At 33.8% G+C, this 115343-nt stretch carries 130 protein-coding genes and 1 tRNA gene (2 of these 131 only partly in view); 62 read left to right on the forward strand and 69 right to left on the reverse strand.

Annotated features, from left to right (window positions below):
* The 18 genes from THEYE_RS01435 to THEYE_RS01520 form a co-directional block, all read left to right on the forward strand.
* Positions 1-1462, forward strand: the 3' portion of a protein-coding gene (locus tag THEYE_RS01435) for an SSO2105 N-terminal domain-containing protein (RefSeq protein WP_164924887.1). The gene continues 125 nt to the left of window position 1, outside the view; only the last 1462 of its 1587 coding nucleotides appear in the window; the start codon falls outside the window, past its left edge; the stop codon is at positions 1460-1462.
* Between the two features lie 13 nt (positions 1463-1475).
* Positions 1476-7346, forward strand: coding sequence for a MobF family relaxase (gene mobF, locus THEYE_RS01440; protein ID WP_164924805.1), 5871 nt, complete (start codon positions 1476-1478; stop codon positions 7344-7346).
* 544 nt (positions 7347-7890) lie between these two features.
* Positions 7891-8298 (forward strand): plasmid mobilization protein, encoded by a 408-nt coding sequence (locus THEYE_RS01445; protein WP_012546322.1) that lies wholly within the window; start codon positions 7891-7893, stop codon positions 8296-8298.
* A gap of 38 nt (positions 8299-8336) precedes the next feature.
* The gene (locus THEYE_RS01450) at positions 8337-8519 is read left to right on the forward strand and encodes a hypothetical protein (RefSeq protein ID WP_012545182.1); all 183 of its coding nucleotides are present in this window, start codon (positions 8337-8339) and stop codon (positions 8517-8519) included.
* Between the two features lies 1 nt (position 8520).
* Complete coding sequence (locus THEYE_RS01455) at positions 8521-8706, forward strand: hypothetical protein (RefSeq protein WP_012546618.1); 186 nt, start codon at positions 8521-8523, stop codon at positions 8704-8706.
* 6 nt (positions 8707-8712) lie between these two features.
* Positions 8713-10425 (forward strand): type IV secretion system DNA-binding domain-containing protein, encoded by a 1713-nt coding sequence (locus tag THEYE_RS01460; protein ID WP_012545499.1) that lies wholly within the window; start codon positions 8713-8715, stop codon positions 10423-10425.
* Between the two features lie 69 nt (positions 10426-10494).
* Complete coding sequence (locus tag THEYE_RS01465) at positions 10495-10851, forward strand: hypothetical protein (protein ID WP_012545789.1); 357 nt, start codon at positions 10495-10497, stop codon at positions 10849-10851.
* The gene (locus THEYE_RS01470; protein ID WP_012546550.1) at positions 10832-11110 is read left to right on the forward strand and encodes a hypothetical protein; all 279 of its coding nucleotides are present in this window, start codon (positions 10832-10834) and stop codon (positions 11108-11110) included. The genes THEYE_RS01465 and THEYE_RS01470 overlap by 20 nt, the downstream gene beginning before the upstream one ends.
* Complete coding sequence (locus THEYE_RS01475) at positions 11107-11424, forward strand: hypothetical protein (protein WP_012545217.1); 318 nt, start codon at positions 11107-11109, stop codon at positions 11422-11424. Before THEYE_RS01470 ends, THEYE_RS01475 begins: the two co-directional genes overlap by 4 nt.
* On the forward strand, positions 11421-11627 hold the full coding sequence (locus THEYE_RS01480) for a hypothetical protein (protein ID WP_012546055.1): 207 nt from the start codon (positions 11421-11423) through the stop codon (positions 11625-11627). Before THEYE_RS01475 ends, THEYE_RS01480 begins: the two co-directional genes overlap by 4 nt.
* 64 nt (positions 11628-11691) lie before the next feature.
* Positions 11692-11859, forward strand: a complete 168-nt coding sequence (locus THEYE_RS01485; RefSeq protein ID WP_012546579.1) for a cytochrome c oxidase subunit II — start codon at positions 11692-11694, stop codon at positions 11857-11859.
* Positions 11856-12041: a hypothetical protein gene (locus tag THEYE_RS01490; protein WP_012545443.1), complete on the forward strand. Its 186-nt coding sequence runs from the start codon at positions 11856-11858 to the stop codon at positions 12039-12041. The genes THEYE_RS01485 and THEYE_RS01490 overlap by 4 nt, the downstream gene beginning before the upstream one ends.
* 16 nt (positions 12042-12057) lie before the next feature.
* Complete coding sequence (locus tag THEYE_RS01495) at positions 12058-12354, forward strand: hypothetical protein (RefSeq protein ID WP_012545273.1); 297 nt, start codon at positions 12058-12060, stop codon at positions 12352-12354.
* A gap of 58 nt (positions 12355-12412) precedes the next feature.
* Entirely contained in the window at positions 12413-13672 is a 1260-nt protein-coding gene (locus THEYE_RS01500; protein WP_012546676.1) for a hypothetical protein, read from the forward strand.
* Positions 13673-13676: 4 nt separating this feature from the next.
* A complete protein-coding gene (locus THEYE_RS01505) occupies positions 13677-14627 on the forward strand; it encodes a hypothetical protein (RefSeq protein ID WP_012545944.1) in 951 nt (316 codons plus the stop codon).
* Between the two features lie 411 nt (positions 14628-15038).
* Positions 15039-15653: a tyrosine-type recombinase/integrase gene (locus THEYE_RS01510; protein ID WP_012545136.1), complete on the forward strand. Its 615-nt coding sequence runs from the start codon at positions 15039-15041 to the stop codon at positions 15651-15653.
* Between the two features lie 27 nt (positions 15654-15680).
* Positions 15681-16028 (forward strand): ParB N-terminal domain-containing protein, encoded by a 348-nt coding sequence (locus THEYE_RS01515; protein WP_012546246.1) that lies wholly within the window; start codon positions 15681-15683, stop codon positions 16026-16028.
* A gap of 4 nt (positions 16029-16032) precedes the next feature.
* Positions 16033-16350 (forward strand): hypothetical protein, encoded by a 318-nt coding sequence (locus tag THEYE_RS01520; RefSeq protein ID WP_164924806.1) that lies wholly within the window; start codon positions 16033-16035, stop codon positions 16348-16350.
* Here THEYE_RS01520 and THEYE_RS01525 read toward each other — a convergent pair.
* Both THEYE_RS01525 and THEYE_RS01530 read right to left on the reverse strand, forming a co-directional pair.
* Entirely contained in the window at positions 16347-16556 is a 210-nt protein-coding gene (locus THEYE_RS01525) for a type II toxin-antitoxin system HicB family antitoxin (RefSeq protein WP_012545347.1), read from the reverse strand. The two genes, THEYE_RS01520 and THEYE_RS01525, sit on opposite strands and share 4 nt — an antisense overlap.
* A complete protein-coding gene (locus tag THEYE_RS01530; RefSeq protein WP_012546699.1) occupies positions 16549-16815 on the reverse strand; it encodes a type II toxin-antitoxin system HicA family toxin in 267 nt (88 codons plus the stop codon). The genes THEYE_RS01525 and THEYE_RS01530 overlap by 8 nt, the downstream gene beginning before the upstream one ends.
* 83 nt (positions 16816-16898) lie before the next feature.
* Between THEYE_RS01530 and THEYE_RS01535 the strand changes: the two genes are divergently transcribed.
* From THEYE_RS01535 to THEYE_RS01555, 5 genes are all read left to right on the forward strand, one after another.
* Entirely contained in the window at positions 16899-17366 is a 468-nt protein-coding gene (locus THEYE_RS01535; protein WP_012546089.1) for a hypothetical protein, read from the forward strand.
* Entirely contained in the window at positions 17363-17692 is a 330-nt protein-coding gene (locus THEYE_RS01540) for a hypothetical protein (protein ID WP_012545986.1), read from the forward strand. The genes THEYE_RS01535 and THEYE_RS01540 overlap by 4 nt, the downstream gene beginning before the upstream one ends.
* A gap of 64 nt (positions 17693-17756) precedes the next feature.
* Complete coding sequence (locus THEYE_RS01545; protein ID WP_012545981.1) at positions 17757-17996, forward strand: hypothetical protein; 240 nt, start codon at positions 17757-17759, stop codon at positions 17994-17996.
* Positions 17997-18230, forward strand: coding sequence for a helix-turn-helix domain-containing protein (locus tag THEYE_RS01550; RefSeq protein WP_012545071.1), 234 nt, complete (start codon positions 17997-17999; stop codon positions 18228-18230).
* Positions 18231-18314: 84 nt separating this feature from the next.
* Complete coding sequence (locus THEYE_RS01555; protein WP_012545721.1) at positions 18315-19352, forward strand: tyrosine-type recombinase/integrase; 1038 nt, start codon at positions 18315-18317, stop codon at positions 19350-19352.
* A gap of 29 nt (positions 19353-19381) precedes the next feature.
* Here the strand turns inward: THEYE_RS01555 and THEYE_RS01560 are convergent.
* Positions 19382-19457: transfer RNA gene (locus tag THEYE_RS01560), tRNA-Ala, on the reverse strand.
* Between the two features lie 106 nt (positions 19458-19563).
* Here THEYE_RS01560 and THEYE_RS01565 point away from each other — a divergent pair.
* On the forward strand, positions 19564-20877 hold the full coding sequence (locus tag THEYE_RS01565; RefSeq protein ID WP_012546863.1) for a tetratricopeptide repeat protein: 1314 nt from the start codon (positions 19564-19566) through the stop codon (positions 20875-20877).
* Positions 20874-21464 (forward strand): RNA ligase partner protein, encoded by a 591-nt coding sequence (locus THEYE_RS01570; protein ID WP_012545229.1) that lies wholly within the window; start codon positions 20874-20876, stop codon positions 21462-21464. Before THEYE_RS01565 ends, THEYE_RS01570 begins: the two co-directional genes overlap by 4 nt.
* Here THEYE_RS01570 and THEYE_RS01575 read toward each other — a convergent pair.
* Genes THEYE_RS01575 through THEYE_RS01635 form a run of 13 tightly spaced genes read right to left on the reverse strand, consistent with a single transcriptional unit; the run spans position 21444 to position 34530 of the window.
* Complete coding sequence (locus THEYE_RS01575; protein WP_012546641.1) at positions 21444-22430, reverse strand: acetyl-CoA carboxylase carboxyltransferase subunit alpha; 987 nt, start codon at positions 22428-22430, stop codon at positions 21444-21446. The two genes, THEYE_RS01570 and THEYE_RS01575, sit on opposite strands and share 21 nt — an antisense overlap.
* The gene (locus tag THEYE_RS01580; RefSeq protein ID WP_164924807.1) at positions 22427-25828 is read right to left on the reverse strand and encodes a DNA polymerase III subunit alpha; all 3402 of its coding nucleotides are present in this window, start codon (positions 25826-25828) and stop codon (positions 22427-22429) included. The genes THEYE_RS01575 and THEYE_RS01580 overlap by 4 nt, the downstream gene beginning before the upstream one ends.
* A gap of 34 nt (positions 25829-25862) precedes the next feature.
* On the reverse strand, positions 25863-27149 hold the full coding sequence (locus THEYE_RS01585; protein WP_012545290.1) for a DUF512 domain-containing protein: 1287 nt from the start codon (positions 27147-27149) through the stop codon (positions 25863-25865).
* On the reverse strand, positions 27139-27678 hold the full coding sequence (locus THEYE_RS01590) for a CDP-alcohol phosphatidyltransferase family protein (protein WP_012545392.1): 540 nt from the start codon (positions 27676-27678) through the stop codon (positions 27139-27141). The genes THEYE_RS01585 and THEYE_RS01590 overlap by 11 nt, the downstream gene beginning before the upstream one ends.
* A gap of 10 nt (positions 27679-27688) precedes the next feature.
* Positions 27689-28711 carry a tetratricopeptide repeat protein gene (locus THEYE_RS01595; protein ID WP_012546019.1) on the reverse strand — a complete coding sequence of 341 codons (1023 nt, stop codon included), beginning with the start codon at positions 28709-28711 and terminating at the stop codon, positions 27689-27691.
* Positions 28701-29360, reverse strand: a complete 660-nt coding sequence (gene rpe / locus THEYE_RS01600) for a ribulose-phosphate 3-epimerase (RefSeq protein ID WP_012545731.1) — start codon at positions 29358-29360, stop codon at positions 28701-28703. Before rpe ends, THEYE_RS01595 begins: the two co-directional genes overlap by 11 nt.
* Entirely contained in the window at positions 29357-29854 is a 498-nt protein-coding gene (locus tag THEYE_RS01605) for a PASTA domain-containing protein (RefSeq protein ID WP_012546118.1), read from the reverse strand. The genes rpe and THEYE_RS01605 overlap by 4 nt, the downstream gene beginning before the upstream one ends.
* Positions 29851-31176, reverse strand: coding sequence for a transcription antitermination factor NusB (locus THEYE_RS01610; protein ID WP_012546823.1), 1326 nt, complete (start codon positions 31174-31176; stop codon positions 29851-29853). Before THEYE_RS01610 ends, THEYE_RS01605 begins: the two co-directional genes overlap by 4 nt.
* Complete coding sequence (locus tag THEYE_RS01615; RefSeq protein WP_012545747.1) at positions 31149-31688, reverse strand: DUF116 domain-containing protein; 540 nt, start codon at positions 31686-31688, stop codon at positions 31149-31151. The genes THEYE_RS01610 and THEYE_RS01615 overlap by 28 nt, the downstream gene beginning before the upstream one ends.
* Positions 31663-32589 carry a methionyl-tRNA formyltransferase gene (fmt, locus tag THEYE_RS01620; RefSeq protein WP_012546616.1) on the reverse strand — a complete coding sequence of 309 codons (927 nt, stop codon included), beginning with the start codon at positions 32587-32589 and terminating at the stop codon, positions 31663-31665. Before fmt ends, THEYE_RS01615 begins: the two co-directional genes overlap by 26 nt.
* Positions 32590-32597: 8 nt before the next feature.
* A complete protein-coding gene (gene def / locus THEYE_RS01625; RefSeq protein ID WP_012545479.1) occupies positions 32598-33095 on the reverse strand; it encodes a peptide deformylase in 498 nt (165 codons plus the stop codon).
* Positions 33096-33107: 12 nt separating this feature from the next.
* Entirely contained in the window at positions 33108-34058 is a 951-nt protein-coding gene (locus tag THEYE_RS01630; protein WP_012545262.1) for an MlaD family protein, read from the reverse strand.
* Positions 34051-34530 (reverse strand): flavodoxin family protein, encoded by a 480-nt coding sequence (locus THEYE_RS01635; RefSeq protein WP_012546329.1) that lies wholly within the window; start codon positions 34528-34530, stop codon positions 34051-34053. The genes THEYE_RS01630 and THEYE_RS01635 overlap by 8 nt, the downstream gene beginning before the upstream one ends.
* 131 nt (positions 34531-34661) lie before the next feature.
* On the opposite strand from THEYE_RS01635, the gene THEYE_RS01640 reads away from it, so the two are divergent.
* Together THEYE_RS01640 and THEYE_RS01645 are read left to right on the forward strand one after the other, a co-directional pair.
* Positions 34662-36200 (forward strand): NAD(P)H-hydrate dehydratase, encoded by a 1539-nt coding sequence (locus THEYE_RS01640; protein WP_164924808.1) that lies wholly within the window; start codon positions 34662-34664, stop codon positions 36198-36200.
* A complete protein-coding gene (locus tag THEYE_RS01645; RefSeq protein ID WP_164924809.1) occupies positions 36166-36963 on the forward strand; it encodes a TrmH family RNA methyltransferase in 798 nt (265 codons plus the stop codon). Before THEYE_RS01640 ends, THEYE_RS01645 begins: the two co-directional genes overlap by 35 nt.
* Here THEYE_RS01645 and THEYE_RS01650 read toward each other — a convergent pair.
* Positions 36911-37261: a DNA-binding transcriptional response regulator gene (locus THEYE_RS01650; RefSeq protein ID WP_021013189.1), complete on the reverse strand. Its 351-nt coding sequence runs from the start codon at positions 37259-37261 to the stop codon at positions 36911-36913. The genes THEYE_RS01645 and THEYE_RS01650 overlap by 53 nt on opposite strands.
* A gap of 99 nt (positions 37262-37360) precedes the next feature.
* On the opposite strand from THEYE_RS01650, the gene THEYE_RS01655 reads away from it, so the two are divergent.
* The 22 genes from THEYE_RS01655 (at position 37361) to THEYE_RS01755 (ending at position 54147) form a co-directional block, all read left to right on the forward strand.
* Positions 37361-37684: a helix-turn-helix domain-containing protein gene (locus THEYE_RS01655; protein ID WP_012545438.1), complete on the forward strand. Its 324-nt coding sequence runs from the start codon at positions 37361-37363 to the stop codon at positions 37682-37684.
* A gap of 273 nt (positions 37685-37957) precedes the next feature.
* Entirely contained in the window at positions 37958-38950 is a 993-nt protein-coding gene (locus THEYE_RS01660) for an IS110 family RNA-guided transposase (RefSeq protein ID WP_428985663.1), read from the forward strand.
* 391 nt (positions 38951-39341) lie between these two features.
* Positions 39342-39785: a 50S ribosomal protein L9 gene (gene rplI, locus THEYE_RS01665; RefSeq protein WP_012545246.1), complete on the forward strand. Its 444-nt coding sequence runs from the start codon at positions 39342-39344 to the stop codon at positions 39783-39785.
* Positions 39785-41167, forward strand: coding sequence for a replicative DNA helicase (dnaB, locus tag THEYE_RS01670; protein ID WP_012546182.1), 1383 nt, complete (start codon positions 39785-39787; stop codon positions 41165-41167). The genes rplI and dnaB overlap by 1 nt, the downstream gene beginning before the upstream one ends.
* Positions 41168-41977 carry an AmmeMemoRadiSam system protein B gene (amrB, locus tag THEYE_RS01675; protein ID WP_012545930.1) on the forward strand — a complete coding sequence of 270 codons (810 nt, stop codon included), beginning with the start codon at positions 41168-41170 and terminating at the stop codon, positions 41975-41977.
* Entirely contained in the window at positions 41961-42569 is a 609-nt protein-coding gene (gene mobA, locus THEYE_RS01680; protein ID WP_164924810.1) for a molybdenum cofactor guanylyltransferase, read from the forward strand. Before amrB ends, mobA begins: the two co-directional genes overlap by 17 nt.
* Positions 42557-42745: a twin-arginine translocase TatA/TatE family subunit gene (locus THEYE_RS01685; RefSeq protein WP_012545632.1), complete on the forward strand. Its 189-nt coding sequence runs from the start codon at positions 42557-42559 to the stop codon at positions 42743-42745. Before mobA ends, THEYE_RS01685 begins: the two co-directional genes overlap by 13 nt.
* A 2-nt stretch (positions 42746-42747) precedes the next feature.
* A complete protein-coding gene (alr, locus tag THEYE_RS01690; protein ID WP_012545322.1) occupies positions 42748-43839 on the forward strand; it encodes an alanine racemase in 1092 nt (363 codons plus the stop codon).
* Positions 43836-45026 (forward strand): pyridoxal phosphate-dependent aminotransferase, encoded by a 1191-nt coding sequence (locus THEYE_RS01695; protein ID WP_012545898.1) that lies wholly within the window; start codon positions 43836-43838, stop codon positions 45024-45026. The genes alr and THEYE_RS01695 overlap by 4 nt, the downstream gene beginning before the upstream one ends.
* Complete coding sequence (gene era, locus THEYE_RS01700) at positions 45023-45892, forward strand: GTPase Era (protein WP_012546764.1); 870 nt, start codon at positions 45023-45025, stop codon at positions 45890-45892. Before THEYE_RS01695 ends, era begins: the two co-directional genes overlap by 4 nt.
* Before the next feature lie 13 nt (positions 45893-45905).
* On the forward strand, positions 45906-46346 hold the full coding sequence (locus tag THEYE_RS01705) for a bifunctional nuclease family protein (RefSeq protein ID WP_206768428.1): 441 nt from the start codon (positions 45906-45908) through the stop codon (positions 46344-46346).
* 3 nt (positions 46347-46349) lie between these two features.
* On the forward strand, positions 46350-47102 hold the full coding sequence (gene recO, locus THEYE_RS01710) for a DNA repair protein RecO (protein WP_012545948.1): 753 nt from the start codon (positions 46350-46352) through the stop codon (positions 47100-47102).
* Positions 47069-47272, forward strand: a complete 204-nt coding sequence (locus THEYE_RS01715) for a hypothetical protein (RefSeq protein ID WP_012545128.1) — start codon at positions 47069-47071, stop codon at positions 47270-47272. Before recO ends, THEYE_RS01715 begins: the two co-directional genes overlap by 34 nt.
* Positions 47273-47401: 129 nt before the next feature.
* Positions 47402-47566 (forward strand): hypothetical protein, encoded by a 165-nt coding sequence (locus tag THEYE_RS10370; protein ID WP_012546002.1) that lies wholly within the window; start codon positions 47402-47404, stop codon positions 47564-47566.
* Entirely contained in the window at positions 47567-48157 is a 591-nt protein-coding gene (locus tag THEYE_RS01720; RefSeq protein ID WP_012545352.1) for a MarC family protein, read from the forward strand.
* A complete protein-coding gene (gene cobO / locus THEYE_RS01725) occupies positions 48158-48658 on the forward strand; it encodes a cob(I)yrinic acid a,c-diamide adenosyltransferase (RefSeq protein ID WP_012546229.1) in 501 nt (166 codons plus the stop codon).
* Entirely contained in the window at positions 48658-49296 is a 639-nt protein-coding gene (locus THEYE_RS01730) for a histidine phosphatase family protein (protein WP_012545248.1), read from the forward strand. Before cobO ends, THEYE_RS01730 begins: the two co-directional genes overlap by 1 nt.
* Positions 49283-50251: a tetraacyldisaccharide 4'-kinase gene (lpxK, locus tag THEYE_RS01735; RefSeq protein ID WP_012546103.1), complete on the forward strand. Its 969-nt coding sequence runs from the start codon at positions 49283-49285 to the stop codon at positions 50249-50251. The genes THEYE_RS01730 and lpxK overlap by 14 nt, the downstream gene beginning before the upstream one ends.
* Before the next feature lie 134 nt (positions 50252-50385).
* Positions 50386-50775, forward strand: coding sequence for a hypothetical protein (locus tag THEYE_RS01740; protein ID WP_012544980.1), 390 nt, complete (start codon positions 50386-50388; stop codon positions 50773-50775).
* A 183-nt stretch (positions 50776-50958) separates the two neighbouring features.
* On the forward strand, positions 50959-51549 hold the full coding sequence (locus tag THEYE_RS01745) for a prepilin-type N-terminal cleavage/methylation domain-containing protein (protein WP_012546875.1): 591 nt from the start codon (positions 50959-50961) through the stop codon (positions 51547-51549).
* 101 nt (positions 51550-51650) lie between these two features.
* Entirely contained in the window at positions 51651-52259 is a 609-nt protein-coding gene (locus THEYE_RS01750) for a prepilin-type N-terminal cleavage/methylation domain-containing protein (protein ID WP_012545740.1), read from the forward strand.
* Between the two features lie 16 nt (positions 52260-52275).
* Positions 52276-54147 (forward strand): PglL family O-oligosaccharyltransferase, encoded by a 1872-nt coding sequence (locus tag THEYE_RS01755; protein WP_012546617.1) that lies wholly within the window; start codon positions 52276-52278, stop codon positions 54145-54147.
* 32 nt (positions 54148-54179) lie between these two features.
* Here THEYE_RS01755 and THEYE_RS01760 read toward each other — a convergent pair whose 3' ends face one another.
* Both THEYE_RS01760 and THEYE_RS01765 read right to left on the reverse strand, forming a co-directional pair.
* Positions 54180-54584: a HepT-like ribonuclease domain-containing protein gene (locus tag THEYE_RS01760; RefSeq protein WP_012546333.1), complete on the reverse strand. Its 405-nt coding sequence runs from the start codon at positions 54582-54584 to the stop codon at positions 54180-54182.
* The gene (locus THEYE_RS01765) at positions 54565-54975 is read right to left on the reverse strand and encodes a nucleotidyltransferase domain-containing protein (protein ID WP_012545284.1); all 411 of its coding nucleotides are present in this window, start codon (positions 54973-54975) and stop codon (positions 54565-54567) included. The genes THEYE_RS01760 and THEYE_RS01765 overlap by 20 nt, the downstream gene beginning before the upstream one ends.
* Positions 54976-55280: 305 nt before the next feature.
* Between THEYE_RS01765 and THEYE_RS01770 the strand changes: the two genes are divergently transcribed.
* Positions 55281-56219 (forward strand): radical SAM protein, encoded by a 939-nt coding sequence (locus THEYE_RS01770; RefSeq protein ID WP_012545758.1) that lies wholly within the window; start codon positions 55281-55283, stop codon positions 56217-56219.
* Here the strand turns inward: THEYE_RS01770 and THEYE_RS01775 are convergent.
* Positions 56193-56672 (reverse strand): metallophosphoesterase, encoded by a 480-nt coding sequence (locus THEYE_RS01775; RefSeq protein WP_012546148.1) that lies wholly within the window; start codon positions 56670-56672, stop codon positions 56193-56195. The genes THEYE_RS01770 and THEYE_RS01775 overlap by 27 nt on opposite strands.
* Positions 56650-57375: a segregation and condensation protein A gene (locus THEYE_RS01780; protein ID WP_012545170.1), complete on the reverse strand. Its 726-nt coding sequence runs from the start codon at positions 57373-57375 to the stop codon at positions 56650-56652. Before THEYE_RS01780 ends, THEYE_RS01775 begins: the two co-directional genes overlap by 23 nt.
* A 17-nt stretch (positions 57376-57392) precedes the next feature.
* On the opposite strand from THEYE_RS01780, the gene THEYE_RS01785 reads away from it, so the two are divergent.
* Positions 57393-58628, forward strand: a complete 1236-nt coding sequence (locus THEYE_RS01785) for a molybdopterin molybdotransferase MoeA (RefSeq protein ID WP_012545855.1) — start codon at positions 57393-57395, stop codon at positions 58626-58628.
* Here the strand turns inward: THEYE_RS01785 and THEYE_RS01790 are convergent.
* The 3 genes from THEYE_RS01790 to selD all read right to left on the reverse strand — a co-directional run bounded on the left by THEYE_RS01790 (position 58625) and on the right by selD (position 61138).
* On the reverse strand, positions 58625-59491 hold the full coding sequence (locus THEYE_RS01790; protein WP_012546532.1) for an NAD-dependent epimerase/dehydratase family protein: 867 nt from the start codon (positions 59489-59491) through the stop codon (positions 58625-58627). The two genes, THEYE_RS01785 and THEYE_RS01790, sit on opposite strands and share 4 nt — an antisense overlap.
* Positions 59492-59527: 36 nt before the next feature.
* Positions 59528-60007 carry an Hsp20/alpha crystallin family protein gene (locus tag THEYE_RS01795; RefSeq protein ID WP_012546682.1) on the reverse strand — a complete coding sequence of 160 codons (480 nt, stop codon included), beginning with the start codon at positions 60005-60007 and terminating at the stop codon, positions 59528-59530.
* A gap of 108 nt (positions 60008-60115) precedes the next feature.
* Complete coding sequence (gene selD, locus THEYE_RS01800; RefSeq protein WP_275574684.1) at positions 60116-61138, reverse strand: selenide, water dikinase SelD; 1023 nt, start codon at positions 61136-61138, stop codon at positions 60116-60118.
* Positions 61139-61246: 108 nt separating this feature from the next.
* On the opposite strand from selD, the gene mltG reads away from it, so the two are divergent.
* The 10 genes from mltG (at position 61247) to THEYE_RS01850 (ending at position 70988) form a co-directional block, all read left to right on the forward strand.
* Complete coding sequence (mltG, locus tag THEYE_RS01805; RefSeq protein ID WP_012545006.1) at positions 61247-62242, forward strand: endolytic transglycosylase MltG; 996 nt, start codon at positions 61247-61249, stop codon at positions 62240-62242.
* Positions 62235-63284, forward strand: coding sequence for a flavodoxin-dependent (E)-4-hydroxy-3-methylbut-2-enyl-diphosphate synthase (gene ispG, locus THEYE_RS01810; RefSeq protein WP_012546314.1), 1050 nt, complete (start codon positions 62235-62237; stop codon positions 63282-63284). The genes mltG and ispG overlap by 8 nt, the downstream gene beginning before the upstream one ends.
* Positions 63285-63349: 65 nt before the next feature.
* Positions 63350-63550, forward strand: a complete 201-nt coding sequence (gene rpmE / locus THEYE_RS01815; RefSeq protein ID WP_012545159.1) for a 50S ribosomal protein L31 — start codon at positions 63350-63352, stop codon at positions 63548-63550.
* 84 nt (positions 63551-63634) lie between these two features.
* Positions 63635-64525, forward strand: a complete 891-nt coding sequence (locus THEYE_RS01820) for a DUF1385 domain-containing protein (protein WP_012546693.1) — start codon at positions 63635-63637, stop codon at positions 64523-64525.
* Positions 64518-65579, forward strand: coding sequence for a peptide chain release factor 1 (prfA, locus tag THEYE_RS01825; protein ID WP_012545879.1), 1062 nt, complete (start codon positions 64518-64520; stop codon positions 65577-65579). The genes THEYE_RS01820 and prfA overlap by 8 nt, the downstream gene beginning before the upstream one ends.
* Positions 65576-66415: a peptide chain release factor N(5)-glutamine methyltransferase gene (gene prmC / locus THEYE_RS01830; protein WP_012546726.1), complete on the forward strand. Its 840-nt coding sequence runs from the start codon at positions 65576-65578 to the stop codon at positions 66413-66415. The genes prfA and prmC overlap by 4 nt, the downstream gene beginning before the upstream one ends.
* A gap of 6 nt (positions 66416-66421) precedes the next feature.
* The gene (locus tag THEYE_RS01835) at positions 66422-66955 is read left to right on the forward strand and encodes a C39 family peptidase (protein ID WP_012545498.1); all 534 of its coding nucleotides are present in this window, start codon (positions 66422-66424) and stop codon (positions 66953-66955) included.
* Positions 66956-66969: 14 nt separating this feature from the next.
* Positions 66970-68205 carry a glucose-1-phosphate adenylyltransferase gene (gene glgC, locus THEYE_RS01840; RefSeq protein ID WP_012544940.1) on the forward strand — a complete coding sequence of 412 codons (1236 nt, stop codon included), beginning with the start codon at positions 66970-66972 and terminating at the stop codon, positions 68203-68205.
* The gene (locus tag THEYE_RS01845; protein ID WP_012545732.1) at positions 68174-70354 is read left to right on the forward strand and encodes a sensor histidine kinase; all 2181 of its coding nucleotides are present in this window, start codon (positions 68174-68176) and stop codon (positions 70352-70354) included. Before glgC ends, THEYE_RS01845 begins: the two co-directional genes overlap by 32 nt.
* Entirely contained in the window at positions 70347-70988 is a 642-nt protein-coding gene (locus THEYE_RS01850; protein ID WP_012546220.1) for a response regulator, read from the forward strand. The genes THEYE_RS01845 and THEYE_RS01850 overlap by 8 nt, the downstream gene beginning before the upstream one ends.
* Here THEYE_RS01850 and THEYE_RS01855 read toward each other — a convergent pair.
* The 17 genes from THEYE_RS01855 to THEYE_RS01935 form a co-directional block, all read right to left on the reverse strand.
* Complete coding sequence (locus tag THEYE_RS01855) at positions 70966-72117, reverse strand: MFS transporter (RefSeq protein WP_012545276.1); 1152 nt, start codon at positions 72115-72117, stop codon at positions 70966-70968. The two genes, THEYE_RS01850 and THEYE_RS01855, sit on opposite strands and share 23 nt — an antisense overlap.
* A gap of 100 nt (positions 72118-72217) precedes the next feature.
* The gene (gene glpX, locus THEYE_RS01860) at positions 72218-73183 is read right to left on the reverse strand and encodes a class II fructose-bisphosphatase (RefSeq protein ID WP_012545655.1); all 966 of its coding nucleotides are present in this window, start codon (positions 73181-73183) and stop codon (positions 72218-72220) included.
* 14 nt (positions 73184-73197) lie between these two features.
* Entirely contained in the window at positions 73198-73362 is a 165-nt protein-coding gene (locus tag THEYE_RS10645; protein WP_021013190.1) for an FmdB family zinc ribbon protein, read from the reverse strand.
* A gap of 106 nt (positions 73363-73468) precedes the next feature.
* A complete protein-coding gene (locus THEYE_RS01870) occupies positions 73469-74380 on the reverse strand; it encodes a DUF4405 domain-containing protein (protein ID WP_012546502.1) in 912 nt (303 codons plus the stop codon).
* The gene (locus THEYE_RS01875) at positions 74364-75314 is read right to left on the reverse strand and encodes a DNA-methyltransferase (RefSeq protein ID WP_200855672.1); all 951 of its coding nucleotides are present in this window, start codon (positions 75312-75314) and stop codon (positions 74364-74366) included. Before THEYE_RS01875 ends, THEYE_RS01870 begins: the two co-directional genes overlap by 17 nt.
* Positions 75315-75407: 93 nt before the next feature.
* A complete protein-coding gene (locus THEYE_RS01880) occupies positions 75408-76382 on the reverse strand; it encodes a CfrBI family restriction endonuclease (protein WP_012546529.1) in 975 nt (324 codons plus the stop codon).
* Positions 76382-77809 (reverse strand): DNA methyltransferase, encoded by a 1428-nt coding sequence (locus tag THEYE_RS01885; protein ID WP_012545124.1) that lies wholly within the window; start codon positions 77807-77809, stop codon positions 76382-76384. Before THEYE_RS01885 ends, THEYE_RS01880 begins: the two co-directional genes overlap by 1 nt.
* Entirely contained in the window at positions 77806-78480 is a 675-nt protein-coding gene (gene radC, locus THEYE_RS01890) for a RadC family protein (protein ID WP_012545736.1), read from the reverse strand. Before radC ends, THEYE_RS01885 begins: the two co-directional genes overlap by 4 nt.
* On the reverse strand, positions 78477-80405 hold the full coding sequence (gene metG, locus THEYE_RS01895) for a methionine--tRNA ligase (RefSeq protein WP_012545288.1): 1929 nt from the start codon (positions 80403-80405) through the stop codon (positions 78477-78479). The genes radC and metG overlap by 4 nt, the downstream gene beginning before the upstream one ends.
* Positions 80392-81156 carry a PSP1 domain-containing protein gene (locus THEYE_RS01900; protein WP_012546016.1) on the reverse strand — a complete coding sequence of 255 codons (765 nt, stop codon included), beginning with the start codon at positions 81154-81156 and terminating at the stop codon, positions 80392-80394. The genes metG and THEYE_RS01900 overlap by 14 nt, the downstream gene beginning before the upstream one ends.
* 19 nt (positions 81157-81175) lie before the next feature.
* Positions 81176-82135, reverse strand: a complete 960-nt coding sequence (gene holB / locus THEYE_RS01905; protein WP_012545713.1) for a DNA polymerase III subunit delta' — start codon at positions 82133-82135, stop codon at positions 81176-81178.
* Positions 82125-82754, reverse strand: coding sequence for a dTMP kinase (tmk, locus tag THEYE_RS01910; protein WP_012546833.1), 630 nt, complete (start codon positions 82752-82754; stop codon positions 82125-82127). Before tmk ends, holB begins: the two co-directional genes overlap by 11 nt.
* Complete coding sequence (locus tag THEYE_RS01915) at positions 82747-83742, reverse strand: uroporphyrinogen decarboxylase/cobalamine-independent methonine synthase family protein (protein ID WP_012546406.1); 996 nt, start codon at positions 83740-83742, stop codon at positions 82747-82749. The genes tmk and THEYE_RS01915 overlap by 8 nt, the downstream gene beginning before the upstream one ends.
* A 5-nt stretch (positions 83743-83747) precedes the next feature.
* On the reverse strand, positions 83748-83963 hold the full coding sequence (locus tag THEYE_RS01920) for a hypothetical protein (RefSeq protein WP_012546486.1): 216 nt from the start codon (positions 83961-83963) through the stop codon (positions 83748-83750).
* Between the two features lie 12 nt (positions 83964-83975).
* Positions 83976-84071 (reverse strand): 30S ribosomal protein bS22, encoded by a 96-nt coding sequence (locus THEYE_RS01925; RefSeq protein WP_084205599.1) that lies wholly within the window; start codon positions 84069-84071, stop codon positions 83976-83978.
* A gap of 81 nt (positions 84072-84152) precedes the next feature.
* Positions 84153-88322: an acyl-CoA dehydratase activase gene (locus THEYE_RS01930; protein ID WP_164924811.1), complete on the reverse strand. Its 4170-nt coding sequence runs from the start codon at positions 88320-88322 to the stop codon at positions 84153-84155.
* Entirely contained in the window at positions 88312-89757 is a 1446-nt protein-coding gene (locus THEYE_RS01935; RefSeq protein WP_012545977.1) for a menaquinone biosynthesis decarboxylase, read from the reverse strand. The genes THEYE_RS01930 and THEYE_RS01935 overlap by 11 nt, the downstream gene beginning before the upstream one ends.
* 196 nt (positions 89758-89953) lie before the next feature.
* On the opposite strand from THEYE_RS01935, the gene THEYE_RS01940 reads away from it, so the two are divergent.
* A complete protein-coding gene (locus THEYE_RS01940) occupies positions 89954-91378 on the forward strand; it encodes a methyl-accepting chemotaxis protein (RefSeq protein ID WP_012546839.1) in 1425 nt (474 codons plus the stop codon).
* 32 nt (positions 91379-91410) lie between these two features.
* Here THEYE_RS01940 and THEYE_RS01945 read toward each other — a convergent pair whose 3' ends face one another.
* From THEYE_RS01945 to pilQ, 28 genes are all read right to left on the reverse strand, one after another.
* A complete protein-coding gene (locus THEYE_RS01945; RefSeq protein ID WP_012545711.1) occupies positions 91411-93639 on the reverse strand; it encodes a response regulator in 2229 nt (742 codons plus the stop codon).
* Positions 93629-94039 carry a chemotaxis protein CheW gene (locus tag THEYE_RS01950; protein WP_012546568.1) on the reverse strand — a complete coding sequence of 137 codons (411 nt, stop codon included), beginning with the start codon at positions 94037-94039 and terminating at the stop codon, positions 93629-93631. Before THEYE_RS01950 ends, THEYE_RS01945 begins: the two co-directional genes overlap by 11 nt.
* Positions 94024-94389, reverse strand: a complete 366-nt coding sequence (locus THEYE_RS01955) for a response regulator (protein ID WP_012545359.1) — start codon at positions 94387-94389, stop codon at positions 94024-94026. The genes THEYE_RS01950 and THEYE_RS01955 overlap by 16 nt, the downstream gene beginning before the upstream one ends.
* Positions 94390-94417: 28 nt before the next feature.
* Positions 94418-95677: a response regulator gene (locus THEYE_RS01960; protein WP_012545878.1), complete on the reverse strand. Its 1260-nt coding sequence runs from the start codon at positions 95675-95677 to the stop codon at positions 94418-94420.
* Positions 95678-95687: 10 nt separating this feature from the next.
* The gene (locus tag THEYE_RS01965) at positions 95688-96818 is read right to left on the reverse strand and encodes a cache domain-containing protein (protein WP_012544979.1); all 1131 of its coding nucleotides are present in this window, start codon (positions 96816-96818) and stop codon (positions 95688-95690) included.
* The gene (locus THEYE_RS01970; RefSeq protein ID WP_012546075.1) at positions 96819-97373 is read right to left on the reverse strand and encodes a DUF8082 domain-containing protein; all 555 of its coding nucleotides are present in this window, start codon (positions 97371-97373) and stop codon (positions 96819-96821) included. It abuts the gene before it with no gap.
* A gap of 4 nt (positions 97374-97377) precedes the next feature.
* The gene (thiE, locus tag THEYE_RS01975) at positions 97378-97980 is read right to left on the reverse strand and encodes a thiamine phosphate synthase (RefSeq protein WP_012545043.1); all 603 of its coding nucleotides are present in this window, start codon (positions 97978-97980) and stop codon (positions 97378-97380) included.
* Entirely contained in the window at positions 97967-99322 is a 1356-nt protein-coding gene (accC, locus tag THEYE_RS01980) for an acetyl-CoA carboxylase biotin carboxylase subunit (protein ID WP_012546633.1), read from the reverse strand. Before accC ends, thiE begins: the two co-directional genes overlap by 14 nt.
* A 2-nt stretch (positions 99323-99324) precedes the next feature.
* Entirely contained in the window at positions 99325-99768 is a 444-nt protein-coding gene (gene accB, locus THEYE_RS01985; protein WP_012545496.1) for an acetyl-CoA carboxylase biotin carboxyl carrier protein, read from the reverse strand.
* Positions 99769-99771: 3 nt separating this feature from the next.
* Positions 99772-100335, reverse strand: a complete 564-nt coding sequence (gene efp, locus THEYE_RS01990) for an elongation factor P (RefSeq protein ID WP_012545338.1) — start codon at positions 100333-100335, stop codon at positions 99772-99774.
* Positions 100336-100347: 12 nt separating this feature from the next.
* On the reverse strand, positions 100348-101412 hold the full coding sequence (locus THEYE_RS01995) for a M24 family metallopeptidase (protein ID WP_012546421.1): 1065 nt from the start codon (positions 101410-101412) through the stop codon (positions 100348-100350).
* Complete coding sequence (coaBC, locus tag THEYE_RS02000) at positions 101402-102601, reverse strand: bifunctional phosphopantothenoylcysteine decarboxylase/phosphopantothenate--cysteine ligase CoaBC (RefSeq protein ID WP_012544995.1); 1200 nt, start codon at positions 102599-102601, stop codon at positions 101402-101404. The genes THEYE_RS01995 and coaBC overlap by 11 nt, the downstream gene beginning before the upstream one ends.
* 18 nt (positions 102602-102619) lie before the next feature.
* Positions 102620-103036 (reverse strand): DNA-directed RNA polymerase subunit omega, encoded by a 417-nt coding sequence (rpoZ, locus tag THEYE_RS02005; protein ID WP_012545675.1) that lies wholly within the window; start codon positions 103034-103036, stop codon positions 102620-102622.
* Between the two features lie 13 nt (positions 103037-103049).
* Positions 103050-103664, reverse strand: a complete 615-nt coding sequence (gene gmk / locus THEYE_RS02010) for a guanylate kinase (protein ID WP_012546551.1) — start codon at positions 103662-103664, stop codon at positions 103050-103052.
* A complete protein-coding gene (locus THEYE_RS02015; protein ID WP_164924889.1) occupies positions 103651-103914 on the reverse strand; it encodes an extracellular matrix/biofilm biosynthesis regulator RemA family protein in 264 nt (87 codons plus the stop codon). Before THEYE_RS02015 ends, gmk begins: the two co-directional genes overlap by 14 nt.
* Positions 103911-104762 carry a YicC/YloC family endoribonuclease gene (locus THEYE_RS02020; RefSeq protein WP_012546368.1) on the reverse strand — a complete coding sequence of 284 codons (852 nt, stop codon included), beginning with the start codon at positions 104760-104762 and terminating at the stop codon, positions 103911-103913. Before THEYE_RS02020 ends, THEYE_RS02015 begins: the two co-directional genes overlap by 4 nt.
* Entirely contained in the window at positions 104759-105022 is a 264-nt protein-coding gene (locus tag THEYE_RS02025; RefSeq protein WP_012545279.1) for a DUF167 domain-containing protein, read from the reverse strand. Before THEYE_RS02025 ends, THEYE_RS02020 begins: the two co-directional genes overlap by 4 nt.
* The gene (locus THEYE_RS02030) at positions 104997-105881 is read right to left on the reverse strand and encodes a phosphatase PAP2 family protein (protein ID WP_012546183.1); all 885 of its coding nucleotides are present in this window, start codon (positions 105879-105881) and stop codon (positions 104997-104999) included. The genes THEYE_RS02025 and THEYE_RS02030 overlap by 26 nt, the downstream gene beginning before the upstream one ends.
* Positions 105881-106327 carry a YacP-like NYN domain-containing protein gene (locus tag THEYE_RS02035; protein ID WP_012544998.1) on the reverse strand — a complete coding sequence of 149 codons (447 nt, stop codon included), beginning with the start codon at positions 106325-106327 and terminating at the stop codon, positions 105881-105883. Before THEYE_RS02035 ends, THEYE_RS02030 begins: the two co-directional genes overlap by 1 nt.
* 456 nt (positions 106328-106783) lie before the next feature.
* Positions 106784-107623 carry an FkbM family methyltransferase gene (locus THEYE_RS02040; RefSeq protein WP_012545859.1) on the reverse strand — a complete coding sequence of 280 codons (840 nt, stop codon included), beginning with the start codon at positions 107621-107623 and terminating at the stop codon, positions 106784-106786.
* A 5-nt stretch (positions 107624-107628) separates the two neighbouring features.
* Positions 107629-108330, reverse strand: coding sequence for a polyprenol monophosphomannose synthase (locus THEYE_RS02045; RefSeq protein ID WP_164924890.1), 702 nt, complete (start codon positions 108328-108330; stop codon positions 107629-107631).
* The gene (locus tag THEYE_RS02050) at positions 108330-109358 is read right to left on the reverse strand and encodes a glycosyltransferase family 9 protein (RefSeq protein ID WP_012545786.1); all 1029 of its coding nucleotides are present in this window, start codon (positions 109356-109358) and stop codon (positions 108330-108332) included. Before THEYE_RS02050 ends, THEYE_RS02045 begins: the two co-directional genes overlap by 1 nt.
* 3 nt (positions 109359-109361) lie before the next feature.
* Positions 109362-109976: a hypothetical protein gene (locus THEYE_RS02055; RefSeq protein WP_012546100.1), complete on the reverse strand. Its 615-nt coding sequence runs from the start codon at positions 109974-109976 to the stop codon at positions 109362-109364.
* Positions 109963-111852, reverse strand: a complete 1890-nt coding sequence (locus tag THEYE_RS02060) for a glycosyltransferase family 117 protein (protein WP_012546208.1) — start codon at positions 111850-111852, stop codon at positions 109963-109965. The genes THEYE_RS02055 and THEYE_RS02060 overlap by 14 nt, the downstream gene beginning before the upstream one ends.
* 71 nt (positions 111853-111923) lie before the next feature.
* Positions 111924-112358, reverse strand: a complete 435-nt coding sequence (locus tag THEYE_RS10540; RefSeq protein ID WP_012545328.1) for a prepilin-type N-terminal cleavage/methylation domain-containing protein — start codon at positions 112356-112358, stop codon at positions 111924-111926.
* Positions 112359-112750: 392 nt separating this feature from the next.
* Positions 112751-113581, reverse strand: a complete 831-nt coding sequence (locus THEYE_RS02070) for a sensor histidine kinase (RefSeq protein WP_012545967.1) — start codon at positions 113579-113581, stop codon at positions 112751-112753.
* Positions 113578-114222 carry a response regulator transcription factor gene (locus THEYE_RS02075; protein ID WP_012545121.1) on the reverse strand — a complete coding sequence of 215 codons (645 nt, stop codon included), beginning with the start codon at positions 114220-114222 and terminating at the stop codon, positions 113578-113580. Before THEYE_RS02075 ends, THEYE_RS02070 begins: the two co-directional genes overlap by 4 nt.
* A protein-coding gene (pilQ, locus tag THEYE_RS02080; RefSeq protein WP_012546882.1) for a type IV pilus secretin PilQ crosses the window boundary here: on the reverse strand, positions 114222-115343 show its 3' portion. Its footprint extends 870 nt past the window's final position; only the last 1122 of its 1992 coding nucleotides appear in the window; its start codon lies beyond the right edge, outside the window — the gene reads right to left on this strand; the stop codon is at positions 114222-114224. The genes THEYE_RS02075 and pilQ overlap by 1 nt, the downstream gene beginning before the upstream one ends.

Genomic DNA, 115343 nt, shown 5'->3' on the forward strand with positions numbered 1-115343 from the left:
CAGGAACGAACTTAAAAGAAAACTTCAAGAGGTTTTTAACATAAACTCAAGATATGTAGACGATGCAATAGCAAAGGCAAAAAGCATGCTTCATTCTTATAAGGAGAAGGGCAAAGATCCGAGTAAGGTTATATTTGGTGGTAGGAGTTTGTTTGAAAAGCTCAAAAAACGACACATAAACGGAAAGGCTTACAAGAAATTAAAACAAATGTGGCAGGAAAAAAGAAAGGGCAATCTCTACTCAAGAGGAGATAGAAGTAAGAAGGGAAATCTGAATGCAAGGATTGAGAGAAATGAAAATGGCATTTATCTAAGGATCAATATAGGAGAGAGAAAGTATGCCTATGCAAAGATACAAGCAGGATGGAAAAAAGGAAAAAGCAGAGAAGAACTGCTTAAAGCAATCGGTACTTGTGGGGAAGCTTATTCAGTTGAATTAAAGCTAAAAAATGGAAAAATATATGCTTACTTTGCTATTAAGGAAAACTCTCCAGAAACTTTAGTAACAAAAGAAAACGGTGTCATAGGCATAGACATAAATGCATATCCTGATAACATAGCGTGGGCAGAAACGGATGTGAATGGACAGCTTGTAAGTTACGGCAAGATACCGATGCCGTGTCTTACAAGCGGCAGTTCAAACAAAAGGGAATATTACAGATGGCTATATGCCCATGAGATAGTAAAACTGGCAGAGGAAAGAAAGAAAGCAATAGTAATTGAGAGATTAGATATAAAAAACAAAGGAAGAAGAGGAGATTACTCTGGAAGGAAGTCAAGAAGAATAAGGCATAACTTTAGTTATCGATCCTTCTTAAATAAGCTCAAGGTTTTAGCTCAGCGGAAGGGTATACAGGTTATAGAAGTTAATCCCGCCTATACCTCAGTGATAGGGCTTCTGAAATATGCACCGCAGTATATGATAAGTAAGGACGTTGCAGCAGCATATGTCTTAGCAAGAAGAGGACTTGGACTAAAAGAGCAAATCCCTGACGGATATATGAAAGTTATAGAACATTTAAATGTTGATGACTTAGATAGACTGAAGGATTATATAAAGAAAGTAGTTAAGAATAGATATTTAAAGAGAAAACATTTCAAAGAGATAGAAAGGGTCAAAAATCTTATACAAAACCTTAAGAGTGAGTCAGGGAGGGTGTCAGGGCCTCTGGATGGAACAAGTCTTGGCACTTGTAGCAGTAGCTACAAAACCTGGCAAGTTCTTAAGGTAGCGGTGGTAACACCACTCTCCCCTGAGAAAACGTTAAGAGATGTCTCTGTCCTAAGGAGAATAATACATTTAGGGCAAGTGGGGAGACCTTGGCATGGGCGTAAGTTCCTGCTTCTTGGGGCGGGGGCTATGGTTGTTCCAAATACCGCCAGCTGGGGATGGAACAACCTGAAAGGCGGTAAAAAATACCCCAGCCGTTTAAACTTGTACAGTTTTGTACAGTTTAAGTGACCAGGAGTGAACTATGTTAAGTTTTGGTCAAATTTACCAAAGTCTTGAACAGTATGAAAAAGATAATTACTACGTTTCAACTAATGAAGTAGAGACACGCTTTCAAATTGGTTCGGGATGGCAAGAGTTGGGGGTAAAAGATGGCTATGAAATCACTTCAGAGGACTTCAAAAATTTTGCAAATGGAAGGGACTTACAAGGCAATTATCTTAGCAAGGAATTTGAACAGAAAGATCACCGTCAGGGGTTTGACTTCGTATGGAGTCCTCATAAGTCTGTAACACTCTATGCTTTCACCTCTGAAGAGAATCTGCAAACTGTAACAAACAGTATGAATGAAGCAACTAAAAATTTGGTCAACTTTCTTGAGAAAGAGGGCTATATTCAATATCGTGAAACTGTGAATGGGGAAACTATTTCAAAGTCAAGTGACAATGCAACCGTTCTGGTTAATACCCATCTTTGTGGACGATTAGACCCACAAATACACAACCACATTTCTTTTTTCAACTTCACCAGGACAGAAAATGGTGACTGGAAAGCAATTAACTCTGATGCAATTTATAGCAATAAATACATGTTTGAAGCATACCTTGAGAATCAGTTAGCGTATCAGCTTAAACAGCAAGGAATAAATACTGAACTTGTAAAAGAGGGCAATAGTAAGGAATATGTGACAAAAATAGCTGGATTAAATGAAGAACATTGGAAAGGTATAGCGAGGACTTCTGAGCTAATAGACAAGTATCTTGAGCAACATAAAGAAGAGCTACTTCAGAAATATCCGAATGCTACTGAAAGTCAACTCAGGGAGTATGCATATCTTGAAATTAGACAATCAAAGCAGAGCAAGACTATTGGTGAGCTTTTCAAGCAAGTTGAAGACTCTTTAAAAGAACAGGGATTAACTCAACAAGATATAATCAAGCTTGTAAGTGAAAAGAGAGAAAATCTAACTCAAGAATTAAATCAAGCTAATAAAGAAGAACTTGCGAAAGAGATAATCAACAAAGCAATTGATGAAGTCATAGATAGAAATTCAACATTCAGTCAATCTGATCTTTTTAAAGCTGCATTCCAAATCAGTGCTGGTCGAGTGGATTCTGATACGCTTGTGCAGGCTGTGAAGGAGAATGAGAGACTTATTGAAATGGGGTATGTGCAAGATAAGCAGCATAACAGAGCAAATGCAACATATCAGGAAAAGTATTTTACTTCTCAGGAGGTCATTGCATGGGAGCATAACATATTAAAGAGCATTGAAGAGGGGAAAGGTTCAGTTGAAAAAATAACAGAGCAGAGATACGAAAATGAGAAGCTAACCAAATCTCAACTTGAAGCTATCAATCATATCCTTCAAAGTACTGACAGATACACTGCCGTTGTAGGCTGGGCAGGTGTCGGAAAAACAACGTTTGTTGGCGAAATGTCGAAAGAGCTTGGAAAAATTAATGAAATTGCTAAAGAAGCTGGATATCGGCTTATAGGAGTATCTAACACAAACACGGCTGTGAACGAGTTAAAAGAAGTTGGTATAGAAGCGATGACTACTGCAAAGTTTTTGAACTCTGCAAAGGCACTGCAGAGCCTTGACTCTAAGACAATTCTAATCGTTGATGAAGCAAGTTTTCTCTCAACTAAAGACATGTCGACTATTCTGGATAAAACAAGGGAATCAGGCTGTCGGATAGTATTTATTGGTGATGACCGTCAGCTGCCTGGAGTTCAGGCTGGCTCTCCATTTGCGGCTTTGATTCGTGAAAACAAAATCAACCACGTCAAAATGACTGATATTGTAAGGCAACGCAACGAAGAGCTTAAGAGTGCTGTATATGACATATACCACAAAAACATTGAATCTGCACTTAATAAAATTACTTTCAAAACTATAGAGAGGGATTCGGCTCTTGAAATTGCTACGCATGCACTTAAAAGCGATAAACCAATCAATATAGTAGATAGAGAAATCTTTGAAAAAGTAAAAGAAATGTTTGAAGGTCAAGGCTCTGCTACTCAATATGTTCAGCAGTTTAAATCTGCACCGTTTGAACGTGAAATAATAGAGAAACTTGGCATAGAGGACGCAGGACAGAGAGAAGCTTTCTTTTTCTACAAAGATTTCGGTTTTCATGAAGGTGAAAATCCTCATGGAATAAAAGAGGATCAAGCTAAAAAAAGTATTAGGCAAATGATTAAAATGGGCTGGGTAGTAGCTACAGAGGTAGAGGTAAATGGCAAGAAATATGGGGCATATCAAAAGACTGGATTGTTCGGGGTTGACCCATCTCGGATTAGAGAAGTTCTCGGTGAAAAATATGAGGAGTATCAAAAGCAAATAGAGCAGCAACAAAAGGAAATTCTGCGAGAGATAGCGAAAGAGTATATAAGTCAAGGCTATAAAAATTCTGCCATATCTGTAGCTACAAATCAGGACGCTAAAATCTTAAACAGTTTAATCAGCGAAGAATTGCGGAATGGCGAGCTTAAAGGGGCTAAATCTATAGAGGTAAATGTGTGGGTAAACAAGAATTTAGATAATGTAGAGAGGCTAAAGGCAAGTAGCTACAATGTTGGCGATAAATTACTTGTAATGTCTTCGGGCGGTGGAGTTAGCGTTGGAAAAGAGCTTTTCGTGAAAGAAGTTGATATTGTCAAGAATACTTTAAAAGTAGAATATACAACAAAGAAAGGTGAAGTTAAAGAAAGAGTTTTCAATATCGAAAAGCTTGGTGACAAGGTTCAGGCTTTTCAGAATGAGAGCATTCAAATAGCAGAAGGAGAGAAATTGATATTCAATAATACATATAGAAATAAAAACTTTGCAAATTCTGAGTTTGCTTATGTGAAGTCTATAAATAATGAGGATGGTTCTATAACTATAGTTTCAAAACTTGATTCAGACAAAGCTAAAACTACAACATTCACAAAAGAAGAACTTGCTCAGGGTGTTCATTTTCAGCATGGCTATGCAGTGACAGCTGATCACATGCAAGGGAAAACTACCCAGAATGTCATAGCGTTTGAAACAAGAAACTATGAGAATTTCCTCGTTTCAATCACTCGTGCAAAACAGAATGCGACTATATACTCTACTATGAGCAAAGAGAGATTCATTGAAAAAGCATCAGAAGAGGCAACGAAGGAAAGAATAGAAAGGATGGCATACAAATTCAACGAGGAAGTGTTTAATACCGTAAAAGAGCAAATATATAAGAATTTCAAACAACAGCAAGAGCAGGTAAAAGAGCAAGGATTTGAAAATGAAAGAGAAGGGCAATTTCAGAAACAAGAGAGCAAAGAACAATCAGAGAGATACCAGGAATCAGTTTTTTGGGCGTCAGAGGCTATAAAAAACTACGAAAAATCAGAGTACCAAAAATGGGCTAAAAATTTCAGTGAAAAAGATTTCAAAGCAGTTCAGAAACCTCAAAAGCCAAACATTGTTAAGAAAATAGCAAATGCAATGGTGGATTCAAATTATGTTGATAGAAAGTTCAAGGACTGGCTAAATGGAAAGACTCGGGATAAATTTGAGAAATGGACATTAAAAGATCAGATAAAAACATGGTGGAAGAATAACCTAAACCGTGACCTGGAAAAACTCACTGGCCAGAAAAGAAGAGACTACTGGAAGACTTACGAGGTTTATACAAAAGACCAAAATGGACAGTGGCATAAAGGAATTCAAAAACTGCATGTGAGAGTCAGAGGGGATAAGACCACCATTGAGGGCTATACTCTTACAAAAGATGGAATCCATTACTTTAAAATAGAAAAACAAAAAGGACTTTTTGGCATAGAGAAAGTTCTTGATCAGAGTATGGAGTTTGCACCTCACCAGCTATCTCCTGTTCAGCAGATTGCAGCAGTAGGAGCTCAGAAGCCTGTTATCCAGCATGTTGAACCCCCTAAGCTTGAGAAATACTTCACTCCTGCCCAGATGAAGAACATCCAGGATATGGCCAGAGAAATAGTCCAGAAACAACAGGAAAAACAGCAAAAAATATCAGAAGTTCGTGAGTATGAGCAGAAATCCCATGAACATATTCGTGAACCAATCCAGAAATGGCAGGAGATGGTTCAAGCAGGGGATAGGTTTAACGAGGTACTCGCCAATACGTGGCAGAAATGGCAGTCACAGGCTCAGAATGTTAGAGAGTTTATCATTCAGAAAGACAGAACAACCAATAAAGAGATATTCCAGTGGTCAAAAGAGAATCAGATAGGTAAAGAAGTTGTATTAGCTACCACCAGAGAAATGCAGGATAAAGGACTTATATGTGTAGAATCCTACGATGAAAAAACCAGGACTATCACCTTTATCTCAGCCTCAAAACTTTCTGAACAACAGAAAGCTATATCTAAAGCAGTAGAAAGCATATATAGAAATTCCTCTAAATGGAGTTTTTCTCTAAAAGACATAAAAGCAGAATTGAAACGCTCCGGAGTTGATGCAGCAGACAGGACTATATATAAACACCTAAGCAGCATGGGATACAAAAAAGACGATAAAGGACGATTCCACTTTCTCAACGATTCTATACATGTCAGGCAGGATAGAGAAATCATTTCTGTTTTTGCTGAAAAAACCTCTGGAAAAGGATATTTCACTGCGTCAGAGTTACACAAAAACATATCTCACATTCACCATATCCATCCTCAAAGGCTTGAAAAGTATCTACACGAAGAAAAAACACTCAAACTGATAGGCTTTCAGAAAAATTCAGATGGAAAATTAGAAGCTATTTTCTGTCACAAACAGGACTATGAAAATTCTAAACAACATTGGCTTAATTCAATCGCCTCTATACCTCAGAAAGCAGACGAACAACTGGTCAGATTTTATATTGAAAAAGAGGGCATTTCGCCCTGGAAAAATCTCACAAAAGATCAATTACAAAAGCTACAGTCCGAATTCAAAAATGCAGGAGTGAATGAAAAAAAGGGATACTTTTTTTCATGTGTTGAAAGAGTGCAACATCAGATGAGAGAAACAGAGATTCAAAGAGTCATGCAGACCATTCGTTTTATGACAGAACGAATGCAGCAGTCACAACAGCAGCAAGAACATAGTCTGGCCCAACAAAATGTTCAGATAGACAGGGAGGTTCTAAAAATGCATTCTATGTTGAACCGAAATATTCAATACGATATTACACATGAAGAGTTTCAAAGGGTTAAGGAGTATATGGATACCCACAATGGCTCTGTTGTTGCTATGCAAAATCCACCTCAAAATGAAAAGTATTCTTCGGTGCTATATACTACCAAAAAGGATATATATATGGAAAAGGCTATGGCAGAAAAAATCGGAGTGAAATATCAGAATGAATCTACAGCTTATTTCTCATCCAAAGACCTCGTTTCAAATACAGGACTCGGAAAGGACAAAATAGACCAAGCTATGCACAAAATGTTCAGATCTGGCTGGGTTATTCCTGTTACAGTTTCAACAGACAAAAAACTATATGGTGCATGGCAAAAAACCTCTTTGTATGGGGTTGACACAGAACGGGTAAAAGAAGCATATGGCAAAGAGAAAGAAAAAGTGGTCCAACAGCTTAAAGAAGAATGGAAAAAAATAAAAGCACAGGAACAGGGAAACAAAAAGGAAAAGGACTACATTTCAAAAACTGACATCCGAAATGAACTCAACAATGAAGTTCACACAAAAGCTATATCAGAGGGGATAAAAAGAAGTCTGGATGGCAACATTATTTCTGAACATAAAATAACAATCAAAACTAAGGAATCAGATTCCAAAGAAGTTACGGTCTACAAACCTGCCCAGTCTATCGAAAAATCCCAGTCACAAAGTCATGAAAAATCAACCAACCCCTCTCAGGATAAGACAGCCTCAGTCTCAATGGAACGAGGCAGGTAGTTCATGCTCCTTCGGTGCATCGAGCACCTCAGAGCATACCCCTCACATGAACCACCGCTCGCTAAAGCAGTGCCAATATGTTAGCTTTGTTACAGACAACCGATTGATTTAGCCTCGATGGTGCTCTCCGCTCGCTTGCCGAGATACCTCGAACTCTCGGCATGGTTCATGTGAGGGGGGAACTATGCACTTCCTCACCAGTGGTTTTTAAGGTTCAATCACCTTCATAACCACTGGTTCAGACGTGCATTCGGGGGAATCCCCCAAACCCCCGCTTTTTCCACCACACCACCCGCAACCTTCGGTTGAGGTTGGAATTTTTGCCAGACCCACGCCAGAACCAAGCCAGACAAGGCTTTATCGGTTTTTGGAGTTTTTAAGCATAGTAATAGGAGATTAAGGTTTTTGATGAGGCTTAAAGGTAATACTACCAAAGGTTTACGACATAGGAGATATAGTTTTCAAGAAAACATAGGAGATTCTCCTATTAGGGAAAAGTTGCATTAATTAATAGTAGAGAACAATAAGAAAGGAGGATTAAAGGATGGCTAAGTATGTAAGGATTTATATGAGTGAAAGTGATTATGAATTGATTGAGAGAATGGCTAAGAACTCTGGTAAGGGAATAAGCACACTGGCAAGAGAGATTCTTTTAAATGGACTTAAGCAAGAACTAAGGGATACAAACCTCTTGAACCGACTCATTCAGAAGATAGAGAACCTCTCAGACTCACAGCCACAGACCCTGCCGGTGCAGCAGTTACAGAGTGAAAGGTTAGAGGAGTTGAGAAACCTCATTTTTGCAGTCTATTTAGTGGCACGAAATACTTTGCTCAACTCAAGCATTCCAGAGGCAACCAAGCACAGCCTGATGAACTTTTTTGAACGCCATGAGAGAGAGGTATTTGGTGGGACTCTTTATGAAATTTTTGGCTTAAAGAAATCTGAGTAAGTGAACTGCATTATATATATCAGAAAGGGGGTGATAGTATGAAAGATTTCTGGAGAAAAGAGGCAGAAAAAGTTAGGGTTCTTCTTCGTGAGAAAGGATATGACATTATTCCTGATATGCATGAGATAGTTGAAGTAGTGAAAAAGTCTGAACTCAGTTATCTTCTGGAAAATGAAAAAGTATTTCAGGACATTTTAGCCACCATGAAAGGGGGTGAGTAGAGTGAAAAGGAACATTTCTAAACTTCAGAAGAGAATGAGGGAAATTCAGAAACAGATGAGAGAGGCAGAGAGGGCTTTTTATGCCTCTCTTGGAAAGGCACTTGAAAGCAAGCTAACCGACTCTGAGTGCACATTGAATGATATCAGGGACATGTATGAAAAAATTAAAAAAGACTTTGGGAGGTAAGACTGTATGAAAGAGGGTTACAAAGAGGCAAAAACCTATAAAGGCTTTGAAAAGTGGTTTCATGAGTTGCAGATGAGTTTTAAGATGCACGTTTACACGTTCATGATAGTGTTACTTATTCACTTGCTTATTCCTGCAGTTTATATGATTTTATTTCAGCCAAAACTGCTTGGAACAGTGATTCAGGTTTTCACTGGTTTTTATGTGCAGTTATGGCCAAAGGCATTAGAGGTTTTATTCAAAAAAGGCTTCTGGATATTTCTTCTTGCCACTCCTGTATGGCTACTGTATCCGATATTGCTTACTAAGTTTAAGTTGAAAGCAAAGGCAATAGTAAAAGATGAACACATGAGAGGGCAGAGGATAGTTGAGCCATCTGAATTAATATCGCTTATAAGGAGAGACCATCCTCAAATCGGAATATTTCATATAGGCAGAATACCGATACCAAAGCAGTATGAGACGACACACTTCTTTGTGGTAGGTAAGAGTGGTTCAGGAAAAACCACAATGTTGAATCAGGTTATAGAAAAAATTAGACAAAAAAAGCATAAGGCAGTAATCTATGACACCAAAGGAGACTATATAGCAAAATTCTACAATCCAGAAAAAGACCTCATATTCAACCCTCTTGATAGCCGAACCCTACATTGGAACATATTTGATGAACTCTATCTTGTTAGTGACATTGAGTCTTTCGCTTATTCTCTGATTCCACCAGTACCAAGTGGGCATGAAGATGAATATTTCATAACAGGAGCAAGAGAGGTTTTTTATTCTATCCTCTATTATCTTTATGCCACCAACCAAAGAACCATGTCTGCTTTATGGCAAACAGTTTCACAGGGAGAGGCAGGAGTGATTGAAACCTTAAAGACAGCAGTGAACCACTACAAACTTGATGACTGCAAAAGAGGTTTAGGATTGCTTGAGGGATACGAAAAAGGAGTGAAATCAGCAAGTGATATTATTTCCACCATGAAGAAATACAGTAACTGTTTTAAGTATGTAGAACACCACCAGAGTAGTTTCAAAATTCAGGACTGGTTAACCAAACAAGACAGTGGATTTCTTTTCTTGGTGAACTATGACAAAATCAAAAACGTGCTAAAGCCTCTTGCTTCAGTCCTTCTTGAACAACTTGGCAATGCAGCCTTGACTTTGCCAGATGATAGAGAAAGACGATTATTCTTTGTCTTAGATGAATTTGCCTCACTTCAGAGAATGCCAAAGTTTGTAGACTTCCTTGAGAGAGGTAGAAGTAAGGGGATCTCTCTCTGGATAGCCACGCAGGATATCAACCAGATAGAGAAAGAATATGGCAACCGAACCATGAACACAATCATAAACAACTGCACAACTACGGTAGCCTTTGCAGTGCAGGATGTAAACACAAGTGAGTATCTTTCAAAGTTTCTTGGTGATAGGGAGATTCTTGAAACTGATGAATCTCTCTCTATGGGACCAGCAGACCTCAGAGATGGATTAAGCCTTACAAGACGGAGAAAGACAGACAGGCTAATTCTTCCAAGTGAGTTTGCTTTACTTCCTGTATTTCATTTCTACATCAAGATTGGTGAGTACCCAATATCAAAAAGCCGAATAGACCTGAAAATATACCCAGATACCCAGCCAAGCTATATTCCTGATGAAAACAGGTTCAGAATAGCAACTGTATCGGAACAGTCAGAACAGGCTCAGGAGCAGGTAATCAAGTGATTGGTGACTGCATTAATTATAGTAGAGGGACTCATCCTGAGTCCCTAATCCCTCTTAAGGAGGTAAAAAATGATACCTACAAAAGAGCAACTTGCAGCCAGACTGGTGGCACTTGCTTTGACAGGACTTGCAGCTGGATATGGAGTTAGTGAACTTGACAAGCTTGCAGAGTCAAAACACATGCAAGAAGTGACCAAGCAGGCAGTAGAGATACTCAAACAGCCAGAGAAAGCTTTTCAGAGCCAACAGGCACAAAGACAGGTAGACACAACAAAACTAATTGACTTCACAAAGCCATTCCAGTATGAGTTGCCTAAACCTCTTGTGATGGAAGATTTATGCCAGTATTACCCCGCCATGCAACAGTGTAAAGACAAAGCAATAGCAAAGAAAGGAGAGGAGAAAGATGAAAAAGCAGAAAACTAAACCACATTTCTTTGGTCTGCGTGCAGATGATTACGAAAGGCTTCTTGAGCTTGGAATGACTCATGCAGCTTTGAATGTACTTAGACACAATCCAGCAAGGTTTTTTAGTGAGTTTTCAAGATACACAAAGAACGTAGCAGACGAATTTAAGTCAGAGATATACATGCTCTGCTTTCAAATAGCCACTCAGCCAAACAGAGCAAGAATTGAAAGCATTATATATAACAGAAAAACTAAGAGAAAGGAGGTAGTAGCATGACAAATCTTTTCAAGATAGCAATCATTGCAGCTCCATTGGCAGGGCTGATTTTTTACTATGTAGTCATGCAACAAAGCAAGCTTGACACAGAAATTGAAAAAGAGAGTTTGAAATTTGAACAGGAATGGAATGAATTTAAAGCAGAAAGTCCTTTTACTACCAATAGGCAGAAATATGAGGAACGTGCAAAAGTGGCAGAGCAGAAACAGAAAGAGCTTGAAGAGAAGAAAAAGCAGAAAGAGCAGAAAATTGAGAAGTTTGAGCAGAATTTTGAGAAAGCATTGGAAGAGGCAGGAAAGGAGGTGAGACAGTGAAAGTTTACGACCTTTTAGCAAAAGTTGACAGCACAGTAACTGAAAATGGAGAAAAGGCAAAATGGGCAAGAATTGGAGTTCTACTGGAAAAGGAAAAGGGATTCTCTATAAAACTTGATTTTATTCCTGTAAGCACAACATGGGATGGCTGGTTAACTGTAAAAGAGAGAAAAGAAAAGGAACAGACTGAAGAACCTTTCTAAGTTGCATTAATAATAGTAAAGGGACTGCATATAGCAGTCCCAAAACCAACAAAGGAGGTAAAAAATGATTGAAGTAATTGCAAATCTAATTAACCAAATCGTGGATTTCTTTGTCAAGCTCTTCTACATTTGTCTTCTGATTGCAATCTTTGGGCTTGGATTTCTAAATTGGCTTGGAATGGAAGTAGAGAAACAAAGAAGAATGAGAGAGGGAAAGGAGGGCAGGCAATGAAAGAGTATATCTATTACCTTGTCTTTCGTTCAAGTTTGCCAACAGAAGAATGCAGGGAGTTCTCTTTCAAAAAATACTGTGACCTTGTAGGACTTGACTATGAAAAAGCTCTATTTAAAGCTAAAAGACAGTTTGGGGTTACATTCACATTCACAGTGCTTTTTGCACTGGTAATCTTTTAGGAAAGGAGGTGAAATAGTGAGAACTGTTGCTATTGTTTTAGTATTAGTAGTGGGTCTTGCAGGAGTTGTTTTTGCAGAACCGCCGGCTGAGAAAAATGCAGTTGAATACGTTTGCACAGTATGCTACAATTCACTCCAAAAAACACCATGTGAAACTTTAATCTCCGATACTTTAGAGGGAGTACAGCAAATGATAATATCAACAGCAGAGGAAAAGCAGGGAGTGGACAGAGTGATAGTTGAGTGCAGTTTTCCACAGTGCACAAAAAAGGGCTATACAGGCTACAAGGCAGTTATTGATATGAAAAAATAACCCAAAGGCAGGCCTTAGAGCCTGCCTGATTTAAAAATTCAAAAAAGGAGGTAAAAAGATGAAAAAAATATTGGCAACAATTATGAGTTTGATTTTCCTTTTGCCAATTCCTATTTGTGCAGAACAACCACAAGATCAGGTACAACAAAAGTATACTCTTACGAGACTCCTTTTACCCAACTTTGTATACCCAAACTGTCACCTCTTCAAGCCAGCCGATACAGTTATATTTTACTTAGACGAAAGGTTTTACAACAGTGTTGGTTCAAATGTTGCACCTACAAGCTGCAAGGGTGGCAGTGTATGCTGGAGTTGGAAAGTGCTACATGGAGAAGACCCTTCTAATATTCAAATCTACAGTTCTGAGTTACCCTTGAAAATCACAAACCTCAAAAAACTTTCAGAAAGCATTTCAAGCACAATCAAGGAAAGTCAATCTCTTCGAAAATCAAGCAACAGCCTTGTCAGTGCAGCTCAGGAATTCCTGAATTCATCCTTTGGAGTAGGAAAGGAGAGAGGCATCTCAAAAGAACGTAGTATGACCCAGTCAGAATCCCGAGAGCGAGGCACAGAGTTGAACGTAACCCCTCAGTTTCATGTATTCCTTGCCAGGGGTCTCATGGGACCTTTTTGGGCTTCATATCCTTTTTGTATAGCTTCTGCAGTTGACTTGTTTTTTAAGGCTTATTACAGTGATAGAAGCGATGATCTTATTCATGCTTTTACTATCTATAAAAGTATCAAACCAGAAGACATTGATTTTTCAAGCTCTAACGACATGCTAAATAGAGCCAAATTCCTTTACACCCTTGTGGAGCAAGCAGCATATAACCAATTGGCGAAAGACGCAGCATGGGCTCAGGCAGTGCTCTTCAGTGAGTTATTGACGAATTGGAAAGAATTTGAGGAAGTCAAGCATTTTGTAGACAGCGAGATTCAGAAAGTCTATCCTAAGTATCAAACCCTGACCTCAAAAACCACTGCAGAGATAGCTCAACAAGACAAAAATCTTGCAGCGATAAAATATAATACAGACAAAAACTTGAAAGTGGACGATAAGCAGATAAAGCAAAAACAGAATGAAATCCGTGACGAATACCTGAAAGCCTCAATAGTAGCCACAACCAACAAAGCTACAGATAAAGAAAACCAGGAGCTTGAACAAGCTCTTGCCAAAAAAGACTCTCTTGTCACGAAAAAGTTTGTTCAGTCTACCACCACTACTGGCTCAAAGTGGCTCTTTTTTACACTGGCAGGAGTTGTTGTTGTAGGTATAGTGGGAATTGTTTTTGTAAAGCTCAGAAAAAAAAGGAGGTAAGACAATGAAAAAGTTTATTATCTTTTTGTTTATGTTTATTATGTTATTAATAACTGTTTCAAATTCTGAGGCAGTTGTCTTATTCTGCGATACTGAAAAAGTTGATTGCAGAACAGTCGCTGCCTTTCTAACATTAAAAGAAGAACCAGAGAAAGAAAAAACGTTGCTTCAAAGTTTAGCTTCACCAGAAAATCAGGTTGATGTAAAAATTTCTGAAAAATTTCAAGGATATATTTTGCCCACATTGGTCCTGGTGAAACCAAAACATATACTATATCAAACTGAACCTGTTTTGTGGAAAGCAACATTGGATTTAAAAACAGTTTTAGTAACGCTTAACAGTGGTTTTGTTGACCTTGAGTATAAATATAACAAAATATATGATCCACCAACTCTTGTTTCAGCACAAACTCCTGTTTTTGAATTGAAGAAAAAAATACTGGAAAGTTTTACAAAGCAAAAATATTTAAACTCAAAAGATATTACTGCTTCAGGGTCGGAATCGCAGCAACAACAAAATGATATAGCAGTGAATACTTTTATTCAGCTGATTAGGGATATAACAAAAAAATATATCATTAACGACCCCAACATTTTAGTTTTTTTGACGAAATCGGTTTCCAATAATCCAACATTTTTTCAAAAAATTAGAGAAGAAAAAATTGAGGAAATTGAGAGGGATGCAAAATATGGTAAAGGGATGCTTCAACTTTTTGCACTAAAAAACGGCATTCCTGTTGTTTTAGACAAAATCCATGATAACAGTAAAAGTAATTATGATTTCAAAAAAGACCTTTTTCTGTATTTGTTTGCTTCTTCTGGTGGAGTTTACTTTGCAAAAGACTCATATTTGCAAGACCATCCTGTTTTAAATGCATTGGCAGTGGAAATCTTAATGATACATTATTATGACTACGATTTGAACAAATTTATTAAAAAACTAAAAAATCAATAACCCCCGCCCAGGGCCACCCCCCTGGGTGGCTTCGTAGAATCGATTTAGAGACGATTTTTTGCCTTGACCCATAGTTAGTTAGGTATACCCCTGCAAACGGAAGCAAACCACCCAACCACCGACCGCTCGCTAAAGCAGTGCCAATATGTTAGTTTCATACCAGACAACCGATTGATTTAGCCTCGATGGTGCTCTCCGCTCGCTTGCCGAGATACCTTGAACTCTCACCATCGGTGGCTCTCACTACCCTAAAACACTATTTTTAGGTAGTTATCCCTCTAAAAACACCTCTTTTGACCCTTTTTTTGAGACCTTAAAGAGAACATACATACCTAAAAATGTATTCTGAGAAAGTGCATTAAATATATATAGAGTGCATGGCACTTTAAAAAACTTTTCAGGAGGTGGTTTATGTCTTTGATTGTCTTTAAACCCAACCTAACCCCTGCAAGACCTATCTTTTACCTTTCAGAAGAGGAACTGAATCGCTTTACACAGGCATGGCTTAACTACTATGACTCAAAGCAAAAGAAAGCCCGAAGAAAAGCCCGAGGACAGTATTTCCTGACCTTCTTAGCTTTGAGATTCACAGGAGCAAGGCATGGAGAGGTTTTGCTATTAAGGGATGACAGAGACATAGACTTCAGAAACTCTGAAATCACTATACCGACTTTAAAACAAAAACGACCCACAGCCAGAGTTGTTCCAGTTCCACCCCAGCTTGTGGCAGAGATAGCCCGCTACCTTGCTGAGTATCCAGACATGAAAGGGAAAGTCTTCAGGCTTGACCGATTCAACTTCAGAAAGAAATTTGCCGAAATAGCCACCCAGACAGGCTTAGATAGAAAAAAAGCCCACCCTCATATACTCAGACACACAAGAGCTATGGAACTCCTTAAAGCAGGAATACCTATCACTATGGTCCAAAGCCTCTTAGGCCATGCAAGCCTGAATTCCACCGCCATGTATCTCAGATTCAGTAATCTTGAGGCAAGACAGCTACTGAGGGAGAAAGGATTGATATAAAAAACACAACAAAGGAGGAGGTAAGCTATGAAAGAAATATTGATTCATCCATTTTGTTATCTCTTACCATGGATGACTGATGAAGAATTTAAAGCATTAAAAGAAGACATTAAAAAGCATGGACTGATTGAGCCTATCACTCTATACGAAGGACAGATACTTGACGGAAAATGCCGATACAAAGCATGTAAGGAACTCAAAATCACCCCTAAATTTGTTGAGTTTCACGGAGATGACCTTGAGGCTCTTATATATGTGATTAGGAAAAATATTCTCAGACAGCAGCTAAACAAAGACCAGATAAGCTGCATAATTGCAGAGGCTGTCACAGAGGCTGAAAAGTTTATAAAAAAACAATATTCTCTATTTGAATAAAAAGATGAACAAATGTTTATTGAAAAGCAAAAATTTTGAAAACCAAACTGAAGTTGAAAATTTTCTGAGTACTCATCCTGAATGCTTTTCCTGTCAACCCTATATTACCGAATTTATGAAAGAGAACATAGACAGATACTCAGAAATAGTTCAAAAATACAATTACTGTCTATGGTGCATGCTTAAAGGAGAATACAATAATGTGAGAAAAAGAGGACTCATAGAGGCACTTGATTTGTGTAAATCTTGTGAACGATTTCACAAACACGAAATCGTTCACGCTCAATACATTCAAAAAACAATTCAATTCACCCTGTTTTAAGCAAAAGCAAGCCTACCCCTTGGTATCGGAATCTCTCTTCCTATCTCCTTAGCTGTCTCAATCCATTCCTCTATCGCTACCTGAGCATTTGTTAAAGCTTCTTCATAAGTCTTTCCATCTGCCATGCACCCGGGAAGTTCTGGAACTTCAGCTATAAATGCTTCGTCTTCCTCTGACCAGTAAATTATTATCTCATATTTATACATCTGCTACCCCCTTATGGAGTTTATATTTCAATATCAGGTTTCTTACCTGTTTCACCTGATATGGCTTAGCTTTCCCATTCTCTAAAGGTTGCAGGTTTATTATCTCTTCAATACCAGATTTGAAAAATATGTGATGACTTCCTTTAATCCTTTCCTGAAATCCAAAATCTCTTAACAATTTTCTCAAATCCTCAAACCTCAGATTCCTGTCTACCAGCCCTGATAAAAGCTTTTTCAAAAATTTCTTATCAACGCTCACTTCTATATTTTACCACCTATAAAATTTTATTCCTACCCAGACTGCATTAATAAATATAGAAGCCCATTTGAGGAGGTAAATTTATGAAAAAATGCAAAAACTGTCAAAAAGAATTCTATCCCACCTACAACCTGAAAAACTTCTGTAGCCTGAAATGCCAGAAAGAATATCGCAAAAACTATATGAAAACCCTTATGCAACAGAAAAGAAATTCTGTTAGCAAAATCCACCGCTATGTTAATACTCATGATAATACTTTTGAGTCTCTAAAAGGCTTTAAAAAAACTTCTAAGGGGGATTTTGAGACCGAATATGGTAGTCATGAGAACTACCAGATAGCTAAAACATGCTGTAACTGGGAGACCAAACAGAAAGAGGGATACTGTATTACCCTTTATGAGCCATATTTCCTGTTCAGAAAGCCATGCAGGGAATGCCATATCTTAGATGCTTTGAAATTTTACGACATAAAAAAGAAAGCAGAGAAAAAGACAAAGAGAGAAACTGCATTAATAAATATAGAAGCAACATTTGAGGAGGTAAAGCAATGAAAAAAGCATTTAAAGACATGTATGCAGACCTAAAGGAAATGTGGACAGACACGCTTAGACCAGTGCTAAAAGGCTTTCTCACTTATGCACCAGGAAAAACCCTTGCAGCAGTATTGCTTACAGGTTTTAACCTATCCTCATTTTTCAAGGATTTTGGTTTAGGCTATGCTCTTACGGTTCTTGTCTCTTTTGTAGGTTCAATCTATCTTTTCCTGAAAGCCTATCAAAGGACTAAAGAGGGAATGATTCAAGAGGAAAAGGAACGGATAGAGAAACTTTGCCAGACTGTTGATTTTCACTTAAGAAAGGAGCAGAGAAATGAATAAGAAAGCCTTTGCTATCTATCACCGAAAACGAAACGGTTTCGTTTTCGGAAGAGGAGAAAAGGCTATGAATGAGAAAGCCTTTGCTATCGCAAACGCTTTAGCCAGATACTACGGCATACCTGAGCCAGAGTTTGTCTCTGCTCAGGAATGCCACCAGTGGATTAAGTCAGTGCTCAATAAAAGCAATGCTCAACTAAAGAAGTGTCCTCATTGTCAAACTGTTATGGCACGGAAGTTAGTGAATGGCAGGCTTAGATATGTTTGCAACTCCTGCAATAAAACCTTTGCACTTAAGGGAGTGTAAATGGAACTACTTACTCCAAATGAAGTAACTCAAATTCTCAAAATCACAAAAAGAACCCTCTACCACTATATCAAACAGGGAATTATTCCATACGTGAGACTGCAGAAAAGAATCCGATTCAGAAAAGAAGACATTGACCAATTTATTCAGAACCGACTGAGTAGAAATCCTGAAGTTGACGATATTGTTGTCACTATTAAAAGAAAAATCCAAAAAGCACTCAAGGAGTCTTGACCCGCCTGATGATTTTTTTCTATCCTACCATATCTCTGTTCATTGACAAGCAAGTAAGCCATGTTCTGAAGAAAGGAGCAGGACATGGGACTGTATAAAAGAGGCAATATCTGGTGGTTTTCTGTAACCATTAAAGGTAAACAATTTAGATTTTCAACCAAAACCACAGATAGAAAGAAAGCCACCGAGATTTATGCTAAAGCCCTACTTGAGCTTGATAATCCAACTAAGGACGTTGAAAATCAGATTTCTTTTGGTGAATTCTTTGAGAATCAGTATTTACCTTTTTCAGAGAGGCAGGCTTCTCACCAGAGTAAAAAATATTACTTCAAAGTTATCCCTGAGTGGTTTAAAAAAATACCTATAAATCAAATTACCACCAGAGACATTGAATTGCTTCAGGGAGACCTCCTGAAAGGCAGAACTCCAGCCAGTGTAAACAGAATTATTGCAACTATCAAACACTCACTGAGAAAAGCTTACGAATGGGAATTGACAGAAGAGGAAACCCTTAAAAGAGTGCAAAGAGTAAAACCTCTTAAAGGAGAAGTGCAAAGACTGAGATTCCTATCCCTTGAGGAATGTCACAAACTTATAGAGGTAGCTGAGCCACACTTAAAGCCTATCATTATTACTGCTCTTAATACTGGAATGAGAAAGGGAGAAATTCTGAGCCTCACGTGGAGCCAGATTGACCTCAAACACGGCTTTATCCACCTCGAAAAGACTAAAAACGGAGAGAGAAGAGATATTCCAATGAATGATACTCTTAAAATTCTATTCCGAGACCTCATAAAGAACAGAAGACTCGACTCGGACTATGTATTCTTGAACCCCGAAACAGGAAAGAGACTTACAGACATAAAAAGAAGTTTCAGGACAGCCTGTAAGAGAGCAGGAATTACTGATTTCAGATTTCATGACTTAAGACACACCTTTGCCAGTCATCTTATAATGAATGGAGTTGACCTAAAAACTGTTCAAGAACTTTTGGGACATAAAACCATTAAAATGACCTTAAAATACAGTCACTTATCAAAAGCACACAAGGAAAAGGCAGTAAATACCTTGAATATCACAATTTATCACAATTTTATCACAGTCAGGCAGGAGAGGGGATAGTTGAAAATTCAAAAACCATTGATTTTACTTGGTGGAGCTGATGGGAGTCGAACCCACGACCTCTTGAATGCCATTCAAGCGCTCTCCCAACTGAGCTACAGCCCCGATTTATAAAATTAACATATATACACATTTATTTGTCAATTACTATTAATTTTTCTTACTTTTTTAAGGTATAATTAAAAAATTGCAATAGCGAGAGGTACTTGATATGTCAAAGTTTTTTATTTTTCTACTACTTGTTTTCCTCACTATTATTGGACTTTTTGCAATGGAAAATAAAGAGATGGTAATTCTTAAAATACCTTTTGGTGCATCATATGAAATGCCCAAAATAGGATTAATGCTTCTTTCTTTAAGTTTCGGAGCCTTTTTTATTTTTCTTGTTTTTTTTATTAGAGACACTACCAATCTTATAAGTAAGTTTCAATTACAGAAAAAACACAAAAAAGAGGAAAAAATAAAGGATTATTACGCAAAGGCACTGAATGCAATCATGAGAGACAAAGTCACAGAAGCAAAAGAAGCTTTACAGGAAATATTGAAAGAGGAGCCTGAGCATATAGATGCACTTATAAGACTTGGAGATCTTTCAATGAAGGAGGAAGACTATAAGACAGCTCTTAAATATTATAAAAAAGCCTATGAACTTGATCCTAAAAACATAGTCCCTCTCTTTTCTATTGAGAATGTTATGGAAAAAATGAATGAAAATGAGCTTGCCCTCAAATACATAGAGCAGATTACAAATCTTGAACCCGATAGCCCTTTAGCACATTATAAAATGAGAAATATTTTAGAAAGGCTTGAAAAATGGGAAGATTTAATTGTTTTGCAGAAAAAAATTCTTAAACTTGTCCCAGAGTATAAAAAATCAGAGGAAGAAAGAAGGCTTGTAGGATATACATATGAGTATGGAAGAGTAAGTCTTGAATCAGGAGAGATTGAACAAGCTGAAAGAATTTTTTCAAATCTTGTTAAAACATCTTCAGATTTTATTCCTGCTTATCTGGGTCTTGCAGAAGTTATAATTTCCAAGGAAGGTGTTGAAGAAGCAATTGATTTTCTAAAAAAATGCTATGAAGATTTAAAATCTAAACTTTTACTTATCAGGCTTGAAGATTTGCTTATTAGCATAGGTGATCCAAAAAGATTAATTCAATTTTACCTTAAAGCAATAAACGAAAAGCCAGATGATATTGAGCTCAAATTCCTTCTTGGAAGACTTTATTATCGTCTGGAAATGATTGATGATGCTATAGAGACATTATCTTCTATTGATCCAGCTATATGTTCTACTCCGAAGCTTCACTGTATAAAGGGGTATCTTTATCTAAGAAGAAATCAAACTACAAAAGCTGTTTCTGAGTTTAAACAGTTATGCCCTGAAACAAAAGTATCAAATTTATCATACTTATGTAGAGAATGTCATTCAACATTTGAAGAATGGACAGGAAGATGTTCTGTTTGTGGCACATGGAACAGCTTTGAGGTTGATCTAAGAGGCTGTGAAATCCTAAAATGATTAATTTTTTTCGCAAAAAACGAAAAATTGTTCTTGATACAAGCGTTTTTATCAATCCAGATATAAGAAATTTTTTTGGTGAAAATCCTGAAAAGGCGATTGAGGAATTTATAAAAATAGCAAAGAGAGCCAAAAATCTTGAATTTTATATTCCTTCCACTGTTTTTAAAGAATTGATGTATTTTGTTGATGAAAAAAAAATCCCGAAAGATTTTTATTTTTTAATTAGAATTAAATCTCCTGATAAACACAGAAGTGTCTGTCCTGCAATATTTTTTTATGAACTTGTTGAGGAAATGAGGCAAAGAATAAATAAGGGTTTGAGAGTTGCAGAGAATGCTGTAAGAAATGTAAATCAGAAAGATGCTGATGAAATAATCAAAGATTTAAGAAAAAAATACAGAGAAGCACTTCGTGAAGGTATAATTGATAGTAAAGAAGATGTTGATTTAATATTTCTGTCTATGGAACTTCAAGCAACATTGATTACAGGTGATCAGGGATTGATTAAATGGGCTGATAAACTCGGGATTGAATGGATTGTCCCTGAAAAATTTAAAGATTTTTTACTTTCTGCGATTGGATGAACCCCAGAAGTTACCAATTTTTCTGAATTTTTCATATCTTTTTTTAATAAGTTCGTCAGGAGGAATCTTAATAAGTTCTGTTGCCACGCTAACTATTTTAGCTTTAATTCTTTTCCCAACTTCCTGAGGTTCTCTGTGAGCTCCTCCAAGTGGTTCAGAAATAATATCATCAATAATTCCAAATTTTTTTAAATCTTGTGCTGTAAGCTTAAGTTCTTCAGCTGCTCTCATGTAATCTTCTACTCCTACATCAGAATTCTTTTTCCATAATATAGCTGCACATCCCTCTGGTGAGATAACTGAATAAATTGCATGTTCAAGCATGAAAATTTTATCACATACACTCAGTGCAAGAGCTCCTCCGCTTCCACCTTCACCTATTACAAATCCAATCAAAGGTATTTTAAGTAGCGACATCTCCATAAGATTATTTGCTATTGCTTCAGCCTGTCCCCTTTCTTCTGCACCTATTCCAGGGAATGCACCAGGAGTGTCAATCATGGTAATAACAGGTATTGAAAATTTTTCTGCCAGTTTCATGACTCTTAATGCTTTTCTGTATCCTTCTGGATGAGCCTGCCCAAAGTTGCGATATATTCTTTCTTTTATTGTTCTACCTTTCTGATGTCCCACCAACGCATAGGGATCACCATCAATTTTCCCAATTCCTGCTATAACAGCAGGATCATCTCCGAAACGGCGATCTCCGTGAAGTTCAATGAAATCTTCAAAAATTATTGAAATATAATCAAGTGTATAAGGCCTCTCTGGATGTCTTGCAATCTGGGTTTTCTGCCATGGGGTTAGATTTGAGAAAACTTCAGTTTTTAATTCTTTTAACTTTTTGTTGAGTCTTTTTATCTCCTGAGTAAGGTCAATATCACTGCCATCGGAGAGTTTTTTTAACTCTTCAATTTTTATTTCTAATTCCTGTATAGGTTTTTCAAAGTCAAGATAGTAGGTCATCTTATCCTCACCTGACAATCTTTGATTTTTTGTATCTTTGTTTCAAAATCAATGCATGGTTCAAAGGGACTAAGAATTATAACATGGTAATCAGGAAGATTTAAACAAATATATATGTTTCCTTCTCCATTATGTCTTTCCTCAAGGCATTGCCTCACTTCTTTTAAAATTCTGTAAGCCTTTTCAGTATCTGAACAATCAATGCTGATTTCATATTTTATTTTTAAATCTACATTTCTCAAATCTTCTATCTCTCTTGCAAGAAATTTTGTTGAATCAGGATATTTAAATATTATTCCCTTGATAAGAATTGCATTTTTTTCTGTTAAAATATTGCTAAATTTTTTAAAAAGTTCAGGATAAATAACAACTTCAACTCTACCTGTTTCATCTTCTATTGTAATATAAGCGGTTACTCCTTTTTCTTTTGCTTTACTTTTGATTTCCTCTACAATCCCTGCAATTTTTATTTCGTGTGTTTCTTCATTGTTATTAACAAAATCATCTTCATCTGTATCAAAAATATCAGCAATGGTGGAGACATTTATTTTATTTAAAACAGGTCTAAGAGGTTTCATCGGATGTCCAGTAAGATAAAAACCAAGTGAGGATTTTTCCTCACTTAAAACTGTGTTATTATCCCATGCTTCTATATTCTCATGAGTAAAGAACAGTCCTCTTGAAGATTTAACTCCTTTAAAGGATAAAAGTTCATGCATTGCTATTGCTCTTGCCTGATTGGGAGTGTATTGAGGATAAAGGGAATCAAAAGCTCCTGCTTTAATAAGCGATTCTATAACCTTTTTATTAACTTTCCTTGTATCTAGTCTGGTTAAAAAATCATCTATTGATGTAAATTTTTTCTTTTCTCTCTCATTAAGTATGCATTGAAGAGCAGAGCCTCCGACTCCTTTAACTGCTTCAAGACCGAATCTTATAAATTTTTCTTTTACAGTGAATGCTCTATCACTTTCATTTATATCAGGTCCTTTAATTTCTATGCCCCAAGCTTTGCATTCATTTATAAATTTAACAATTTTGTTTGTATCTCCCATTTCATTGGAAAGGTTTGCTGCAAAAAATTCCTGAGGATAGTGAGCTTTCAAATAGGCTGTAATATATGCAAGATAGGCATAGGCAGCAGAGTGAGATTTATTGAAACCGTATTCACCAAAGGCTGCCATTATATTAAATAAAGATTCTGCTTTCTCATAGGGAATCCCGTTTTTTTGAGCACCTTGAATAAACTCTTCTTTAAGACTTGCCATTAATTCTGGAATCTTTTTCCCCATCGCCTTTCTTAAAACATCTGCCTGTCCCATTGTAAAACCTGCAATTTTATTGGCAATTTTCATAACCTGTTCTTGATAAAGAATTACTCCATAAGTTTCATCAAGTATATCTTTTAACTCTGGAAGTTCATATTCAACAGGAACTAACCCCTTTTTTCTCTTAATAAAATCATCAACCATTCCACTGCCAAGAGGACCAGGTCTATATAAGGCAACAAGTGCTATAAGGTCTTCAAATCGCTGGGGCTCCATTCGTTTTAATAGTTCCTTCATACCTCTGCTTTCAAGTTGAAATACACCAGTTGTTTGCCCAGAGGAAAGAAGCCGATAAGTTTCCGAGTCATCAAGAGGAATGTTATTTAAATCTATATCTTTCCCCTGTGCCTTGACATATTTTATTGTGTCATCTATAACAGTTAGAGTTTTTAATCCTAAGAAATCAAATTTAAGAAGTCCTACATCCTCCAGAGCTTTCATATCAAATTGACTTATTACAGTTTCTTCACCAGAATTTTTGTATAAAGGCATTAAGTCTTCAAGAGGCTCTGGAGAGATAACAACTCCAGCAGCGTGTTGGGATGCATGTCTTGCAAGTCCTTCCAGCCTAAGAGCTATATCAATCAGTTCTTTAACTGTCTCATTTTTATTGTAGAGTTCTTTCAATCTTGGTTCTAAATTTAAAGCTTCTTCAAGAGAAGGACATGCAAAAGGTATCATTTTTGCAATTTTATCTACATCAGCATAAGGAATGTTTAATGCCCTTCCAACATCCCTTACCACCGCTCTTGCAGCCATTGTCCCAAAGGTTATAATATGAGCAACTCTGTCTTTCCCATAGTTTTCTGCCACATATTGAATAACCTCTTCTCTCCTATCTTTGCAAAAGTCAACATCAATATCAGGCAAGCTTATTCTTTCTGGATTCAAAAATCTTTCAAAAAGAAGTCCATATTTAATTGGATCTATATCTGTAATTTTTAGTGCGTATGCTACAAGGCTTCCTGCAGCAGAACCTCTGCCCGGTCCTACAGGGATGCTTTTTCTTCTTGCATAGTTTATAAAGTCCCATACAATAAGAAAATAGGAAGCAAAACCCATTTCAGTGATGACTTTAAGTTCTTCTTCAAGTCGCTTTATGTAGTCTTCAGCTACATTACCTTTAAATCTTTCTTTTAATCCTTCTTGAGCAAGTTTTTTTAAGTATTCCTCTGCAGTATATCCCTGAGGCACATTATATTTTGGCAGTTTATGTTCCCCGAGTCTTAACTTAAAATTACATCTTTCAGCAATTTGCAGGGTATTTTTTAAAGCTTCAGGAATTTCTACAAATGCTGAATACATTTCTTCAGGTGATTTGAAATAAAATTCATCGCTTTGAAATTTCAACCTTTTTTCATCTTTTATAGTTTTACCAGTTTGAATACAAAGCAAAATTTCATGCGCTCTTGCATCTGATTTATGAAGATAATGGCAATCATTTGTTGCAACAACGGGTATATCAAATTTTTTTGAGAGTTCTATTAATCCTCTGTTTGCTATTGTCTGTTCAGGTAGACTGTTTGATTGAATTTCAAGGAAAAAATTGTTTCCAAATATATCTTTTAAAGTTTTTGCTGTATTTTCTGCTCTTTCAATATTTTCATAAACTATATTGTAGGGGATTTCTCCCTTAAGACATCCAGAAAGAGCAAGAAGTCCCTTATTATACATACTGAGAAGTTCCATATCAATTCTTGGCTTGTAATAGAATCCTTCAAGATAAGAACGGGTAACAAGTCTTGTAAGATTTTTATATCCCTCTTCATTTTCTACTAAAAGAGTAAGGTGAAAGGATGCTTCTTCAGGCATTCCAGGGTCTTTGTTTATCTTTGTTTTATCAAAGCGGCTTTGAGGAGCGACATAGACTTCGCAGCCTATAATGGGTTTTACTCCTGCTTTATTGGCTTTTTTGAAAAATTCTACAACTCCAAAGAGATTTCCATGATCAGTTATTGCCACAGCAGGCATGTTATATTTTTTTGCCTGTTCAATTAATTCATTAATTTTAATTGCACCATCAAGCAGGCTATATTCTGTATGGATATGAAGATGAACAAACTCTGACATGCTCATATTATGAATGTTAAAATTTTACCTTATGCTAAGTCAATTTGAAGACTGCATCCATAAGAGATTCTGGTTCAGGGCTTATTTTTAAGGCTCTAACCTGTAAAATCTTTTCAATATCACTCATTTTTAAATTATCAATAAACATATCTTCCGAATCTTTCATTGTAACATCAGGGACAAGAACTAAATCTCCTGGTTCAACATAGGAAGCTAAGCCTTTAATTATATCTTCGCCATTTAAGAGTCCAGTTACTGAAACAGTTTCACCAAAAAGATTATTTTTTATAGGATAAACATCAATGGGAATGTTTTTTCCCCTTAGCTTTTCAATAAACTGGATAAGATAAGGATAAAAAGAAGTCCCTGTAAAGGTCACAAATCTTTTTTTAAATTTTGCAGAAGGTATTTTTAGTTTCATTATTTTATTAATAAATAGAGGAACCATACCAACCCCATTTTCAATCTGAGGCAGATCATCATAGATAGTTAAAGGGGGAAACGGTTTTTCAGCTTTAATGTAAAATTCGTCTGCAAGATAAACAAAACTGACTCCGTGTTTTTTCCTAAATCTTTTCTGAAACATTTCAATAATTTTAATTACTTCTTCTGCTTTGTCTTTTGTTACAGGTGTCAGCCCGTTTTTATGATATTTTGTAAGTCCTACTGGAACAATGGCGATTGAAGATACGTAAGGATAAAGTTTATGAAGCTCTATGATTGTTTTTTCAAGTATTTTTCCATCATTTATTCCCGGACACAATACTATCTGTGTATGCATTCTGATTTTAATCTTTGCAAGTTTTTTAAGCTCAAGCATAATAGGTGGAGCTTCATAATTACCTAAAAGAGCATTCCTTATCTCAGGGTCTGTAGCATGAACAGAGATATAAAGAGGACTCAGTCTGAGTTTTTTTATTCTTTCATAGTCTTTTTGTGTAAGATTTGTTAATGTGATATAGTTGCCATAAAGAAAGCTTGCTCTGTAGTCTTCGTCTTTAACATACAAAGATTTTCTCAATCCTTTGGGAAGTTGTTCAACAAAGCAAAATAAACATTTGTTTACACACCTTTTTATCCTGAAAGGTGCTACTTCAATTCCTAAGGGCAATGCATTTTTATGAATATTAAAGCTTAGTTTTCTGCCATCTCTTTCAATTATAAGTTTAATAAATTCTTCATCTCCGTAAAACATTAAATCCAGAGCGTCTTTGACAGGATGCCTGTTTATTGAAATTATCTTATCTCCTGCTTTTATTCCTGCTATATAAGCAGGACTTTGGGGTAATATGGATTCAATTTTAACTCCTTTATTTATCATTTTTTAATCTTATAAGAATGTATTGAAATAACGAAATAATAGCAAGAAAACTTACCAAAAAATATCCAAAATCAGGCATAGAAGGGATAGAAAAGTTTGTTGAAAGAAGAATATAACCAAATATAATTACCTGCGAAGCATTACTTATTTTCCCAAGCATTGTTGGATTTGCTATTTTCTTTTTTCTTAAATACATTTCCAGCCATCCCATAGCTACAATAGCATCCCTTATGAATACCACAGAGAGAAACCATCGGGGAGCAAGTTCATTGATATAAAAAGTTATCATAATGCTTAAAAGAAGAAGTTTGTCTGCCAGAGGATCAAGAAAAATTCCAAATTTTGATATTTGATTAAACTTTCTTGCAATAATTCCATCAAGGCTGTCTGTTAATCCTGCTACAATCACAATTTTCAATGCAAGAGAATAGTCTTTTGAGTTCATTGCTATGATAAAAAATGGAACAAGAAATATGCGTAGAGAAGTTAGTATGTTGGGAATTGTTATTATTTTTGCATTTGCCATCATAAATTATACTCTATGGAATATTATAAGGTTGAGTATATTTACCTTTAAGCAAGCTTTGTGCATATTTTTTTTCAAGAGCAAAATCATACTTTTGAGTTTCATTAAATGCCTCTGAAAAATATTTTATAGCAAAAAATTTTTTTCTGTTCAGATAATGAATAATTCCTCTATGAAGTTTACAATATATAAGACCTCTGGGGTCCTTACATTTTTTAAAATTTTTCTCAGAATTTTTAATATACTGCAAAGCTACCGCATATTTTTTTCTTAAAATATTTATCATTGCCATGCTCCATAAAGTGTATGATGAACTTACAATATCTCCGATCCCACTGTAGATATTTATTGCTTTTTTAAAATTTTTCTCAGCATTTTTGTAGTCTCCTATCATTCTATATGCATTGCCAATGCCACAAAAAGAGTATGCCATACCAAATCTATCTTTGATTTTGTTAAATATTTGATTTGCCATTCTGTAATATCTCATTGAATCTTCATAATTACCATAAACTCTTAAGCTTCCACCAAGACCACAGTAAACATATCCAAGACTCTGATTATTTTTGAGTTTTTTAAATAGTGTTAGAGATTTATAAAAGGATTGTAATGATTTTTTTATTCTCCCTCCAAATCTCCATATAGCTCCTTCAGCCCAAAATGTAAATGCTATGCCTTTTTTGTCTTTATTTCTTTCATAAATTTTTCTTGCTTGTCTAATAAGTTTTAAAGCATCTCTCCACTGACCCATTGCCTTTTTTGAAAGCGCGAGTCCTGTTAAAGCATCTGCCATAGCAATTTTATTGTTTAAGATGTCTGAAAGTTCTATTGATTCACTGTAATAAAGCTCAGCATTTCTAAAGTTTCCAAGAATTCTGTTTAAGTCTCCAATAACTATTAAACAATCAAGCCCCAGTTCAACATCATTATTTTTAACTGCTTTTTTATAAATTTTTTTCCACAATTTCAGGGATTCTTTAAAATAACCATTCATTCTTAATTGTTCTGCTTTTTTTATTATTTCTTTAGTTTCCATATAACTCTTTTCTCAGTTGTTTCATGAATTTTTTATAGTCTTTTTGCTTAAAAAATGCTGAACCCATAACCAAAATATCTGCTCCTGCTTGAACAATTTTTTTTGCATTTTCAAGTTTCACGCCTCCGTCTACTTCTATGACTGTTTGAAGTTTATTTGACAAAATCATTTTTTTAGCTCTATTAATTTTATCAAGTGTAGAAGGAATAAATTTTTGACCTCCGAACCCTGGATTAACAGACATAATTAAAATTAAGTCAATATCATGAATAATTTCTTCAATTGAACTGAGAGAAGTAGCAGGATTTAAAGACACACCAACTCTGATACCAGATTCTTTTATCTGCCATACTGTTCGGTGCAGATGTGGACAGGCTTCAACATGAACTGTAAGAATGTCTGCTCCTGCTTTAACAAAATCTTCAATATATTTTTCAGGCTGTATGATCATTAAATGAACATCCAATGGAAGCATCGTTGCTTTTTTTACTGCCTCCACTATTAGAGGACCGATTGTTATATTTGGAACAAAGCATCCATCCATAACATCAATGTGAATCATATCTGCACCTGCTTGTTCTGCGTGTTTAACCTCTTCTGCAAGCCTTCCAAAATCAGCAGAAAGTATTGATGGTGCTATAAGTGTCACTTCTCTTCCTCCTTTTCTCCAATGCTGACAATTAATTTTATAGCCTTCCCTCCTTGTTGCGGCTCAGGTGACTGGGCAATAACTATGTTGTCAGGATATTTGTTTGAATGGATTTTAATAACTTTTTCAATAGGAATACCTTTCTCATTTAAAATTTTTTCAGCTTCTTCATAAGAAACTCCTCTTACATCTGGAAAGACTGTGAATTTTAATCCTTTACTCATAATTACTCCAACTTCTCTACCTTTCTTAACTTTTGTTCCTGCTGGTAGAGACTGTCTTGAAACTGTTCCTGTAGGGATATCGGAATACTCTTCCCCGTCAATTCTTATATAAAGTCCTTTTTCTTTGAGTATCTGATTTGCTTGAACAATATCTTTTCCTCTTAAGTCAGGAACTTCTATTGTCCCACCCGAAACAAAAAGGGTTAAAGAAAGATATCCAGCTAAAAAGCCTGCAAATATTGCTCCTGCTATGTATAAAATTTTTTTCATTTAATTCTTAAAAGTTTACCCATGAAAAATCCATCCATTCCATCTATATGTGGATATGTCCGTAATTTTTTTATACTACTAAATTCATCGTGTTTCTGTAAAAAGCTTTCAATTACTTCTTCTCCTTCCTCAGGCTCAGTTGAACATACTGAGTATACAAGAATGCCATTTTTAACTAAAAATTGTGAAACATTTTCAAGCATGAGTTTTTGAGTTTTTGAAAGTCTTTTAATTTCTTGCTCGTTTACTCTATATCTTACATCAGGATTTCTTCTTATAACTCCTGTTGAAGAGCAAGGTGCATCAAGAATAATTCTATCAAATTTATGAGTATTGAAGCCTAAGGAATCTAAATGTTTTTTTAAACTTATCTGACAGATATCTGCCAATATTGGTTGTATTTCAACATCAGGTAAAAACTTTTTAACTCGTGCTATATTTTCCTGTAAATTTTCTAACCTTTTTTTATTATTTTCAATACAGATAATAGTTCCTTTTTTAATTAATGCTGCTGTAAGAAGCGTTTTACCACCAGGACTTGCACATGCATCAAGAATACATGCACCTTCAAAGGGTTCTAAAAGAAAACACACAAGCTGAGAAGCCTCATCTTGAACAATCCAGAAAAAAGGCGATTCCTTTAAAGTTTTTCTTATTTCATATCCCTGTCCTTCAATTATTAAACCAGAAGCAACATGTTTTGAAAAGCTGACTTTAAACCCTTTTTGTGTAAAATATTCTCCTATCATTTGCCTTTCTTCAGGTTTTACAGCAATTGTAATCGGAGGTTTTTCATTGTTTGCTTTAAGTAGTGCTTTAACTTCATTTAGTTGAAATCTTTTAAGCCATCTTGTAATAAGCCATTCTGGATGTGAGTATACAACAGAGAGATTTTTATTATCAGTCTGCATTTGTTCAGTTATACGAAATATTTCATCTGCTTGATATTTCCTTAAAAAGTTTCTCAGTATAGCATTCACAACATTGGGTTTACCATTGAAAGATTTTTCAACATTTACTGTTTCATTTGCTACTGCATATGCAGGAATATGCATAAAAACTAATTGATAAATTGCGCATCTTAGATTATTTATCGTGTACATAGAAAGTTTTTCTCTACTTTTATAAAAGTCTTCTAAAAGCCAGTCTATATAATAGAGATTTCTAAGAACACCATAAATAACTTCAAGCAGAAAAGCTCTATCAGCTTTATCAAACATTGAAAGGATGTTTTCTGTAAGGGCAAATTTTAAAGGTTTTTTTGTTCCTACTACATTGTTTAAGACTTCTACAGCTACTTTTCTTGGTGATTTATAAACCATTTAAGTGCGTCCTCAATTTTTTGTAAACTTACTGTGGTATCAATACATGGGCCGAAGGGTCTTTCATTTAAAATTCCAATAACAGGAATTGGATAAGTATCAACTATTCCACTTGAGAGGTCTCTTTCACAGGCAACTGCGATAATTGCATCAGGTCTGACTTCCTTTACTACTTTTCTCGCAATTGTCCCTCCTGTTGCAATAGCGATTGAGATATTGTAAGTCTCTGCAATTTCAATTAAATTTTTTATTTTGCAGTTTCCGCACCTGCGGCATTTAAAAACATCAAATGTGAGCCTTACATCGCATTTTGAGTTTTGAATGCAGTGAGGAAGCAAAAGAAGTATTTTTTTCACATTTGCATTATCACGCATAACAAGAAGATTATTAAGCTTTACAATATATGCTTGAAATTCTGGTTTTTTTGATTTTAAAAATGCTCCTGCAAGCATCAAAACAGGATATAGAATTTTAAGGATAAAGCCTCTAAGAAAATGAGTCCATGCCTTCATTTATTTTTCTTCCAGAGATAAATTCTTTTGCTGTCATTATTTTTTTTCCTTCTGGCTGAATAAGCAGAATTCTAAGTAACCCTTCTTGTGTTCCTACAATTAATTCATTTTTAGCTTTGATAATCAGACCTGGTGCTGCATTGCCTTCTAATACTTCTGTTTTAATTATTTTAACTCTTTCATCTTTTAAAAAACTGTATGCACATGGCCAAGGATATGTTCCTCTAACAAGATTAAAGATTTTCCTTGCAGAATTATTCCAGTTAATTTTTCCATCATCTTTTTTAAGTTGGGGTGCATAGGTTATCTCACCAGTTTGAGGTTTGGGCGTAATAATCCCCTTCCTCATTTTATCAATTGTCTCAATAATTAATTCTGCCCCAACTACAGAGAGCTTTTCAGAAAGAGTCTCTGCATTATCTTCATCATTTATAGAAATTTCTTTTTGTAAAAGAATGGGACCTGTGTCAAGTCCTTCATCAATAATCATTGTTGTTACACCTGTTATTTTTTCTCCATTTATTAATGCCCATTGAATCGGTGCTGCTCCTCTGTATTTTGGTAAAAGCGAAGCATGAAGATTTATACAACCGTGTTTCGGTATCTCAAGAATTTCTTTTGGAAGTATCTTACCATAAGCAACAACTATAGCAAACTCAGGATTTAGCGATTTTAATTTTTTTATAAAATTATCATCCTTCATTTTTTCTGGTTGACAGAGAGGTAATCCACATTGTAGTGCAACTTTTTTAATCTCAGGTGCCTGAAGATTTTTTCCTCTTCCTTTTGGTTTATCAGGTTGTGTTACAACAAGCAATATTTTTTCGCCCCTTGAAATCAAAGCTTTGAGCGAAGGAACTGCAAACTCTGGAGTGCCGAAAAAAATTATTCCAGATGACATAATATATTTTATTTCTTTGTTTTGAATTTTTTTCTGAAAAGCTCTCTTTTAAGTGGGCTTATTTTATCAATGAGAAGAATGCCGTCAAGATGGTCTATTTCATGCTGTAAGGCTCTTGCCAAAAGTCCTGTTGCTTCTATTTCTATTTCTTTGCCATTCCTATCCAATCCTTTTACAATAACTCTTTCTTTTCTTTTAAGTCTTGTTGTAAAGCCTGGCAAACTTAGGCATCCTTCTTCAGAAAGAATTTCTCCCTCTGAGTCTGTTATCTCAGGATTAATCAACACTATAAGGGATTGGTTCTGTTCTCTGGGAGATGTATCAACAACAATAAGTCTTTTTAAAACACCAACCTGCGGAGCAGCTAATCCAATGCCATTGGCATTATACATTGTTTCAATCATATTATCAATGAGTTTTTGTAAGTCACCATTTATCTCAGAGATAGTTTCCGCTTTTTTCTTTAATACTTCATCAGGATATTTTTTTATCTCAAGGATTGCCATAAAAAATTATAACTAAAATACACTGAATTTGAAAAATTTTTTTGGATTTTTTTTGATTTCTTCTATTAATTCTTTAAGTTCTTTTATGCTTTGTCTTAAATCATCCGCCACAGTTTTATCATTCATAAGAAGTTTAAGTGTGCCTTCAGATTTTTCAATTTCTTGTAAAAGATTATCAAGTTTTTGAGAACTCTTAAGTAAAGTTTCATACAAAGAAGGGTCATTTATCATTTTGCCAAGACTTCCCTGCTGTGAAGATATTTTGTTTGAAGTTTCTTCAAAGTTTTTTAAAGCATTTGAGAGTCTTTGATAAAATTCTTTATCCCTTGCAATCATTCCAATACTTCCAGTTCTTATTTCTTCTACTGTTTTCTTAAGGTCTGAAACTGCTGAGTTTAAATTATTGTAAAGTGAAGGATCAGTAAGTAATTTGGGAATGGTTCCTTCAGATTTATCCACTTTTGTTATCAATGAATCAATTCTCTGAATCAAGCCTTCAATTTTACTCATTGTAGAAGCTGCAACTCCTATAATTTCTCTTACTTCTGTTTGAGGTGAGCCATATAGACCTTTTGATGCATCAAAACTTTCCGGAGAATCACCAGGAAATATTTCAATATATTTGTCACCAAGCAGACCTATTGTCTGAACAGTTGCCTTTGCATCTGATTTTAAATAGTTTAAAACATCCTTATCTATTGAAACTTTTACTACTGTACCGTGTTCTTTACTGAGTTTTATTTCTTGGACTGCTCCAATGTCAACTCCTGCAACTCTCACAGGAGCTCCTTTACGCAGTCCTTTGACATCTGTTATGTAAATATTGAGCGAAGTTCTTTGTTTAAAAAGTCCCTGTATCCCGCCTGAAAAAACTATTACAAAAAATATAATGAGCAGTGTAACTGTTATAACAATTCCAACTTTTAAAGATGCCCATTTGAGTTGTTTTTTTCTGTCAAACATTATTTATCCTGTTTAAAACCTCTACGTACTTATTCACCATTTCTGCTAATTCTCTTTCAATTCTTTCATCTGGTTTCCCGATTGAAACAGGACCATAATGACCGAGTCTTGTAAACCCAAGACAAAGACATCCATGAATCAAAAATGCTTTTAAAATATCAAGACATACTGTTTCTCCTCCACCACCAATCATTCCAGTTGATGTAAAAGCTGCGACCAGTTTTCCTTCAATTTTTCTGTAGTATTTGACACTTTCATCAATAAATTTTTTAACCTCTGCTGCCATTGTTCCAAAATAGTTAGGTGAACCAATGATATATCCATCATACTCTGTGAGGCTATCAATTTTTACTTCATCAACTCTTTTTAAATCAACATTAATTCCTTTGTCCGCAAGCCCCTGAGCAATTATTTTTGCCATTTTCTCTGTATTTCCTGTTCTTGAATAATAAGTAACAAGAACTTTTTTCATAATTCACCTCCATAACATTTTTTTTCATTTTATCATAATATACATGAATTTGCCATTAGAAATAGATTGCTAATAGCAATCTAAAATAGCGATGCTCTATTGCCAAACCTTAGTGTGCTATAATTATGATTATGAAAATTGTTACATCTCATGAAATGGCAGAAATTGACAAATTGACAATAGATTATTATGGAATCCCTTCAACAGTTTTAATGGAAAGAGCTGCATTAAGCATAGTTAAGCATGTGCTCAAATTTAATCCAGAAAATTTGATTATCCTCGCAGGACCGGGAAACAATGGCGGTGATGGTATTGCCTGCGGAAGAATACTTAAAAACAAAGTTAAAAATATAAAAATTTTTCAGCTTTTTCCTGAAGAAAAGCTTTCAGAAGACTGTAAACTCCAGCTAAGTGTGGCTAAAAAATTCGGGATTCCAATAGTTGTAGGCTATCCAGACAATGATCAAATAGATAAAGCTGACCTTATTATTGATGCTATTTTTGGGACAGGACTTAAAAGAGAAATTGAAGGCAAAGTTGCTGAGTTTATTGAGATTCTTAATTCATTTAAAAAACTTACGGTAGCTGTTGATATTCCATCAGGAGTATCCTCTGATACAGGAGAAATTCTTGGAGCGGCTATCAAGGCAAATTTGACAGTAACATTTGGACTTCCTAAAAGAGGACATTTGCTTTATCCCGGCAAAGACTACACAGGTGAGTTATTTATTGAAGATATCGGGTTTCCAGAAGAATTAACAAATAATGAAAACTTAAAAATTTCGCTTATTGAAAGAGAGTTTGCCCTGTCACTTATGCCTCCAAGACCTAAGTATTCTCATAAAACAAGATATGGACATGTTTTTGTAATTGCAGGTTCTACAGGGAAAACAGGTGCTGCAATGATGACCGCAAAAGCTGCACTTAGAGCAGGTTCAGGACTTGTAACAATGGCTGTTCCTGCAGCGCTAAAAGTTGTTTTTCAGAGTAAAGTTCTTGAAGAGATGATACTTCCTCTTCCATGCACAATGAATACTCTTTCAAAGCAAGCTTTACCAGAAATTATGGATTTTGTAAAAGAAAAAGCAAATTCCATTGCTTTTGGTCCGGGTGTTGGAGTCAATGAAGATATTGAAATTATTTTAAGAGAACTTATTTTAAACTCTTCTTGTCCAATTGTAATTGATGCTGACGGACTTACAGTTCTTAGCAAAATTCTTAATGTTTTAAAAGATGCACATTCAGAGATTGTTCTTACACCTCATCCTGGAGAGTTAAGCAGACTTATAAACATCCCAGTGAAGGATATTGAAAAACAAAGAATTGATATTGCTCAGAAAGTAGCTCAAGAGTTGAATGTAATTATTGTTCTTAAGGGAGTTCCTACAGTAATTGCAGAACCTCAGGGTAGAGTATATTTAAATACAACAGGAAATCCTGGAATGGCAACAGGTGGTTCAGGAGATGTCCTTACAGGTATTATTGCTTCACTTATTGGACAGGGACTATCTCCTCTTTATGCTTCTGTGTTTGGAGTTTATATTCATGGATTAAGCGGAGATATAGCATCTCGCAGGAAGGGATTTCATGGACTTATAGCAGGGGATATTATAGAAACCCTTCCAGAGGCATTCATTGAACTCACAGATGAAATTGATTCAGAGCCCTGAAAATCCTCTGATTAAAGAAATCAAAAAGATAAAAGAAACTCAGAGGAGAAAAATTTTTTTTGAAGGAGTTCATCTTGTAGAAACCTCTCTGGTTTCAGATTATGTTTTTACTGAAAAAGTTTTTGTTACAGAGAAATTTATTGAAAAACAAAAAAATTTTTTAGAAATTCTTCAGGAGAAAAAAATACCAGTAATAATAATATCAGAAAAAGTTGCAAAAACTATTTCTGATACAGTTACTCCTCAAGGAGTTTTTGCAATTGCTGATTTTAAAATTAAAAATATTAATGATTTATCAAATCCAACTTTTATTGTAATTGCTGATAGAATTCAGGACCCTGGTAATATTGGGACAATTATACGTGCTGCAGAAGCTTTTGGTGCAGAGGCTGTTTTAGTTACACATGGAACATGTAATCCTTTTTCAAACAAGGCTTTGAGAGCTTCAGCAGGAAGTATTTTTTTTCTTCCTGTAATAAAGGTTACAGTGAAAGAAATTGAAGAATTTGTTTCTAAATATGGACTTAATCTTGTAATAACAGATTTAAAGGCAACGATATCTTCGTTTAATATGGATTTTACAAAACCATTAGCAATTGTTTTTGGAAATGAATCTAAGGGAGTAAGTCAAGATTTAAGAGCAATAAAGCATACAAGTTGTAAAATTCCTCATAAGGGAAAAGCTGAAAGTTTGAATGTTGCTATGGCTGCTACAGCAATTCTTTATGAAATCCTTCGTCAACGATTTTTAAAATCTCCTTAAACTCATTAACAGAAAAAGGTTTATTAATGCAGAAAGCTTTTTCTTTTAAAACTTCTTCTTGAGGGCAATTTATAGTTGATGTTATTATAACAGGTCTATCTAAAGCTATTTCTGATATACGATCAAGAAGATTTAATTCCTTAATTGTTATATAATCAGCTATAATAAAATTATAGGTTGACCATGATTCTGTAATTATTGCTGTAGTTTCTGACTCGTAGCCCCATGCCCTAAGACATTCTGCGAGGAAATCTCTGACGAATCTATTATTTTCAATAATAAGAACTTTCTTACTCATAAAATATATTTTATACAACTTTTAATATATAAAGTCAACAATTTTGCAACTAAGAATTGATAGATTTTAAAAGGTTTTAAGTTTTAATGTTTTAAGTTGATGAAAATAGGTGAGATAATAAAAAGACTCAGAAAAGCAAAGGGATTTTCCCAGATGGAGCTTGCTGAAAAAATTGGAATAACCTATCAACAGCTTCAGAAGTATGAGAAGGGAAAATCAAAAATAACAGTAGACAGGCTTATTGATATAGCAAGAGCACTGGATGTGCCATTAAGTGCAATTTTATCTGAAATATACAAGAAAGAGAATATAGAGATTTATTCTGAAGAAGAAATAGTTTTTCTTGAGTATTTTAGAAAAATCTCAGACCCAGAGTTAAGAAAATCTTTTTTAAAAATTTTTGAACAACTTTCAAAGAAATAGAGGCTGTTCAATTACTAATTGTCATCGTATATTAAATAATGGAGGTTAAAGATCGTGGTGATGGTTTACAATTATAGAGGAGGAGTAAAAGTGAAGGAGAGGAAGAGCGAGTTGTCATTGGTCATGCAAGACCGTTCGGAATGTTGCTCCCTCTCCTTGCGCTTCCTGAACCTGAACGGGAACATCAGGTCTGGAACCTGTATTACTTACCACGATGATAGGTTAAAGGAAGTCCTCCGAAAAAATCAATATACTAATAAGGAGGGGTTTATAATGAGCACTTACAAAGTTTTCATAGGTATTGATGTATCAAAGAAGTATCTTAATGCAGCGATACTCAATGGAGACACTACAGTAACGTTTAAGAGCTTATATTGTCCAGAGGAATTTGAGAAGGAATTGAATAGGCATTTGAAAGAGATAGAAAAATCGGAGTTACTAATTGTTATGGAGCATACAGGGGTCTATCATCTAAGATTGGCTCATTATCTGTATGAGAGCGGATATAATGTAGGAGTGATTAATCCTTATTCAATGAGGAAATTTTTTGAGGCAAAGGGCAAGAGAGCAAAGACAGACAAAGTAGACTCCATAGTGATAGCTGAGTATGGGAGGCAATTTTTTGATGGGAAGCTATATAGACCTAAGACAGAGGCTCAGAAGCAAATAGAAACCCGGTTGAGGTTACTTGATGATTTTCAGAGGCAGATAAACATGGTTAAGAACCAGAGGGAAGCATTGAGCCATGTTCCTATGGAAGGCATCAAGAAAGTGCTAAGGTATTATGATGGGATAATAAAGGCACTGAGCAGTAGCATGAAAAAGGTAGAGAAAGAAATACAGAAGCTTTGCAGGGAAAAATTTAAGAAGCAGAGGGAATTACTTGAGAGCATACCTGGGATAAGTGACAGAGCGATAAGTGTAGTAGTATCAATGCTTAGGGGATTTGAGGGGTTTAGCAGAGCGAAGGAAGTAGGGAGTTTTGTAGGGATATGTCCCTCGCCGTATGAGAGTGGAGATACAGTGAGGGGGAGGGGAAGCATAATGAAGAGGGGCAACAGTTATGTGAGGAAGGTTTTTTATATGTGTACACTGTCAGCGATAAGGGTGAATGTATATTGCAAGGGATTATATGAGAGATTATTGAAAAAAGGGAAGTCAAAGAAGTTGGCATTGGTGGCAGTGGGGCATAAGTTGCTCAGGCAGTGTTTTGGAGTATTGAGAAGTGGGAAAGAATTCAATCCCAGTTTGGTAAAAAGCACTTGACAAAAGAACACGGAACATTCCGACGGGTCTCAATGACCCCATGAATCTCCTCCTTAAATCGGAGATAAGGAGATTCCTCGCAGACCCTTCGCCTACGGCTCAGGGCTCGCTTCGCTCGGCTCTGAATGACAGTCTTATTATGTCACCCCGAGCGTAAGCGAGGGGTCTCTTCCTTTGGAGGCGAGGAGATTCCTCGTCGCTTTGCTCCTGGGAATGACAAGAAGAGGAATGACAGATGGAGGTAATTGAAAAATTGCAAGGCTTGTGATTTATTGATTTTTAACAAATTACAAGTTTTTGAACAGGATAGAAATAAAAAACAGGGATAAACGATTAGCTAAAAATTATGGTATGATATATTAAGTTAAAAAATTTTTTGTAGGGAGGCAGAATGAAAGTAATTCTCAAAGAAGATGTTCATGGATTAGGCAGAGCAGGACAAACTATTAATGTAAAAGATGGATATGCAAGAAACTATCTTCTGCCAAGAGGACTTGCATTAATTGCAGATGAAAAAAACTTAAAAGTTCTTGAGTATCAAAAAAAGAAATTTGAGGAACAAGCAAAGAAGAAACGTCAGGATGCAGAATCAATAGCAGAGAGACTCAGTGCTCTTGAGCTTACAATTAAAGCAAAAGCTGGAGAAGATCAAAAACTTTTTGGCTCTATTACAGCAAAGGATATAGCAGAGCTTTTACAAAAAGAAGGTTTTTTAGTTGACAAAAAGCAAATCAATATTTCAGAGCCAATAAAAAGAGTAGGAGAGCATGAAGTAGAGGTCAAACTGCTTTCAAATTTAAGTGCAAAGTTAAAAATAAATGTAGTCGCAGAATAATGGCTTATTTAAAAGAGATAGAGAATTCTGTTGATAGACTTCCACCACAAAGCCTTGAAGCTGAACAGGCTGTGCTTGGTGCAATTATTCTTGAAGGCGAATCAATAACAAAGGCAATTGAAATAATCTCGCCAGAAGATTTTTATAGTGAGCGACACAGAAAAATATATCAAGCAATGCTGGAGCTTTTTGATAAAAATGAACCAATTGACCTTATCACCCTTACAGAGCATTTAAAGGACAAAGGAGAACTTGAAGAAACTGGAGGACTTGGTTATTTAAGCAATCTTGCAACAGTTGTTCCCACATCTGCGAACATAAGATATCATGCCAAGCTTATAAGAGAAAAGGCTCTTTTGAGGTCAGTTATTCGTGCTTGCACAGAGATTGTTACAAAGGTTTATGAAGAGCCTGAAGATGCTGAGGAGATGATTGATTATGCAGAAAGATTGATTTTTGAAATATCAGAAAAAAGAACAAATACAAGTTTTTATAATATGAAAGATGTTGTTAAGCAAACTTTCAAGATAATAGAGAGTATGTATGAGAAGAAGGCGGTAATAACAGGTGTTTCTTCAGGATTCAAAGACCTTGATGAGTTAACATCTGGCTTTCAACCTGGTGATCTGATAATTATTGGTGGAAGACCCGGAATGGGTAAAACAGCTTTTTCATTGAATATTGCCCAGCATGTTGGAATAGAGCTTGGTGAACCTGTTGCTTTTTTCAGTCTTGAGATGTCTAAGGAACAGATTGCAATGCGGCTTTTAAGTAGCATTGCAATGGTAAATTCTTCAGCTTTAAGGAAGGGATTTATCAGTAAGAGAGACTGGGAGCGAATTACAGATGCCGCAGTCAAGCTTAGCGAAGCTCCGATTTATATAGATGATTCATCTCAGATGAGTGTTCTTGAAATAAGGGCAAAGGCAAGAAGGCTTAAAATGGAAAAAGGTAGACTTGGATTGATTGTTATAGACTATCTTCAACTTATGCGAAGCAGAAATAACTATGATGTAAGAGAACAGGAAATAGCTGATATATCTCGTTCACTTAAAGCTATGGCAAAGGAGTTAAAAGTTCCTGTTATTGCATTGAGTCAGCTTAATCGTTCAGTTGAAAAAACTTCTGATAGAAGACCTACTCTGGCAAACTTGAGAGAATCTGGAGCTATTGAGCAAGATGCTGATGTAATAATCTTTCTTTACAGAGATGAGGTATATAACAAGAAAAATCCTGCTAATAAAGGGAAAGCTGAAGTAATAGTGGCGAAACAAAGAAACGGACCTACTGATATAGTTTATCTTACATTCCTGAATGATTACACAAGATTTCTTGACTATACAGACAAATATATGGGAACAGAGATAGAAGAGGAAGTATAAATGATTAAGAGACGACCTTCAGTAGCAGGATATTTTTATCCATCAAATTCAAAAGAACTTTTACAGGAAATTGAAGAATACATGCCTACAACCCTTAAAATAGATGCTTTTGGAGCAATATGTCCTCATGCGGGTTATGTTTATTCTGGCAGTGTTGCAGGTGCTGTGTATTCAAAACTTAAACCAAAAGAAATATTTATTCTTATAGGTCCGAATCACACTGGCTATGGAGAAAATGTTGCTTTAATGACAGAGGGAGAATGGGAAATTCCTCTCGGTAGCATAAAAATTCATAGTGAACTTGCAAAAAAAATTATTGAAAAAAGCCCTCTTGCCAAAGATGATATACATGCTCATCTTCATGAACATTCACTGGAGGTTCAGCTTCCATTTATTTATAAACTCAATCCAGAAGCTCAAATTGTGCCGATAACATTAAAGATGCTTTCCCTTAAGGATTGTTTGAGTTTAGCACAAGGCATTGTTTTAGCAGTGAATGAGCTTAATTTTAGAGATAAGGTTGTTGTAGTTGCAAGCACAGATATGAGCCACTATTTGCCTGATGAACTTGCAAGGAAAGTTGATTCTTTAGCAGTTGAAAAGATTAGACATTTTGATCCAGAAGGACTTTATAATACAGTATTAGAACATGGAATATCCATGTGCGGTTTTGTTCCCACTGTAACGATGCTTTATACTACAAAACTTCTTGGAGCAAAAGAGATTCAGGTGATAAAATACACAACCTCTGCAGAAGTAAGCAGAGACTACGATAAAGTTGTAGGATACTTAGGTGCAATTGTTTACTAAAATTCCTCTTACTGCAGCTATTCTTGCAGGTGGTAAATCTTCAAGAATGAAACGGCAGAAATGTCTTCTCTCTTTTGACAATGAAAAAATAATTGATATGATTGTAACAAAGCTGAAGGACATTTTTGAGGAGCTTTTCATTGTAACAAACTTCCCTGAGCTTTATTTCTATACAGGCATTACTTTATTGGGAGATATATATCCTTTTAGAGGACCTATGTCAGGAATACATGTGGCAATCAAAAATTCAAAACATGATATATTTGCTTTTGCCTGTGATATGCCTTTTGTAAAAGGGGAAGTTATTTGCGCTCTCTCGGAGAAACATATAAAGGAAGCAAATACTGCTACAGTTCCATCATATAATGGTAAAATTTATCCTTTACCTGGAATTTATTCCAGAAAACTTCTTGATGAACTGGAGAAATTGCTTTTGGAAGATAAACTAAGTATGACCAAATTCCTTAATGATATTGGTGCAGAAATAGTAGAAGTTGCAAATTTAGACAAAGAAGGATTATCTTTTATTAATATAAACACAGAGGAAGATTTAGAAAATTTAAAAAAGGGGGGCATAAAATGTTTGGATTAGGCACACAGGAATTATTGATTATCCTTGTTATAGTAATTGTTCTCTTTGGAGCAACGAGACTACCTCAGATTGGCAGGGGAATTGGTGAAGCAATAAAGAATTTCAAGAAAGCAACGAGCGAAAAAGATGAAATTGATGTGACTCCAAAAAAGGATAATACTGAAGAGAAAAAATAAATGTGAGCAGATTTCTACAAGCAGAAATTAATTTAAAAAGTCTCATTCACAATTTCTCCAAAATTAAAGCTCACCTGAGAAATACAAGGGTATCCTGTAAAATAATTGCTATTGTTAAAGCAGATGCTTACGGACATGGTGCAGTTGAAGTTGCTCGTGTATTTGGACTTCTTGGAGTAGATTATCTTGGTGTAGCTTTTTCTGAGGAGGCTATTGTTCTAAGGGAAGCAGGGATAAAAGTCCCCATCATTGTGCTTTTTGACAGGGAAATAGAAGGCGTTTTTAAATACAATCTTATTCCAGTAATATTTGACTACAGACAAGCAGAGTTTTTATCTAAGGAAGCATCTCGTCGTGGGGTGATTCTTCCTGTTCACATAAAGGTTGAAACAGGAATGGGAAGGCTTGGTATATATGAAAATCCCTGTGAAACAATTAAAAAGATTGCACAGTTGGACAACTTAAAAATAGACGGAGTAATGAGTCATTTTTCCCGTGCAGAAGACCTTGAATGGACACAGGAACAGATGAAAAAATTCAGTAAAATAAGGGAATTTCTTCATAATTTAGGAATGAAACCTCTTTTCCATATAGCCAACTCTCAGGGATTGAATTATAAAGAAGCTTTATTTGATGCAGTAAGACCTGGGCTTATGCTTTATGGATATGGGGCAGAGGGCTTTATCCCATGTATGACTGTTAAAACAAAGCTTCTTGATATAAGAAAACTTCCTAAAGGAACACCAATTAGCTATGGAGGCACTTTTGTAACAAAGAAAGATAGCCTGATTGGTGTCATACCTGTTGGCTATGCAGATGGATATTTCAGGAGTCTCAGCAATAAAGCAGAGGTCATTGTAAGAGGTAAAAGGGTTCCTGTTGTTGGAACAGTATGTATGGACTTAACAATGATTGATTTAACAGATATTCAAGAGGTACAAATTGATGATGAGGTAATTCTTCTTGGCAAAACAGGCAGTGAAGAGATTACAGCATCGCATATAGCTCAATGGGCGGGAACAATACCCTATGAAGTGCTCACATCCTTTGGAGGCAGAGCACGGAGAAAATATATAATGGAGGAGGAAGAATGATAGCTGAAAGAACAAAAAAGGTTAAACCTTCACCTACTCTTGCAGTGGATTCAAAAGCCAAGGAATTGAAAGCCAAAGGATTTGATGTAGTAAATTTTGGAGTAGGAGAACCTGACTTTGACACTCCAGAACACGTTAAAGAAGCAGCAATAAAAGCAATAAGGGATGGATTTACAAAGTATACACCAGTTGGCGGAATAGATGAACTTAAAGAGGCAATTATTGATAAACTGGAAAGAGATAACGGACTTAAATATGGAAAAGAAAATATTCTTGTATCCTGCGGAGCAAAGCATTCTCTTTATAACATTGCTCAGGCATTGTTTGGACCAGGGGATGAGGTTATGATTCCTTCTCCTTATTGGGTTTCCTATCCTGATCAGGTTCTCATAAATGATGCCCAGCCTGTAATTGTAGAAACCTATGAAGAGGACAACTTCATGCTTCAGCCAGAGGTTCTTGAAAATAAGATTACACCAAAAACAAAGGCGCTCATTCTTAATTCACCTTCTAATCCAACAGGGTTTATTTATAGTAAAAAAGTTTTAGAAAAAGTCGCAGAGATAGCTTTGAAACATAATATTTATATTATTTCCGATGAAATATATGAAAAACTTATATATGACGATGAAAAACATATAAGTATAGCTTCTCTTGGAGAAGAGATAAAAGAAAAAACCATAGTGGTAAATGGATTGAGCAAGTCTCATGCAATGACAGGTTGGAGAATTGGTTATGCTGCAGGTCCTGTAGAAATAATAAAGACAATGACAAAAATTCAAAGTCAGTCTACATCTAATCCCACATCAATAGCTCAAAAAGCTGCAGTTGCAGCTCTTAGCGGTCCTCAGGACTGTGTTGAAAAGATGAGGCAGGAGTTTGAGAGAAGAAGAAACTATCTTGTAGCGGGATTAAACAGTATCGGAGGAATATCCTGCAAAATGCCAAAGGGAGCTTTTTATGCTTTCCCTAATATTAGCAAAGTGCTTGGCAAAAAAGTTTCTAATAATCAAATAAACTCATCAATGGATCTAAGCATATATTTACTTGAACAAGCTAAGGTTGCTCTTGTTCCAGGGTCTGCTTTCGGAGCAGAAGGCTATATAAGAATATCTTATGCAACAAGCATGGAAAATCTATCCAAAGGCATTGAAAGAATCCGTAAAGCATTGGAAGAACTTAAATGAAATGTGGATATGTTGCATTAATTGGTAGACCTAATGTAGGCAAGTCAACGCTTATTAATACAGTTATTGGTGAAAAGGTTTCAATTGTAACTGAAAAGCCTCAGACAACAAGAAATAGAATCACCGGAATTAAAAATCTTCCTAATGCACAGATTATATTTATTGATACACCAGGGATTCATAAGCCAAGACATAAACTTGGTGAGTTTATGGTTAAAGAAGCTCAAGAAGCAATGGATATGGTTGACTTAATAGTGTTCATGGTAGAGCCCGAAGCACCGGGAAATGATGAACTTTCAATAATTGAAAGACTGAAAAAGCTTAATAAACCTGTTATTCTTGCAATTAATAAGATAGATACTGTAGCAAAACAGAATCTTCTTCCATTAATAGAGCTTTATAATGATCTTCATCCATTTCAGGAAATTATTCCAATTTCTGCACTTAAAAAAGATGGAATTGAAAGATTAGTTGAAAGAATTATTTTTTATCTGCCAGACTCTCCCATTCTTTATCCTGAAGACATGCTTACTGACCAGGCAGAACGGTTCATGGTTGCTGAGTTTATAAGAGAAAAAATTATGAAATATACACATGATGAAATACCCTATTCAGTTGCAGTTGATATTGAAAGATGGGAAGAAACAGAAAAATTAATCTCCATAGGAGCAAATATTTATGTTGAAAGAGAAGGTCAAAAAATTATTATAATAGGAAAAAAGGGCGAACGATTGAAAAAAATTGCAACAGAGGCAAGACTTGATATTGAGAAATTTTTAGGAACAAAGATTTTTTTGGAAGTATGGGTTAAGGTTAGGAAAAAATGGAGACAGAAAGACATGTTATTGAAATCACTGGGGTATTGAGATGTTGATTGAGATGAAAGTAGAAGGATTGCTTTTTGACCCAAGAAGTGGAATGTATATTTTACTTCTTCAGCAAGTAGATGGAGAAGAAACCCTTCCGATTTGGATTGGTAAACCCGAGGCAGATTCAATTGCTCTTGCACTGGGCAAGGTGCTAACGCCAAGACCTTTAACCCATGATTTGATAAAAAATATTCTTGATGAACTTGAGGTTCGTATTACAAAGGTTGTTATAACTGACTTGATTGACAATACTTACTATGCCTTAATATATACACACGATGGTATTAGAGAAAAAACCATTGATTCCCGTCCTTCTGACGCAGTCGCCATTGCTTTAAGAGTTCAGGCACCCATATTTGTTGAGGAAGGCATATTTGAGTTGAGAAAGGCTGATGAACTGGAAGAGTGGCTTAAAAATCTCAAGCCAGAAGACTTTGGCAATATCATGTAGTGAATGCACTATAGCACAGAAGCCATTGTCCTAAAGAACATTCCCTATGGTGAGGCGGATTTAATAGTAACTTATCTTACGAAGAATTATGGCCTTTTGAATCTTTTTGCTAAAAGTCCTCGTAAAATAAAAAGTAGATTTGGAAGTTCCCTTGAGCCTTTGACCTATTCCCAAATATCTTTTATTGGTAAAGAAGATAATCTTCAAAAGATTATTCAATCAGATATTATCCATCCTTTTCAGACAATCAGAGAAAACTACAGATTATTTCTACAGATAGCTAATGCTCTGAGATTTTTAATACAGGCTCTACCTAAGAAAGAACCAAATAGTGAACTTTTTTATCTCCTGCTTAATACGCTTCTTTATTTAGAAAAAAGAATAAAACCTGACAACTATATCCTCTTTCTAAAAGTTAGGGGATTAAGTATTTTGGGCTATCTTCCTGATTTTAAAAACTGTGGAGTTTGCAGACAAGAGTTAAAAGAAGAATTTTATTATTCCAGCGGATTTATTATCTGTAAAAAATGTTCTTCTTCATATCATTATTCATCTTCAGCTCTACCTATCCCTATATCTCAGGGAGTTATAAAACTGCTTAAGGAAATATCAACATGGACATTGAATTTTTTAGAAAGAGTAAAAATTTCGGATAAACTATTCAATGAAATGGAAAAATTTCTTCAGAACCATATTTTTACAGTCTTAGGGTATAATAAGACATGGGATACAGAGAAAAATATTACAGCCTCATAGAGAAACTTAAACAAGAGATAATAGAGTTCTGCGGATATAGGTTCATCAGTTTGGTAATTTTTGACTCAGTTGCCTCAGATAGATTCAGCCCTGCCAGTGATATTGATAAAGATAAATTTCCTGAAGGAATACATTTTAATTTGTCTAAAATTGCTGAAATATCTAAGTGATTAAAAAAAGAAAGAGTCTGAGGAATATACAAAAGAAGATACTTTGAAAGCTATTGAGGGAGCTAAAATAGTTATTGAGACTGCAAGAAAATTTATCAAAATAAATATAGAATATAGGAGGAGGATAACATGAAGGAACAGCAAAAACCAATGTGCATAATCTGTGCATGGAGAGCTACATGCCAAAAGCAGTTTTCCCTTAAAGCAGGGCAGAAATGTCCTGATTTTGTAAAGGATGTTACAGTGAAAATTGAAGAAGAGGAAGAAAAAGAAAAGGAACAAGAACAAAAATAAGTGGAGATTTTAAATACATTTTTACTTACATTTATACCCCTTTTTGTCGCGATAGATGCGCCAGGAATTCTGCCTTTGTATATTTCTTTGGTTGAAGGAGTTCCTGATAAAGAAAGAAAACACATTGCCCGTCAGTCAGTAATAACAGCATTTTTAGTAGGAACATTATTTCTCTTTCTTGGAAATTTTATATTCTCACTTCTTGGAATAAAACTTGAAGATTTTATGATAGCAGGAGGAATTCTTTTATTAATTCTTTCAATTTCAGATATTTTAAGAGTAAAAGAAAAAGAACTTACGATTAGTGATACACTCGGAGTTGTTCCAATTGGTACTCCTTTACTTGCAGGTCCTGCAACGCTCACAACTTTAATCATTCTTGCAGGAAACTATGGATATCCAATTGTAATTTTTTCACTTTCTCTGAATCTTTTGATTGCATGGGTAATGCTTGAAAAAGCAGAGTTTGTAATAAAAGTCATGGGAATTCATGGAATAAAAGCCTTTGCTAAAGTAATGGCACTTCTTTTAAGTGCAATTGCTGTAAGTCTTATTAAAAAAGGATTAACGAAGATTTTAGGAGTAAACTAAATGATTCATGTTTACACAGGTGATGGAAAAGGTAAAACAACAGCAGCAGTAGGGCTCGCTATAAGAGCAATTGGTAATGGTTTTAGAGTATTATTTGTTCAATTCATAAAAGGAGTTCACACAGGAGAGATTGAGATATTTCAAAAATTTCCAGAACTGATTGAGATTTACCGCTGTAGCACAGGTTTTGTATATAAAACTCCTGAAGAGTCTCAGATGGAAACTGTGAAAGAATGTGTTAAAGAAATTGAAAAAAAGCTTGAAAAAAATACCTATGATATGGTTGTTTTTGATGAACTTTCTGTTGCATTGAGCATCGGATTACTCAGCCGTGAAGATGTTGAAAGATTGATTCAGCTTTCAAAAAAAGCAGAGCTTATAATTACTGGCAGAAATGCTCCAGACTGGCTAATTGAACGAGCAGACCTTGTTACTGAAATGAAGAAAATAAAACATTACTTTGACAGAGGAATAAAAGCAAGAAAAGGGATTGAATACTGATGAATCCAACTCTGGTTATCTATCTATTAAGACACGGAGAAACAGAAGGACCGAAAAAGGTTTACAAAGGACACATTGATGTTCCTCTCAGTAAAATAGGGGAAAAGCAGGTGGAAAAAGTTGCGCAGTTTTTAAAAAACTATATAAAAAAATACGAACTTCAACCAAAGATTATTTATTCTTCACCTCTTAAAAGAGCTGTAACTTCAGCTGAGATTTTAAGTAGAGCGCTTTTAGTTGAAGTTAAATCAAAGAATATTCTTAAAGAGAGAAACTTTGGAACATGGGAAGGATTAAGCATTAATGATATAGTATCCCTATATCCTGAAGAATTTGAAAGATGGAGAAGAGATCCTCTTAGGTTCTGTCCTCCTCAGGGAGAAAGTACAATACAGGTAAGTAAGAGAGCCAGTGATGCGTTAAAAGAAATTTTGAAAAATCATAATGGTAGTCAAATTTTTATAACAGCTCATGGAGGAATAAATAGGGTTATATTATGTAATATTCTTGGTATGCCTCTGGAAAATATCTTCAGGATTGAGCAGGAATTTGCCTGCGTTAATATAATTGAATTTTATGAATCCCAGCCTGTTGTTAAGCTTATAAATGGAGTTTTCTGGAGGGATGAATATTTTTGAGAGAATTTATTTATTTTTTTATTTAAGAAAGAAGAAAAAAGATTTAAAGAGTCAAAAAAAACTACCCTTTCCTGTAATAAGCGTTGGAAATTTGACAGTTGGAGGCACTGGGAAAACCCCATTTACAATAGCCCTTGCTAAGGAGCTAAAAAAAAGAGAATACAAGCCCATTATTCTTACAAGAGGCTACAGAGGTAGACTTAAAGGTCCATTAGTGGTGACAGAGGAGATGATTGCTCGGGATGTTGGAGACGAACCTCTTATGATGGCTATGGAGGGGCTTATAGTGATAAAATGCCCTGACAGATACAGTGGTGGAATTTATGCAATTGAAAAATTAGGCTTTACTGACAAAGGCAGAGCGGTTTTTATAGTTGATGATGGATTTCAGCACTGGAAGCTTTACAGGAATGTGAATATTTTACTTATTGACGGATTTAAAGGATTTGGCAATTGTTGTTTAATTCCATGCGGTCCTCTCAGGTCGCCCCTCACCGAGATTACAGAGGCAGATATGGTTTTTATAACCAAAAAGGAAAATAATACAATCTATCAGCATATCAAAGATATGGGAATAAAAGAGGTCTATTTCGCTCCTTTTAAAGTTGAAGGAATAATCAGCATGGATGGTAGAAAAATTGAACCAGCAGGGCAGAAAGTTTTTGCCTTTGCAGGGATTGGGAACTTTCAAGGTTTCTTAACCCTTTTAAATGGTGTCGGATTTAAAGTTGGCAGATATAAAAAATTTATTGACCATAAAAAATACAGTGAAACAACATTAAAAAAGATTTTGAATCTTGCAGCAGAGGCTGAAGTTCTTGTTACAACAAAAAAAGATTTTGTAAAAATTAAAGATTTTAGCAATTTACCGGATAGTCTCTGCTATATGGAAATCTCTATGGAAATAAATAGCCAAACCGTTGACAAAATTATGGATTTAATGCATAATTGCTAATATGATAGATATATGTGAATTTTTTGAAGAATTAAAAGAAACTCTTGAGCCTAAATGCATCGGAATGAGAGGTCATTGAAGAATATTCTGAGCAGTTTCCAGATGATTTTTAAGGAGGCAATTGGAGGAATAATATGAAAAAATTGTTGATTATAATTTTATCAATCTTTATTTTAGGAACTTCGGTATCCTTTGCAAAGGAGATACCTTTTACTCAGGAAGACAGAGAGAGACTTATAAGGGTTGAAGAAGGACTTAAGGCTGTAAATCAAAGAATTGATTCCCTTGATAAAAGAATTGATGATTTGAAGAATTTAATGTACATACTTATCAGTGTGATTTTTGCTCAAACAATTGGTGTTGTTGGTTTTGTAATATGGGATAGGCGCACAGCACTTCAACCAGCAATAAGGAAAAATAAGGAACTTGAAGAAAGACAGGACAGAGTGGAGAAAGCATTGAGAGAGCTTGCAAAGGTTGACTCCAGGATAGCAGAAATATTAAAAAATGCAGGATTGTTATAGTTTAAACCCAAAGGAAAGGAGGTGAGAGACTTTCTTTCTGGAGGAAGGATTCCATAACTGCCAAGATGGGCGCCATGGTGGTTATGGAAGTCTCCCAGTGGCGCAACCGACCTCCAAAGAATTATGCTAACATGGCATATAATTTGCACCATTAAAATTAAAAACTTAAAAGGAGGTCAGGTTATGTTAAAAAATCAAAAAGGTTTTACTCTCATTGAATTAGCAATTGTCCTTGTCATTATTGGAATAATTCTTGGTGCGGTGTTAAAGGGGAAAGATCTGATTGAAAATGCAAGGACAAAGAAATTCATCAGTGATGTAAGGCAGTTTGAAGTTTTAAGCTGGACATTTTTTGACAGAAAGGGATATTTTCCGGGTGCTGAGAAAAATGATCCCATAATAGATGGTAATCCATATGATGATATTGTAAACAAAGGCAAATTTACTGACGCACCTACAACAAATGCTATAAATATTGGCTCCTATACCTTTTATGTATGGCTTGGAAATGATAATGGCACTCCAAAGAAAAATATAATCGCTGTTACAAATAGTAACACAACACCTGCTGCATTTTCTGATCCTGAGCTTGTTTATATGGAGGCATTTGATACAGCTGTTGATGGAGCAGTTGACGGAACAACAGGAAGAATACGAGCAGCAACAGATGCTACAGTGAATTCAGCTTCCTGGCTGATAACTTCACCAACAATTTCAGGAGACTGGACATCTTCAACCAAAGCCTTAGTTTATTACTTTGACAGAGCTCCATAGTAATTTTGGGAGGCTTATGCCTCCCTTTGACTTTTTATTGTAATAATTAGTCTATTACCGTCTGAAGTTGGAATATATCAGAAGATTGAGGAGGTTACATTATGCAGGTATTAAAGAATCAAAGAGGTTTTACACTTATTGAGCTTGCAATTGTCCTTGTTATTATTGGAATAATTCTTGGTGCAGTGTTAAAGGGGAAAGATCTGATTGAAAATGCAAGAGCTAAAAAATTTGTTAATGATGTAAGGCAGTTTGAGATTTTAAGCTGGACATTTTTTGACAGAAAGGGATATTTCCCCGGAGCTGATAAAAATGATCCTATAATAGATGGTAATCCATATGATGATATTGTAAACAAAGGTAGATTTACTGACGCACCTACAACAAATGCTATAACTATAGGTTCCTATACCTTTTATGTATGGCTTGGGAATGATGGACAGACACAAAAAAGGAATATAATTGCTATCACAAATACAACTACCACTGGAGGAGCATCTTTTTCTGATGCTGAGCTTATTTATATGGAGGCATTTGATACAGCTGTTGATGGAGCAGTTGATGCAAAGAGCGGCAGAGTAAGAGCAGCAGAAAGTGCTACAATAACTTCAGCAAGCTGGTTGGTAAATGGTGTTACTCTGTACACCACAGATAATAACTGGACATCTGCTGCAAAAGCCTTAGTTTATTACTTTGACAGAGCTCCATAGTAATTTTGGGAGGCTTATGCCTCCCTTTTTTAAAATGATTTTTAGTAAACTTTCCGCTGAAAAAATCCTGCTTATAATTCTTTCAGCTATTTTTTTATTTATAATGCATATATTTTTACCCAACATCGGTGGAGTTATTGCAAAGCAGGTTGAATATGTAATTTGGTTTGCTTCAGGAACAGTTGTTTTTATCGCCTGTCTGAAGGTGCTTAAAGAAAGAACTCTTAAAGAGTCACCTCTGAAAATATACATTCTTTTTTTTATTACTGCATGGATTGGTAGCATTGTTTTCAATCAAATCAGAAACCTTGATTACTTTTTAATAAGCTCTGCATGGCTTGTGGGTGGCTTTGTCCTCTGGTTTGCCTTCCATCAGTATGAACTCACCCAGAAGCAGAAGCTTTTTATTTTTCTTTTAATATTTCTTTCTGCAGTTATTGAGTCCCTCATAGGAATTATCCAGTTTTTTGGACTTTACAGATACATTCCCGTTACTCCTTCTCCTGAGGCAGGAATGGTTGGAGGAGTTTTTCAGCAAAAAAATCTCTTTGCCTCATGGGTAGCAACAGGACTTATTGTAAGCCTCTATCTTGTCTCAACTGCATGGCTCAGGAGCTTTTCATCATTTAAAAAAATTCTTTTCTTTGCTGGAATTTTTCTTTTATCCTTAAGCCTCATTATTGCTCAGTCAAGAACAGGACTTCTTGGCGTAGTCCTTGCTATAATTTTGATATTTTTAGTAAGAAGAAAGACCTATAAACCAATTAAAAAGACTGTCTTTGTCTGGCTGATGCTGTTTATTGCCGGAGTCTCAGCTGGTTTTTTCCTTCTTTCTGTGAAAGACCAGCTTGGTATAGAAAAACTTGCAGTGAAAAAGATAAAGTGGTTTTCTGATCCTGAGCAGGTATCCTACAGGGAAAGAATACTCATGTATGAAACTTCATTTGATATGTTTAAGGAAAATCCTTTTACAGGACAGGGGTTTTCAAATTTTGGTAGTCTTTACATGTATTATCAGGCAAAGGTGAAAAAATCAAATCCTGATTATTATAAAGGCACAGGAAATCAGTATACCCATCATCCCCATAATGAACTTTCTCTGATTGTAGCTGAAAGCGGGATTTTTGGTATTCTGGGAGTTTTATGCCTTTTATATGGCATTTTAAAGTTTTTTAAAAAAATTGGCTATCAACGTGCGGGTCTTTATACTGCTTTACTCACTCCTTTTCTGATTCATATGATGCTTGAGTATCCCCTTCATCTTTCAGTTGCCCACTGGTTTACCTTTGTGCTTATTGGAGCAATGGCAACATCACATTTTTTAAAGAAAACAGAGTTTAAAATCCAGAAAAAATTAAGCATAGCAGCGGCAGGAGCACTTTCATTTCTGTTTATTTTATTTTCCGTTCACATTGTAAAAACATTTATAGCCTATAACCAGCTTGTCATATGGTATATAGAATACTCTGAAGGTAAAAATGCGAAAATTGAAAACCTGATTCCTGCAAAAGAAAATTTATATCTCAAAAACTGGGCTAAACCCATGTACATGTTTTACAGTGCTGAGAATGCTTTGAAGGATATTGAGCAGAATCAAAATTATCTCTATGATTTTTTAAACTGGTCAGAAACTGAGAAAAAAAGAATCCCTATTCCTCAGGTTTTTCAATATGATGCCTATGTTTTGTTTAGTCTTGGAAAGCATTTTGGACAGTTTGAATATTTAAATGAGGCTGTAAAATCCTCTGAAGAGGGGCTTGCACTCTATCCAGAGAATCAAGAACTTAAAAATCTAAGAAAGACAATTTTAGTTGAAGCATTTAGGAATATATTTAAAAACTTAAAACAACCAGAAAAATTACCTTCAAAAAAAGAGCCTGTTCAATAAATTACAAGTTCTTGAACAGACTTTATTGTCCATTAGGAGTTAAAAATATTTTGTGTCTTTTTTAAAAAATCTTGAATTTCAGGAAGTTTACTTTTTACAATCTGAATGTTATACCAATTCATTTTTAAATATTGATGAATTGTCTCATTTCTGTGTTTTGTAAGAGGAGCTAATTTTAATGCTAAATCTCCAATAAACTCATAACAAGCTAAAACAGTATCTTTATAAGTATCAGGAATGGTTCTATTATTTATTTTCAGTATCTCTTCGCATATATCAACAATACATAAAATAATATCATTAATTGTTTTATCAAGAATTGCTCTTGCATCTCTGTCAGCAAAATATCTATTTTTATCTATGCTTTTATATTTTTTTAGAAAATAATCAATAGTTTCATTCAGAAAGGACAGGAGTTTATTCGCCTTTTGATTCATCTTTTATTTTTCTTCTAAATCTTATAGTTTCTGTTTCATGTAAAACTCTATCAAATAACTTATAAAGTGTTTCAGTATCAGGTTCAACTAATGCAACTCCTTTTAAAGCTTGTTGTATGATAAAAGGAGATTCATCCTCGTCATCAAGTCTTAATATTTCCACGTCTCTGTCAATAGACATAACTATTTGTTCAATAATATCAAATGATTCATTTTCAGGAACATTTATATACAGAGCCAGATCAATGTCTGATCTGGCATGGATATTTTTAGTTGCAGATGAACCATAAAGATATGCTAAAAGAATTTTATTTTTTTTGCGGAGTTCATTTAGTATGTGTTTTAATTGTTCTATTTCTTTTTTTTGAGCTTTTTTTATTGAAAGATTCATATAAAATTATACCACACTTTTTTTCAGGCTTTTATAATAGTTGAGGCTGTTTAATTTAACTGTCATTCCAAACACCATCAATGGGTCTGAGGAATCTCCGCATGTTCTGTTACGAAAAAAGCGGAGGAGATTCCTCGGCACTAACGCTCATCGGAATGATAGGTAAAAGGGCTTGGAATGGCAAGAAAAGTTAGGAATTCCAGAGGAAATTATAGTCTTTTGAATAGTCTTACTTAAACTTAAAATGAGTTTTAGAAATTTTTAAAACCATAAACCATTACATTGAACATATGATAATATAATTTATGGATTTTATTGCTGCTTATTTAAAGCTTTCTGAAAGAGAATTTGAAGAAAAAATTGAACAAGCTTTTGAGATACTAAAAAAATGCACTCTTTGCCCAAGAAACTGTCATGTTGACCGAACCTCAGGTAAAAAAGGAGTATGCAGAGTACTTGATAAACCATATGTTTCAAGCTGGGGACCTCATTTTGGAGAGGAATTACCTCTTGTAGGAAGATACGGCTCAGGAACAATATTTTTTGGATTTTGTAACTTAGCCTGTGTATATTGTCAGAACTGGACAATAAGCCATCTTGGAGAGGGTGATGAAATTTCTTATGAGGAGCTTGCTAATATTATGATTTCTCTTCAAAATTCAGGCTGTCATAATATAAATCTTGTTACTCCAACACATCAAGTCCCACAGATAATTAAATCTATCTATATCGCCAGCAAACAGGGGCTTAAACTTCCCATTGTTTATAACTCTGGTGGTTATGAATCCATTGAGACATTGAGAATTCTTGATGGAATAATTGATATTTATATGCCTGATTTTAAATATGCAGATAAAACTCTGGCAGAAAAATATTCAAAAGTTAAAAATTATCCTGATGTTGCTAAGCAGACACTCAAGGAAATGCATAGACAGGTTGGCGATTTAGTTATAAATGAACAGGGAATAGCTTTGCGAGGCTTACTTGTTAGACACCTTGTTTTGCCAAATAATATAGCAGGGACAGAGGAAGTGGTGAAATTCATTGCTGAGGAAATCTCTAAAAACACCTATATCAACATTATGGATCAATACAGACCCTGCTGGCAGGCAAATGATTATCCAGAAATAAATAGAAGAATAACACGAAAAGAGTTTGAAGATGCTATAAATATAGCTTTAAAATACGGATTAACAAGAATTGACTGCCTCATTTATTCAAAGAGACACTACTTCTGGTTTTAAACTTTCAAGGTCAAGTATTACTGCTGTTGCCTTTCCGTAAAGCCAACCACATGCCTCACCAGGATTTATAATCAATGTATTATTTAGTTTGCGAATGTCAATCTCATGCATATGTCCATATACTATTATGTCAAACTTACCTGAGAGCGTGAGTGCTTCAAGCATCTGAGGTTCATGCATAAGTGCAAACTTTTTACTCTCAATTTCAAATTCTCTTATCTGAGGCTGAATTCTTTCACCATACATTTTTTTAAGAAGAACTCTATCACCATCATTGTTTCCAAAAACTCCGTAGATTTCACCTTCAAATTCTTTAAAAACTCTCCATGTAAAAGGAGAAACAAAATCTCCTGCATGAATAATCTTTTTTACATTATGTTTCTTAAAAACTGCCAATGCTTTTCTTATGTTATCCATGTGGTCATGTGTATCAGATATAATCCCTATCTTCATTTTCCTCCTCCAACTTTATTAAAATTTCACCGAAGGGATTTTTTTGAAAAGCTTTGACAAACTTTAACCTCAATAATTCCAATAATGCAAGAAAAGTTACTATAATTTCAAGCTTTGAACAATCAGGGCTAAAAAGTTCTTGAAAAGTTATAGATTTTTTAAATTTCAATATATTCAAAATCTGCTCAATTTTTTCTTCAATTTTAATGGTTTCCTTTGGAATATATATCTTTGGCTGAGGTTTATCAAGGATTTTTCTTAAGGCTTGGAAAAGGTCAAATATACTTAATTCTTCAAGAAAAAGCTCTTGTTCCTTTGATGTATTTCTTGAAAAAGCCTTTGACCAAATCTTATATCGCTCTTTAAGAAGCTGGGAGGCTTCTTTGATTTTTTCATATTCAATTAGTTGTTCAACAAGTTCTTTTCTCGGGTCTTCCTCTTCTTCAGGCTGTTCTTGTTTCGGAAGAAGCATTTTTGATTTTATATAAATCAATGTTGCAGCCATGACAAGAAATTCAGAGGCAATCTCAAGGTCAAGCTCTTTCATAAGCTCAAGATATTCAAGATACTGCTTTGTAATCAAGGCAATGGGGATATCATAGATATCTATTTTATTTTGTTTTATAAGATGAAGAAGTAAATCAAGAGGACCTTCAAATACAGGTAAAGCAACCTGAATTATCATGACTAAATATTTTAGCATATTGTATAATTAATCTCATGCTTGATAAAAAATATCTATTTCCAGAAGATGCGGTAAGGCTTATTTTTAAACATATTACTCAGAGAAGCCTTTCTTCTGAAATAGTTCCAATTGAAGAGGCATATTCAAGAGTTACTGCAGAAGATATTATATCACCAGAAGACCTTCCTGGGTTTAATCGTTCAACTGTTGATGGATTTGCTGTGAAGGCATCTGATACATTTGGCGCAAAAGAAAGCTCTCCAGCTTATCTTAAAATCAAAGCTGATATACCTATGGGAGCTATTCCAGATTTCTCTCTTTCAAATGGAGAAGCAGCATCAATTGCAACAGGGGGTATGCTTCCTGAAGGAGCAGATGCTGTAGTAATGGTTGAGCATGTAAATACGGTATCAGACGATTTAATTGAAGTTTTGAAGGCTGTTTCGCCCGGTGAAAATGTTATATTTCTGGATGAAGATGCAAAGAAAGGAGAAACTATTATAAAAGCAGGTCATAGGCTTAAGCCTCAGGATATAGGTGCACTCGCTGGATTGGGAATTAAAGATGTAAAGGTTATAAGAAAGCCTGTGATTTCCATAATTCTCACAGGAGACGAGATAATGCCCCATACAGAAAAGGTCACTCCTGGTAAAGTAAGAGATGTAAATTCTTTCACTCTTGCTGGGCTATGTTATGAAAATGGTGCAATTCCTTTAAAAATGGGAATTATTAAAGATGATTACAATGAGATTAAAAAAGCTGTTACAAAGGCTTATGAACTGAGTGATATAGTGCTTATTACAGGAGGAACATCTGCAGGCACAAAGGATTTAACTGCAAAGATTATTAATGAAATCGGCTTACCAGGAGTGCTTTTTCATGGTGCTTCAATAAAACCTGGAAAACCTATTATTGGTGGAGTCTGCAATGGGAAACCTGTTTTTGGTTTACCTGGGCATCCTGTTGCTGTTTATATATGTTTTGAGCTTTTTGTAAAGCCAGTAATTAATTACGTGTTTGGGCTTACTGATAAAAATTTTAAAAAGACAGTAAAAGCAAAGATGTCAAGAAGTATTCATTCTCAGGCTGGAAGACAGGATTTCATAAGGGTTTATCTTGAAGAGCATAATGGTGAGATATGGGCAACTCCATTACTAAGTAAATCAGGACTTATAATGAGTCTTGTGAAGGCTCACGGAATTGTTCATATTCCCTCTGAGTTACTTGGCATACTGGAAGGAGAAGAGGTTTTTGTTGAAATTATAGATTAATATTTTGCAGCATGACTTATTTGTTCTTTATAAGGAGTTGGGCTCCTTTTAAGAATTATTTCCATTGGCAAGGCATCAGGGTTTCCGCACACATTATCTTTCCACATCATTTTATACTGTTCAGAAGCAAAAATTTTCAGCAGTAGCTTCGGAAAAGGAATAAAAATAATATTTTTACCAAGATGTTTTCCAAAATCATGAACTATATCTTTCAAAGTAACTTTTTCATCTCCACAGAGTTCAAAAATTCCCTGCCCATTGTAATCAATCGCTTTAAGAAAACATTCTACAACATCCCTTACATCAACTGGCTGAAAATAGTAGTTACGAATATCAGGAAATAATAAAAATGGCAGATTATTTAAAATTGTCCTTAGTTTTACAAAAAGAAGCTGTTCATGACCTATTATAAATGATGGACGTAGTATTACAAATGGAATTCCTGTTTTTATAAGCTCTTTTTCAGCTTTAAGTTTTGTAATATGATACTTTGATGGAGCTTTTTCTCCGACTCCAAGAGCGCTCATATGTATTATTTTTTCAACGGAAAAATCCTTTAAAGTTTCATAAAGCACTTTAGAATACTCATAATGGACTTTTTCAAAGGTATCTGACTTTTTTTCTTGAATAATTCCGATAAGATGAATAACATATTGAGGATTTATAACTTCTATTATCTTCCTCAGCTCTTTTTTATTGTTAAACTCTTTAAGTTGATATATTTTTGGTTTTTCTCCGAATAAAGCTTTAGCTTTTGTAGAATTTCTAACAATTAGATGAATATCATAGGACTTTTGGAGGGCTTCATTTACAATATATCTACCAACAAAACCCGTTGCACCTGTAATAAGCAGTTTTTTCATAAAAATTAAAAGGAGGGCTTGAGCCCTCCACCTTTCTTATTCAATTTGAAGTTTCCTTTCCTTTTTCTTAGCTTCTTCAGTCTTTGGAATTCTTATCTCAAGCACGCCTTTTTCAAATTTTGCTTTTGCTTTATCTGTCTGAACATCTACAGGAAGTCTGAAAGTTCTTGAGAATGAGCCATATGAACGTTCATATCTGTAGTAGTCTTTCTTTTCTACTTTTTCCTCTTTCTTCTTCTCACCAGAGATGGTGAGGTAGTCATCTGTAATTTTAACTTCAATATCTTCTTTATTGATTCCTGGAAGTTCTGCCTTGACAACAAGGTCATCACCTTCTTCATATATATCTACTGCTGGAGAGACAATCTCAGCTTCCTCTCTCAATCTTGGAACAAAGGACCTGAATAGAGAAAAAGGTCTTCTCATGACCTCATCAAAGAGTCTCTCAATCTCCTCAAAGGGAGAAAGAACAGATGGTTCAACTCTTACTACATCTTTTGTCTCTTTTCTGGTCATGGCTAACACCTCCTTTTAAAGTAGTAGTATTGATACTATTTGACTAAATTTATCATTAAAAATTCATATTTGTCAAGAGGTATTGCCAAAATTTTTATATAATCTATATCAAGCTAAAATAATCTTACCTGAGCTTTTTTCAATAATTTCCCCTATGATAGCTGATTGAATTCCAGAGGAGTTTAGTCTTGAAATCAGAGTATCTGTTCTATCTGAAGGGACAGAAATAAGAAGTCCACCAGAGGTTTGAGGGTCTGATAATATATCAAGTGTTATGGGGTCTGTGTTCCCTATTTCAACTAATTTTGAACAATAGTTTACATTTCGTCTTCCGCCTGCTGGAACAATACCCATTGAAGCAAATTCATAAACGCGTGGAAGCAATGGAACTTTATTTTTCCATAATTTTATTGTTACCTTGCTTGATTTTGCAAGTTCAAGAGCATGCCCTAAAAGTCCAAATCCTGTAATATCAGTACAGGCATTTACCCCAATATTCATCATAACTTCTGATGCTGTTTTATTAAGTAAAGCCATTGTTTGAGTAAGAATTTTTGCAGTATCATGGTCAAGAAGTTTTCCCTTAAGAGCTGTTGACAGTATTCCTGTGCCTATAGGCTTTGTTAAAATAAGAACATCTCCTGTTTTTGCACCTTTATTTGTAACAAATCTGTCTGGATGGACAATTCCTGTAGCTGCGATTCCATATTTTATCTCAGGGTCATCAATGCTGTGTCCACCTATCATTAAAGCTTCTGCTTCACTTAGTTTATCTGCACCACCTTTTAAAATATCTCTTAGAATTGATTTATCCATCTCATTTATCGGAAAACAAACAATATTAAGGGCTAAAATAGGCTTTGCACCAACTGCGTATATATCACTCAATGCATTTGCAACTGCAATCTGTCCGAAATCGTAAGGATTGTCAACAATAGGAGTAAAAAAATCAACACTTTGCACAACTGCAAGGTCTTCTTTTAAACGATAAATCCCTGCATCAGACCAATCTTCAGAGCCGACAAGAAGATTTGGGTCCGTTGGTAGAGAAAGATATTTTAATATTTCTTCAAGGTCCCCAGGACCGATCTTTGCTGCTCAGCCAGCAGCCTTAACTTTTTCTGTAAGCACCTATTTAACTCCTTTTGCTTATTAACTTTTCAATTTTACCATAATTAAACTAATTTGCCTATACTCCTGAATTTGCCATTTAATGTTCTTATTTGATAACATTAAAAAATGAGATTATGGAAAGCCGTAGGCATTGTTTTTCTCATTTATTTTCTATTTTTAACCCTTTATGTAACAATAGAACTCACAAAACCTATAAACATTTCAGAGGATACAGAAGTTTATATTCCAAAGGGTGCAAGTTTTTCATACATAGCAAAAATTTTTAAAGAAAAGGGCATTATAAGGAATGAAACAGTTTTTATAATTATAGGAAGAATTTATGGAATTGAAAGAAAAGCACGAGCCGGGTATTATCTGTTCAAAAAAGAGATGACAGTTCTTGATGTTATTAAAAAACTGCTTGAAGGCAAGATAACAGAATATACAGTTACAATTATTGAGGGTGATAGTTTATATGAGATTGCTAATAAATTAGGAAGTATAAATTCTGATTTTAAAAATCAACTATTTACACTTGCCTATGATAGAGATTTTCTTAATTCTTTAAAAATAGAAGCTCCCTCTTTAGAAGGATATCTTTTCCCAGATACTTACAATATTCCCAAAGGCTTAGAGCTTGAAGAGATTGTAAAACTGATGGTAAAGAGATTCTGGGAAGTTTATGATTCAAAATTAATAGAGAAAACAAAAAAAATTGGATGGACAATAAATGAGGTGGTTACACTTGCCTCAATAATTGAAAAGGAAGCGAAGTTAGATGAAGAAAAACCTTTAATTTCAGCAGTTTATCATAACAGATTAAAAATTGGCATGCCTCTTCAGGCAGATCCAACAGCAATTTATGGTATTAAAAGATACAAAGATGGAGTTACAAAAAAGGATCTTAAAAACAAGTCTCCGTATAATACTTATCTGGTAAAAGGACTTCCACCCGGACCTATTGCATCACCTGGATTAAAATCAATTTTAGCGGCACTTTCTCCTGCTAAGGTTTCATATCTTTATTTTGTTTCTCGTGGAGATGGAAGTCATGAGTTTTCAGTTGATTATAAAAAACATGTATCAGTTATAAATCAACTAAAAGGAAACAAACTTGATTAAAAGAAGGCAAACAAGAAGAATTTATGTTGGTGGTGTTTCTATCGGAGATGGAGCTCCAGTCCGTGTTCAATCAATGACAAAAACAGATACAAGAAATATTAAGGCGACTATAAGACAGATAAAACAGCTTGAACTTGCAGGTTGTGAAATAGTAAGAGTTGCAGTTCCTGATATTACTGCTGCAAAGGTTTTGGGAGAAATAAAAAAAAGAATAAAGATTCCAATGATTGCAGACATACATTTTAATTATAAGCTTGCTCTTGAGGCAATCAAGCAGGGAGTTGATGGGTTAAGAATAAATCCTGGCAATATAGGAGCGAAATGGAAAGTAAGGGAAGTCATTACTGCTGCAAAGGATAGGAAAATACCAATAAGAATAGGAGTTAATGCAGGTTCTCTACCAAAAGATTTAATTGAAAAATACGGGCATCCAACTCATGAAGCAATGGTTGAAGCAGCAGAAAGACATATTGAGATTCTTGAAGAACTTGATTTTCATGATATTAAAGTTTCGCTGAAAGCATCAGATGTAATGAAAACAGTTGAAGCATACAGACTTTTTAGTAGCAAGCATGATTATCCTCTTCATATTGGAATTACAGAAACAGGTCCTGTGCCTGAAGGTGTTGTGAAGAGTTCTATTGGTATAGGTTTGCTTCTTCTTGAAGGTATTGGTGATACAATAAGAGTCTCTCTAACAGATTCTCCAGTGGTTGAAGTTAATGTTGCATATGAGATATTGAGAGTAACAGGCTTTAGAGAAAAGGGAGTTGAGATAATAAGTTGCCCAACCTGTGGAAGATGTGAGGTTAATATAAAGAAAATGGTAAAGCAGGTTAAAAATGCACTTAGAAATGTAAAAGAACCTATCAAGGTAGCTGTCATGGGGTGTTCGGTAAATGGTCCTGGAGAGGCTAAAGAGGCAGATTTCGGAATTGCTGGAGGAAAAGGTCAAGGCATAGTTTTTGTAAAAGGCAAAATTTTAAAAACTGTAAAAGAAACTGAACTTGTGAATGCTTTAATTGAAGAGATTAGGAAATAACTGTTACTTGCTAAAAATATGTTTTTCAGGATAAAATTAAATATTAAACTTTAACGGAGGAGAAGATGAAAGAGAAAATTCATCCTGAATACAAAGAAGCAAAGGTTGTATGTGCCTGTGGTGAAACATTTGTTACGCGTTCAACAAAGCCTGTAATTAAGGTGGATATTTGTTCTAAATGCCATCCATTTTATACAGGAAAACAGAAAATTGTTGACACAGAGGGTAGAGTAGAGAAGTTCATGAAGAAATACAGTAAAAAATAGATATAGAACTTTTGTATAGGGGTTAGAACTGAATTTTCCTTTTTCTAACCCCTTTTTATTTTGGAATATAAGGAGCATCAATATATGAAAAAAGATATTGCAATAGGTGGGCAGGCTGTAATAGAAGGTGTAATGATGAAATCTCAAAAAGGATGGGCTGTTGCCGTAAGAAATCCTGATGGTGAAATTACATTAAAGGTAGAAAAGTTTAAAAAACAAAGCCGTCTCTCAAAGATACCAATAATAAGAGGTTTTTTTATCCTTCTTGAAACTTTGTGGCTTGGTATGAAAGCAATAGATTTCAGCAGTAAAGTTGTATTCAAAGAAGAAAAGTCAAGTCCATGGAGTCTTGCTTTATCATTATTCATGGCATTTTTAATTGGAATCTTGCTTTTTATTGTTTTACCTCTTTATCTGACGAAGCTCTCAGGTTATTTCCTTGAGATGGTATCTACAAATTCGTTTATTTTTAATTTTGTGGACGGTCTTTTAAGAGTTTTTATATTTATAGGTTATGTATTTGCAATAAGTATGTGGTCGCAGATGAGAAGAATTTTTGCCTACCATGGTGCTGAACATAAAACAATAAATGCTTTTGAATCAGGAGAGTCCTTAATTGCTGAAAATATAGGAAACTATTCAAGACTGCATGTAAGGTGCGGGACAAGCTTTATATTTATTGTTCTTGTAATAAGCATACTTGTATTTTCAATGATTCCTTCTTCATGGAGTTTTGTTTTAAAGGCTGCTTCAAGAGTTATACTTTTACCCTTAATTGCAGGAATATCTTATGAAATACTGAAACTTTCTGCAAAATGGCAAGATAATATAGCAACAAAACTTTTTATATTTCCAGGGTTGATTTTCCAGAAAATAACTACAAAAGAACCAGATACTGCACAGATAGAAGTTGCCTGTGAAGCTTTGAAGGCTGTATTAAGTTTATCTGAAAAGGAGGAAAAGGTAAATGCTTGAAAAATTAATGGAAGTGGAAAACAAATATGAAAAAATAACTCAAACACTTTCTGATCCGAAAGTGTTTTCAAATAAAGATGAGTATATGAAATATTCCAGAGAACAGGCAGAACTTGAGCCTATTGTTACAAAATTTAGAGAATATAAAAGAATTCTTAAGCAAATAGAAGAAGCTGAAGAGATGATTAAAAGCGGTGATCCTGATCTGAAAGAACTTGCTGAAGAAGAGTTACAACAACTTAAAAAAATAAAACCTCAGATTGAGCAGGAACTCAAAGTTCTACTTTTACCAAAAGACCCAAGAGATGAAAAAAATGTAATTCTTGAAATAAGAGCAGGGACAGGTGGTGAAGAAGCAGCACTTTTTGCAGCAAATTTATTCAGAATGTATGCAAAATATGCTGAATCAAAAGGATGGAAGGTAGAAATTATTGATTCTCACCCTACAGGATTGGGAGGATTTAAGGAAATAATTGCTACAATTTCTGGTAAAGGTGCTTTCAGTAAGCTGAAATACGAAAGCGGTGTGCATCGGGTTCAGAGAATTCCTGTAACAGAAGCATCAGGTAGAATTCATACATCTACTGCAACAGTAGCTGTGCTTCCAGAAGCAGAAGAAGTTGATATAAAAATTGATGAGAAAGACCTCAGAATAGACACTTTTTGTTCTTCAGGTCCTGGGGGGCAGTCTGTAAATACAGCTTATTCAGCAGTAAGAATTGTTCATATTCCAACAGGAATAATTGTTCAATGTCAGGATGAACGGTCACAGATTAAAAATAGAGAAAAGGCTATGAAGGTTTTGAGAGCTCGTTTACTTGAGATAGAGAGGCAAAAAAAAGAAGCAGAAAGAGCTGCTGAAAGAAAAGGGCAGGTTGGCACAGGTGAAAGAAGCGAAAGAATAAGAACTTATAATTTTCCTCAGAATAGAGTGACTGACCATAGAATAGGATTGACGCTTTATAAGCTTGAACAGGTTTTAAATGGAAATATTGATGAAATAATTGATGCATTAATTTCATATTATCAAGCGGAAAAACTTAAAGAAATGTGAAAGCTCTTGATAAAATAAGAGAAATTGTCAATAAATTTTCTTTTAATATCAGAGAAGCACAAGAAATTATCTGCCATGTTCTAAAAATTGACAAAATACAACTTTATACTGAAAATCCTGAAATAACTTCTGAACAGGCGCATACCATAAAATCTCTCATAGAAAGAAGATTAAAAAAAGAACCTCTTCAGTATATTATTGGAGAATGCTATTTTTACAATATTAAAATAAAAGTTGGCAGAGGAGTATTAATTCCAAGACCTGAGACAGAGATACTGGTTGAACAGGTTCTTGAGAGACAGAAATTAATTAGCAATACAGGAAATAGAATACTTGATTTATGTACAGGCTCAGGATGCATTGCATTGGCTATCGGTAAAAATGCTCCGGAATTTCAAATTTTTGGTATTGATAAATCAGAAAAAGCAGTTAAGTATGCAACAGAAAATAAAGCATTGAACAATATAAAAAATGTTATTTTTCTCGTTGGTGACATGTTTAATCCTTTCAAAGAAAAAATATTTGCTTGTATTACTGCAAATCCTCCCTATGTGAAAACAGATGAAATTTCTAAATTGCAGCCTGAGATTAAAAATTATGAACCTTTGGAAGCACTGAATGGAGGAGAAGATGGACTTAATTTTTATAGAAAGATTATAGAAAATGCAGAGAAATATCTTCTAAATAGTGGCTTAATTTTTTTAGAAATCGGGCAAGGACAGGCTAAGGCAGTTCAAAATATAGCATTAATGTCTGGTTTTAATGTAATTGAAGTGGTTAAAGACATTGCAGGAATTGATAGAGTTATGATATTACAAAAGAGCAAAAGTCTATAATAAAAAATGAAATGTAAAAAGTATGGCTATCCCTTATGTTTTATTCTTTACATTTTGCTGTTTATATTTATTTTACTTACAGCTCCTGCTTATGCTCAGGAAAATATAATCAATTCTGTTCCTTTTTTCCCTTCAGAGGATTTTCAATGCGGTCCGGCATCCTTAGCCATGATTTTGAATTTTTTAGGGATGAAAATAACTGTAGAGGAAATAGCAAAGGAAATTTACAGCAAAGGTGCGCAGGGAACAGCTGATTTTGATATGATTATGTTTGTTCAAAAAAAAGGTTTTAAATCTAAATATTATAGTGGGAGTCTTGAAGATATAAAGGAAAAAATAAAGGCGAATAAGCCTCTGATTGTAATGACAGATGAGGGATACTGGTTTTACAAAAAGTATCACTTTATGGTAGTTGTAGGATTTGATAGCGAGTCTGTTATAGTAAATTCAGGGACAAAAATGCACGAGAAAATTAACATGGAAGATTTTAAGAAAAAATGGAGCAAAACAGGCTTTTGGACACTTTTAATAGAGAAATAAGGAGGGACATAAGCATGCCCAAAGTTTTAGCAATAGTTCTTGCAGGTGGAAAGGGTGAAAGATTGTTCCCTTTAACATCATTTAGGTCAAAGCCTTCTGTTCCTTTTGGTGCGAGATATAGAATAGTTGATTTTGTTTTAAGTAATCTTGTTAATTCTCAGATTTACTCAATTTATCTTCTTGTTCAGTATAAATCTCAGTCACTTATTGAACATATAAGGCAAAATTGGTTTTTCTCATCTGTTGGAAGTGATCACTTTGTAACAGTTGTTCCACCCCAAATGCGAATGGGTCCTGAATGGTTTCAGGGAACAGCAGATGCAGTGTTTCAAAATATTGGATTAATCAAAGAACACAATCCTGATATTGTTTTAATTTTTGGTGCAGATCATATTTATAGAATGGATATAAGACAGATGATAAAATTCCATATTGAAAACAATGCACATGTTACTGTAGCTGCAAGACCTGTTGCTTTAAAGCATGCTTCATCATTTGGAGTAATCATTACAGATCCGGACCACAGAATTGCAGGTTTTCAGGAGAAACCTAAAGACCCTATACCCATGCCTGATAATCCAGATATGGCTTATGTCTCAATGGGCAATTATATATTCAATGCTGATATTTTAATTGATGCTTTAGTGCGTGCTGAGAAGAAAAAACAGCATGATTTTGGTGCTCATGTAATACCTGACCTTGTGGGAAGGAAATGCAAGGTTTATGCCTATGATTTTGCTAAAAATGAGATTCCAGGAATTAAATCCTACGAAGAACGTGGTTACTGGCGAGATGTAGGGACAATAAGTGCATATTTTGATGCTCACATGGATATGCTTGGAGAAAAACCAATTTTTGAAATTTACAATAAGATGTGGCCTATTCATCCTGCCAGATATGAAGGTCCGCCTGTAAAAATTCTTGATGGAGAGATAAAGAATAGTATTATTGCCGAAGGAGCATTGATATATGGAGGTAAAATAGAAAATTCTTTTATAAGAAGTGGTAGCATAATAGAAAAAGATGTAGAGATAAAAGATTCTCTTATTATGGATGATGTTATTATAAAAAGAAATAGTAAGCTTTACAGAGTTATAGTTGATAAAAAAAATGTTGTTTATGAAGGGGAAAAAATTGGATTTTCAGCAGAACAAGACCGTTTTAGATGTTATATAGACTCTTCAGGGATATGTATTCTTCCAAGAGCAGCAAGATATAATGATTGGATTAAAGAAATTAACCATGCTTAGAAATTTTTTGATTTGTATTTTTTTACTATTTTTTTGTCTTCCCGAACATGCTCAAGCACAGGAAAAGAAAAAGATTTTAATCCTTAATTCTTATCATCAGGGACTAAGCTGGACAGACAACATAGTTAAAGGTATCAAAGAATCATTGAAGGCTATGGAAAATAGTATTGACTATTATATTGAGTATATGGATACTAAGCGTTTTTATGGAGACAAATATTTTGAAAAAATTTTCAATCTTATGAAGCAGAAATATAGTGGAATTAAATTTGACCTGATAATTGTTTCAGATAATGATGCCTTATTGTTCACAATGAAGCATTATCAAAGATTATTTTACGAAATACCTGTTATTTTCTGTGGAATTAATAATTTTAACGATAGTTTGATAGAAAAATACAGAAAATGGTTTACTGGAGTGGCAGAGGAAACAGATGTAAGAGGCACACTTGATATAGCACTCAAGCTTCATCCTAATACACAAAGAGTTTATATTATCAATGATATAACAACAACAGGGCTTGCAATGAAAAAAGGACTCTTAGAGATATTCCCGGAATTTTTAAATAAAATAAGTTTCATTATGCTTGAGAATCCAGATATGAAAGAATTGCAGAAAGAGGTTGAGAAAATTCCTCCAAAGAGTATTATCCTCCTTTTGCTTGTAAATAGAGACAAAACTGGCAATTTCTTCGCTTATGAGGAAAGCCTTGATTTACTTTATCCGCATACTAATTCTCCCATATACAGTGTATGGGATTTTTATCTTGGCAGAGGCATTATTGGAGGGAAATTAACAAGTGCATTTTTGCAGGGCAAAAAAGCAGGGGAGCTTGCTTTACAGGTTTTACAGGGCAAATCTCCTTCTGAGATTCCTGTTGTTAAAGAAAGCCCTAATGAATACATGTTTGATTATAATGAACTCAAAAGATTCAATGTTTCTTTAAATAGACTTCCTAAGGAAAGCAGAATTATAAATCTTCCTGAAAGCTTTTTTGTTAAGTATAGAAAAACATTAACAATGATTACACTGATTTTCATTGGTTTATCTCTGGTAATAGTTATTCTCACAATAAATATATCAAAAAGGAAGAAAATAGAAGAAGAATTAAGAATATCAGAAGAAAAATACAGGGATCTCTATGACAATGCGCCTGATATGTATCATTCTGTTGATAAAAATGGAATTATTATTGAATGTAACGAAACAGAAGCAAAAATGTTAGGATATAAAAAAGAAGAAATAATTGGCAAACCAATAACTTATTTCATGACTGAAGAATCAAAGAAAGCTCAAGCAGAATTTTTCCCAAATATAGAAAAATACAGTTTTATTCAAGTTGAAAGAGATTTTATAAGAAAAGATGGTTCAGTGTTTACAGCATCTTTAAATGTTTATGTTGAGGTAGATGAAAAGGGAAATTTTGTTAAAACAAAAACAATAGGAAGAGATATTACATACAGAAAACAGATTGAGGAAGAACTTAGAAAATCAAGAGAAGCATTAAGAAAACTCTCAGTATATTTACAGAACATAAGAGAAAACGAAAGAAAAGAGATTGCTAAAGAAATTCATGATGAATTAGGACAGTCTCTTACCGCACTAAAACTATCTTTATCGTGGATTAAAAAACGTGTTGAAGATGAATTTTTAAATAAAAAATTTGATGAAACACTGACCATAGTAAATGCTCTGATAAAACAGGTTCAGAATATATCAAATAGGCTACGTCCATCTCTTATTGACTATTTAACTCTTGAAGATGCTATAATGTGGCAGGTTAAAGAATTTGAAAGAAACACTTCTATAGTATGCAATGTTGATATTGCAGAACATGGAATTAAATTATCAAAAAATGTATCTTTAACTCTTTTTAGAATATTCCAGGAAGCACTTACAAATATAGCAAGACATGCAAATGCAACAGAAGTAGATATTAAAATGTTCAGGTCGGAGGCGAGCATTTTATTAATTATTAAGGATAATGGGATAGGAATATCAGACGAAAAAATTAAAAGTCCTGAATCATTTGGTTTAATGGCAATGAGAGAGAGAGCTTATTCTATAAATGCAACTCTTGATATACATAGAAGCTATGAAGGAGGAACTGAGATAATTATTTCAGTTCCTGTAAGAAACAATGACTAAGAGACTGAAAGTTTTAATTGTTGATGATCACACTCTTTTCAGGAAGGGATTAAAAGAGATTCTTCTTGATACTCCTTATATTAAAGAATGTAAGGAGGCAAAAAGCGGATATGAAGCAATTGATATCCTTTCAAAAGAAAGTTTTGATATAGTGTTTCTTGACATTGCTATGTCTGATATAAATGGTATAGAGACCCTAAAAAAAATCAAAATTTTATACCCTGAAACAAAAATACTAATGCTCAGCATGTATCCCGAAGAGCAGTATGCTATAAGATCATTAAAATGTGGGGCTTCAGGCTATCTAACAAAATCTGCAGATCCTGAAGAACTTTTAAAAGCTGTTGATAAAATAATCAAGGGTGGTAAATATTTACCACATACTTTTTCAGAGAAATTACTTCATTATATTGATAAATCTGAAGATATTCCTCCTCATGAAAAGCTCTCAGAGAGAGAATTTCAGGTTTTTTTGATGATAGCAAAAGGGAAAAGTCTTATTGAGATTTCTAAGGAGCTTTCAATAAGTATTAAAACAGTAAGCACCTATAGAGCAAGGATTCTTGAAAAACTTGGACTTGAAAACAATGCTGAAATTATAAACTATGCTATTAAGCATGGTCTGATAGTTTAGATATAACAAAAAAACCTACAAATACGAAAATAAATAAGCCTATTATAAAACTTATCCACCCAAAATTTTTGTATACAATTCCAGGTAAATAAGAACCAAGAACCCCACCTGAGTAATAAAAAGCTATGTATGCTCCATTTATAAGACTTTTCTGTGTTGTTGCAATTTTATTTAAATAACCAGAAGCAACTGAATGGACAAGAAACATTCCAGAACAAAAACCGAACATTGTAATAAATATTAGCAATAAATTAGGTAAACTAAATATTAAAAGAAAAAAACCATAGGTAGCAAAACCAAGAAGCATTGTTTTTCTTTCATTTCCAATCCATTTTATAATTTTTGTTGCGATAAAGGACATAAATATTCCAGTGATGTAACCTGAATAAATAAATCCTATAATCATTTCGCTGCTTTCTCTATCAATGCTTTTTATTCTAAAGGGTAAAAAGTTTGTTATCCCTGAAAAAACAAAAAAAAGGCAGAAAATTGCAATATAAATATAAAAATTTGTTTTATTCATAAAAATAAGCTTAAAATTTTTAAAACTAAAATAGCCTGTTTGTTTTATTTTTGATAACTTTACATCTTCCATAAAATAATAAACAATGGGAAGAACCAGAAGAAGACTTACTGACATTATCTGAAAACAAGTTCTCCAACCAAAATAATTGGCTATAATGCTGCCAATGACTCTTCCAAGAAGTCCTCCAATTGTGGTAAAAGCGATATAATAGGACATAAAAAATTGAATTCTTTCCTTTACAGATTTTAATGCAATATAAGAGGTATTGGAAGTAAGAATTGCTGATATCAAAAAACCTTCTACAAATCTGAGAAATATAACTAAATAAAGATTTACTGCCATAGATATTAAAAATACAGTCAACGAATGTATTAATGCAGCTATAAGAATCATCTTCTTGGGAGATAAAAAATTGAGCAGAATTCCTGAAATTACAGGAATAAATGTAAGGGGAATGAATGTAGCACTCATAATAAGAGATATCGTGTCCATCTCAACGTTAAAAGAATGTCCCAATAAAGGTAAAAGGGGTTGAGGCATATGTAATGCTGAAATTGTAAGTATGGTTGTATAGATTATAGCGATGAAATCCTTAATTGGCATAAATCAAGAATTATCCTTTTTAAAAATTTTCCCTCTTTTATTCCTTCATTGGAGTTTGAAGGAATCTATTCCCTTTGGCTCAAGACAGTAAAAAGGAATTTTACAATGTTATTTTTACTAATTTGTCAAATATGTGGATTGTATCAACAAACCTTATAATCCTCTGATGTGACTCAATTACAATTGAGTGAGTTCTTGCACCACCGCCAAAAAATCTAACACCATTAAGAAGATCCCCTTTAGTCACGCCTGTTGCAACAAAAATTATATTATCAGCTGGAACAAGATCATCAAGAGTGTAAACCTTGTCTTCACTTATATCCATTCCGTAATCAATGGCTCTTTTCTTTTCTTCCTCATTTCTCCAACGCATTCTTGCCTGCATCTCTCCACCAAGACTTTTAACTGCTGCTGCTGATAAAACTCCTTCAGGTGCGCCTCCAATTCCCATGAGGGCATGAATTCCTGTGCCTTCAACAGTTGCTGCAATAGCTGGTGTAATATCACCATCTGAGATAAGTTTTATTCTTGCGCCCGCTGCACGAATTTCTCTAATCAGATTTTCATGACGTGGCCTGTCAAGCACGACTACAACAAGGTCATCTATGTCTCTTCCGAGCGCTTTTGCGAGAGCTTCAAGATTTTCTTTAACAGATTTTCTTATGTCAACCATTCCTTTTGCCTGCGGTCTTACAACTAATTTTTCCATATAAGTATCAGGACAGTAAAGAAGTCCATTTCTGTCAGTTACAGCCATGACTGTAAGGGCATTGGGCATTCCAGTAGCACAAAGATTTGTTCCTTCAAGAGGATCAACTGCTATATCAACCTCAGGACCTGTTCCATCTCCAACTTCTTCACCTATGTAAAGCATAGGAGCTTCGTCTCTTTCTCCTTCACCAATGACAATTCTGCCTTTGATTGGTAAATCATTTAATGCTTTACGCATGGCAGTTACAGCAGCCTGGTCTGCTTCTTTACGATTTCCCTTACCCATAAGTCTTGCTGACTCAATTGCTGCTAATTCACAAACTCTTAAAATTGCTGGAGTTAAATTACTGTCCATTTTTTTTTAGCCTCCTAAGATTTTTTTGAGGTAATTGTACTAAATTGTGAAATCACTTTTTTTACATTCTCTGAACCACACTTGGGGCAGGTTATTTTGGATTTTTCCATCTCCATTACAGTCATTTTGACTGTAAAAGTTTTGCCACAATTCATGCACTTAAATTCATAAATTGGCATAACCCACCTCCTGAGTTTGTTCCAAATCTGCCAAAGGCAGGTTCGGAATTTTCCCTTCAGCTTTGCCGCAGGGAGAAGTATAAATCTATATAATATTATTTTATCTTTAAGTTTTATTCTCGTCTATAAGTATCTCAATAAGAATTTCTATAGGACTTGTGCCATTTTTATCAGCGATTTCTCTGAGTGTATCCATTTCTTTCGCATTTATTCCCTTGTTTTTCAGTTTAGCTAATGCTTTCTGAAGGTCAATTTTATTTTCTGCGCAGATTTGCTTTAAAGTTTTCTTACCAAGACCTTTCCCTTCAAACTCTTTAATTATTTCATCTCTTGTCCATTTTGAGGTTTTAGTCTGTTTTGTATCACTTTTTTCCAGTGGTTTTGAGTCAACTGACGTGATTTTCCCTTCAAGAGGTTTTAAAATCTCATAAATCTGAAGGGGGCTCAGCCTGTTATTTTTAGCTATTAGTCCTATACTTTCCTTTGTGGAGTTAATTTTTATTCCTTTTTGAGTTAAGGCTATGGTTGCCTGCTTGAGGTCTATATTTCTTCTTTTAGAGAACTCTTCAAGGGATAGCAACTCTGCATGTCCAAATGGTGGTTCATATTCTGGGGACTTTATCCATGCATTTTTAAGATAATCAGAAAGGTCTAACAGGAAGTTGAAGGGAGGAAAGGGTTTCAGTGAGCCAATAAAACTCAAAATTACAATCGCGCAAACAACAGTAAGTTCTTTTCTAAGATTCAAGGCTTTTTTAGCTTTGCTGTAAATATAATTTATGAGCACATTCCAGTTATAGTAGACGTGAAAAAAAGCAGTGAGCATGAAAACAATACAGAAAATAATATGCATATTTGTCCAGTCTGTCTTTGTGAGACCTAAAAACTTCCAGTTTATCCAGTAAGCAATTCTTCCCTGTGGTGTAAAATAAAGAATAATACCTGAAATAAAGGCAAAGACAAAGGAAAAAGCAGTAAGCAGGCTTACAAATCCTCTAAAATTAATAGATTTTTTCATGTTGAACTCCTTTGATTGCCAATTGGTTTTGATTTGTGTCAATTTCAAATAAGGTTAAGTCTTTAGCTTTCTGAGAAGATAACATATTGATATTCTTGAGTTTTATTTCATTTTTTTCAATATCCAAATTATCTTTTGGTAATAAAAAAGCTTCTTTAAGCTTATCCCAATCCTTATCTCTGATAGTTACAACTCTGTTAAGAAATATACTTATATAAATTCCATTGATCATGGTGACCTGTGTCTCTTTTAATTTTTTATGTGCAATTTCAATATATTTTTCATCAATATCTATGCCGATAAATCTTCTGCCGAGTCTCTTTGCTGCAATCGCTGTTGTCCCTGTGCCTACGAATGGATCAAGAATAACATCTCCTTCATCACTGGTCATTAAGAGAAGTCTTTCAATAAGATGGACTGGTAACTGACATGGATGTTTGTCTCTTCTTTTTCTATGCCTTATTCTATGAATATCTGTCCATACATCAGAAACAAGAGGGCCAAATTGATGCATCTGAGCTTTCTTACCTCCGTAATCCTGCAAAATATACTTGCACTTTCTACATCTTTTATGGAGCATTCTTATATCGTAAAATTTGAATTTATCAGATTTAACATAATATAAAATTCCGTAATGGTTTGGTAAAAGAGTTTTACCACGGGGAGACCCCATTGCATCCCATGCTATCCAGTGTCTAAAAATGGCTATTTCATTGAGATAAGAACCAAAATATATCAACCATTTTGGGATATTATGCACAAAAATAGAACCTGTTGGTTTTGTAATTCTTACCATCTCATAAAGCCATTCTTTACACCATGAAAGATATATCTCTACATCATGCTCATCATAGTAGCTGTTGTATTTCTTTTTTAGATTGAAAGGAGGGTCTGCAAAGGTAACATCAACGCTGTTGTCAGGGATTTTTCTCATTATCTCCAGACAGTCGCCAAAAATGATTTTATTTAAAAGACTTTTTGAAAAATTTTTATTTTGCATTATTAGAAACTTTTTTCTTCTAAGTAATTATTTCGTCCATTCTTTCAGTTTTTTTACAATTTTTAGATCCTCTTGTTCTTCCCGCCATTCTCTTATTATTTTATTTATGCTTTTTTCTAATTCTTCCGCTGACATTTCTTCTGGCTTATTACATGATACACCATTTGAGCTAAAAAATTCGTAAATTTTAAATAAAGGATTTTTTTGTCTAAATTCAATTACAGTAATACCTTGATTTTTTGCTTCGTCTTTCATCATTTCTGTTAATTTATCTGTTAAAAATAGATTGACATTTCTCGAAAAAGCTTCATCTCCAATTTCTGGATTACCGATTCCGAGTAATTTTAATTCAACAGTCAAAGCTTCATTTTTATCATTGAGCACGATTGCATCTATTTCTCTGTTTTTGACTAATCCTTTTTTCTTCATTTCCTCATTTGTTAATATATATCTTTCATCGGGTATATTTATCATTTTAAATATGACGAATAATAAGCCTTTTTCAGTTTTCTTCCCTACTTCGCTCCAAGCTCCTCCTTGAATTGTTAATTTCATAGCTGAAATGATGTTCATAAAAAATAAACTTTCAATGTAATCTAGACTAATCTTTTCTTTGTCTTTTTCTATATTGATTATCATTTGATATAAATCTTCAGAATTCTCAAATTCTTCTAATAATAATTGTAAGGCTTTAATATTTTTCTTGCCTAAATCTAAGCATACTCTTTTTGCTGATGTTCCTCCTGTCATATTTTTTACAGTTTTATCATTAAGTCCGCCAAACCATAATAGCTTGAATTTATTATTCTTCCCTTGTTTTTTATAGGTATCATCCAGGAGTTTTTCAAGCCAATTATTGCCTTTTCTTTTATATTCAAATATTTCTGAAATTAACTTTTGTGCTTTATCAAGAAATCTTTTATTTATTGTTGCTAATACATACGTTCTATAATCCTGTCCTGTAAGAACTGAATGGACTATTTTACCTATTAATTCTTTCATTACTCTTTGATCCTTATATCTTCTGGGATTTTTTCTATTGCCTCTGATATTTTATCAATATTTTTTAATAATCTCTCATTTGAAGGTTTTTTACCTCTGGTAGAAGTTCCAGGATTATTTTTTATTTGTTCTTTAAAATGTAACATTAATTCTTTCACTATTTGAGAAACAAAGTTATCATCATTTGCAAATATATGGGTTTCCTCTTTTTTTTGCATTACTACAATATACTCTTCATCAATTTTACCAATATCTGCACTGGTATATTTTCTCGTTTTATCAATGTTTCTAAAAATCGTTTTTATTGGGATAAATCCGATTTTTTTAGCCATTTCTGTAAAGAACTTATGGCTTTCAATTAATTCATATTCCAAACTTGAATTTCCTACAACAATTACACAAAATTTATCTCTCTTTAAAACCCTATTCATTTCTATCATTGATCGGAGCATATCTCCTAAGTATTCAGACAATAATCTAAATCTATTATTTATAAAATGGGAATGCCCCCCTATTTCATGTTTTCTGAAAAGATCAAAATCCATACCAAGCCATAACATATTGTACATGTGAACTCTATAATAATCTAAAGCATTAACATAAGGTGGAGATGTTATGATTAAATCTATTGAATTATTTTCTATTGATAAATTTCTTGCATCACCACAAATAACTTTAACATCGGGAGGGTCTTTAATAACTTTAGACATCTGGCTAAGAATCTGCTGCATAGATTTTATTTTTTTAATAAATAATTCATCCACATTAATACCGTTTCCGTTCTCTACCAATGACCAAATTGTTGATGACAGAGCAATTCTTCCTAAGTCAAACAAGTCATAATACCCTTCTTCTTTAATTTCTATTAGAGTCTCTCTTATAATTTCTAATTTTGAAATTATGGTTTTATTAAAAATCTTACTTACTTTTCTATTGGGAAGACCATTAATTGTTCTATCTATGTTTCTATAATCTAAATCTAAATATTTTTTCATTTTTATTAACTTTTCATTAAGATATTTAAATTCATCCTTTTTAATTAAAGTTGTTTTAACTTTCGCTATCAGAGCAGCAAGCGGATTCAGGTCGTTTCCAATAGAATTTCTATCGTTTAAAAAAGCCTCTACCAATGTAGTACCACAACCGCACATAGGATCCAAAACTCTTTCTCTTTCTTTTGTAAAAAGTTTTATAAAAGTTAAAGGAATCTGAGGTATAAAACGAGCAGGATAGGGATGAAAAGTGTGAGTTAGATATTGAGTTGAAAAACTCTTAAAGTCCCAATCAATGTTCTCTAAAATTTCTAAGGCTTCGTCAGAAGAATACTTTTTTTTATTTATTAAATCCAAATAATTCTGCTCATTTGAAAAACTCTCTAAAATCAATTGATTTGAATTTTTAAAAAGCATTTTCCTATCAATCTTCAAACTACTCCCCTCTCCTTCATACTAAAATATTTTCCACTACCTATGATTACATGGTCAAGGATGGGGATTTCAAGGATTTCTGAGGCTTTTTTGAGTTTTTTTGTTATCTCTATGTCCTGCTCACTGGGCGTTGGGTCTCCGCTTGGATGATTGTGTATAAGAATTACTGCATAGGCTGATTCTTTTACTGCATCTTTAAATACTTCTCTTGGATGAATTAATGATTGATTGAGAGTTCCTTCGGAGACTTTTACTTCCCTGATTAGTCTTAACTTTGTATCAAGTAAGAGGGTTATAAATACTTCCTTTTTTAATCCATTAAGTTTCGGAAAGAAATAGTTATAAACAATTTCAGCAGAGTTAAAAAACTGTTCCTGAGATTTTTCACACAGTGCTCTTTTACCAAGTTCAAAGGATGCTTTAATTTGGGCTATTTTGGCAATGCCAAGTCCTTTAAAAGATTTAAGTTCACTTATAGATGCTTCCTCAAGACCCCTTAGACCACGAAAATTTTGCAGAAGTTCAATTGCTGTATCAATAACAGTTTTTCCATTTGAGCCTGTTCGTAAAACTATGGCAAGTAACTGAGCGTCACTTAAAGCTTCCGCTCCATGTTTGATAAGCCTTTCTCTCGGTCTTTCAGTCTCTGGCCATTCTCTGACAGAGTTCATTTTATTCCTGCGCCAGCATTTACCTCTCTATCAATGGTTAGTATTGATATTTTCCCATCCTCCCCTGTTGCTGCAAGAAGCATACCTTGAGATTCTACTCCCATAAGCTTTGCTGGCTTAAGGTTGCTTAAAACCACAATTGACCTGCCTATGAGTTCCTCTGGTGAGTATTGCTCTCCAATCCCTGCAACTATCTGTCTTTCCTCTCCGATGTCAACAATAAGCTTTATTAGTTTCTTTGAACCTTTAACTCTTTCTGCTTGAAGCACCTTTCCAACCTTGAGCTTAATTTTCATAAAATCTTCAATGCTTATAAGGTCTTCCACCTTTGCCTCCTCTCTTTTTTCCACTTTCATCTGTTCTTCAGTTTTAATCTCTATTTTTGGGAAAAGTTGTTCAATTTTTTCTGTCTTTACCTCTTTTATATCAAGTTCCCATTTAAGCATTTTATAATCAATAATGTAATCCCTTAGTCCAAGTGCATACCATATTTTATTTGCTGTTTCAGGCATAAAGGGATAGAGAAAGACTGTAATTATTCTGATAGCATTCCATATATTGAAAAGTATCAAAGGAAGTCTTTCAGGTTCTTCTTTTAATACTTTCCAGGGTTCTGTTTTTGCAATATAGTTGTTTGTTAAAGAGATTGCCTGCCATATTTTTTCAAGAATAATGTTAAATTTGAATTCATCCCACAAGATTTCATTATTAATTTCCTCAATTAATGACTTAAAGGAAGATAAAAATTCATTGTCAGAGTAGAGATTTCGCGTGGCTTCGCTCCTCGGAATGATAGAGTTTATTTTTACAGCACCTTTCATATACTTTTCATTCATTACAAGAAATCTGTTAAGTAAATTCCCAAAATCATTGGCAAGGTCATTGTTAATTCTTCTAATCAGAGCTTCTTCTGAAAAATCACCATCAAGTCCAAAGGATACTTCTCTAAAAAGAAAATATCTGAAGGCATCTACGCCATATTTTTTTATGACCTCAGAGGGATTTACAACATTTCCAAGAGATTTTGACATCTTTTTACCTTTTACTGTCCACCATCCATGAGCAAAGATGTTTCTCGGAAGTGGAAGTTCAAGTGCCATAAGCATTGTAGACCAGTAAACAGCATGAGTTGTAAGAATATCTTTGCCAATAAGATGATGGTCTGGAGGCCACCACTCTACATTTTCTGGAGCGAGATATTTCAAAGCTGAATAGTAGTTAACAAGAGCATCAAACCATACATATGTAGTATAGTTTTCATCAAATGGCAGAATTATTCCCCACTCAAGCCTGTGTTTTGGACGGGAAATACATAGATCACCAAGAGTCCTATTTTTAAGAAAACCTAAAACCTCATTTTTTCTTGTTTCAGGAAGAATATAGGAGGGATTTTTTTCAATGTGCTCAATAAGTGCTTGTTGATACTTTGACATGAGAAAAAAGTAGTTTTCCTCTTCAATAAATTCCACATCTCTTCCACAGTCTGGGCATTTTCCTTCTACTAAATCCTTTTCTGTCCAGAATCTCTCACAGGGGGTGCAGTACATTCCAGAGTATTTTCTTTTTACAATCTCTCCTTTATCATAAAGCCTCTGAAGGATTTCCTGAACAATCCTTTTGTGTTCTTCATCAGTAGTTCTTATAAAAGCGTCATTGCTTATATTTAGTCCCTTCCATAATGTTTTGAAATTTTCAACCATAATATCAGCATGTTCCTTAGGAGTTTTACCTTTTTGCAATGCAGCTCTTTCTACTTTCTGCCCATGCTCATCTGTTCCTGTAAGAAAAAAGACTTTTCTACCTTTAAGTCTCATATACCGTGCCAGTATGTCTGCTGCTATTGTAGTGTAGGCATGTCCAATATGAGGGATATCGTTTACATAGTAAATCGGTGTGGTGATATAAAATCCTTTATTTTGATTCATCTTTTCCTCCAGAAGTCTCCTCTGTTGGCTCTTCATCAGTTTCTTTTATGATAAAAGATAACTTTTTAAATTCAGGTTCTTTTTCTTCTTGTGTAATGATTTCTTCATCCTGAATTATTTCTTCTATTTCGCCGTAATATTCATGCCTTAGACAGCATTTTAACCTTCCGCAAACACCTGAGAGTTTTGATACATTAAGCACCATTTCCTGATCTTTAGCCATTTTTAGAGAGATTGGTTTAAAAAAGCTAACAAAGGTCTTGCAGCATATTTCCCTTCCGCAAACACCTATTCCACCGAGAAATTTTGCTTCATCTCTAACCCCTATCTGTCGCATTTCTATTCTTGTTTTGAATTTTGCTGCGAGGTCTTTAACCAGTTCTCTAAAGTCTATCCTTCCTTCTGCAGTAAAGTAAAAAATTATTCTTTTTCTATCAAGAGCAGATTCAACAACTAAAAGTTTCATGGGTAGCTTTCTCTCACTTATTTTTTCAAGACAAAAATCCCATGCATCTTTTTCCAGAGAGATGTTTTTTTCAAATGTTTCCATATCTTCTTGAGTTGCTTTTCTGATTACAGGTTTGAAAGAATTTTCATTGTCAGAGGATACTTTTACAACATAACCTAAGGTCAATCCAAAATCACCTTCTACAACAACAAAATCACCTTTTTTTAATTCCATCTCCAGATTATTCAAGTAACGGTAGACTTTGCCAAATGGTCTAATTCTTACATATACAACGTTATTCATTAAAAGTCTCCTTATTGTTCTAAGTTGATGATTTCCTGTTTTCTGAAGAAGTTATTAGGTTATTGATACAGGAAACCAGATAGTTCCATAGTATTGATTTATTTAAATTTAAATCAATGTTTCTTTTAATGTTTTGTACCTCCTCATATAGATTGAAAATTTCTTGCACAGATATATTTTCTTTTAGTTTAAAATCTAAAGGTAAAATCAGGCAACAATCTGAAGAAACTTTGTTTATAAGCTTAATAAGAGAGTCTCTAAGAAAAATACATAAAAAATCTATCCACCACTTAATTTCTTCGTTGTCTTTCCAGATAGCTTTTTTATTATTTTCTTTAATGTTTTTTAATGTAGCACTAAACCATTGAATATCTTTTAGTATATCCCTTGACATAAAAAGTCCAGGCTTTCCCATAATAATTCTGAAAAAGGATTCCTGCTGCATATCGGGTATAATTTTTTTTATTGCATCAATTGAAAGCGGTGTAAAATAGACTTTAAAGCATCTTGAAATCAATGGTTCGGGTAAATTATGAATATTTTCACAGATAAGAATTATTGTGGTCATGAAAGGCGGTTCTTCAACTGTCTTAAGAAATGCATTTGCTGCTGCATTGTTCATTTTATGTGCTTCTTTTATAATAACAACCTTGTACTTCCCTTCAAGAGGTTTTAAAGAAACAAACTCTTCAACTTCTCTTATAGTATTTACTGTGATTACGTCTTTTTCAGGAGCTATTATTTTAATATCAGGATGTAACCTTTGCTCAATTTTTTTACATGAGTCGCAACTATCGCAGGAGTCTTCATTTTCAGAATTCAAACAATTTAATGCCTTTGCATAGGCAATGGCTGTTGATGTCTTTCCAATATAGGCATCTCCTAAAAATAATAAGGCATTTGGAATTTTCTTTGTTCTTAATGTTCCTTTGAGCAGTTTTATAGCTTTTTCCTGAGATATAATTTTATTAAAGCCCATGTGATAGTATTGATTTAACTTTTCTATATATGTCTTCAGCTATTTTATCTATGGATTCAGTGGCGTCTAAAACAAAAAATCTTTTTTTATATAATTCTGCAAGCTTAAGATATCCTTGCCTTACTTTTTCATGGAAAGCTAAGTTTTCCATCTCAAATCTATCTTTTTTATTAATCTTCTGATTTCTTTTAAGTCCAATATTTGCTGGACAGTCAAGCAACACTGTTAAATCCGGCATGAATTCGTCAAGAACTATTTTGTTCAATTGTTTAATCAAATCAATTGATATACCTCTTGCATATCCTTGATAAACCAAAGTTGAGTCTGTAAACCTATCACATATCACAATAAAACCAGATTCAATGCATGGTTTTATTTTCTCCTCAATATGTTGGACTCTGTCTGCAAAATAAAGAAGAAGTTCACATAATGGATTTATTTTAATTTCTGAATTAAGAAGTATTTTTCTGATATGCCTTCCAGCTTCTGTATCTCCGGGTTCATATGTATATAAAACCTTCAATCCTTCTTTTTTAAGTTTTTCAGCAAGTAACTTTCCCTGTGTGGTTTTCCCAGAGCCCTCTATGCCTTCAAAAGTTATAAATATTCCTTTATTCATTTGTTAGTTTGATTTTTAATTTTTTAAGAAGTTTACAAACTCTTTCAGAGCTTAAGATATCAAGAGACCCCATCCCACAGGATGGAGTAATAATTGAGTTTTGAGTAATTGAAGGCAGGATTTTTGATATTTCCTCAATTTTTCTTACTGCCTGCTCAACTATTTCTTCATCGCTCAGAGCATTCAAATCATCGGTTGTTGGAATAAATCCCCATGCAATATAACCATTTTTAGTGATGAATTCTGCAATCTCATCTCTGTAAATTTTGAAAAAATCAAAAAAGGAAAATGCATCAAAACTCAGAACATCTATATCAATAGATAAAATTTCCTTCCAGTCAGTTCTTCCACAACAGTGAATTCCTACTCTAACACCCAGGGACTTAATAAAAGAAACAAGTTCCTTTATTAATCTTATTGCTTCAGACTGTTCAACAGAGATATATGCAGAAGTGCCAACTGCCTGAAGTATAGGCTCATCAATAAAAATAATGATTTTTTCAGCAAAATTTTTCAGAAAATCAATCTGCCATTTAGCTTTTGCTTTAAGATGCATGAGGGCGAGTTCTCTAAGAGTCTCATCAAAATAAATAATTTTACCTTCCTCATCTTTGAGAGAAAGAGTGAATGTTACAGGTCCTGTGATCTGTCCTTTAAAGATTTTTAATTTTTTACCATTTATTAGTTCTGTGATTCTGTAGAGTCCTATCGCATATTCTTTGCTTATAGGGGAAAATATATCTTCGTGATAGTTACTTAACCATTCAGTAATAAGTTCTTCATCTCTTTTGATGTAAACTTTACCCGAACTAAGAGTTATTCCTGGCAAACCTTCACAAAACTGTGTAATCATCTGTTCATTTTGAGAATATTTAGGCATTTGGGGCCAAAAGGGAATATCAAAATATTTTAAAATAAGTTCACAAGCAGACAAAACTTCAGTATGGGGCATGCTTCCTATGCCAGTTGTGCTAAATGGTTCAAACACTGTAATTACTCCATAGAACTCAGTTTTTTCAATATATCAGGAAACTCTTTTTTAAAATCAGGGAAAACTCTTTTTAAAAATAGTTTGATTGCCTTGATTTCCAAATCAATCTCTTCTATTTTGTTTAACTTTTTATCAATTAAATCAATCTTTTCTGATATGATTTTTATTTCTTTATCAATCAGGGCAATCTGTTCTTTTAAAATCAATAAATCTTTCATTTTTTATTCCTCTTATTTATTTCTTCTCTGTGCTCTCATTTTTTTACGAAGTTTTCTATATTTGTGTTTTTTTATCTTTTTCTTTCTCCACTTAAGAACATTACCCACTCAGTTCACCTCCTCTTTTTAAGTTTATAGACTGTTCAAAAACTTGTAATTTATTGAAAATCAACAAATTACAAGTCCAGATTACGTTTTTATAGTTTCTATGAAAGCTTCCAGCCACAGTTCATTTACTGTAGAATTTGTGCCATCAAATGCGAGTGATACAACAGGTATATTATAATCTCTTTGAATAAATCTTAACAAAGCAGTAACAATAGCACCAGGCATACACCCAAAAGGCATTGCGTTTATTATTCCACTTACTCCTTTTTTTATCAAATCAACGCTTTTACCAATACTCAAAATAGTTTCTCCTTCAAAGCTATCAGGAACGTATGGTGAAGCAAATTTAAAAAGTTCCTTTATAGAGGGTTCATGCAAAAATTTAAGTGTTTCTTTAAAGTTTGATGAAAATTTTTTCTCAACCCTCCATTGAAAAAATTTATTAATAAGAATTTTTATAATAGCAGATTTATCCTTTTTTATCAAGGCTTTTCTTAAAGCCATTTTATTTACATAATGAATCCACTCTTCAATTGGTGTGAAATAGACCTCTGCTCCTAAGGATTCAAGTCTTTTTATCAGATTTTCATTTGAAAATGAATGAGAACGGACAAATATCTCTCCTACAATTCCTACAAGAGGTTTTTTATCTTTGTATTTGGGAATATTTTCAAAATCTTTTTTCATATTGTTCATCAGATTTTCAATATTTCCATTTCTGCTCTTTAAAGCATCGCAAATTTTTGTAAGATAGTATTCATATAGAGATTCTGTTTCACCTTTATTTTTTTCATAAGGTCTTGTCTGTAGCAAAATTTTTATAAGCAATCCGTAGGCAACAATGCCTTGCCATGCTCTGAGAGAAAATTCACTTCCAGCAATATTTAAATCTTTGTAAAACTGAGCATCCTGTTGGGGTGAATAAACTGGCACATTGTCAAACCCTAATTTTTTAAGCATTCTTCTATGGGAAACATTATACTGTCCAAATCTACAAGGACCTGCACCAGAAGGCATAAAAAAAGCTGTTTTTTCTGGGTTGAAATCTCTTGAAAAAACAAGTTTTAACATATCCCCTAAGGTTACAACATAAGGGAAACATTCTCCTCCACCTATATATTTTCTTGCAAGTTCAATGGATTCTTTATCAGAGGGAGGCATTACTTCTGCATCAATTCCACAGTAGTTAAAGGCTGCTTTTAAAGCAAAGGCATGATCAGACATTCTGGGGATATATATTGTTCTTTTTGATAAATCTTTATTGGAAGTTTTGATTGATAAAGGAATAAATATTTGCTCGGATCGTTTTTCTTCTCTACTTTTTACACTGTCAATAAAAGCCTCAAGTCTTGTAACTATTCCTGCATCAGCACTATGTTCATCAATTTCAAGAATTAAATAGGGTTTCTGAAGCATTTCTTCTTTGAAATAATTTATTATGAACGAGTCAGGTCCACAGGAAAAGTTGGTTATAAAAAGGGGATATACTTCATCTAATTTGTGAAGAAACTTTGAGGCTCTGATTATCCTCTGCCCTGAACGCCAGTATAAATTGTTCCATTCATCCTTTATGTTTACGCTATCAAGAGGTAACATATCCATAGGAATTGGAAGGACATCAAGGCGTGTAAGCTTTCCTGAAATATCAAGGCTAACTGCCTGATCAAAGGAGTTATATGACCTGCCAATAATAACAACAGTTGCTTGTTGCCCGAGTGATTTATCTTTTGCTGTTTCAAGAAGTTTTAAACCTTCCTTCTGAAGGGAATTTACAAATTCTTTTTGCTTTTCTCTTGCAATAGATATTTTTGCATCAATGTTTTTTATATTTATAATTCCCTTAAAAGTCCTAAAAAGTTCCTTCTTTAAGTAATCAAATCCTCTTGAGAAATCTATTCTCGGTATCAGGATTTTTGCTTCATTAAATAGCTTTCTGCTTACATATGGGATTGTTTGCACAAGTGGGCATGCAAGTCCTCTTTCATACTCATCATAAAGGTTAAGATTTATAAAACTCGGAACAAATATTAAATCAATTCCTTTTTCAACTAAATCTGCTATATGGCCATAGGCTACTTTAAGAGGAAAGCATGCTTCAGATAAAACCTTTTCAACGCCTTTATTAATAATTTTTTTGTTTGTTTTATCTGAAATCCTGACATTAAACCCTAATTCCCATAAAAGTGTGCTCCAGAAAGGAAGATGGTCATGAAAGAAAAAAATGTAAGGAATTCCTATTACAGGTGCTTTTCTATCTTTATATTGCTTTTCGTATTCTTTATGTGTTTTCCAAAGCAATTCTTCTCTAAGCTTCACAGGGTCTGGAAGTTTAGATAAGAAATCCTGTTTTTCATATTTTTCGCATCTTCCTCCATAAAAAAGATTTTTTTCCTCGCCTTCTAATTTAACTCTGTTTATTTCACAATAATTAGGACAGCCTTTGCATTCAAAAGAAGAAATGGTGTATTGTTTATTTCTAAGTGAAAAGCCTTTAAATTTACTTTTTTTCCCATTTTTCATAAAGTCTTTAGCAAGCAGAGCGACTCCAATTGCTCCCATAACTTCATGATTGATTGGAATAATTAACTCGCATTCTTTGTCAATTTTGGATTTTAAAAAGTTCTCAAAAGCTGCAATGACAGCTTTATTAAAAGCAACACCTCCCTGAAAAAATATTTTTTTACCAATCGGTTTTCCTGCAACAACTCTATTAATGTAATTTTCCACAATACTATAACAAAGACCTGCAACAATATCCTCTTTGCGTGCACCTTTATGAAGGTTTATAACCAGAGAGTTTTCCATAAAAACAGTGCATCTTTCTCCAAGTCTACAAGGAGTCTCAGAAGCAAAAGCAAGCCTTTGAAATTCTTCAAGGCTTACTCCAAGTTTGTCAGCCTGCTCTTCAATAAAAGAGCCCGTGCCTGCTGCGCAGGCTTTATTCATTTCAAAATCTACCACCTTGCCATCTTTTAAACGTATATATTTTGAATCCTGTCCACCAATTTCAAAAATTGTATCAATGCTGCTATCATAATGAACTGCACCATGAGCATGGGCTGTGATTTCGTTCTTAATAATATCTGCACCTACGAAATCTGCAATCATGTAACGGCCTGAACCTGTAACACCAGCACCCTTAATTTTGATTTTTGGAAATTCTTCATTTAGCTCATTGAATCCTCTTTTAACAGCATCAATTGGTCTTCCAGCTGTAGGAAGATATTTTTTTGCAATAAGTTTTCCATCTTCATCTATAAGAACAATGTTTGTGCTTACTGAACCAACGTCAATACCAAGATAAGCAGAGTCAGACTGAAGGCTTGAGGCTGAAGATTGACAGCTATCATTTTTTCCATTCTGAACTACCGCAGGGTGTGCCAAGAATCTCTCTTTTTTAAGAGGGGGCAATCCATATTCAATCTCTGCTTTTATGCTACTAAGTTTGTCTATAATTTTCTCATTTAGATAAACACTGCTATGCTGAGCCTTTATTGCTGCTCCTATTGCACCAGTTACTTCAAAATGCTCAGGTATCAATATTTCATCAATGTTCAAAATTTTTTTAAATGCCTTTACCATTCCTTTATTTGCTGCTACTCCACCTTGAAAAGCAACCACTTGCTCAACAGTTCTTCCTTTAAACATGGTTGCCTTAAAGTTTCTTGCAAGAGCAAAGCAAAGTCCTGCAATTATATCTTCCACAGGGGTTGCAATCTGCTGTAGATGAATCATGTCTGATTTGGCAAAAACACTACATCTTCCTGCAATTTTTGAAGGTTTGTCTGACTTTGTTGCAAGTTCGCTGAATTCTTCTATTGTTAAACCAAGACGTTCTGCCTGCTGCTCAAGAAATGAGCCTGTGCCTGCTGCACATATGCTGTTTAAAGAAAAGTCCTTAATTCTTCCGCCTTTGTCAAGAAAAATAAGCTTTGAGTCTTCTCCGCCAATCTCAATAATTGTTCTTACCTGAGGATAAAAAAATGAAGTTGCTGTTGCCTGTGAAACAATTTCATTTACATAGGGAGCGCCAGCAGTCTTTGCAATAAATCTCCCTGATACACCTGTAAAACATATTTTTAAGTTTTTATATTTTGAAACAATATCTTTCAAAATATGAGAGACTATCTCAGCAGGTTTTCCAAAATGCTTCAAATAGAGTTTTTCAATAATGTTACAATCCTTATTAACAACTGCTATCTTAGCTGTTTCGCTTCCTACATCAATTCCAAGAAAAAAATCAGAATCCATACTCATGCCATCTTTTTGTGACAAGTTGTTTTATTTCTTCTGTTTGAGTAATTTCTTCGGGCCAGTCTCTCATCATGCCTTCTTCACGAGTTTTTCTTGTTGCATCAATTCCCATCTTGCCACCAAATCTTGGAAAGCTTGCAGAATGGTCAAGTTCATCAACAGGACCTTCAGAGATAATTATATCCCTTCGCCAATCAACATTATTTAGCACCTTCCATGCAGTTGTTGATAAATCCTGAACATCTACATCATCATCAACAACAATTATAAGCTTTGAAAACATCATCTGTCCCATGCCCCAGAGTCCATGAATGATTTTTTTACCATGTCCAGGATATTGCTTTTTTATAGAAATTATAGCTGCATTGTGGAATACTCCTTCCATTGGAAGATTCATATCTCTAATTTCTGGAAACTGCATTTTAAGCAAAGGTAAAAAAATTCTTTCTGTTGCCTTACCCATGTAACAGTCTTCCATAGGAGGCTTACCAACAACTGTTGCAGGATATATGGGATTTTTTCTGTGAGTAATACAAGTTATGTGAAAAACAGGAAATTTATCAACAGGTGAATAAAAACCTGTATGGTCACCAAAAGGACCTTCATCCCTTAATTCATTAGGGTCAACATAGCCTTCAAGAACAAATTCTGCATTTGCAGGCACTTCTATATCACAGGTTACGCACTTAACCATTTCTACAGGACTTTTTCTTAAAAATCCTGCAAAAACCATCTCATCTACACCATAGGGAAGGGGTGCGGTGGAAGAATAAATAACCGCTGGGTCAGAACCGATTGCCACTGCTACAGGCATTCTTTTACCGAGTTCTTTGTATTTTCTGTAGTGTGTTGCACCGTCTTTATGGATATGCCAGTGCATGCCTGTGGTTTTTGCATCATAGACATGCATTCTATACATTCCACAGTTTTGCTTGCCTGTGTCAGGATCACGGGTAAAAACCATTGGCAATGTGATAAATCTTCCTCCATCAAGGGGCCAGGTTTTCAATATAGGAAGCTTATCCAGATTCGGCTCGTAGTTAACCACTTCCTGACAGGGAGCATTTTTAACCCTTTTTGGTAAATACTTACTTATCTCAAGAAGGTCAAAGGCTGTTTTTATTTTTTCTTTAAAGGTTTTTGGCGGAGTTTGGTTAAGAAGCTTTTCTACTCTTTTTCCAACATCATCAAGGCTTTCCACTTCAAGGGAAAGGCACATTCTTTCAAAAGAGCCGAAAATGTTTGTCACGACAGGGATGTTTGAGCCTTTTACTTTCTCAAAAAAAAGGGCTTTTCCACCATGTGGTGATTTACACATTCTATCAGTGATCTCCGCAATTTCAAGAACAGGGTCAACCTCAACTTTAACTCTATGAAGAAGCCCTTTTGTACCAAGAACCTCTATAAAATCTCTCAAATCCTTATAAGCCATATTAAATTATTATCCATGCTAATTCAGTATTATGTCAATTTTAAGGTTGGTTGGTTTAGAGATGTTGTGGAATATGTATAAAAAATTAAGAAGGGAGAAATTATCATCCTCTGATTTAGGAATATCTTAACTGTTGACAATTAAAGGATTTTTTCTACATACTTTATAAGTTTAATTTTTTACGAAGGAGGTTATTATGCCTGAAGGCTTTAAATCAAAACTAAAAAGAACATCAGGTCTTTATAAAAAATTTCTTATTATATTCAACCTATCTATTATTCTTTCCACCATTATTCTTCTTGCAGGACTTGTCATAACAGGATATGAAATTTATGGAGAAGAATTTATTATGAAAAAGATGGGAGTTCTAAATAGTCTTTTGAAATTTGCTCCTGTCCTCGGTATATTTGCTATAGCATTAATAGGAATATCAACAGCTAATGTTTTTTGGTTTAAAAAACAGATTGTATCTCCTCTCGCAGAAATTGAAGAGGCTATGGAAACTATAAGAAAAGGAAATTTTGAAAAAAGAATAAAATTAAAGACAGGTGATGAGTTTCAAAAAATTGCAGATACTTTTAATCAAATGATGGACAAACTTTCCACGCTTATCCAGACAGAAGAAGAAAAGAAAGAAATGCAGAATAACATCATAAAATTTTTACAGATAATGACTCAGGCATCTGAAGGAGACCTTACTCAGAGAGCAGAAGTTACTCCAGATGTTTTTGGTTCATTGGCAGATGCATTTAATCTTATGACAGATGGATTGAGCGAACTTATTAAAGAAGTTAAAAATTCAGCAGAAGATGTTGGTCAAAAAAGTAACATTCTCAATGATATAATCCAAAAACTACAAACAGGAGCAGAAATCCAGAAACAGGAAATTGAGAAAATAGCATCACTTGTTGAAGAAGCTGCAGAAATTGCTTACCAGACAAAAGAAAAGACAACAGTTGCTACAGATGTTTCAAAAGAAGCTATGAATGCAATTATTAAGGGTAACGAAATTGTTACAGAAACAATTAATAGTATGCAGTTAATCAGAACAGCTGTTCAGGGAATAAACAGAAGGATGAAACTTCTTTCAGAAAAATTAATGGAGATAGGAACAATATCAACAATAATCAGTGACATAGCAAATAGGACAAATCTCCTTGCCTTGAATGCGTCAATTGAAGCAGCAAGAGCAGGAGAAGAGGGGAAAGGATTTGTTGTTATTGCTGAAGAAATAAGGACACTTTCTGAAAAAACAGCTAAATCATCTAAAAATATCGCAGATATTATCACAGCAATTCAGGAAGAAGCAACAGCTGTTACAAAAAATCTTGAGGAGGAAACTAATTATGTTGAGACAGGAACTACAATGGTAAGCCAGACTACATCAGTATTTGAAAAAATTGACTCAATCATAAAAAATATCGGACAAATTATAGGTGAAATTAATGAATCAACATTGAAACAGAAAGAAATAACAGATAGTCAGGTAAATTCAGCTCAAACAGTTAAGGAAGTAACTGAAAATATATATGGAATAACTACTGAACTTACAGATGTATCTAATTCTTTGGCAGATACTTCAAAAGAGCTTGTTAATGTAGCAGAAAAATTTAAAGTTTGATAAAGAAGTCAGAATATTATACGAATACTTTATTATAAAAGTTTTAATCTGTCAAGAATTTCTTCTTCTATAGTCTTTTCATCAAAGGGCTTAACAATATATCCATCTGCACCTAACTCAAAAGCTTTTTCTTCATGCTTTTTGGTTCCTCTTGAGGTAAGAACAATAATCGGCAAATTTTTAAATCTCGCATCTTTTCTTAATCTACTGATAAGTTCATAGCCGTGCATAACAGGCATTTCAAGGTCAGTTACCACCATGTCAACCTTGTTTCTTTCAAGTAAATTTAGTGCTTCAACACCATCTTTTGCAGTGTATACCCTTAATTTTTTTGCTTCAAGAACACTTTGAAGAGTTTTTCTTACGCTTATAGAGTCATCTACAACCAGAACAGACCCTGAGTATATGAAAGATTCTGTAATTTTATCAGATAAGCCTGTAAATATAAATTCTTCTTCAAATAATTTCAATGGGTCAATGACATATCTTGGACTACCTTTGCCAGATATAAAATAGCCAAGATACTGTATTAACCCTTCAAGAAATTTGCCAAAATTGTGAACTGTTGCTTCCTCATGTCCTAAAATCTCATCAACAATAAGTCCTTTTCTTATTCCTGAAAAATTAAAAACAATTATATAACCCTTCTGAAGTGTTTTGCCATTTAAAGAGAAAAAAATTTCTGAAAATATCTTAACAGGGATAATTCTGTTTTTATGATTAATGCTTCTTTCTTCAAGTGCATGGGGAAAATCTTCCAGTGTTAAAATTTCTTCAATATAATTAATAGGTATTGCAAAATCCAGATTATGAGAACTAAAAATCAGAAGATTGCTAATAGTTAATGATTGCGGAATTTTTATTATGAATGTGGTTTCTTTATCTAATTCTGAAAAAACTTCTATTGTGCCTTTAAGTTTTGAAATAGCTGTTTTAACAATATTAAGCCCCATTCCTCTTCCACTTTGGAAATCTATCTCATCTGAAGTTGAAAACCCAGGGACAAATATGTAAGAAAGAATTTCCTCCTCGGAAATAAAAGATGTATATTCTGAAGAAATCAATCCTTTCTGCACAGCTATTTCTTTTACTTTATCAATATCTATTCCTCTACCATCGTCTTTGATAGCAATGACTATATATTTCCCTTCTTTTTTTACATCAATTTTTATATGACCTGTTTGTTCTTTGCCTTTTTTTATTCTTTCTTCAAAAGATTCAATCCCGTGCTGGATAGCATTACGAAGAATATGAATAATTGGCTCATATAGTGAGTCAAAAACAGGTTTATCAATTTTTATTTCTGCTCCTTTAATATCTATTTCAACAGTTTTTCCTATGTCTTTTGCGTTTTCCTTAATGGCTTCAGAAAGTCTGTGTAAAAGTTTTCCGATAGGTATCATTCTTATCTCAATTAAACTGTCTTTTAAATAATTGATTTCTCTGCCCAAAGATTTAAAGTGAGATGAGAGGTTTTCAGAAAAAATAAACAAAGAATTTATACCCTCTGTTATATCATTTGTTATTTCCTGAATTTTTCTTAAAAAGATGTGGTATTCATCATATCTGTCAAACTCAAGGTCACTAAAGTCAACAAAAAAACTATCTATTACTTTCTGTCCTCTTTCATATGTGCTTAACCAGTACATATCTGAAAAGTCCGTTATTTCTTTTAAAAGCTTTTTTCCGCTATTTGATATTTCTTCAACAATGTGGAATAGTTCTTTTTCTTTATCGGTTATGGTATTTTTCTGAACAAGAACCTCGCTCAAGGAAGCAAATATATTTTCAATAACTTTTAGCTCAACTCTTACATTATCAGTTACTGGGAGGGCATCAAAAATTACAGATTTTTGTTGCACTGCAGGAATCTCTTTTTTATTTAAAATATTATCAATTAATTCTATAACTTCCTTTTCAATTTCGCTTTTTTCTTCTCCTGCTTCATGAACTTCATTTACAAGAGCAACGATTAGATTAATAACGTTTCTAATATGATAAATAAGGGAATTATCATAATTTATTTCTCCATTCAATAAAGCTTCAAAGAGATCTTCAAGTTTATGAGACAATGTTGTAATCTTATTGAACTTAACTATAGATGCAGAACCTTTTAAAGTATGAGTTGCTCTAAAAAGACTTTCTATGGTGCTTTTGTTATATCCTTTGGTTTCAAGTTCTTCTGTCCCTTCAACTAATACATTCAAACAGTCATCAGCTTCCAGAAGAAAATATTTTATCAGCTCAGATTTATTTATCATCCCTCTTTTCTGCAGGTTTTTGAGAACTGACTTTTAGTTGTTCAAATAATTTTTCAGGATCAATAAAATCCTCCACAACTATATCTGATTCAAAATTAACAAAAAATGGAGTAATATCTGATAAAATTCCTATTTTTTCTCCTTTTACATCAATAACCAGCAATTTATTATCAGAGTAGTTTAATCTTTCAATATTATAAACTTTGGCGAGGTCTACTGCGGGAATGATTTTACCTCTAACAGGCAATGCACCGACAATATAATCAGGTGCCCCCGGAATAGGGAAGATTCGGGTAACATCCAAAACTTGCATAACACTTTCTTTTGGTATTAGAAACTCTCTTTCTCCTATACCAAAAACACAGTAAGATTTTTCTGTTTCTTTTATTTCTTCAGACATTTTTTTATAGCTACCAAAAGGTCAATTGGTTCAAAAGGTTTTGTAATATATTCATCTGCACCCTGCATCTTACCCCAGAATTTATCAGCTTCTTCCTTTTTAGAAGTTACAAGAATTACAGGAATATTTTTAGTTTTATCATTCTTTTTTATTTCCCTGCAAATCTGAAATCCGTTTTTCTTAGGCATAACCACATCTAAAATTATTAAATCAAAATTTTCATTTTTAAGCAGGTTTTCTGTTTCTTCTCCATCCTTTGCAAAAATAATGTTATATTCTCCTTCTTTAAGGATGGACTCAATATATTTTGCATCTACTGTAGAATCTTCAGCAACAAGAACTTTATACATTTTAATTTCCTCTTAAATTTGTATTATATCATTTTAATGTTTCTTTAAAAAGCTCTGAAGGAGTATAGCGTTCTTTATTCAACAACCATTCCTCAGTAAAATCTTTCTTTTCAAAAATAAAGTTTTCAATTTGAGATTTTTTCAAAGCCGTTATTGCTTCAATAGTAATATTTTTAATTTGTTCCTGAGAAAGTTCATTCAGTAGTTTAAAACCGAATTTCTGTTTCTGAAAGTTTGATATCCCATAAATGACCTGTCCGTATATAAATAAAAATTCATAGATTTCCCCTTTTCCATAAACAGTCAAAATACCACTTAATCCATTAGAATTTATTAGTGAAAAAATTTCAGGAAGTTTAAAAAAATTTAAATTTCCTGAGAGAATTAAAGAAGAATCTTTTATCAATCCATATTTTTTGAATATTCCTTCAATAGAACCATCAAAGAGGGTTATAATTTTTTCATAAAAACTACTAAATTTATCCTCTATTAATTTCTCTAAACTACTCAAAGCATAAGCTGGACTGTCTTCCATTTTTTGAATTTCTTCTTTAGCTTGAATTTCCTCAACTTCAGGTTGGACAGTTTTTTCTTCAAATAAAAATTCTTCAGTAGATTTGATTTCTTCTATTTCAGGTATTTCTTCTATTTTTTCAGAGATTTCTAATTCAGGCTCCTTTAATATTTCCATGTTTTCTTTCATTTCTACAAAGTCAATTTCCTTTGCTAAATCTTGAGATTCTTCTAATAGAATTTCATCAAGAGTCTCTTTTTCTTCTGGAAATTGTAAGGGTTCTTTTTGTTCAAGAGATAATATTTCTTCAACTTCAGGAATTTCTAAAGAAGGTTGCATTTCTTCTACTTCTTTTATCTCTATTTCAGATACAGGCTCTGAAATGTCAACAATAGGCTCAGGAACTTTGCTTAACGTTGTTCTAACTTTCTCTATAAGGTCCTCTGATTTGAAGGGCTTTATGAAATAGTCTAAAACTTGATATTTTTCAATAAATGTTTGTCCTACTGTCTCACCCTTTCCAGTAATTAAGATAATAGGAATATCTTTAAGAGTTTCATTATCTTTTATTAGTTTGCAAAATTGAGAGCCTGTCATTTTAGGCATTATAAAGTCTACTAAAATCAGGTCAGGTTTTACTGTTTCCGCAATTTTCAGCCCCTCTTCTCCATCAGCTGCTGTGTAAACCTCATATTCTGCTTCTTGTAAAGAAACTTCCGCAAGCTTTCTTACAAGAGGGCTATCATCTACTACTAAAATTTTTTCTTTTGCCATGTTTAACCCCTTATTCAAGAAGTTTTCTCATTGTAATACGCATTCTTTCAACTGCTTTTGCTAAGATAGCAATTTCTCCTCGTGCATCTTTAATTTCTACTTTCTGAGATGTCTTACCCATTGATATCTCATCTGTGATTTTTGTAAGTGTTACTATCGGATTTATTACATATTTATTCATGCCATATCCAATCAAAAGAGCAATGACTATAAGCATTATAATATAAACTGAAATATTTATACCAAGAATTGTAAAAACCTTCATTGGAGTGAGAATTCTCTCTTTGACAATATATATAAAACCTATTGTTTTACCAGAGAAATCTTTAAAGGGGCTATAAACAATAATATAATCTTTACCTGATTGAGAAACCTTTTCAGTATAATATTTCTCTTTTGATTGAGAAGCCTTTTTTAAAGTAGATTCAGAAATAAACAGTTTTGGGTCCTGTGCAGTAAAATAAAGAGAAACCCATTCTCCAAAGTTATATTTAACGTCTTTTAAACCTGGCCAGCCAGAAAGTAATTCTTTATAAACAGCTACTCCAATTTCAGCATTTATTGCTTTTTTAATCTGCTCAATCTCAGTTTTTAATCCTCCTCCAAAATCAACACTTCCGACATAGTTACCTTTGTAGAAAACAGGTTCTACACCTCTCAATCCAACTCCTCCCAAACCGATCTCAACCCCTCTTACACCTTTTCGGGTTGTTTCTACCTGCACAACGGTTTTACGGTCTTTTGAAATATTATCACCAAAGTGTTCCAGATCATGAAGCCTGAGAAGAGAAACTGCTGGGGGTATATGGAAATGAAATTGAGCAAGACCAAAATTTTCCTTTAAATAATTAAAACTGGGTAGAAATTTATCTATTAAACGATTTCTATCTTTTTTATTAATGGCTTCTTGAATATCAGGAATATGCGTAACCAGAGCAGCCATTTGTTGATAATGTATTGTAGATGTCTCAAGAAAAACCTGCACTGTATTAACTGATGCTTCAATGTTTCGTTGTTCTTCCTCCTTTAAAAGGCTTACCTGCATAATATAATTAAAAACAACCAGTAGACTCATACCAACAATTAGAGTTGCTAATAGAGGCAAAGCTATTCCTGTTCTTAATCCAAATTCTATTTTCATTTATAGCCCTCCGATAAATTTATTTACCTCATTTAAAAATTCTTTTCTTGATGCAGGGTCTTCTATCTCTTCTTTTAACAAATTGACCAAATTTAACAAATCATTCTTAGATGGCGGGTTAGCAGGAATCCATTTTTCAGCAATATATTTTTCTGTAATTTTACTTCCTATCGGTCCAATCTGTCTGATTAATGCTGTTTTTATTACATCTTTTATTTTTTGAAAATCTGAGGAATGAAAAGACATAGGGTCTTCAGAATTGATAAACTTGTTCATATTTCTCAAAGTGGTTATTATATCTTCGGTTGAAGGGATATCATTGCTTGTTATATCAACTGAAATCTGAGGAATGAAATTGTATGAAACAGGTTCTCTTGAGATTATTTCATTTAAACATTGCACACCTTTTTTAAATCCAAATGAAAGATAATAGATTTGTCCAGTTTTAAAATAAAACTTGAAAAGATTTTTTTCTGAAGCAAAAATTATTGTTAAAAGCCCTGTGCTTTTGCTTTCATATAAATTTTCAATAATATCTGCAAGATTTTTTTTCATAAAATCATTGGAAAAGTTCTAAAAAATCTTTAACATTACTCTTAACATCTCCTACTAAAATTCCTGAGGCTATAGCCACGTATTTGCAACCCATCGCTTTTAAATCCTTTAAATGCTGTTTTTTAATGCCTCCTATTGCGACAACAGGAACTTTTATTTTTTTACAAATCAAAGATAGCATATCATATCCTTTTGGTTCAAGAGCATCTTTTTTCGTTGTAGTATAAAAAATTGGTCCATACCCAATATAGTGAGCTCCTTTTTTTTGAGCATCAAGAGCTTCTTCAAGATTATGGGTTGATATGCCTATAATGCCTGAAAAAAATTTTTTTGCAACTTCAATTGGAAGGTCATTCTGTCCCAAATGGATACCATCAGCTTTTATAGTAATTGCTATGTCTAAGTAGTCATTGATAGTTAAAAGAGCGTTGTAGTGCTTTGTTATCTCTTTTACCCAAAATGCGTATTTTAAAATCTCTTTTCTTGGTAATTCCTTTTCTCTATATTGAATCCATTTGATTCCCGCTTTTAGTGCTATTTCTAATTTTTCTGGAATTTCTTTTGATGAAACAATAAGACATATTGATGGAAGTTCAGGATTTATCATTGTTGTTCATAGTCTGAACAAAGTCTGTAAAGAACTTTCCTTTGATGAAATCTGGATGTTCAAGCAATTTCAAAAATAAAGGTATGTTTGTTTGTATTCCTTTTATCACTGTTTCTTGAAGAGCTCTTTTCATTCTGTTTATTGCTTCCTGTCTGTTTGTGCCTTTAGCGATTATTTTGGCTACAAGAGAATCATAATACGGAGAAACCTTGCATCCATGATAGAGATAACTATCTACTCTTATCCCTGGTCCACCAGGTAAATATAAAAACTCTACTATGCCAGGAGAAGGAATAAATTTTTCAGGGTCTTCTGCATTGATTCTGCATTCAATAGCATGTCCACGAAATTTAATCTGAGGTTGTTTAAAAGATAAAGGATATCCCTTTGCGAGTTTAATCTGCTCTTTAATAATATCAATATCTGTAATTTCCTCTGTTACAGGATGTTCTACCTGTACTCTGGTATTTATTTCAATAAAATAGGGATTTAATTCGTCATCAACAATAAATTCAAATGTGCCTATATTTCTAAATTTTAAAGCTTTTGCAGCTTTTACAGCATACTCTCCAATTTTTTTTCTCAATTTTTCATTTAAAACTGGTGATGGTGCTTCTTCAATTAATTTTTGATGTCTTCTCTGAATTGTGCAGTCTCTCTCTCCAAGATGAATTATGTTTCCCTGTTTATCAGCAAGTATTTGAACTTCTATGTGCCTTACTTTAGGAAAATATTTTTCAATATAGAGTTCTCCATTGCCGAACGCAGCAAGAGCTTCTCTTTGAGCCATAAAAAATGCTTGTTCAATATCTTTTTCCTCATTTACTATTCTCATTCCTCTTCCACCACCACCTGCAGAAGCCTTAAATATTATGGGAAGTCCTATTTTTTTAACAATTTTGATACAAGCTTCGTCTGTATTTACAGGACCGTCACTTCCAGGAACTACAGGGATACCCTTTCTCTTTAGAATTTGTCTTGCCTTTGCCTTGTCTCCTCCTATTTTTATATTTTCAGGAGCAGGACCGATAAATACAATTCCAGAGTTTACACAAGCTTCTGCAAATTGAGCATTTTCAGATAAAAAACCATATCCTGGATGAATTGCTTCTGCATCAGTTACATCTGCTGCAGAAAGTATGGCTGTAATATTCAAATAGCTTTGCCCAGGATTTGCAGGACCTATACATATTGCTTCATCTGCAAGCTTTACATGAAGGGCATCTCTGTCAGCTTCGGAATACACTGCCACTGTCTTTATACCAAGTTCTCTACAGGCACGTATAATTCTTACAGCTATTTCTCCACGATTTGCAATAAGAATTTTTTTGAATAACTCCATTATCAAGCTACCTCAATAAGGAACAATGGTTCTCCATATTCAACAGGCTGTCCATTTTCAACAAGTATTTTTTTAACAATTCCTGATACATCGCTTTCAATCTCATTCATTATCTTCATTGCCTCTATTATACATAGAACCTGTCCTTTTTCAACTCTTGTTCCAACTTCCACAAAAGGTGCAGCCTCTGGAGATGATGCTCTATAAAATGTACCAACCAGAGGTGATGTAACAGTGTGAAGTAGTTCCTCTTGTTCTTGAATTTCTACAACATGAGAAGGTTTAACGGTTTCTTCCGAGGGTTTTACTGTCTTTGTTATTTCTATAGGACCATAAATATAACCTCTTTTAATTCTAATTTTGAAACCTTCTCTTTCAATATTTAATTCTGTTACATCAGTATCCTTGAGAAAAGATATGATTTCTTTTATCTCTTTAATTTCCATTCTTTACTCCTTTACTTTTTCAATATACTCCCCGGTTCTTGTGTCAATTTTTAATAAATCCCCAGTTTGAATATGAAAAGGAACTTTTACTGTAAGACCTGTTTCAAGCTTAGCTGGTTTTGTGCCTCCTGATGCTGTATCACCTTTAAAAGCAGGCTCTGTTTCAGCAACTCTTAATTCAACAAACATGGGAGGTTCAATAACAAGGGGCTCACCTTTATAGTAAATCACATCAACAATCATTTCGTCTTTTATATAGTATATGGCATCTCCTATTCTTTCTTTTGGAATAGAAATCTGTTCATAGCTCTCCATGTCCATAAAAACATAAGAGTCTCCCTGAGAATAAAGATACTGCATCTGTTTTTCTTCTAATTCAGGTTTTTCAAATTTTTCTCCAGCAGGGAAGTTTTCCTCAAGAACTCGTCCTGTTTTAAGATGCTTAATTTTAGTTCTTACAATAGGAGCTCTCTGCTGCATTTTTACATGCTGAAAATCAATTATTTCATATGGTTCTCCTTTGTATTCAATCTTTAATCCTTTTTTAAATTCTGATGTTGAAATCATTTTTCACTCCTCCTATAAAATTTCTAAATCCTTTGACAGAGTTGTTAAAACTTCCACTGAATTTTCTTTTACAGCTACCATATCTTCTATCCTCACTCCTCCAAAACCTTCAATATAAATTCCTGGTTCTATCGTAAAAATCATGCCAGGCTTGATAGTTTCTTCAGATTGAGCACTTATTTTTGGCAATTCATGAACATCAAGCCCAACTCCGTGTCCTGTTGCATGACCAAAGTTTTCGCCATAACCAGATTGTTTTATCAAATTTCTTGCTACTGCGTCAATTCCTTTAGCCTCAATGTCAACTCTACATGTTTCAATTGCTTGAAGATTTGCATTATTGACTATTTCGTAAATTTCCTTCTGTTTTTCTGAAGCCTCTCCTATTATAAATGTCCTTGTCATATCACAAAAATAACCGTTGTATTCAGCACCCCAGTCAATTATAACAAAATCTCCTCTTTTAAGTATTCTATTAGAATGTCTCCAGTGGGGCATTGAAGAATTCTCTCCTGATGCTACAATTACAGGAAAGGGTAAACTATCGCTGTGTTCTTTTATTGTATTTTCTACCATTTTTGCTATAGTTTTTTCAGTAATTCCTTCTTTAATAATATGTTTATTTTGCAAAAAAGCATTTTCTGCTATTTTGATTGCTTCTTTTATATTGTTTATTTCTTCGTCTTCCTTAACTGCTCTAATATTTTCAATAACATAATGCTCAGGAACAAGCTCAAGTTTTGTATTATCCCTGAGCTTTAAAAAAGTCTCATAGGTGCATGTAACTTCAAAAGAAAGTTTTTTTATATGCATCTCCTCAATTAATTTTTTTAATGTATCAATCCATGAGTCTTTAAAACATATAATTTCTCCTGTAGCTTCCTTTTTAGCCTGCTCACTATAACGAAAATCAACAAAAATATAGCATCCTGTCCATGTTAAAAGAGCAATAGCAAAAGTGCCTTTAAAACCTGTAAGATATCTAATATTTTTGAGATTTGTTACTAAAAAAGCTTCAGAATATGAACTTATTTTATCAAAAACCTTTTTAACCCTGTTTTCATATTTATTTGCCAAGTTTTATCTCCCTGATTTTAGAAAGAATAATACTGGCTATCTCTTCTTTTGACATTAGCGGAGTTTTTTCTTCAAAAAATTTATTTCCTTTTCTGTAAATTATTAATACTTCATTAGTGTCAGATTCCATGCCTCTGTCTTTTTGCATAATATCATTAAGGATAATCATGTCAAGTGATTTTTCCCTCAACTTTATTTTTGCCCTTTCTGTATTAAGCCCTGCTTCAGCAGCAAAGCCTACAGTAAATGGTTTTTTTTTAAGCTTTGAAACTTCTATGAGTATATCAGGACAAAGTTTAAGTGGGATTGATTTTATTGATTTTTTTTCAATTTTTGTTTTAAAAATTTTTTTGGGTTCAAAATCAAGAGGAGCTGCTGCCATCAAAAGAGTGGTAGCTTTATTTATGTTTCCCATAACTTGATTGAGCATTTCAGACGTTGTTTCAACTCGGATAAATCTATCAACTTCAGGTGGTTCAATAGTTGATGGTCCACTTATAAGTGTTACATAGGCACCTTTTCTTTTTGCAATTTTTGCCAGAGCATAACCCATTTTCCCTGAAGATTTATTTGTTATGAATCTTATAGTGTCAATATATTGTCTTGTTGGTCCTGCTGTGATAATTATATGTTCTTTTTCTAAATCTTTTTCAGTTATGGCAGAAACTACACTCTCAAAAATCTTATTTATTGATGCAAGTCTTCCAGCACCTTCCTCTCCGCAAGCAAGTAAACCTTCTTCAGGTCCTACAAATTTCACTCCAAGATTTTTCAAATATTCAATACTTTTCTGAACCTGAGGAGATTGATACATTCTCCAGTTCATTGCAGGAGCAATGATTACATGTCCTTTGAATGCAAGTAGAGTTGTTGTAAGAAGGTCATCTGCAATGCCTGAAGCGTACTTATTAATCAGATTTGCAGTAGCTGGCGCAACTAAAAAAATATCTGCTTTTTTTGCAAGCTCAATATGAGAAAGAGGCTCTTCAAACATGTCAATCAAAACTTTATTGCCACATGATATCTCAATACTGAGAGGTGTAACAAAATAGGTTGCCTTTTCGGTCATAACAGGAAAAATGTCGGCTTCTGCATCTTTTAAAAGTTTAATAAGTTCATATATTTTGTATGCAGCAATACTTCCTGTTATACCGAGGATAATTTTTTTATTTTTTAAAAAATTCCCCACTGTTCACAATTAAATTTTTTATTCCTGTTCATTAGAAGAATTGCTTTCACCTTCTGTAAACAGGTCCTCAAGCATTTTTTCAGCTGATTCTTTTCCGTGTAAATAAACTTTAAGGTCTTTTTCAAGTTCACTGAGATCAGGAATTGCTTTTCTTTTATCTTCAAGAAGTTTTTTAACATCAATCTGATCAATCTTTTCTTTAGCTTTCACTGCCTCTTCGCCTGTAATATAATCTATTTTATTTGACAAAATCTCAAGCAGGGCTGTTGTTGTAACTTTTTTACCCTTTTTGTCTATTTTTGCTGTTGCCCCAAGAGAAAGTTCAGCTGCCCTCTGAGCTGCAATAAGTGCCAGCCGATATCTTGATTCAATTTTTGTTCTGTCCAGTTCTATTGGTAGAGAAATAATATCAAGACTTTGTTCTTTTTTCTTCATCTTATTTTCCTCCTTATTTTTTGAAAATTTCATCTATTTTATTGTGTTCTATTCTTTTTGTTTTCAATCTTTCTGCATAAATTATACAGAGTAAGTCATTTAAAGCCCTTTCAATACTATCATTTATCACGACATAGTCATAAAATTTATATTGAGAAATTTCTTGAGATGCTTTGCTCAATCTTTTGTCTATTATATCTTTATCCTCATTTCTTAGTAAAAGTCTTTTTTCTAACTCCTTTAGAGAAGGTGGAAGAATAAAAATTAAAACACTATCAGGATAAAGCTTTCTTATATTTTTTGCTCCCTGTGTATCAATGTCAAGCAATATATCATATCCGTTTTTGATTAAATCAAATATAACTTTTTTTGAAGTTCCATAAAAATTTCCATAAACCTCTGCCCATTCAATAAACTCGTCATTGACTATCATTTTTTCAAAGTTTTTTTTATCTACAAAAAAATAATCAACTCCATTCTTCTCATAAGGTCTCGGTTGCCTTGTTGTATGGGAAATACTCATTTTTAAATCTGGTAATATTTTAAGTAATCTCTCACACAATGTTGTTTTCCCAGTTCCTGAAGGAGCAGATATAACGAAAATAATTCCCTTTTTATAAATCTCCATCTTCTACTCTGTTTATTTCATTTATTCTCTGCAAAATAGTTTCAACTTGAAGGGCGCTTAATATTATATGGTCACTATCAGTAATTATAATTGAACGAGTTTTTCTCCCTTCAGTTGCGTCAATGAGTTTTCCTCTTTTCCTTGCTTCATCTTTCATCCTTTTCATGGGAGATGAGCCAGGATTAACCACTGCAATAATTCTTGATAAAGATACTATATTACCAAATCCTATATTTACAAGCATGACTATTGAATATTCTGGATTTGTTCTTTCAGTCTTTCAGTTTGTGTTTTTATATCAATAGCAAGGGTTTTTACTTGAAAATCTTCAGTTTTTGCCATTACTGTATTGATTTCTCTATTTATTTCCTGAAGTAAAAAATCCAATTTTTTCCCAACCATTCCACCCTCTAAAATATTTTCTCTAAATTGAGTAATATGACTGCGAAGTCTGTCAACTTCTTCTTTTATATCTATTTTCTGAGCATATAAGATAATTTGTTCTAACACTCTCTTTTCATCCAGATTATTTTCCGCTATTATTTCTTTTACCCTGTTTTTTAAGGAATTAATATAGGTATTATAACTTACATCCACCATATTTTCTAAATCTTTAATCTTATTCTCAAGATTGTTGGTAATTTCTATCAGAGATTGTTTTATTATCTCACCCTCTCTTTTTCTCATTTCATGAAGTGATTCAAGAGCTTCTGATACAGCAAGCATTAGGGTATTTATATCAGGTTCCTCTTCTTCATATATAAAAAGTTCTTTAAAATTTGAAAACATTGAAATATCAATTGAACCAAGAATGCTCAACTCTTTTTTTAAATCAATAAATGCTGAGTATAGCTGCTTTGCAAGATTTTTATTGAGGTAAACCTTTCCTGTTTTTTCTTTCTGATTAATTGATACAATAACATCTATTTTACCTTTATAAAATTTTTGTTTTATGAGATTTCTTATTTCAATTTCATGGCTTGCGAGTATTTGAGGCAGTTTTAAATTTATTTCAAGAAATCTATGATTTAGAGATTTTGCCTCAACTCTGAATATTCCTTTTTCAGAAAATCCATAACCTGTAAGACTTTCTATCAAACCAGTTCTCCTTTTAGTTTAATAATTTTGTGTTTTGATGTTTTCCCCTTTATTATTTCAATCCTTGATTTAGGAATATTTAATATTTCAGAAAGCATCTCAATAAGCTCTTTATTAGCCAGTCCATCATGAGGTTGAGCTGCAAGTCTTAATTTTAGAGTATTTCCTTCAATCCCTCCTATTCCAGTAATTTTTGCCCCAGTCTTTACAAGCACTTTTAATAGGTAACCATCTTTATCTTTTGATAAAGGAATTTCCATTTCTTGTTAACCAAAAATTATAGTATAAATTACCAATAGATAAACTTACAACTGCTAAAATAATCCCACCTAAAACATCAGTAAAATAGTGATATCTGCAATAAATTGTAGAGACTATTAAAAATAAGACAGGAATAAGGCTCAACCAAAAAAGCTTTCTTGAATATTTTAACATTAAAAAAAGAACTACTAACGATATTCCAACATGTCCGCTTGGAAAGGCATCTCTTTTTATTCCTTCAAGAGAATTTAAAAAATCTTTAATTCTGTCAGCCAGAAACAATCCACTAAGATCATTATGAAACATGTGTGGGATACTATATCTTGGACCAAGAGCAGGAAATATCATATAGCCAACATAGGAAAGATAATAACAAAAAAGCACAATAAACAATGCTCTATAGAATTCCTTTTTATTTCCGTTTTTAATTAGATAAACTCCTATTAGAAAAGGAAGAATATAATACACGCAATATGAAATCTGCATTAATTCAGTAAAAAAAGGGTTTGCAATTCTTTCAAAATAAACATATGGATAAAAACCTAAAATTGAATAATCAAGCTTAAGTAGAATTTCATCAATATCTCTTGGATTTATATAAGGAGTAAGCTCGCCTACTGTGTCAAAGGCAATTAACACAGAAAAAACAGGAAGGCAAATATTTTTTATAAAAGATAAAAGAGCATTGTCTGGAATTTTAAAAAGAAAAATTTGGAATAAAACTATGGAAGCATAAAGTGTGAAAAAGTTGAAAAAGGGCAGTCTATTTGAAAAAATAAGTAATAAAAGGCACATACCAGTAAAAAATATAATATTTAACTGAAATGCTGGTTGTAGTTTTAAAAATTTTTTTACCATTATAGTTTTGATATTGCCCTTAGTATTGCTTTTTGTTTTTTTGAAAGAGTTACTCCTTTTGATTGTTCCAAATAGTATTCCTCGCCATTAAGAATATCAGAAAATATTTCAGAGTTAACTACCACGCAGTTTTCTTTCCAGCCTGTTTTTTCTATATCTCTGTCAGAAGTTATTACAATCCATGAATATTTTTCTGTTTTTAAAAGTCTTTTTATTACATCGTCAGCTTTTTCATTAGCTCCTGAATAAATTATTCTTATTCCACCCTGATATTCTATTGTTTCCCTACCATATCCTTCTTTATATCCATCAAAAACAACAGTAATATCATGTCCTTTTTTATTGTGATAGTTTATGAGTGTTTGAATAAGTTGTTGTCTGGCTTTTTTTAAATCACGATGTAAAATCCCAATGAGATTATATCCGTCAATTAAAAGCTTGCTCATTTTTTTATTTTAAATTTTACAACTATATTTTTTGAAGCTGTTTAATTATCAACTGACATTCTAAGGAGTCTCAATGACCCCGAAGAATCTCTGCCCGAGGGCTCTCCTCTTTCTTTATCATTCCGAACACCCTCAATGGGTGTGAGGAACCTCTGCCCTGTTTACCCTTGTAGGAAAAAGTGGAGGAGATTTCTTACAGACCTATCACTTTGTTCGGAACTACGCTTCTTTTCGGCGAGGCATGACACTCTTTTTCTGTCACCCCGAGCGAAAGCGAGGGGTCTACTCTTTTAGACGGAGATTCCTCGCTTCGCTCGAAATGACAAAAGAGGAACGTTCCTTGGAATGACAAGAAAAAGGCGGAATGACAGATAGAATGAGCGAAATGGCAGATAGAAGACTTAGGATGACAGTTAGAGGTGCGGAATGCAAAGTGAGCAGGCTTTTGAACAGGCTCTATTCCATATAAGCCCATATATTATATGGTGTAAGTCTCATAAAGTCTTTGAATTCAAGTGTTGATAAAAAGGAGATAGTTTTTTCATCATCAAAGGACTCTATCAATAAATGAACTTCTTCAAATTCCTTAAAAATATTTTTACCTTTGCTTAAAATTTTTCCCTCAGCACCTTCAACATCAATTTTTATTACCAAAATATCAAAAAAATTTGTAAACTCTCTTAAAAGGCTTTCTAAAGTCTGGGTTTTAACTGATATTTCTTTCCCTAAATCTTCAGTAACAAAAGTTTGCCCAGGCACTTTATCATTATGGAAGATTGAAATAGTTACTCCATCTTTGTCCCACAAAGCAATATTGTAGGTTTTAATTATATGGTTTAATTTATTAATCTGAATGTTTTTAAGTAATATTTCATAATTAAACAGACTTGCTTCAACTGACAGCACTAATAAATCATAATTTAAGAATTTCTTTGCAACTTCAATGGAATAACATCCTATATTTGCTCCAATATCAACAAATAGAACTTTTTTTCTTTTTTTAAAAAATTTTTTAAATCTCTTAAAAAGTTCTTTTCTATCAAGATATTCGTATGCAGGTGAAACAGTAATAGCATCGGTAGTTTTTGGTCTAATATAGAATATGCCGTATTTTGTAATGATAACATTGTCATTAAAAGGATAAATTAGCATATATGATTTTTTAAAAATTTTGATAAATGAGTATAAAAGTTCATAAACATAAAATTTCAATTTTGGAGTTTTAATTTGAAAAGGTAGAATAAAAATTTTATAAAAAAGATAGCTAAAATAAAACTTCCAGCTATTGTATCTCATATTGTCTATTTCCCAAATTTTAGTTTCCAGACCATTAAAGCTGCTTCGCGGACGATTCTTTTATTCATTTTTGATGAGCCGCTGTTTCGTTCATAAAAAATTATTGGTATTTCAGTAATTTTGAAATCCATTTTGTATACTCTGTAAACCATTTCTATCTGAAAGGCGTAACCATTTGACTTTATATTGTCAAGGTTTAAGGCTTCAATTACCTTTCTACTGTAACAGCGGTAACCGCTTGTTACATCAGTAAGAAAACTGAGCCCGAGTATTGTTGTTGCATACTTATTTGCAAATTTTGAAAGAAGAAGTCTCCTGAAATCCCATCCAACTACACTTATTGTCCCATGAGTGTATCTTGAACCAATGACAAGAGCATAATCTTCTTTGCATTTCTCAATAAATTTTGGAATATCAGCAGGATCATGAGATAAATCAGCGTCCATCTCAAATATATATTGATAATCTTTCTTTAAAGCCCATTTAAAACCAGTAACATAAGCTGTTCCGAGTCCGAGTTTTGCAGGTCTTTCAATAAGATTTATTCTTGTTGATTTATTCATCCATTTTTTTATTAAATTAGCTGTCCCATCCTCTGATGCATCATCTATGAAAAGCATATCAATGTTTTGTTCAAGAAGTTTGGGAATTAATTTGTCTATATTTTCTGCCTCATTGTATGTAGGCAGTATCACAAGAGTATCAATCATAATAAACTCTCCAGAGCATTTTTTACGGTTGATACATCAATATCTTTAAGGCATTTAAAATCTAATCCTGAATGGCATTTAAGAGGCTCTGGAGAATAGTAAAAACATGGCGAACAGGAAAGTTCAATACGAACAACTCTGTGTTTTACCTTCCAAGGTCTAACCCATGCAGGATTTGTTGGTCCAAAAATGGCAACAGTTGGAATTCCTAAAGCAGAAGCAATATGCATTAGCCCTGAATCATTTGAAATAAATGCATTCAGATGAGTAATTATTGATGCAACCTCACGAATAGGTTTATTTTGAATGATAATTACGTTACCATATTTTGCATTATTAAATATAAATTCATTTTCCTGTTTTTCTTCCTCTGTGCCAAAGATGAAAAAATCAATATCTGGTAGACTATTTATAAGTTCTAAAAATTTTTCTTCTGACCATCTTCTCTGTTTATGTCCTTTAAATCTACTTGTTCCCGTATGAATACCAATCTTAACTGCTTTTTTAGATAAAACCTTAACCAGTTGCTCTCCTTGCTTAATTTCTTTTTCATCAAGATAAATCCTCATTTCTGGAGATTTATCTGTTTTTATTCCCAGAAACTCAAGTAGCCTTAAATTTTCTTCAACATTATGAAGTGTCATGTCTTCTTTTAATGTTTGATTTTTTAGAAAATTAAGTTCCATAAAATCTCTTTTAAAATATCTGTGTCCTATTCTATATTTTGCTCCTGTAAGAAGACTCAAAATATTATACTGTTTTCTGTTTGAAGGATAAAAATTGATTGAGCAATCAAATTTTTCTAAAGAAAAAATAAATTTTAAGGATTTTAAAATTCCTCGTTCAAAAAATGGGAAATAAATGAGTTCATCAATATAGGGATTGTTTTTAAGAACTTCATAGGTACCTTTGAACATACATATATTTACAATTCTGCAATCAAGGTTTTTTTTCAGAACCTCAATTGCCGGAGTTGTCATCAGAGTATCACCAATTCCATATAAAGGTAAAATAAGGATTTTCATGGCTTACGCAATATAAAGTCCTATAATCCATAAGCTGAAAAACAGGACAAAACTCACAAATCCGATTAGCAGATATTTTTTATTTAGTGGAGTATTAAATCCTTTGATTATGATCCAAAAAACAGAGCCGATCCATGCAAGAAGAGAAAAAATAGAAATTATACTCCAGAGCCCAGATGGTGAACTGTCATATTTTAAAATTTCCATATGATGATTATAAAGCCTTTGATAATCTTTTTCTGAAAAATTATTATACTTCCATTGAATCATCTGTTTTGTTTTAAGCTCTGCAATTGAAGGTTCAATGTTTTTAATCTCGTCTTTATAAGGCTGATAAAAACTTCTTATCTGATAAAGAGCACTTCTTAGGGTTTCATAACAGTAAAGCTTTTGTTCTGTATCTTTAAATTTTTCACATCTTTCAAGAATTCCCTGTATAGCTTCTTTATTGTAAGGACTTAGAGGTATATAGGATAGCAAAGCTCTTTCATAATATCTAACTGCTTTAATAGAGTTATCAGTTTTTTTTGCTTCAGAAATAAAATTTTTCTGTGTTATAAAAGCTTTTGCGCAGAATAAAAAAATTATAACAAAAAATATTATGCTAATTTTTTTCATTCTCTTTTCCAGATAAATAAAATTTATTCATTTTGTTGTATTTTTTAATAGCATTATAAATATAAAGATACTTTTCATTTTCACTGCTGATTTTTGCTTTTATATTAAATGGTGCTGTAAAATCTCCATAGCTTATTTTCTGTTCAAAGGTTATCTCGTTACCAGAAGATGTCTCATATGCTTTTGCCATGTTAACATATCCCATTGTAGAAAAGTTACATAGCAAAAGAGTAAAAACATCATCTGTTCCGTGACTAAGGCAGTCTTCATAGTTAACAAAAGGCTCAATTTTTTTCATTCTTTCCCTGAAAAATTCATCAAAATCTCTTTTATCAAATGATTTTCCCATATAAATAAAAGTGTAAAAATAAGGATAACTATCAACGACTCTGTAAATAGGATGTTTTTCTGATAAAGCAATAATTGAATAATATCTTTTTTTTCTGGTTAAATCTATCAAATCACCACCAAAAAACTCAGGGAAAAGTTCGCTGTAAAATTTATAAGGTTTGCATCCTTGAAGTGCCCATAGCATTGTTTTATAATCATCAAGAGCTATATGACATATATCTTCTCTGTATCTACCGACAAGCTTTAAATACCATGCCTGAAAGGCATGATTATCCCCATAGGTCATATAAATTGATGCAACAGGTAAAGAAGAAAAAATTTCCTTTGTATATGAATAGGGAACATAGTTTTTATGCTGGTACTGATCAGTAAGCCTATCAAAAATCATTAGTAAAGGGAACAAAATAGCAATAATAGGTACAATCTTTTTAATTAAATGGAGATTTAATCTCTCAAACATACTGTAAATGAAATATATTCCTGAACCTATTACTATACAGTAAATAGCAAATGAGGGAAGAAAGTATTGATGCCCTATCACGTATATATCATGTATATCAAGGTTTTGTAAGGAAAATGTTAGCTTTGCAAGAAAAATTGAATAGATGAAAAAAGATGTCAAAATAAACCAAAAAAGTTTTTTTGATTTTTTAAAAAGCCATATTAGTCCAAGAACAAAAAAAGGAATAGAGAATAAAGTAAAGTTTTTTTCAATAAGATAAAAATAGTTTTTGAAAGCATAGAAATATCCATAAAAATTAATAAAGCCTGATGTTGTCAAATCAATTGATGAACCACTCCCATAGCTTTTTCTTAAAAAAACCGTCAAGAAAGAACTCCAGTCAGTTACAGCTATCATATTGAAAAGCGTTTCTTTAATACCTCTTATGTAAAGATAGAGATTTATTGAAAAACCCAGAAGAAAAAATAGAAAACTCAATGGCAAATTTTTAAAAAAATTCCTAAAATAAAAAAGACTGAGAACAAAAAGAGGTACGATCATCATAAAACCTGTATGATGTGCTGAAAGCGTGATTCCAAGAATAAATGAAGCAAGAAATTGAATTTTTCTATCATATCCATTTAAAGCTGTGTTTACTCCGCAAAGAAATAAAAGCATGACAAGAAAGGAATTTAAAGTATAAAATTTTGCTACAATACTCTGACCAAAAAATGAGTAAGAAAAGGCAAGAATAATAACAGAAGTGATGGCAGCAAAATAGGCTTCACGATTCTGTTCAGAAAGCTTAAAAACAATAAAATATACAAGAAAAAGTGTAAAAATTGAAAAAAAAACTGAAATTAGCTCAACTCTGTTTCCAATATTTCCAATTGGTAAAAAACTGAATAACTTACCAAGCTGAACATAAAGTGGATAGCCTGAGGGATGAGGAGTTCCAAGTCCATATGAGGCTGTTATTAATTCTCCGCCATCACCTGTTGAAAGAACTGGTGGAAGAGAGAAAATGTAAACCGAAACAATTAAAGATAGCGTAATGAAAAGAAAAAGTTTTTTAGAATCCATTATGTTGTTTTATGTATGAATTTTATTTATTAGGATTAAAAGAGGGCAGGTTTTGCCTGCCCCTTTTTTAATTATTTAACCTCGCATTTGAATCCGCCTGCATCAACCCTACATATTGCTGTATAAGAAGTTACTCCAGCTAAAGAGCCTGTTACTGCACCTGTTGTAACAGAGCCTGTAGAATCACATGTAATACTCTCATTGCCTGTTAATATAACAGTTCCACCAGGAGTTGAGATGGAAATACCTGATTGAGAGCAATTTTTAAGACTTTCAACTGGAATTATGGAACCACTTCCTGATGCAGGATTTTCAACGCAGTATGCAGTTGCATCCATCATACATGCTCTTGCCATTGGTTCTGCATAAGAAGAAACCTTTGCTTTTTGTTGATACTTCATGTACTGAGGAATTGCGATTGATGCTAAAATTGCAATAATTGCGATAACAATAAGAAGTTCAATAAGTGTAAATCCTTTTTCGTCTCTTAAGAACAATTTTTTCATTTTTACATCCTCCTTCTTGTGAACTTCTGGCTTCCGAAGGAAGCTTTTTAAGATTTATTTATTTCTCACCTCCTTTGCTCTTTCTCCCTGTCATTCCGAGGAACACCTCTTTCTGTCATTCTGAGCAGCACCTCTTTCTGTCATTCCGAACGGAGCGAAGCGGAGTGAGGAATCTCCTCCTTTTTCTATAACAGAAAAGGTCAGAGATTCCTCGCACCCATTGAGGGTGCTCGGAATGACAGAAAAACACAGCCCTCGGCTTGACTCTTTTGAGTCAGAGATTCTGAGAGGTCATTGAAACCCCTCAGAATGACATTTTAAATAGATAATCTCATAAAAATATAAATAATTTACTAAAATATAAATAAAAATCCAATTAAATGTTGTGAAAATTATGTGAATTTTACTACTGCTATAAAATTATCTCCTTTTGCTCTGCATTTAAGTTTAAGTCCTTGCTTTTTTGCAAGGGCTTCTGTAATTTTCAATCCTACTCCAGAACCCTTTTGTTCCTGTGCAATGTTGTTTCTGATTGCAAGTAAATTTTTTGATAGTCTTATATGAATTTTCCCATTAGAATATTTAATGGCATTTTCCAGCAGTGAAAAAATAATATTCTCAATAATCTGTCGGTTTGCGGAGATATAAGTATCTTGCAAGTTCAATATTAATCTTGTATTATTTATATCAAATATTGAAATATTTTTCTCTATTATTGTCTTCAAATTAATTTTCTCCTTATTAAGTGAAAACTCTTTAAAGCGGCTTATGGTTTCCAGAATTTTGTAAAAATCCTTCTGAATGTAATTATAGCTTGTTTCTAATCTTTGAAGAGCTCTTTCGTCATGTCGGATTTTCAAAATTTCTATATTACCCTGTTGAGTAGCAAGAAAATTACCAAACTTATGAGAAATAGTCAAAAGAATTAATTCTAAAAAATCTCTATAATCTCTTTCTTGTCTAAGCATTCTGTCAATGATTTTATAAAGAATTAACATTAAACTTAAAACAAGTAAAAATTCACGTAATAAAACATCTTTTACATATTCCTGGAATTTTTTTTCTATAAATTCTTTTCTTTTCAATTCCTTTTTATCAAATGTCTGAAAAATATAATCTTCTTTGGCACTATCAAAAAAGTTTATTACTACCGTATTCAAATAAAAGAGGATTACTCCCATAATTAATGAAAAAACAATAATTATCTTAATCTGAAACTTCAACTCAGTTTATATCCCCTTCCTGGATAAGTTATTATACTGTCTGATGGCAATACTTTTCTCAATTCTTTAATATATGCTCTCACAATTTCATCTCCCACATCCTTGTCAGGCCATATGTAGTTTAAAATTGTTTCTGTATCAACAATTTCACCTCTTTTCTTTAAAAGAAGAATAAAAACTTCCCATGCTTTTTTTGATAATTTTATCTCATTATTTCCTTTATGAATTGTTTTAGCATCAAGATTTACAATAAGTTCTCCTAAGTTAATGATGTTTCCGATATGTTTCCTTCTGCTTAAAGCCTTAAGCCTGAGGACAAACTCTTTGAATTCAAAAGGCTTTGTAAGATAGTCATCAGCACCTCTTAAAAAACATGTCTCTTTATCATCTATGCTTTTTTTGGCAGTAGTAACCAGAATTGGGGTTTCAATGCCTGCTTTTCTTAATGCAGCAATTATTTCTTCGCCAGATGTAAATTTAAGTATCAGGTCTATAACTATTACATCAAACTCGTATTTTTTGATTGTTTTAGGAAGTTGTCTTTCATCATAAAGCCATACTGTTTCTATAGCTTCTATTTTGAGATAATCTTTTAGTGTTTCTCCCAAAATTCTATCATCTTCTATGAGAAGAATCCGCATTACTCATACTTTAAAATTCTTGGAGTCACAAAAATCATAACTTCGTAAAGTGTTTCATCTCTGCCACGACTTTTAAACAGTTCACCAAGCAAAGGAACATCTCCAAGTCCTGGAACCTTAGATTCTGTCAAGCTGTCAGTCTTTTTATATATGCCTCCTATAACAAGAGTTTCACCATCTTTTAAAGAAACCTTTGTATTTCCTTCTATTTTTGTGGTTCTCGGAGCATAAACTCCACCTATATTTACAAATTCCACAAGGTCTTCTTTGATAACACTTACATCAAGAAGCATTGATTTATCATCAATAAGATGAGGCGTTGCCTCAACTGTTATTGCAACATCTTTAAACTTGGTTGATATTTGTCCGCTTTGAACATCTTTTTCTCCGTAAGGAATACTTGCTCCCTGAACTATTTTTGCTTTCTGATTATCAAGAGTAATAACCTTTGGATTTGATATAACTTTACCCTTTCCTGATTGTTGAAGTGCTGAAATCCTTAAATCAAGTGCAATTGTTTGACTTGGATTAAGATATCCGATTGTAAATGCAGTTGTTGGCGAAGTTACATTCCCTGTTGAAGCAGGTAGATTTATTGCTAATGGTGCAGTTCCTCCTGGAACACTGCTTGCTGAACTACCTGCTGCTGCTCCTACAGAGCCAACTATCGTTGTTCTTGTGCCCGGAGGATACCACTGAATACCCCATTCAAACCCAAGACTTTTTGAAAAGCTGCTTGACATTTCTATAATTCTTGCTTCAAGAAGTATCTGCCTTGTTGGTTTATCAAGGTCTGCTACAAGCCTTGCAATATGCCCTAAAACAGAAGGAATATCTCTAATGATTACTGTTCTTGTTCTTTCATCAGTTGATATTGTTCCTTTTGGGGATAGAATTTTTGCTGCTTCTATTGTCCCTTTTACCTTATCAACAGAAGCGTACTTCAAAACAAATATGCGAATTTGTTCATCTTCTGCTTTTTTGAAAAGATCTTTTGTCTCTGCTTCAAGTTTTTTTTCTTCCTGAAAAATTTTAACAGGAGCAATTCTTATTATATTTCCTTCAAATGTTTTTTCAAGTTGAAAGGTTTTACATATGACATCAACTGCCTGTTGCCATGG

It is taken from the genome of Thermodesulfovibrio yellowstonii DSM 11347 (assembly GCF_000020985.1).
Lineage (GTDB): Bacteria > Nitrospirota > Thermodesulfovibrionia > Thermodesulfovibrionales > Thermodesulfovibrionaceae > Thermodesulfovibrio > Thermodesulfovibrio yellowstonii.

What these genes read in the sequence shown, in the direction of transcription:
- THEYE_RS01520 (WP_164924806.1), top strand. Translation starts at nt 16,033, where the DNA reads ATGAACAAATGTTTATTGAAAAGCAAAAATTTTGAAAACCAAACTGAA.
- THEYE_RS01570 (WP_012545229.1), top strand. Translation starts at nt 20,874, where the DNA reads ATGATTAATTTTTTTCGCAAAAAACGAAAAATTGTTCTTGATACAAGC.
- THEYE_RS01585 (WP_012545290.1), bottom strand. Translation starts at nt 27,149, where the DNA reads ATGATAAATAAAGGAGTTAAAATTGAATCCATATTACCCCAAAGTCCT.
- THEYE_RS01505 (WP_012545944.1), top strand. Translation starts at nt 13,677, where the DNA reads ATGAAAAAGTTTATTATCTTTTTGTTTATGTTTATTATGTTATTAATA.
- THEYE_RS01605 (WP_012546118.1), bottom strand. Translation starts at nt 29,854, where the DNA reads ATGAAAAAAATTTTATACATAGCAGGAGCAATATTTGCAGGCTTTTTA.
- THEYE_RS01685 (WP_012545632.1), top strand. Translation starts at nt 42,557, where the DNA reads ATGTTTGGATTAGGCACACAGGAATTATTGATTATCCTTGTTATAGTA.
- THEYE_RS01705 (WP_206768428.1), top strand. Translation starts at nt 45,906, where the DNA reads ATGAAAGTAGAAGGATTGCTTTTTGACCCAAGAAGTGGAATGTATATT.
- THEYE_RS01575 (WP_012546641.1), bottom strand. Translation starts at nt 22,430, where the DNA reads ATGACCTACTATCTTGACTTTGAAAAACCTATACAGGAATTAGAAATA.
- radC (WP_012545736.1), bottom strand. Translation starts at nt 78,480, where the DNA reads ATGAACTCTGTCAGAGAATGGCCAGAGACTGAAAGACCGAGAGAAAGG.
- THEYE_RS01515 (WP_012546246.1), top strand. Translation starts at nt 15,681, where the DNA reads ATGAAAGAAATATTGATTCATCCATTTTGTTATCTCTTACCATGGATG.
- THEYE_RS01940 (WP_012546839.1), top strand. Translation starts at nt 89,954, where the DNA reads ATGCCTGAAGGCTTTAAATCAAAACTAAAAAGAACATCAGGTCTTTAT.
- THEYE_RS01540 (WP_012545986.1), top strand. Translation starts at nt 17,363, where the DNA reads ATGAAAAAAGCATTTAAAGACATGTATGCAGACCTAAAGGAAATGTGG.
- THEYE_RS01970 (WP_012546075.1), bottom strand. Translation starts at nt 97,373, where the DNA reads ATGAAAAAAAATCTTGCAGATATTATTGAAAATTTATATGAAAGCAAA.
- THEYE_RS02060 (WP_012546208.1), bottom strand. Translation starts at nt 111,852, where the DNA reads ATGGATTCTAAAAAACTTTTTCTTTTCATTACGCTATCTTTAATTGTT.
- THEYE_RS02025 (WP_012545279.1), bottom strand. Translation starts at nt 105,022, where the DNA reads ATGGAAATTCCTTTATCAAAAGATAAAGATGGTTACCTATTAAAAGTG.
- THEYE_RS01635 (WP_012546329.1), bottom strand. Translation starts at nt 34,530, where the DNA reads ATGAAAAAAGTTCTTGTTACTTATTATTCAAGAACAGGAAATACAGAG.
- holB (WP_012545713.1), bottom strand. Translation starts at nt 82,135, where the DNA reads ATGGGCTTTAATAAAATTATATCTCAGGAAAAAGCTATAAAACTGCTC.
- THEYE_RS01775 (WP_012546148.1), bottom strand. Translation starts at nt 56,672, where the DNA reads ATGAAGATAGGGATTATATCTGATACACATGACCACATGGATAACATA.
- THEYE_RS01965 (WP_012544979.1), bottom strand. Translation starts at nt 96,818, where the DNA reads ATGAAAATAGAATTTGGATTAAGAACAGGAATAGCTTTGCCTCTATTA.
- THEYE_RS01640 (WP_164924808.1), top strand. Translation starts at nt 34,662, where the DNA reads ATGAAAATTGTTACATCTCATGAAATGGCAGAAATTGACAAATTGACA.
- rpmE (WP_012545159.1), top strand. Translation starts at nt 63,350, where the DNA reads ATGAAAGAGAAAATTCATCCTGAATACAAAGAAGCAAAGGTTGTATGT.
- THEYE_RS02030 (WP_012546183.1), bottom strand. Translation starts at nt 105,881, where the DNA reads ATGGTAAAAAAATTTTTAAAACTACAACCAGCATTTCAGTTAAATATT.
- THEYE_RS01590 (WP_012545392.1), bottom strand. Translation starts at nt 27,678, where the DNA reads ATGATGGCAAATGCAAAAATAATAACAATTCCCAACATACTAACTTCT.
- THEYE_RS01470 (WP_012546550.1), top strand. Translation starts at nt 10,832, where the DNA reads ATGAAAAAGCAGAAAACTAAACCACATTTCTTTGGTCTGCGTGCAGAT.
- THEYE_RS01580 (WP_164924807.1), bottom strand. Translation starts at nt 25,828, where the DNA reads ATGTCAGAGTTTGTTCATCTTCATATCCATACAGAATATAGCCTGCTT.
- THEYE_RS01465 (WP_012545789.1), top strand. Translation starts at nt 10,495, where the DNA reads ATGATACCTACAAAAGAGCAACTTGCAGCCAGACTGGTGGCACTTGCT.
- THEYE_RS01510 (WP_012545136.1), top strand. Translation starts at nt 15,039, where the DNA reads ATGTCTTTGATTGTCTTTAAACCCAACCTAACCCCTGCAAGACCTATC.
- THEYE_RS10645 (WP_021013190.1), bottom strand. Translation starts at nt 73,362, where the DNA reads ATGCCAATTTATGAATTTAAGTGCATGAATTGTGGCAAAACTTTTACA.
- THEYE_RS01875 (WP_200855672.1), bottom strand. Translation starts at nt 75,314, where the DNA reads ATGAGAAAAATCCCTGACAACAGCGTTGATGTTACCTTTGCAGACCCT.
- THEYE_RS01855 (WP_012545276.1), bottom strand. Translation starts at nt 72,117, where the DNA reads ATGCCAATTAAGGATTTCATCGCTATAATCTATACAACCATACTTACA.
- THEYE_RS01525 (WP_012545347.1), bottom strand. Translation starts at nt 16,556, where the DNA reads ATGTATAAATATGAGATAATAATTTACTGGTCAGAGGAAGACGAAGCA.
- THEYE_RS01660 (WP_428985663.1), top strand. Translation starts at nt 37,958, where the DNA reads ATGAGCACTTACAAAGTTTTCATAGGTATTGATGTATCAAAGAAGTAT.
- accC (WP_012546633.1), bottom strand. Translation starts at nt 99,322, where the DNA reads ATGGAGTTATTCAAAAAAATTCTTATTGCAAATCGTGGAGAAATAGCT.
- era (WP_012546764.1), top strand. Translation starts at nt 45,023, where the DNA reads ATGAAATGTGGATATGTTGCATTAATTGGTAGACCTAATGTAGGCAAG.
- THEYE_RS01550 (WP_012545071.1), top strand. Translation starts at nt 17,997, where the DNA reads ATGGAACTACTTACTCCAAATGAAGTAACTCAAATTCTCAAAATCACA.
- THEYE_RS01555 (WP_012545721.1), top strand. Translation starts at nt 18,315, where the DNA reads ATGGGACTGTATAAAAGAGGCAATATCTGGTGGTTTTCTGTAACCATT.
- THEYE_RS01655 (WP_012545438.1), top strand. Translation starts at nt 37,361, where the DNA reads ATGAAAATAGGTGAGATAATAAAAAGACTCAGAAAAGCAAAGGGATTT.
- THEYE_RS01695 (WP_012545898.1), top strand. Translation starts at nt 43,836, where the DNA reads ATGATAGCTGAAAGAACAAAAAAGGTTAAACCTTCACCTACTCTTGCA.
- THEYE_RS02040 (WP_012545859.1), bottom strand. Translation starts at nt 107,623, where the DNA reads ATGAGATACAATAGCTGGAAGTTTTATTTTAGCTATCTTTTTTATAAA.
- lpxK (WP_012546103.1), top strand. Translation starts at nt 49,283, where the DNA reads ATGAATATTTTTGAGAGAATTTATTTATTTTTTTATTTAAGAAAGAAG.
- prfA (WP_012545879.1), top strand. Translation starts at nt 64,518, where the DNA reads ATGCTTGAAAAATTAATGGAAGTGGAAAACAAATATGAAAAAATAACT.
- THEYE_RS01610 (WP_012546823.1), bottom strand. Translation starts at nt 31,176, where the DNA reads ATGGTTTATAAATCACCAAGAAAAGTAGCTGTAGAAGTCTTAAACAAT.
- THEYE_RS01790 (WP_012546532.1), bottom strand. Translation starts at nt 59,491, where the DNA reads ATGAAAAAACTGCTTATTACAGGTGCAACGGGTTTTGTTGGTAGATAT.
- mobF (WP_164924805.1), top strand. Translation starts at nt 1,476, where the DNA reads ATGTTAAGTTTTGGTCAAATTTACCAAAGTCTTGAACAGTATGAAAAA.
- accB (WP_012545496.1), bottom strand. Translation starts at nt 99,768, where the DNA reads ATGGAAATTAAAGAGATAAAAGAAATCATATCTTTTCTCAAGGATACT.
- THEYE_RS10370 (WP_012546002.1), top strand. Translation starts at nt 47,402, where the DNA reads ATGAAGGAACAGCAAAAACCAATGTGCATAATCTGTGCATGGAGAGCT.
- THEYE_RS01450 (WP_012545182.1), top strand. Translation starts at nt 8,337, where the DNA reads ATGAAAGATTTCTGGAGAAAAGAGGCAGAAAAAGTTAGGGTTCTTCTT.
- recO (WP_012545948.1), top strand. Translation starts at nt 46,350, where the DNA reads ATGCACTATAGCACAGAAGCCATTGTCCTAAAGAACATTCCCTATGGT.
- THEYE_RS01765 (WP_012545284.1), bottom strand. Translation starts at nt 54,975, where the DNA reads ATGAATCTTTCAATAAAAAAAGCTCAAAAAAAAGAAATAGAACAATTA.
- THEYE_RS01880 (WP_012546529.1), bottom strand. Translation starts at nt 76,382, where the DNA reads ATGAAAGAATTAATAGGTAAAATAGTCCATTCAGTTCTTACAGGACAG.
- THEYE_RS01835 (WP_012545498.1), top strand. Translation starts at nt 66,422, where the DNA reads ATGAAATGTAAAAAGTATGGCTATCCCTTATGTTTTATTCTTTACATT.
- THEYE_RS02055 (WP_012546100.1), bottom strand. Translation starts at nt 109,976, where the DNA reads ATGAAAAAAATTAGCATAATATTTTTTGTTATAATTTTTTTATTCTGC.
- def (WP_012545479.1), bottom strand. Translation starts at nt 33,095, where the DNA reads ATGGCAATCCTTGAGATAAAAAAATATCCTGATGAAGTATTAAAGAAA.
- efp (WP_012545338.1), bottom strand. Translation starts at nt 100,335, where the DNA reads ATGATTTCAACATCAGAATTTAAAAAAGGATTAAAGATTGAATACAAA.
- THEYE_RS01615 (WP_012545747.1), bottom strand. Translation starts at nt 31,688, where the DNA reads ATGAAGGCATGGACTCATTTTCTTAGAGGCTTTATCCTTAAAATTCTA.
- rplI (WP_012545246.1), top strand. Translation starts at nt 39,342, where the DNA reads ATGAAAGTAATTCTCAAAGAAGATGTTCATGGATTAGGCAGAGCAGGA.
- THEYE_RS01900 (WP_012546016.1), bottom strand. Translation starts at nt 81,156, where the DNA reads ATGAATAACGTTGTATATGTAAGAATTAGACCATTTGGCAAAGTCTAC.
- THEYE_RS01535 (WP_012546089.1), top strand. Translation starts at nt 16,899, where the DNA reads ATGAAAAAATGCAAAAACTGTCAAAAAGAATTCTATCCCACCTACAAC.
- amrB (WP_012545930.1), top strand. Translation starts at nt 41,168, where the DNA reads ATGATTAAGAGACGACCTTCAGTAGCAGGATATTTTTATCCATCAAAT.
- THEYE_RS01785 (WP_012545855.1), top strand. Translation starts at nt 57,393, where the DNA reads ATGCTTGATAAAAAATATCTATTTCCAGAAGATGCGGTAAGGCTTATT.
- rpoZ (WP_012545675.1), bottom strand. Translation starts at nt 103,036, where the DNA reads ATGAAGAAAAAAGAACAAAGTCTTGATATTATTTCTCTACCAATAGAA.
- THEYE_RS01780 (WP_012545170.1), bottom strand. Translation starts at nt 57,375, where the DNA reads ATGCTAAAATATTTAGTCATGATAATTCAGGTTGCTTTACCTGTATTT.
- THEYE_RS01770 (WP_012545758.1), top strand. Translation starts at nt 55,281, where the DNA reads ATGGATTTTATTGCTGCTTATTTAAAGCTTTCTGAAAGAGAATTTGAA.
- THEYE_RS01595 (WP_012546019.1), bottom strand. Translation starts at nt 28,711, where the DNA reads ATGGAAACTAAAGAAATAATAAAAAAAGCAGAACAATTAAGAATGAAT.
- THEYE_RS02050 (WP_012545786.1), bottom strand. Translation starts at nt 109,358, where the DNA reads ATGAAAATCCTTATTTTACCTTTATATGGAATTGGTGATACTCTGATG.
- THEYE_RS01745 (WP_012546875.1), top strand. Translation starts at nt 50,959, where the DNA reads ATGTTAAAAAATCAAAAAGGTTTTACTCTCATTGAATTAGCAATTGTC.
- fmt (WP_012546616.1), bottom strand. Translation starts at nt 32,589, where the DNA reads ATGTCATCTGGAATAATTTTTTTCGGCACTCCAGAGTTTGCAGTTCCT.
- THEYE_RS01930 (WP_164924811.1), bottom strand. Translation starts at nt 88,322, where the DNA reads ATGGATTCTGATTTTTTTCTTGGAATTGATGTAGGAAGCGAAACAGCT.
- THEYE_RS01850 (WP_012546220.1), top strand. Translation starts at nt 70,347, where the DNA reads ATGACTAAGAGACTGAAAGTTTTAATTGTTGATGATCACACTCTTTTC.
- THEYE_RS10540 (WP_012545328.1), bottom strand. Translation starts at nt 112,358, where the DNA reads ATGAAAAAATTGTTCTTAAGAGACGAAAAAGGATTTACACTTATTGAA.
- THEYE_RS01950 (WP_012546568.1), bottom strand. Translation starts at nt 94,039, where the DNA reads ATGTCTGAAGAAATAAAAGAAACAGAAAAATCTTACTGTGTTTTTGGT.
- gmk (WP_012546551.1), bottom strand. Translation starts at nt 103,664, where the DNA reads ATGGAGATTTATAAAAAGGGAATTATTTTCGTTATATCTGCTCCTTCA.
- thiE (WP_012545043.1), bottom strand. Translation starts at nt 97,980, where the DNA reads ATGATAAATCCTGAACTTCCATCAATATGTCTTATTGTTTCATCAAAA.
- glpX (WP_012545655.1), bottom strand. Translation starts at nt 73,183, where the DNA reads ATGGACAGTAATTTAACTCCAGCAATTTTAAGAGTTTGTGAATTAGCA.
- mltG (WP_012545006.1), top strand. Translation starts at nt 61,247, where the DNA reads ATGAGATTATGGAAAGCCGTAGGCATTGTTTTTCTCATTTATTTTCTA.
- THEYE_RS01740 (WP_012544980.1), top strand. Translation starts at nt 50,386, where the DNA reads ATGAAAAAATTGTTGATTATAATTTTATCAATCTTTATTTTAGGAACT.
- THEYE_RS01445 (WP_012546322.1), top strand. Translation starts at nt 7,891, where the DNA reads ATGGCTAAGTATGTAAGGATTTATATGAGTGAAAGTGATTATGAATTG.
- dnaB (WP_012546182.1), top strand. Translation starts at nt 39,785, where the DNA reads ATGGCTTATTTAAAAGAGATAGAGAATTCTGTTGATAGACTTCCACCA.
- THEYE_RS01870 (WP_012546502.1), bottom strand. Translation starts at nt 74,380, where the DNA reads ATGAAAAAATCTATTAATTTTAGAGGATTTGTAAGCCTGCTTACTGCT.
- metG (WP_012545288.1), bottom strand. Translation starts at nt 80,405, where the DNA reads ATGAATCAAAATAAAGGATTTTATATCACCACACCGATTTACTATGTA.
- THEYE_RS01955 (WP_012545359.1), bottom strand. Translation starts at nt 94,389, where the DNA reads ATGTATAAAGTTCTTGTTGCTGAAGATTCTACAGTAGATGCAAAATAT.
- THEYE_RS01945 (WP_012545711.1), bottom strand. Translation starts at nt 93,639, where the DNA reads ATGATAAATAAATCTGAGCTGATAAAATATTTTCTTCTGGAAGCTGAT.
- THEYE_RS01755 (WP_012546617.1), top strand. Translation starts at nt 52,276, where the DNA reads ATGCCTCCCTTTTTTAAAATGATTTTTAGTAAACTTTCCGCTGAAAAA.
- THEYE_RS01545 (WP_012545981.1), top strand. Translation starts at nt 17,757, where the DNA reads ATGAATGAGAAAGCCTTTGCTATCGCAAACGCTTTAGCCAGATACTAC.
- THEYE_RS01960 (WP_012545878.1), bottom strand. Translation starts at nt 95,677, where the DNA reads ATGGCAAAAGAAAAAATTTTAGTAGTAGATGATAGCCCTCTTGTAAGA.
- THEYE_RS01485 (WP_012546579.1), top strand. Translation starts at nt 11,692, where the DNA reads ATGATTGAAGTAATTGCAAATCTAATTAACCAAATCGTGGATTTCTTT.
- THEYE_RS01460 (WP_012545499.1), top strand. Translation starts at nt 8,713, where the DNA reads ATGAAAGAGGGTTACAAAGAGGCAAAAACCTATAAAGGCTTTGAAAAG.
- THEYE_RS01760 (WP_012546333.1), bottom strand. Translation starts at nt 54,584, where the DNA reads ATGAATCAAAAGGCGAATAAACTCCTGTCCTTTCTGAATGAAACTATT.
- THEYE_RS01820 (WP_012546693.1), top strand. Translation starts at nt 63,635, where the DNA reads ATGAAAAAAGATATTGCAATAGGTGGGCAGGCTGTAATAGAAGGTGTA.
- THEYE_RS01935 (WP_012545977.1), bottom strand. Translation starts at nt 89,757, where the DNA reads ATGGCTTATAAGGATTTGAGAGATTTTATAGAGGTTCTTGGTACAAAA.
- THEYE_RS02035 (WP_012544998.1), bottom strand. Translation starts at nt 106,327, where the DNA reads ATGAGCAAGCTTTTAATTGACGGATATAATCTCATTGGGATTTTACAT.
- glgC (WP_012544940.1), top strand. Translation starts at nt 66,970, where the DNA reads ATGCCCAAAGTTTTAGCAATAGTTCTTGCAGGTGGAAAGGGTGAAAGA.
- THEYE_RS01650 (WP_021013189.1), bottom strand. Translation starts at nt 37,261, where the DNA reads ATGAGTAAGAAAGTTCTTATTATTGAAAATAATAGATTCGTCAGAGAT.
- THEYE_RS01500 (WP_012546676.1), top strand. Translation starts at nt 12,413, where the DNA reads ATGAAAAAAATATTGGCAACAATTATGAGTTTGATTTTCCTTTTGCCA.
- THEYE_RS01845 (WP_012545732.1), top strand. Translation starts at nt 68,174, where the DNA reads ATGATTGGATTAAAGAAATTAACCATGCTTAGAAATTTTTTGATTTGT.
- cobO (WP_012546229.1), top strand. Translation starts at nt 48,158, where the DNA reads ATGATTCATGTTTACACAGGTGATGGAAAAGGTAAAACAACAGCAGCA.
- THEYE_RS02075 (WP_012545121.1), bottom strand. Translation starts at nt 114,222, where the DNA reads ATGCGGATTCTTCTCATAGAAGATGATAGAATTTTGGGAGAAACACTA.
- THEYE_RS01920 (WP_012546486.1), bottom strand. Translation starts at nt 83,963, where the DNA reads ATGAAAGATTTATTGATTTTAAAAGAACAGATTGCCCTGATTGATAAA.
- tmk (WP_012546833.1), bottom strand. Translation starts at nt 82,754, where the DNA reads ATGAATAAAGGAATATTTATAACTTTTGAAGGCATAGAGGGCTCTGGG.
- THEYE_RS01630 (WP_012545262.1), bottom strand. Translation starts at nt 34,058, where the DNA reads ATGTTTGACAGAAAAAAACAACTCAAATGGGCATCTTTAAAAGTTGGA.
- THEYE_RS01490 (WP_012545443.1), top strand. Translation starts at nt 11,856, where the DNA reads ATGAAAGAGTATATCTATTACCTTGTCTTTCGTTCAAGTTTGCCAACA.
- THEYE_RS01475 (WP_012545217.1), top strand. Translation starts at nt 11,107, where the DNA reads ATGACAAATCTTTTCAAGATAGCAATCATTGCAGCTCCATTGGCAGGG.
- THEYE_RS01715 (WP_012545128.1), top strand. Translation starts at nt 47,069, where the DNA reads ATGGGATACAGAGAAAAATATTACAGCCTCATAGAGAAACTTAAACAA.
- THEYE_RS01565 (WP_012546863.1), top strand. Translation starts at nt 19,564, where the DNA reads ATGTCAAAGTTTTTTATTTTTCTACTACTTGTTTTCCTCACTATTATT.
- THEYE_RS01795 (WP_012546682.1), bottom strand. Translation starts at nt 60,007, where the DNA reads ATGACCAGAAAAGAGACAAAAGATGTAGTAAGAGTTGAACCATCTGTT.
- THEYE_RS01750 (WP_012545740.1), top strand. Translation starts at nt 51,651, where the DNA reads ATGCAGGTATTAAAGAATCAAAGAGGTTTTACACTTATTGAGCTTGCA.
- THEYE_RS01730 (WP_012545248.1), top strand. Translation starts at nt 48,658, where the DNA reads ATGAATCCAACTCTGGTTATCTATCTATTAAGACACGGAGAAACAGAA.